Origin of the sequence: Maritalea sp. S77 (genome assembly GCF_049801075.1) — a bacterium.
In the GTDB taxonomy this organism is placed as follows: domain Bacteria; phylum Pseudomonadota; class Alphaproteobacteria; order Rhizobiales; family Devosiaceae; genus Maritalea.
In genome coordinates this window covers 228,123-343,465 of the sequence record NZ_JBNAGG010000001.1, presented here as the reverse complement: position 1 = coordinate 343,465, position 115,343 = coordinate 228,123, and the positions used below count along the sequence as shown (strand labels likewise).

Genomic DNA, 115,343 nt, shown 5'->3' with positions numbered 1-115,343 from the left:
TTCACTCTCTGTCCAAGTCGCCAGATTAACTAGTCCCCTATGGGTGACATATGTCCCCTTTGGGGTACCGGTCGATCCAGAGGTGAAAATCAAAATCGCATTATCAGATGGTTCAATTTCAACATCAGGGGACGTTGCCGCAAATGCATCTAAGTTGGTGTGCAACTTCCCCAAATCGACAATCTCTGGCGCGTCAAAAGCAGTTTCACCCGAAGCAAACACCAGCTTCGCTTGTGCATCCGCCAAAATTTGCTGCTTTCGTTCGCTTGGCAAACTCGGATCAAGCGGCAGCACAATCGCGCCAGCTTTCAGGATGCCAAGTAGCGCGGCAACATAATTACAGTCAGGCTCTGCACTGAGCGCAACAACGTTGCCATTTTGGATCGATTTCGACAAAAGCAACTGCGCGACTTGGTTCGCTTTCCCATCTAATTCAGCAAACTCAAGGTACTGATTTGCATCCGTAACGGCACGCGATTGCGGAAATTGGGTCACAACTTCGGAAAAACGGGCAGGGATGTTGGAAAGTTTATCGTCAGACGCAGATCTGTCATGCAGGTGCGCGCGATAAGCATCAAGATCAATCCACGCAATATCGCCAACTGAAATGGTGGGCTTCGAACTCACAGCCTTTAAAGCATGGGTGAACGCCTGCGCCATGCTTTCAATCGTGCTCTGGTCAAACAGGTCGCAGTTATATTCAAAGCCAAGCTGGAAATTATCCTGATTTTCAAACAGCTCGATGGTGATGTCATATTTTGCTGTGGCGCTGTCGGTCTCCATTGGCGCAATGTCCAACGCACCATTGGTTTGCTCACCCACAGGCATATTTTGAAAAATCAGCATGGTTTGAAACAGCGGTGAATAGCTGGCCGAGCGTTTGGGATTGACAGCCTCAACCACCTTTTCAAAAGCAATATCCTGATGGTCCATCGCGCCCAAAACCTTGTCGTTCATTTGGGCAACCAGCTCAGCAAATTGCATCTGATCGTCAAATTGCGCGCGAATAACGACAGTATTGATAAAATGGCCAATCAGGCCTTCCAGTTCTTGCTGGTCACGTCCAGCCAGTGGGGTGCCGGTGCAAATATCATTTTGCCCGCTAAAACGCCCCATCACCAGGGCATGCACCGCCAAGAAAATCGCAAACGGCGTTACACGCAGCTTTTGGCAAAGGTTGTCGATTTCGTGGAATAATGGACCGTCGATCAGATAGCGGAAATGAGCACCATTCATTGATTGTTCGGCTGGGCGAGGTCGATCCGTCGGCAAGTCCAACAAATCAGGCGCTTCGCTGAGTTCTGCTCGCCAATAATCAACCTGCCGCTGCATTTCGTCGGATGACAATTTATTGCGCTGCCTTTCCGCAAACTCTGCATATTGCAGCGGAAGCGGCGCAAACGAGGGCATGTCTCCGACAGCAAATCCCTCATATGCTTTGAAAATTTCATCCACCAAAATGCCAATAGACCAGCCATCGGCACAAATATGATGCACATTTAACAGCAAAACATGCTCGTCACTGCCCAGTGTTATAAGCTGCGCGCGAATGGCCGTTTCCTGTTCCAGATCAAAACCAGTTTGCGCCTCTATGCGTACGATTTCGTCCAGCTTTGTTGGTTCCAATTGCAGGTCAATAACGGCGAGTGCGCGATCACTTTCCGGCAAAACCCGCTGCCGCGGTTCGCCCTGATGATCAAAAAACACTGTACGCAAAATGCTGTGCCGTTGAACGACAAGATCAAAAGCCTTGCCCATGGCCTCATGATCCAAAGCACCCTTAATCCGAAAGGCGAGTGGGTTGTTGTAACGCGGGTTTTTCGGTTCCAACCGATCCAAAAACCACAATTGTGCCTGGTTGAACGATTGTGGATAATCTCGGCCTTGCCGCAACCGCAATAGAGACAGTAAAGCGGGTTTATGCTGCTTCATTTGCTGCAAAAGCTCAGGTGAAATAGCCCCCTTTGCCGCTTTCACTTTCAAATTTCCATCTTGCACATGAAGGGTCACGCCCAAGCTTTCGAGTTCATTGAGAAGGCGAATAGCACTCATATTTCAAACTCCTCCATCTCTTCGGATGGACCATCTTGCGCAGGCGCGGTGGCGGGGATGCCGCCGATCATGGAATAAATAAGATGATGGTGTGGCCCAAGATCGAACAGATCACACAAGGCTTCATTGATCATTTCGCCAATGCCACATAAGCCAAGGCCAATTTCACCCGCACGGTGCGTCAAATGTTGGGCAACCAAACCAGCTTCAATCAACGACATATCGCGGCCCTGATCGCCATAAAGCGGACGAATAGCGGCATCATCCGCCACAAAGAACAGGGCAAATGCCCCGCCTTCAAAAGTAGGTCGATTGACAAAATAGTCATAGGCGTCTGCTGAAAGCGCTTTGCCTGTCCCCGTGGCCATCAAAGTGCGATCTTTTGGATCAACATAATAACAGCCGCCAGGCACACCAATCACGCGATCAGGTTTCACATAAATATAGGTCTGGACCGGATAGAGCCCGCCCGCAGAGGCATATTGAAAGCGCGGACGCCCTTCAGCAGGGTTTTGCATAATGGCGGCCAGCAGTTTCGAGAATGTACGCTTGTCCACCGGCGCATCTGAAAAGTCGCGCACTGAGCGGTTAGCCTCAAACACATCTCGTTCTTCTGGCTCAATATCCAACGGTACCCGCTTGGCCTCTGGCGCAAATTTGCGACGGCCTTTTTCCGCAGCTTTAAAGGCTTCACGCTCCGCTTTATCTTCGATGACGCGTGACACAACCTCTGTTTGCTCAGGCACAGGCTCTTCTACAGGGCGTGTTTCCTGCCAAATATCAAAAAGTGTGCTCACCGTCGGCGCGCGCATAAATCGAGCAAGCTTGGGTCGGAAACCCATCTCCGCCGCCAGCGCATTGCTGATCCGCACAATGTCGAGCGATGTTGCCCCCAGAGCCAACAAATTTGCATCTACGGCGATTGTATTTTGCTTCAACGCCTTTTCGACAATAGCCACAATTTTCTGCTCGTCCGGCCCTAATTCTTTGGCAATGATGGACTGCGCCTTCAGTTCAGGTTTGGGCAATTTCTTCCGGTCAACTTTGCCGTTGGCTGAAAGCGGCATCTGATCAATAAAGCTGATGCTTGATGGAATTTCATAGGCAGGCAGCAATTGCGCCAGATGCTCCCGCAAGGCCTCCTCAGTCAATCCGCGGTTTGACGTCACCACATAGGCGGCGAGGCGCTTCTCCTCCATGGTGTCGCCCCAAATCCGCACGGCTGCAGCATCTACAGCAACGTGCTTATCGAGCGCAGCTTCGATTTCACCAAGTTCAATGCGATAGCCTTGCACTTTCACCTGTGTATCGGCACGGCCCATAAATTCGATATTGCCGTCTGGCAACATGCGCCCCAAATCACCCGTGCGATAGAGACGTTCACCCGTTTTAGGGTGTTTGATAAAGGCTGCGTCGGTCCGTTCCTGATCGCCATAATATCCAAGGGCGAGCCCACGGCCGCCAATATAAAGCTCGCCAACCACCAAAGTGGGCCGAGCATTCAACTGATCATCAAGCACGTGGAAGCTTTGGCCCTTTAGTGCCTTACCATAGGGGATGCTTTTCCAGCTTGGATCAACGGACTCGATCGGATAGCAAATCGACCAGATCGACGCCTCCGTGGCGCCACCCAAACTCCAAATTTGCGTTTCATGGCTTTGCGCGCGCACCTTGCCCGGCAGATCAAGCGGTATCCAATCGCCAGACATCATGGCAACACGCAAAGAATAGGGCGCAGACATTGCTTTCGCGTGATCCGCCAAAAGGCCGAGCAAGGCAGGCACCGAGTTCCACACGCTCACATCATGTTCATTGATTAACTCAAGCCAATGTTGCGGATCGCGGCTCTTGTCAGCCTCCGGCACCACAAGCGCAGCACCTGTGCTCAAAGCGCCGAAAATATCATACACAGAAAGATCGAAATTAAGCGCAGAAACGCCCAAAATACGATCTTCTTGTTGCAAGCCGATCCGCTCATTGATGTCGTATATAGTGTTACACGCACCGCCATGATCAATCATCACGCCTTTTGGTTCGCCTGTCGAACCAGAGGTGAAGATGATATAGGCCAAATCATCAATGCTGCGTTCAACTGGTGCAGGCTTACGTCCGTCCGCACCTTTGTCCACAATGACAGCCTCAACATGACGCGGCAAAAGATCTGTTTCTGCAAAACCATTTTCCACCAACACAAGCCGACTGTTGGTTTTGATCAAAATCTTCTCTAACCGCGCCGCAGGTAGATTTCGGTCCAGCGGTAGATAAACACCACCCGCCATCAAAGTGCCCAATGCCGCAACAGTTTGCTGCCAGCTCGGCTCGAGGAAAATGCCAACAATATCACCAGGCGCGCAGCCCTGATCCTGCAACCGCGCCGCAAGCGCCTGCGCTTCCCGAAGCACCTCGGCATAAGTCAGCGTCCGGTCATGGGCAATCACGGCCACATTATCCGGCGTTAGGGCGGCTTGCCGCTCAAACAACCCATTCAAGGTGGTGAGGTCGGCGAGGGGGGCTGCTTGATCAAGCAGCTTCTGGTCAAACAATTCATCTGTTCTTGCCTGCCATTGAGCGCCATCGCTAAGTACGCTCAAAAGCTGGCAATAGTCAGCAAACATGGCATCCATCAACCCATCCGGAAACAGCGCGTCAATGCTGTCCCAGTTGAAGATCAGCTCGCCCTGTTCTTCCATAATGGTATGGTCCAGCCAAACCTGCGGCGTCTGCGTGATGGTATGCACATTCTCCGCATTCCAAGCCTTCACTTCGGCCTCAGCGCTCGCGCCATCAACCATCTCGGTCAGCGTGGAGTTGAACACAATTGGCAAGCCGCTCGGTTGCACGCCAAACTTGCGGCCCAACTCACGCATAATTTCAATGCCAGAAATTTTGGCATGGTCCATATCGTGCCATAAATTCTGCTGAATATTTTGCGCGAACGCCACAAACTGCTGATTCTTTTCTGCGCGCTGGCGATAAAGCAACACAGACGTGAAGTCGCCGATCACACGGTCAATCTCTGGATGCACGGGCAGCCGATTAAACAGCGGCAGTGACAGGCTGAACTCACCACTTTGGGCATAGCGATTTAGGGTCAAGCAGAAGGCCGCGAGCAGTAAGCCCGATGGTGTCACCTGCTGTTCATTGGCCACCTGCTTGAGCGCCGACCATTCGTCTTGCGACATCACTTTTTCACGACGCACAAATTCCGGCGCTTTCAAGCTTTCCGGCGTACGCACCAACGGCAATTGCGGCCCCGCTGGCATATCGTCATAGTGCGACAGCCAATAGTCTAAATCCGCGCGATAGCTCTCGCTTTTGCGGAATTCCTGTTCCGCCAGCACATAATCGCGGAAGCTAACGCCAATTTCAGGCAAATCCAAAGCTGGATCAGCATAAAAACGGTTCAGTTCATAAAGGAAAATAGACGTACTGGCCGCATCAAGAATAAGCGCATCAAGGCTCATATGGAGATGACAAAGCGTGTCGCTAAGCTGCGTCACTTCAAACCCGAATAATGGCCATTGCCCCGCATCGAAAACCTGATGCGACAAACGATTGCGGTTCGCGTCCAGTGTGCGCTCTTGCGCCGCGGCTTCCTGAACGGAAATATCGTGAACCGCAATCTTATAGGCGGGAACCTCAGCCAAAACTTGCTGCTGCCCATCATCGGTGAAAATGGCCCGCAACATATCATGGCGAGCAATCACCTTGTTTAACGCAGCCTCAAACCGTTCGACATCAAAGTCCCGAATGCGTAATTCATTGTAGGAGTGAGCGCCAACGCCACCCAAATCGAATTCATCATTACGGCCAACAAGATAGGCCTGCTGAATATCGCCCAGCGGGAAGGGCGCGTAGCGATTTTCTGGATCGGACATTAGCGTAATCTGCGTCGAAACGGTACCTTTGTTCGCTTGCCGATCAATATGCCCAGCCAACTCCTCAAGCACAGAATGACCCATCAAATCAGATAGCTTCAGATCGATCTCGAAATGCTGATTGATGCGGAAGACAAGTTTGGCCGCCAACAATGAATGGCCACCCAGCGCGAAGAAATCACCATTCGCGCCAATTTCATTCACGCCCAGTACAGCCGACCAAATCTTGCCCAGCGCGTTTTCGGTTTCTGTCCGCAACGGCGTTTTGTCAGCGGTCGCGTCTTGCCAATTCGGCGCGGGAAGCCCCTTGCGGTCAATTTTGCCGCTCGAATTCAGTGGCATTTTATCGAGGTGTTGCCACGCAGTTGGCACCATATATTCAGGCAGTTTTTCTTTCGCCAGCGCCCGCAATTCCTCTACGGAAATGGCACCCGTGAAATAGGCCGCCAGCGCCAAAGGGCCATTGGGCCGTGGACGCGCCAGCACCACACAATCCCGCACATTGGGGTGCGCACGTAGCGCAGTTTCAATTTCGCCCGGTTCCACCCGGAAACCGCGTATTTTCACCTGATCGTCTGCGCGTCCCAAATAGTGAATCACGCCACCTTCATCGCGCCGCACCAAGTCGCCGCTCTTGAACATTTTCGCGCCTTCGCGCGGCGAAAATGGGTCATCTAGAAAACGTTCAGCGGTGAGGTCGAGCCGGTTGAGATAACCCAGCGCCACATTATTGCCGCCCAAATAGAGTTCGCCCACAACCCCGTCTGGCAAAGGATTTTTGACCTCATCTAGAATATAAAGATTGGTGTTGGCAATCGGTTTGCCAATGGGCGAAACATGCGGCCAATCTTTGATACCGTCCAATGGCAAACAATGTTGGGTCACCACATGGGTTTCCGTTGGTCCGTAATGATTGTTCAACGCATATTTACCGAGCTTTGGCAGGTTCATACGCACCGCATCGGTGATCTTCAGCGCTTCACCGGCGGTGATAAATTCACACCCGCCAAACTTATCTAAATCGCCACATGTCTCCGCAATAATATGCAGCACCGCAACAGGCAAAAACGCCCGGTCAATTTTCTGCGCGGCAATAAAGCCAGACAAATTCGCAACGTCTTTTGCTGTATCTTGCGAAATTAGCACTAGGGACGACCCGGCACAAAGCGATGTGAAAATCTCCTGCATCGACACGTCAAATGTCAGCGATGCAAACTGCAGCACGCGTCTCGGCGTGATCCCATCGGTAAACTGCCAGTTGATCACATTGTCCAGCGTGCGGTGCGATTGAACCACGCCTTTCGGTGTCCCCGTGGTACCTGATGTGTAGAGTACATAGGCAGGGTCCAGCGGAGAGGGCACCGCATCTTCAAAATCCACAGGCGCTTCAGAATCCAGCAAACCTTGCAGATCCACCTGATGGACCTGAACATTAGCATCAATCGAAGCATTGGTCGCTTTTGCGTCAGATGACAAGATCAACTGCGCTTGCGCGTCGCGCAAAATAAAATCAAGTCGGTCGCGCGGATGCGACGGGTCGAGCGGCATAATCGCGCCGCCAGCTTTCAATATAGCGAAGATCGAGATGACGGTTTCAATCGCCCGGTCTGCCCAAATCCCCGCTGGCTGATCAAAGCTGTAATCTGCCTCAATCAGATCGTGGGCCAAACGATTGGCGCAATGCTCCAATTCAGCAAAGCTAAGCTGACGGCCATCCTTCTCAATCGCCAATTCGTTGGCGTGCACCGCACAAACGGCTTTGAAGCGCGGCAATGTGCGCAATGCCTCGTCATAATCGGCAACAGGTTGGAGCCATCTTTCAAGATCAGCCTGCGCGCGTTCCTTGGGCGCCAGTCCAATCTGGGCCAGCTCAGCATTCGGTTGCTGCACAAATTCCGTCAAAATATGTTCGAAATATTGCGCATATTTCTGAATTGTTTGGCGTGAAAACAAACTGGTGGCAAACTGCAGACTGCCCGCAATGTAGTCATCAAATTCCGTCGCTTCCAACAGCAAATCGAACTTTGCATTGTCGAGCTGCAGTGACATGGGCTCAAAGTCTGAAGGGCGGGTTTCACCGGATGCACCGCGCGCATTTTCCCAAGCCAGCATGTTTTGGAAAATTGGGCTATAGCTCCGCGAACGCGCAGGGTTCAACCGTTCCACAACATGATTAAACGGAATATCCGCATGCCGCTGGCCTTCTTGCAAGTTCCCAGAAGCCAGCTTAATCAACGCCGCCGGCGTGGCAATTTCAGTTTGGTCCAAACGCAATGCGAGCGTGTTGACGAAAAAGCCAATAATGTGCTCGACTTCTTTCGGCTTACGATTGGCGGTCGGCACGCCGGTCACCACATCTTTTTCGCCAGAAAGTTTGGTCAACATGTAGCTCCACGCGGAAAGGGCAACGCTAAACACTGTGGTGGCATTCTGCTGGGCGAAGGCACGCAATTGCGTCAGCAATTCTCCTTCAATCTTCACCGGAACGCTATCGCCCCTAAAATCTTGCACAGCTGGCCGCTGATAATCCGTCGGCAGGGGCAAAAGCGATGGCGCGTTGGCCAATTGTTTCGCCCAATAATCAGACTGCTCGGCGCGCTTTTCCTCGGTCAAATTCTCCCGCTGCCACGCAACAAAGTCGCTATATTGCAAATCCAACGGCGCAAGTAAGTTGGCGCCACCGCGCTTGAATGTTGCGTAAAGTTCCGAAAATTCACGCGCAAAAATATCCATCGACCAGCCATCAGAAATGATATGGTGCATCGTCACCAAAAGCAGGTCATGACCATCTTGGTTCCTGATCAAGCAGGCGCGAAGCAGGGGCGCATCCTGCAAATCAAATGGACGCGCAATTTCCGCTGCTATTTCTGCATCAACTTGGTCTGCCGCAGGTGAAATCTCGCGCCAATTAAGCGGCGGGGTAGACATATGGATTTCGAGTTGCGGCGCCCCATCCACCGAATCAAATGAAGTGCGCAACGCTTCATGGCGCTCGACTAATGCCGTCAAAGCTTGCCTAATTGCAGCCACATCCGCATCCGACGACAGCCGCCACCCCATTGGCATATTATAGGCCGCATTCTGCTCCACATCTTGCGCCAGCAGCCACAAGGATTCCTGCCCGAAGGATGGCGGCATATGTGTCACATGCTTGCGTTTGGTCAGCTTAGGAGCCTGCGCCTCTGACTGCTGCACCGTGGTCGCAAATTCTGCCAAAGTCGGATGCGCAAAAACTTGCGTCCCATCGACTTGTCGGCCAAACATTTCACTTGACTTAAGCGCCATGCGCACCGCGAGCATAGAGTGGCCGCCACGTTCAAAGAAATTGTCATTTCGACCAATAGGCGCACCACCCAAAAACGCGTGCCAGATGACGGCCAGTTTTTCTTCAATCTCGCCAATAGGCGCTGCGTATTCCTGACTTATCTCAGGTTGCGGAAGGCGGTCGCTATCAATCTTGCCGTTGGTGGTCAGCGGAAAACTGTCCATCGGCACCAGATGTGCAGGCACCATAAAATCGGGCAATGCAGCTCGCAGATGCGACGCCAGCGCGTCCATATCCACTTGGCCAACCACATAGGTAACCAACTGGCCATTTCGTTCGCAAACAAAAACCTGCTTGGCCCCGAAACCTAAAATGGCATGTTCCAACTCGCTAGGTTCAATGCGATAGCCGCGGACTTTGATCTGCTGATCTATTCGCCCAAGAAACTCAATTTGCCCATCTGCATTTAAACGGCCTAAATCGCCCGTGCGAAACAAAATTTCGCCGTTCGTCTGCCGAACAAATTTAGCCTCGGTCAAATCATCCTGCTGCCAATAACCGCCAGCCAAACATTCTCCACGTATGCAGATTTCACCCTCCGCACCTTGTGGCAACACGCTCAAATCCGGCCCGCAGACTAAGGCGGCGTTTACCCCAATTGGCGCACCTATTGGCAAGCTGTTTGTACTGTCCTCAATTTGACGCACGTCAAAATAAAGCGCATCCACCACCGTTTCGGTCAGCCCATAGGCGTGCACAATGTGGCAGCTTGCGGGGCATATCGCGCGCAGACGAAGTGCATGATCCAGCGGCCAATGGTCAGAGCCACAAAGGATTAGCCGAAACTGACTAAAGCAGTCACTGGCCAATTCTGTATCTTCGGTCAAACTGTCCAAAACAGCAGGCACAAAGTCTGCGGCGTTAATGCCTTCTCGCTTAATCAGCCCCGCCAACCCGCTAGGGTCAGACAAGGTCTTCTTAGGGCACAAAACCAATTTGCCGCCAAAGCACAAAGTACGGAAGAAATCAGCAATCGCAACATCGAAGCCAAAGCTGGCCATCTGCAGCACATTCATGCGCGCATCAAAGCCAAATTCATGCCGCCAATTCTGTGCCATTTGCGCGAATGCACCATGGCGCACGAAAACGCCTTTGGGCGTGCCGGTAGAGCCAGACGTATAGATGATATAAGCCAATTGATCCCGCAACGCCTCAGTAGCGGGCAACTCAAGGCCATCTGTATCAATGCACTCAGCAAATCGCACCATCGGCACATCATCAAAAGCAGAGGTATCTGCATCGCTCACAATGACAGCTTTCGCATTACAATCCCGCACAATGAAAGCCTTGCGTGCGGCAGGGTAGGTATAATCAATCGGCACAAAGCAGGCGCCAATTTTCAAAATGGCCTGTGCCGCAATAAACATTTCCGCTGATCGCGGCAGACAAATCGCAACCCGATCGCCAACGGCAATGCCTTTGGCCAGCAACAAATTCGCCATCTGATCAGCACGATGCTGAAATTCCGCATATTTAATGGACCGTTCACCGTCTCGTACAGAAATTTGATCCGGTCGAGCTTCGGCTTGCTGAGCAATCAAATCATGCACCAATGGCGCGTCATCTTCAGTTTGGCTTAGCCCAATAAGGCGAGAAGGTTTGGCAAACAAACTTGCCGATAAATGGACAAACTCATCACCATCGCGCTCAACCAGCTGCTCCAAGATGTGGTGAAAGCGATTAGAAAGCGCATCCACTTCCTCAGGTGAAAACAGCGTTGTCGCAAATTCAAATTCGCCTTTTATCTGATTGCCCCGCAGCACCAGATCCAAAGTAAGATCCAATTGCGCCGTCTGGCCGCCAAGTGAGCTTGGCGTAGCAACACAATCACCAAACTTTAACTCGCCATCATCAGATTGCGCCCAAGAAAACATGGTTTGAAAAAGAGGGCTATGTGATGGATGTCGCGGCGGATTTACAGCCTCAATAATCTGGTCGAATTGAATATTTTGATGGTTCTGCGCCGCCAAAAACACTGACTGTACCTGCCGTACCAATTGGTCGGCTGACTGGTCAAACAGAGTGCCAAAGCGCAGCGGCAATGAATTGACCAGCGGTCCAAAACTATTGCGCAATTCCGGCAAATTCCGCCGCGAAACTGGCGTGCCGGTCACCACATCATATTGATGCGCCTGCGTTTGCAGCAAAATCACCCAGGCAGCGAGAGCAGTCGTAAAATCAGTGACACCAGCTTGGCGTGAAAAGGATTGAACCTTCGCAGTGACATCCGCGTTGAGCGTAAACGCCAGCGTTTGCCCCTCAAATTCAGCCACCTTTGGTCGCTTCTTATTTGAGGCTGGCGTAGACAGCGCTGGGCAGTCCGCCAAATTTTGTTGCCAGAACTGCTTTTCAGTCGCCAATTGCGTTTTCGCAGCTTTGTCCTGCTCCCATGCCGCAAAGTCGGCATAAGGCAAGGCGTCAGCTTTTGCAGGCGCTTGAGCTCCAGCAACAAGCGCGCTGTACTCTGCAGCAACGTCTCGCAGCATAAGGCCCAAACTATCGCGATCAGCCACCGTATGGTGCGCCAACACAAGCAAAACATGGTCATCATCGCCAACGCTAAACAAATGCGCTTTCACCAGCGGACCGCGGCGCAAATCCATTGGGGTGGTGACAGCTTTGCTGATCTGCGCGTGGCGCTGCGCAATGCTTTCCGCATGTTCAAAACCCAAAGGGAAGGGCGTTCCAACGGCAGCTATATGCTGTACCAGTCCGTCACTCGACATCTCGAATGACGTGCGCACCGCTTCATGGCGATCAGAAAAACCTTGAAAGGCCTGAGCGAGCATATCCTGATCAATATGGCCGTCCAAATGCAACATGGCCTGCAAAACATAGGCGGCGCTTGCATCTTCTCCCTGAGAGAGCAACCAGAACATCTTTTGCGCAGCGGAGGCAGGCAATGGCCGTCCATCACGCGGCAAACGGGGAATGCCCGCTTTAGCCTTCACCTGCTTCAAACGATCGCGCGAAAACCGTGACTTCTTTGATGGTGCTGAAATTGTTTGCCCACTCATTGTGTCGTCCCGTCTAATTGATCTTGCAGGTAAAATTCTTCTAAATATGCAGCCAGACTGGCGATGGTTGGCCGTTCAAAAATCACCTTTACATCCACATGCTCTTCCAGCATTTCGCGCAAAATGGTGATCACCCGAATGGCCAACATGGAATGCCCGCCAATGGTGAAAAAGTTCGCATGGCGGCCAATATTTTCCAGCCCTAAAATATCGGTCCAAATCTCCTCCAAGGTGGCTTCAACTTCACCTTGCGGCGGCTCATCCGAAGGCGCGGGCAGCATTCCAATTTCAAGATCTGCTAGCGTGCGCCGATCAATTTTGCCATTGGGGGTAAGCGGAAATTGTTCAAGCTGAATAATCAAGGAGGGCACCATATAGTCCGGCAACACGTGCGCCAGCTCAGCGCTCAAAGCGCTTGGATCTCCATTGGAGACAAAAGCGATCAGCCGATTGTCACGCATTTGGCACACAGCATTCTGCACTCCAAGTCCGTTCAACCGCGCCTCAATCTCTCCGAGTTCAACACGATAACCGCGAACCTTTACCTGGCTGTCTGTGCGTCCCAAAAAGGCCAGTGTGCAGTCCAGCTGCAGCTGAACCAAATCGCCTGTCTTATATAGGCGCTGCGTGGAACCCGAAATTTGAACAAACGCCTTCTGCGTCAACTCATCCGCATGCAGATAGCCCAAAGCGAGCGCATCGCCACCAATATAGAGTTCGCCTTTGTTTCCAGCAGCCACAGCACGCTGATTTTGATCCAGCACATACAACGAGATATTTTGCAACGGCGTGCCAATAGATACGGTACCATTAGTTTCTTCGCCGCTATATTCATAAGCGCTCGCCCAAACAGTGGCCTCTGTCGGACCATACACATTGGTCAATTTGGCGTTAGGAAAAGTCGATTTTGCCGCGTGAAATAGTGCCGTTGAGCTTGCCTCTCCACCGCAAAGGACATGCCGGACATGCGCAAATTTTCTGTTATGGTCCACCAGTAGCGACAACATGGATGGCACCATCTGCACAAAGCTGACGCCTTCAGTCTCAACCAACTCAGCAATAGATACCGCATCCAGCTCTTGACCCGGTGCCGTTAGCACGACACCCGCGCCAACACTCAGCGGCGCAAGAATTTCAGTCACCGCGATATCGAAACTAAGTGAGGTTACCTGCAACACACGATCATCACGCGTCATCTCAAATTGCGTGGCAATTGCATCAAGATAATTGCAAAGGCTGTGATGACCGATCTCCACACCTTTTGGCACACCTGTAGAGCCAGACGTATAAATGACATATGCCGCATCGGTGGCAATTAGCATAGGCGATTGCGCATTTGATGCCGAATAAAACTGCTGATCCCGAAGTGAAAATTGATCAGCGAATAAGCCACTATTGATCTCTTCAGTAAAAATCAAATGCGGACACGCACTCGCCACAATCTGCTTCAATCGAGCAGCCGGATAACTCGGATCAAGTGGCAAATAGGCGGCTCCCAGCTTATGAACAGCAAGGATCGCTTCAATCATGCGCGGTCCACGCGCGACATGAATTCCCACCAAACTACCGGAGCCAACCTCATGAGAGGCCAGTTTTTCCGCCAATTGGTCCGCGGCCACATCTAACTCGGCATAGCTGATGCTTTGGCCTTCAAAACGAATGGCCGTTGCGTCGCCATCCATTAGTACCCAATGGGCAAACCGCTCGATAAATGTGGTCGCATTGATGTCGGCATTGGGCCCGACGAGGGCGGGTTCCAACTGCGCTAGCGGCAATAATTGATCAAGCGATGCCTCCGGTTCTGCCATCGCTTTTTCAAGAAATTCAATAAACCCGTCGGCCAAATTTTGAATTCGCTCTGCGTTAAAAATATCAGTCGCAAAATTGATATTGAAGTTGATCACATCGCCGCGCCGAACGCCCACTGACAAATCAAATTTGGCCTCAGTTTCCACCGGATCAATCATCCGCATTTGAGCGCCGCCCAAATCGATTTCACCGCTCTCGCTATTGTCCTGCACCATCATGATTTGCAAAATCGGACTATGGGCAAAGCTGCGTTCAGGTTGAAGGCGGTCAACCAGCTTTTCAAACGGAAGCGATTGGTGCGCCATATCTTCTTGAAATCGAGAATGGGCGGAACACAGGAAATCACTGAACGAAGTGGAAAAATCAGGTTGCACCCGCAAAGCAACAGAATTGACGAAATTGCCGATGATGCTCTCAAACGCGTCACGCTCACGGTTGGCTACAGCCGTACCGATCACAATGTCAGCTTGCCCTTGCACATGGCAGAGATAGGCCGCGAATGCGTTAAACAGGGCGGCAAATTCGGTCACACCAAGTTGCGCAGCGAGAGCATCAAGCTTGCTCGAGACCTCCTCATTCAGTGTGGCGGAAATCGTTTGCCCCTTATGCGAAGGCTGCGCAGGGCGTGGCGCATCCAATGGCAGTTGATGCAATTGCGGCGCGTCTTCCAACCGATCTAACCAATAAGCAAGATCCTGATCGCCATCATAATGTTCATGTTGCCAAACCGCGACGTCAGCAAAATTCAAACCAGCGACGGCTTCTGGTTGGCGACCATTGAAAAACGCCTGAAGCTGGTCAATCAAAATACCAACAGACGTGCCATCAAACGCAATATGGTGCACCGCAATAAACAAACGCGATTTATAATGATTCAAAATAGCCAGCGCCGCCCGGAAAATCTGCCCCGAAGATAAGTCAAATGGCGCGTTTAACGTCTGTTCCTCAAGCGTGCTTAATTGCGCCACGGCATCTTGGCTTTGGCGCAAATCTGAAACGCTTAGAACGCCAGCTTTAAAGGGCATTACTTGCTGGTAGGCTTGATCAACTTTTTGCAGATATGCAGTCCGCAAAATCGGATTTTGTTCGACAAACCGATCAAAAAATATCGCTAATTTTTCAACATCAATTTCGCCATCAATCTCAAACACCAAGGGTATGGTGTAGAACCGACCATGGGCATCAATCTGGTCAATCGCCCACATGCGTTCCTGAGAAAAGGATAGCGGCAGCGGTTGCGACAAATCCTGCCGTTCAATTGCATTCGGCACCGCGTCAACATTCGTTTGTTTGGCATCCAATGCTGAAGCGATTGCCTCAATCGTTAGATTCTTGATCACATCGCGCAGTGCGAGCTGGCTGCCAAAATGCTGATTGACCTGATTGAGCATCTTGATGGCCAGAAGCGAATAACCACCGAGGGCAAAAAAGCTGGCGCGTACGTCAACCACATCACGCTCAAGCAGTTTGCACCATAACGCGCATAAGTCTTGCTCAGCCTGATTGCGCGGCGCGGTGCCTTGTTGCACTTGTTGCGTAATATCCCGTGCGGGCAGGCCTTTCCGGTTAATTTTGCCACTACTGGTCAGAGGCATGTCATCAAGCACAATATAGTGAGCAGGCATAAAACTTGGCGGCAGATGCTCTGCAAGAAAACTGGCCAGCACGCCACTTACTTGCCCCGGCTCTAGCGACGTTTGAACATAAGCCAGCAATTGCTTGCTGCCATCAGGCAGGGCATTTGCAACAACCGCCGCTTGGCTCACGGCTTCATGCTGCATCAGCGCCGTTTCAACTTCTTCCAGTTCAATGCGCACACCGTTGATTTTAACCTGGAAGTCACGGCGACCAACAATTTTAATGGTCCCATCAGCGCATCGTTTCGCCACATCGCCCGTGGCATAGGTCCGCACAGTCTGTCCACTAACATTAAGCTGACCGAACCGTTCTGCTGTCAGCTTCTCATTGTCGAGATAATGCAGGCCCACTTGCGCACCCGACAGCACCAATTCGCCTTCACAATGGGCCGGGCAAGGGTTGCCATATGCATCAAGCACATGGGTACCAGTATTCGGCAGCGGCTTGCCAACATGCACGTCTTCGCAGTCGCCAAGCGCGGCCGCCAAAACATAACCGGTGCATTCACACGGGCCGTAAATATTGATCAGATTTAGGTCAGGATTAGCGGCAAATAGATTGGATTTCAGCTGCGCAGTAAGGGCTTCGCCGCCAGAAATAATGGTCTGTTGCGCCGTCGGGTGCCAACCATCATCAAGCAGATATTGCCAAGTCGTTGGTGTGGCGAACAAATAATCAACGGCAAGCCGTTCTTGATCTTGGTTCAGCAGTTTTCCGTCACGAAACCGCGTTGGTTCAAACAGCGCAATGGACCCTCCAAACGCCAACGCTACATAAATCTCAAAAAGATGGGCATCAAAAATGAGGGTGGACGCCACGCCGAAACATTGTTTGGAGGTAAAACCAAACCGCTCCTTGCTAGCAAAAATCAAATTGGTCAGTGCACTGGCGGGCAACGCTGCGCCCTTCGGTTTGCCCGTCGATCCGGACGTAAACACAAATACAGCTGGCATTTCACTGTGCCAACCATCAACTGCTCGGTTCGGGTTTTTCGCTACAATGCGTCCATCAGGCTCAACGCAAATAAGTTGCGCGAACTCCGCACATTGCTGCGCGGTGCCAATCAATTGCGTGCATTCCGTATCCTGAATAATCTGCTCATTGCGTGCCGCCGGATTATTGCTATCCAGCACCACATAGGCACCGCCGATTTTTTGCACGGCGATCAAAGCAATCAGATTGTCAGCCTCGTCGCCCACAAAAATCCCCACACGACTGCCGACATGCGCACCATTCGCGATCAATTGAGCTACCAGCCCATTGGCATGCGCGTTCAGGTCAGCATAACTCAGCTGTTGAACAGCACCATCTTTGCTGAGCCAAGCGCAGGCCTTTGCGTCTGGTGTTTCCTCAACCTGTTTTTCAAACAGGTCTGCAAAACCTAGCTCAAGCGGATAGGGGGCCGATACGCTGTTGAGTGCATCCCAGTTTTCCCGAACTTTAGGTGCTAGCAAGGCTACCTCGGCGAGCTTTTGATCAGGTTCGCTTGTCAAACAATCCAAGGCATAAGCATATGTTTGGGCAATAGCTTCAATGGTTTCCTGCTCAAAAAGCTTGTCAGCATATAGCCAATTTGCAACCAGGCCACCATCAGACGTGCCAGTCAAATGCAATTCAATTTCAAATCCAAGATGATGCGCGTCGAGGTCAATTTTCTCGCCTATTTTCCCATCCAACGTAGGGCAAGCCTCGGCTTCCTCAGCGAGAGAAAAGATCAATTGGGTGAGGGGTGTAAAACTCGCTTCACCTGCAAAGCCAAGCTGTTCAATAATCTGCTCAAAATGCAAATCTTGATGGGCCTGCGCGGCCAAATTGCTTTTGTGCACACAGCTAACGAACTCGCGAAAACTTAACTGATGATCCGCCTGCACCCGCAGCGGCACCATATTGGCGAAAAAGCCGATCAGATTGTCAAGCTTTGCACCTTGTCTGCCTGCCACAGGCGTGCCAATCACGCAATCTTCAGTCTGGCTATATCGGGCCACCACCACATAAAACGCAGCCAACATCACCGAATAAAGGCTGCATTCGCACGCACGTGCCAAATCACGCAATCCCTCCAAAGTAGTGCGATCAACCGGCATAGATAGTAGCCGCCCAGAAAAACTCGCTTGAGATGGACGTGCATGGTCGGGCTTGATGGTGTTGAGAATTGACGCGCCGTCCAGTTGCTCGCGCCAAAACATGCGGCTTTTTTCCGACCAGTCTTTGTCGCTCTGCCACCGCGCAAAATCCATATATTGAAAAGGAATGTCCGGCAGGATCTGGCCTTCGTTAGCGTTGTAAAGAGCCGCCAGTTCTTTGTAAAAACAATCGAACGACCATCCATCAAACACCAAATGGTGAAAGGCAAAAAACAGATAGTTCGTATCTTGCTGCTTTAGCAGCCCAGCGTAGCCAACCATGCCCTTGCCAATATCCAACGGCACGGCCATTTGCTTGGCAATCCAACTGTCAAAGTCTCCTGCTTCTTGAACATCAAAAGCGAACTCAATATCAGCAACGGGAGTTTGCGTCGCTTCACCTGAATCATCAATCGAAAACGTTGAACGCAAGATTGTGTGTCGATCCAAGATAGCATTTAGCGCCCGTTCAAGCCGCTCAACGTCTAACTGCCCATCAAAGCGATAGGCGGCGCGCATCACATATGTATCTTGCAGATCAAACGCTGTTTCTTGATAAAAAACACGTCTCTGCGTATGGGATAAAGGCGCGGCGGAAGTTGGATCACCAGCTTGCGGGCCGTCATTTTTCTGTGCAGGCGCCCGTTCTTCAAAAAAAGCGATCAAGTCCGATTTGCGGCCCATAATGGCTTGGCGCAAATCATCGCTTGGCGGTCGAATGCGCGCGCGAAATTTGAGCTTCCCAGCTTCCACATAAAGCTGAATGCCTTCTGCCTTGGCTTGCCGCAAAAGCTCAAGAACCATCAGAACTCACCGTCAAATTGATAATCAGCTTCTGGTTCGGCGAGGCTGCCCTTTATCAGATCAATATATTCCGCCAAATCCTGCACAGTCGCATGGTCGAAAAAGTCATTCACTTTAAGTTCGACATTAAACTGATCGCGAATGCGTCCAATCAACCGAATGGCCAAAAGCGAATGTCCGCCCACTGTGAAGAAATTATCGGCAATGCTGAGTTTTTCAACATTTAGCGCTGCACACCAAAGCGCATGCAAATCTGTTTCAGTTTGCGTTTCTGGCGCAACATATTGCGCGGTCTGGCCAATTGTTTCTGGCAGCGCTTTAACGTCCACCTTGCCTTGAGGCGTCAGCGGCAGGCGATCCAACACCATGATCGTATTGGGCACCATATATTTCGGCAACACCTTGGCAAGTTGCGCTTTCAAATGACGTGTTAGCTTGTCTTCATCGACATTGCTCGTCACCGTCACATAAGCGCAAAGTGCGCTGTTTTTCACCGCAACCGCCGCCTGCGCCACATCAGGATGGATTTGCAAACGGCTTACAATTTCTGCAGGCGCAATCCGATAGCCACGCAGTTGAATTTCGTCATCAATACGACCCAAAAATTCCAACTGCCCATTATGGCGCCAACGTACTTTGTCGCCAGTCCGATAAAATCTTTCATTCGGCCATTCGGCAAATTGCACGAAAGACTTAGCGGTCTCAGCCGGCAAATTGAGATAACCCTTGGCAATGCCTGAACCACCGATCACCAATTCTCCCGGCGCGCCAACCGGGCATAACCGTTTGCCATCCATCACCAAAGCACTTGTATAAGCAGCAGGTCGACCGATAGGTGGCGCCCCAGGCTCTTTGTGCGGCACTTCATAAAACGTGGCGTCAATGGTGGTTTCAGTCGGGCCATAAAGATTGAGCAGTTTCGCATCAAATCCGTCAGGCAAACGAACAGCAGAAAGTCGATCACCACCCGCGGCCAAAACCTTCAAACTATCCGGCCAAGTTACATCGCTGTTGAATGCTTCTTCCAGCAGTCCGGTCGGCAAACAGGCCACGCTGGCATGTTGCTCCCGCATCAACTGCATCAAACCGCCCAAATCATCGCGTTCCTGATCCGCAATCAGCGAAACACTGCCACCTGCAAGCAGCAGGGGCCAAATTTCGCCGTGATATGCATCAAACCCCGTGTGAGAAAGGCTAACACCGCGCGATTGCGCATCAAGCGCCATAATCGACATCAGATGAGCGCATTCGTCCAACAAGCTATTCGCGTAAATTTCCACGCCCTTTGGCTGCCCGGTAGAGCCTGACGTGTAATTCACATAAGCCAAATGCCCATCTTGCAACGGTCGGTCTCCAAAGCTTGCCTCTGAAGCACGTGCCTCATTGATCTCCATGCATTCGAAAGACTGTGCTTGCGGCGGCAACGCCTCGTCCCAAAGCACAATGCTTGGTGCACTATCGCGCAACATATGCTCAATGCGGGCATCGGGCAGGGACGGATCAAGGCAAACAATGGTGCCCTGAAGTTTCTGCACCGCAACCATCGCTACAATTTGCGCCATGCCCCGCGCCGCATAAATCGCCACACGACCATTGGGCTGCACCTTATGTTCAAGAGCTGCCGCAAGAGAATCAGAACGCGCATCCAATTGGCGATAGCTCATCACCTCATGGCCAGCCCGTAATGCAATATGGTCGCCCTGGGTTTTAAGCTGCTCATTGAGCGCCTCGACAAAACTCTTGCCATCAAGTTGGGCCCGAACATGCGAAGGCACATCATAGCCACGTCCCCAATCAAACAGCAGAACATCCTTTTGTTCTGTCGTCAGGCTCGGCACGTCGGCAAGGGCCATTTCCCGAGTTTCACACAGGGCCAAAAACACCTGTTTAAAGCTCTCAACAAAATTGCGAATTTCATCAGCATGATAAATATCGCTGCGATATTCCCAGAGAAACGAGACCATATCATTGTCTGTGAAATGCTTGTCACGGTTCACCACCAAGCAGTCCAAATCAAACTTGGTGGTTTTGGAAATCACCGTTTCATCTTTGCGCCAGCGCAGCCCGTCAATGTCATCCACATCAATGGGCGCATCATGGAAGCCAAGCAAAACATTGAATAAGGGATTCTGCCCGCCAAACCTTTCTGGGTTAAGCGCCTCAACCACGGCACCAAAAGGCATTTCCTGATTGGCATAGGCGGCATCAATTGTCTTTTGCGTGTGCTGAATAAATGAAAGTGCGTCTTGATCAGGATCGATTTTGGCGCGAAGCACCAACGTGTTCACCAACATGCCAAGGACTGATTGGCTGTTGAGCCAATTTCGGTTAGCAAATGGTGCCCCGAAAACAATGTCTTGCTCGCCCGAATATTGCCACAGCATCAAGTTGAGCACCGATGAGATGAAGCCAAAAGGCGTTACACCAATTTCCCGGCACATATCCTCACATCTTGCCCACTCAGCGCGGGTGAAATCGATGCGCTCATAACCGCCTTCAAAGCCAAGTCGCGTAGACTTCTTACCAAATATCGACACCGCACGTGGCGCATCTGCAAGTTGTTCAACCCAATAGGCCTTTTGCCGCTCCGCATCAGGTGAGGTGAGCCATTTCGTTTGTGTGAGCAAAAAGTCCGAATATTGCGGCGGTTCTGCTGGAGAGTATTCGTAATCAGGCGAAGCAAAATGATGATACCAGCCCATCAATTCTGCCGTGAACTCAGAGCCGCCCCATCCATCATGCACGATGTGATGTTCTTGATGTAGCAGTGCGTGGTGCTGGTCAGAAAATTTGATCAAAGCAAACCGTGCCAGTGGCAGTTTGCTCAAATCAAAAATACCCGGCAGCACTTCGGCAAATGTCTGCTTGATAAAATTATCGCGCGCATCTGCTGAAACATGCGTGGCATCGATGCTCGGATATTCAACCTTGTGATGCTGCAAAATTTGCTGAACGGGTTCACCCTGATCTTCGAAAAAGATTGTGCGATAGATCTCGTGCCGATCAAAAATCTTCTGCGCCGCTTTCAGCATCGCATCAGGATCAAACGCGCCTTCAAAATGATGCACGGCTTCGGCAAGATAGGCTTTGCTGGTCGGGTCTTGGTTGAACATATACCAAGCCGCATTTTGCTGCTGCGACAGCGGCAAAACATCTGTGTCACGTTGGTTCAGTTCAATCTGCACAATATCGGCCGCATCGCGTTCCAGCAGATCAATCAACGCGGCAAGTGTCGGTGCCTTCCGAAAGTCGCCAACTGCAACTCTGCGGCCAGTTAGCTTCGATAGTTTGGCCAAAAGCCGCATCGCGCCAACTGAATCGCCACCAAGCTGGAAGAAGTCTTGATCCAACTCGACATGCTCTCGTCCAACTTCATGCAAGAAAGCCGCACGCGCCGCACTTTCCAAATCATCGTCTGAATAGTCGATTTCAGCATCAGCAGTCGCGAGGGCTGCCAGAGCTTTGCGATCAACTTTGTGATTCAATGTGTAAGGCAAGCGATCCAAAAATTTGAAATATTTAGGGAAATGAGACTCAGGAAGCCGCTTAGACAGTACGTCATTCAACCGCGGCAACAACTCATTCTCGTCAGCATTTGCCACCACGAACGCCACAAGATGTCGGTCACTGCTATTGTCACCAACGGCAAGCACAGCCGCCTCACGCACCTCGTTTTGCTCCAACAACACAGTTTCAATGGCATTGGTTTCAACGCGCGCACCGCGAATTTTCGCTTGAAAGTCTGTCCGGCCGACAAACTTAAAGGTGCCGTCTGGGACTGCCTGAACTTCATCGCCCGTAAAATATCGAACGAGGCCATCGTCGCCTTTTACAAAGTGTTCAGCGGTTTGTTCAGGCGCGCCCATATAGCCATTCGCAAGGCCAAAGCCACTAATCACCAATTCAAGGCTTTCCGGGTCTTGAGACAATTGGACATGCTTCAAAGACGAGCCCAAACTGATCGGCATGTTCGGTTCAATTTTGCAAAGGCTGGTGCAAACCGAAGCTTCTGTTGGTCCATAACCATTGAAAGTTGGACAAATCGCGGCCCAATCCCACAGCAATTGATCATCAAGCTTGTCGCCAACGCAAATTAACGCGTCCAACGCATAATCTTGCCGTTGCGGCAAGTAAGGTGCGAGGGCAGCGGGCAACGTCAAATGCGTAACATTTTCAGCCACGAGAAATGATGCCAATTCCTCTGGCGCCAACCGGGCAGCCTCCGGCACTATCGCCAATTCGGCCCCATGCAAATAGGCCTCTAAAAATTCCAGCACCGAAGAATCGAAAGAGAGGCCCGTGAATTGCGCAATAATCGATTTGGAATTAATCTCCGTGCGCGCACCGAATTCCGCTGCGGCCATCAACATGGCATCCAGTGCCAACATCACGCCCTTGGGCTTTCCCGTCGTGCCAGACGTAAACAGCACGAATCCCACATCGCCAGCTTCCAGCGGTGTAGGCGGCGTTACTTGTGCGACTTTAATTGCCTCAAGGCTTTCAAACGTCTGAAAACTTGTGTCCGCCCAGCTTTCAGGCTGATCGGCAATCACCAATCCGCACTGCGCGGTTTCAACCAAATCTCGTTTATACTCTTCACCATGTGCCGGATCGATCGGCACCACAACGCAGCCCGCTTTAAGGCACGCCAACATGACAATAAAAACATTCGGCCCGCGGTGTAGCGAAATGCCGATGGTGGCACGTCCAAGTTCGTGCGCGATAGTAAGGTTTAGGCTACTGATTGTCGCTGCCAGCGCGGCAGCACTTCGCTCTAAGCTGCCATAATCCATTTTCTGCCCTTCATATGAAAGGGCGGTCCGGTTCAAATCCAAATGGTTGGCCGGTGTGGAGCGAAATGGATTTATAAAATCTGGCATCTTTAAAGATCTCAAATACTATGGATGGGTTGCCAACTTCTTGACCTTTTGGGCATCCAAATTAGCGAGATTACCGCTATTTTGTTGGTCATAATGCCCATGGATAAAATGATCGAACCTCGCGCCATGCGCCTAGATCTTTAGTAGCGAAAGCTAAAGCGAGGGAGATGAAGTGCGAGGTCCGATCAAATTGGGTGCAATGCGAAAAGGCTATAAACGCACTAACTTGGTTGCGCCGAAGTGCATGGACACACAAATGATCATCGGCGTTTTTAAGTTTGTTCTTAAAATATTTTTTTCGCCCATAATGCTAGTCCCTCCCAGAGCATAATTGGCAACCAAGACATATGTTTTCTTCAACATATGGCACCTGATATTATCGTTATTGGTCACCGCCATTTTATGGTTCGGCAACTCGAACAGGCTAATTCCGATTTGTGCATCAATCCAATGCTGAATCTGCATACCCTATGCATCTCTTGCAATGGATATCCGATCCATATGACGCTACGCTGTCAAACTTGTGATGTGTTCAAACATAAAAATGCTTGCCTGAAAAAAGCAGACATCACATCGCAAGATAAGAACGATCCAACAATGGACGTTTGGGGGGAGAACAGCGTGGCCAATGAAAAGAATGCAGGGGGCTTTGTTGCAACTTTGCGCAGCCTGCCGCCCCACGCCCAATTCTTTATTGTCGCGATCACTTTGACCCGATTGACCAGTTTTATGGTCTTCCCGTTTTTAGCTGTCATTTTGAGTGAGCGCTTGGGCGCAACCGTTTTTCAAATCGGCTTTCTGTTTACTTTGGGCGCATTTGTCGGTTTGGCGGCATCACCCATTGCTGGATTCATTGCCGACGGGATGCGGAAAAAGAATTTGATGCATGGCGCCAACTTGCTGACCATCATTTGCTTTCTAGTTTTAGCATTCCTGCCCAACTTGCAGGCTTACTTTATCGCGATCACCTTGTTCTCGGTCGCTGGAGGGGTGTTAGAGCCACTTTTGCGCTCATCTTTGGGCGAATTGGCCGAAAATGAAGAACAGCGCCCAGCGCTCTTCCATGTGCGATATTACATTGTGAACATTGCAGGCGCAGTCGGGCCATTCATTGGCCTCTGGTTTATTCAAAATGGAAACAACTCAATTTTCCTCATCGCTGCCGCAAGCTATGTTTTCTTGGGTTATGCCATTCAGTTCAAATTGCCAGAAATTGAGGACACGCCGACCGCTAAGGAACGTGGCTCAAGCCTTTCCGTCTTAAAAGAAGCTTTCAAACATCGTCTATTTGTCGCCTTGTTCATCTCTAACTTGCTGTTGGTCTTTATCTATGCGCAAACCGACGAGCCGTTGACCTTGCATATGATCAATTTGGGCGTGCCCGATCTGGCGGCGATCATCGCCATGCTCACCGTCACCAACACAGTTGTTGTGTTGGTCATTCATGGCCTGTTTATGAAGCAGATTATGGAAATGGGGGAGCGGACGGCCTTTCTCGTCGCCATTGCATGTTTGGGCTTGTCGCTATTGATGATTGCCATCAACCAACAGCAATTTGTCTGGCTTTGGGTTTTGGCCATCGGGGTTTCAACACTCGGCGAAATCATTGCTTTGCCCATGTTTCTCACCATTGTGGATCGAGTCGCGCCAAAAGATCAGCGAAACTCGTTTTTCGGCATCTACATGCTGTCCAATCTCGGAGGCGCCGTTGCGCCTTTGTTGGCCGCACAATTGATCATCACATTGGGCGGGCCAGTACTATTTTATGCTGCAGCCGCCTTGTGCCTGCCATTGGCATGGATCGGCTATATCGCTTTGAAAGAAAAACAACCAATTGCGGAGGAGCGGGAGATTGAATCCGTATGAAAAATTGGATGATCGCGCATTTTGGAAACTCGGCGTCGCCGAGCCCAAACAGGGCGAACTAACCCAAGTCTGGCTTCCCAAGTTTAAAATAGAAAAGCAACATGCCGTTGCCACCGCCGGCTCATGCTTCGCGCAAAATATTGGTCGCGCCCTGCGCAGCCGCGGCATGAATTGGTTGGTCACCGAGAAGCCCCCGCAATCTTTGCCACGCTCACTACACACAGCGCATAATTATGGGCTCTTCACCTTTCGCACTGGCAACATCTATACGCCTGCTTTATTGGCGCAATGGGTGCGCTGGGCATTAGATAGATCCAGCATGGACCAAGAAGTGTGGGAAACAGACGGTCGATTTTTCGACCCGTTCCGCCCATCAGTTCGGCCTAATGGTTTTGACAGCGTCGAAGATGTACTGGCCTCGCGCCACGTCACGGCCGAAGCAGTCAAAACAGCAATCGAACAAGCCGATATCTTTCTGTTTACACCGGGCCTTACCGAAGCTTGGGTCAACACGAAGTCAAAATCCATTTATCCGGCTTGCCCAGGCACAGTGCAGGGCACTTTCAACCCTGATGAGCATCAGTGCATCAATTTCGGTTTTGAGTCGGGCAAAAAAGCGTTGGCGAGCGCGTTCGACGCCATGCAGAGTCACAATCCAAACATCAAAATGCTGCTCACCGTTTCGCCTGTGCCGATCACGGCGACGGTAACTGGCCATCATGCGCTCACCGCCAGCACCTATACCAAATCGGTGCTGCGTGCCCTTGCTGGCGAATTTGCCAATGCCAATGAGCATGTGGACTATTTCCCATCCTATGATTTGGTCTCACCAGCCATGTTGGACCAGTCCTATTTCAACGAAAACAAGCGAACAGTTTCCCCGAGCGGCGTCGATTATGTGATGAAACATTTCTTTGAAGGCCTGGGGCAAGAGAAACAATCCAGCCCGGTTCCAATGGGCGATATTGTCTGTGAAGATGAGATTTTAGAATATTATGGCAAAGCATAAATTTGCACTGATTGGTGACTCGCACGCAGGCACCATTGGTCGCGCCGCAAGGGAGCGAGGCATCGAATTTGGCGGCGGCCCCATCGCGTCCGGCAAAGAGTTTTATTCAGAATTTTTCGAGGTAGAGCAGGGCAAACTCAGCTTTGTTGTAGAGGATACAATCCGCGTCTATGGCGAGCTGTGCCAGCTTTGGAGTGAAGATTGCATTGAAGATTTAGAGATCCCAATTGTCTCCACCATTGGTTCAGGCTTTCATTTCCCGGCGGCACGCGCCGTTTGGGCAAACTTCCGCGACGAAAATCTAGGCTTTACGCAAGACTTTATCGCTGGTCCCATGTGTCAATCTATCTTTCAACGCATGCAAGCGCCAATGTTGGCCTTTCATCAGCACCTAGTCGAGCAGGGCAAAACCGTGTTTTTCGCCCTACCACCACAACGCGTTCCAGACAGTGCTTGGGCTGAACTGTTCCGCGCGCTGCAAAATCGTGCAGTTAGCGAACTCACAAAAATTGGCTGTTCAGTCATCGATGTGCGCAATGACACGTCGGATAAAGAAGGCAATCTTCTGGCTAAATATTGCCAGGACAATGATCCAATTCATGGAAATACCGCCCTGGGCAAAAAGATGTTAGAGGCCGCTGGCCTCTAAATTTTCTCGTAAGGCTTCTCGCCCACAAGCGTTACCCGCTCACCAAAGCGGGAATAGGGGTAATAATCCCAAATTGCCCGGTGCTGCGTGCAACGATTATCCCAGAACACCACGGTGCCAGCTTCCCACTGAACACGGCAGCTCAACAGCACTTCATGCTCAATCTGCCGGAACAGCATTTCCAAAATGGCACGGCTCTCAAACTCAGTGAGCTGCAAAATGCGCGTTGTAAAACCGGGATTGATATAGAGCATTTTTGCACCCGTTTCCGGATGCTTCACCACAATTGGGTGCTCAATTTTTGGCAAGTTGGGTGGCGCTTCATACCCAGCCCATGGCAGCGCCGCATCATGGATTGCTGTCATGCCTTCCAGCATTTCTTTCATGCCCGGCGAAAGCATTTCATAGGCCAAATGCATATTAGCAAAAACCGTGTCGCCACCGCATCCAATTTCGGGGATTTGGTGGATGTGCAGCATCTGTGCCCAAGCGGGCTGTTCCGATGCAGTGCCGTCTGTGTGCCAAACTTCACCCGCCACAAATTGCGAAGCGTCCGAGGCTTGGATCAACACAATCTCGGGATCATCGCCATCAATATCTTCAAGCGCCATTTTCCGTAGCGTGCCAAAATTGCGGGCAAACTCTTTTTGCTGTTCCGTATCAATTTTTTGATCTCGGAAAACCAACACATGATATTCATTCAGCGCTTGCCGCAACTCAGCAACCTGATCTTTGCTAATCGGTTGTGACATATCGATGCCGCTCACTTCGCCACCGATAACCGGGTTGAAGCGCTTCACATTGATGGTCTTAAAGTCAGTCTTTTTGGCCGTGGCAATCTTTTTGATCGCTTCTAAATTGGTGTGGTCCATTTCTCTCTCCCAGATAACAATTCTTTTTGTCCGTTTGTTTTAATTGATGGCCTGCTGCAGTTTTTCCTGCAATTCTGTTGCCAATTCTGCTTGGCTTTTGGGGCCCAAGGCATTCTGATAGCTGCGCATCAAGCCACGTAAAAATGCGTCAGGGCAGCTATTCAAAAATTCGTCGACGCTTCTGGTCTCGAAGCTTTTGGCAATGCCATCGCCCATCGCCGCACTTACTGTACGGTTGAAAAAGGCAAGCATCGCATTGGTGTCTGTCTCGGCATAATATTCCGCATAATTCTCTGCACTGCCGAAATGCTCATTGATCATGTCTTGATTTTTGCCAGCAAATTCCATGGCACTTTCATGGGCCGCATCATAAGTCGCGTCATAGGCAAAGGATTGACCTGTCTGCTGCTCAAACATGTCCCGCAATGCTGCTGCCCAAAGCGTGCCAACATAGGTGCCGTCTGTTATCCATTGCTGCGCCAAAGTTTCAACGCGCTGAAGGGGCGACAAATCCTCAGCCCGCAATTGCGAAACAGTTTTCGCCACGGGCAACAGCCCATCACAAACCCATTTAATCACCGCATCAAAATCATCTTTTTCGACATCATTGGAGGCGAGCGGCGGAATATCTTTCGCTGCCGCATTGGCACTTAAAATGTGTGAAAGGGTGAGGGCCCAATGGGGACTATTATTCATTATTTGGGGCCTCATTTGATGCAGTATGGCTTTTCAAAAATCAGGTGATCAAGCGCATCAAATTTCGACCCGCAAAATCTATGATAAACCTAGCAATTCTGCACAATTGAGGCAAGTCAGAACACAGCAATTTACCGCTGAATTTACCGCTAAACAGCCAATTATTTCGGCCTGTGGATCATCAAATTCCAACAAGCGAAAAGAACCCGAAAAATCAACAACCGGATTATGCGTATTTAGCCGCACATCGATAGTGTTGAGCTCATCAATCAACCCTGTCGCCGTCACCTTTAACAGCGCTTCTTTGCGCACCCACATGCGCAAAAACGTGCTGCCTTGTTCGGCAGCATCTTTTTGAGTAATCCAAGCTTTCTCATTGGCGTGACACACCATATCGATCAAACTGTCAGCTTCTTTTTTGCGCGACATTGTTTCGATATCCACGCCCACAGCGTGATGCCGATGAAAGGCAACCGCAACAGCTTGTTGCGTATGAGAAATATTGAATTGCACGCCCTGACAATGTGGCTTGCCATTTTCCGTCAGCTCAAAGTCAAGTGTGGGTAGATCCAGAAAATACCGGACCAAAGTACGGCCTAAAATGTGCGCCTCGCGTTGCGCAACGACCAAAACCCGATCAAATTTCGCCGTTTCGTTTAGCGTAATTTGGGGCTTCATATCCTTGAGTTCATCAATAGATGCATGAAATACGGCTGCTTTATCCGCATCTAGCGCCTTATGTATGCGCGACCGACATGCCTCAAGTTGCTCAGGCAGTGACATGAGTTTTTCGCGCCACAAAATCATTGACGATATATTGCAATTCCCGGCTGGGCGCCTCATGCATATTGTGCTCACCGTCAATTTGCTGAAGGTCAAATTGCCCGCTTGTAAACTGAGCCCAAGGTTGCATAGTCTCAGGGCGGGTCACGCTGTCCTGATTCCCAGCGATCGCTAGAATGTCTGTAGAAATGCCTCTTCCGCTCACTGGCTTATAGGCCGCACACATCCGAAAATCGCTGATAATTGTTGGCAACAATAATTCCAATAATTCAGGATATTGCATAAGTTCTTTAAAGTGAGGGTTGAACGTCAACAAATCATCGGTGATCCGCGCTTCATCCTCTAGTGTTGGCAATTCCCGCGGCTGGTCGGGTGAGGGTGACGTCAGTGCAATGATGAACTCAGGTGCTTGCTCGATCTGCTCAAACCGCCACGCCAACTCATACGCAATCCATCCGCCCATGCTGGAGCCCAGAAACGCAAAGCGATTCATTGGGCCGGCCCGCAGTTCATCGAACACATCATCACAAAGGCGCTGAAAATCGCTTGGTGGCACATCATCAAGCCGCACACCGCGTCCCGGCAAGGTGACAGGGGTCACCTGCACATCATTGCTCAGAAAACGCTCCCAGCTCTTAAATATGGCCGCGTCAGCGCCAGCCTGTGGAAAACAGAAAAGCTGCAATGCAGAAGTAGCGGCAGGCATAAAAACAAGCTCCAAATCAATGCGCAAATCACCATTGGCATGCATATAAGCAGACCTGTTTCAAATTCACAAATGATTGGGAGAAAAGACGAAATATCGGGTGCAAGCGCAAAAGCTCGCGCAAAAACACACCCAATTACCCAAAGCAATCTGCGTGAAGAAACCTAGATAAGTCTTTGAAGGGAATGGTGTGCCCGGAAGGATTCGAACCTTCGACCGTCCGATTAAAAGTCGGATGCTCTACCAGCTGAGCTACGGGCACAAGAGCGTTGTTCATCAGCGAACAGCGCGGACAATAGTTTTATTCGCGTCTGTGTCAACCAGAATATTTCAACTTTCGAAATTTTTTCTAAATCAGCTCAAATCTTCCAGCGGAATCCCATCAAAACTGCCTGCTTCACACACGTAGCCCTGACGAATAATTTCTTTGCACAACCGTGTCGCGTCGCTCTCAATATCCAAGGGGCCGACCACAATTTGAATTTTATCTGATTCATTCACCACAGGAATCATTCTCGGTTCAAGGCCGAGAAGCAATGTGCCAACATTTGATTTGATGTTCAGCCAATTCAATTGCGCTTTGTCTTTCTCGATTTTGGGGCCCAAGATAACACCATAGGTCAATTCAGCTTTCGGCAGTGATTCCATAGCGTTGATGCCTGCAGTGGTTTGCGGATCAATTTGTCCTGCCTCAGAATTCACGTCACCACGATCAGCCATTTGAACATCACTTGCCGCGCGGTTATCGAGTGTCATTTCAATCGGCACCATTTCGCCGTCGATATCGGCCACAATTTCCGGCAAATCCTGTTTCAATTCAGGCGGTGTGCTCTCAGCCAGTGGCAAATTCTCAAACAAATAAGAGCGTGCGACCTTCAAATCTTCATCTAGGCGTATAATTTCTTCGCCATTGGCTTCATTGATAGAGGCCGTGATCAAACTCTTATCCAATTGCGCGCCAGGGGGCAGGGCTTCGAGCAATATCGGGATGCTGGATTCAAGTGCGCGCACACGCCGAGAAACAAACGTGTTGCTCTCCTCGCCAAGATTTAAGCGATTATCGGTCACATTGGTTTGTCGCTTCATGGCAGCAAATTCCATGCGAATGCCGCGCAGTTCGGCCTGCATCTGCGCCACTGTGCCTAAGTTGTCGGGCGTCTCTTTAAACATGTTATTCCAGCCTTTTGGGATCAAAAGACTGGCGGAAGAAAACACAAGCATAACGGTAAGTGAAGCAATAGCAACAAGACCCCACAATCGCATATCCGATTGTTTAAATTGATTGAGTTCTTGTTCTGTCATCACTATTTTCCCCAAAAGAGCTGCGAATCAAACCGTTAACCACAACTACTAATGCTGACATAAATTACCATTTTGCCAACACATTCGTGGCATATGCCCAATTGAAGTGTTCATAAGGGGTGGGGACCTTTCTTTTATGACTGATATTCTGACGATTATTTTGGGGGCCGGAGAAGGCACCCGCATGAAGTCTGATCAACCCAAAGTGCTACACAAGGTTGGCGGTCGCCCGATGCTTGGCCACGTGCTTGCCGCTTGCGCTGATGCTGGCGCCGCGTCGCGCCATGTTGTGGTGGGGCCAAATCACCGACGATTAAGTGAATACGCAAAATCGGTGGATAGCGAAATCACGTCCAGCATTCAATCAGAACGCCTTGGCACAGGGCATGCAGTGCGCGAAGCGCGGACAGCATGGGCAGATTTTCAAGGACACGTCCTCGTCCTCTTTGCCGACAACCCGTTGATTTCGCCTGAAGTGATCAAAGACACTGTGCAATGCCTAAACGAAGGCGCAGACTTGGCTGTCGTTGGGTTCCAAACGGATAATCCATTTGGCTATGGGCGAGTGATGATCGAACATGGTCAGGTGAAAGCCATCCGTGAAGAAAAGGATGCGACCCCGTCAGAGCGGAAGATCAAATTCTGCAATTCAGGCATTATGGGCTTCAAAGCTGACTGCCTGCGCGCTGTTATTGATGAGATCACCAATGATAATGCGAAGGGTGAGTATTATTTGACCGATGCGGTCGAAATTGCGAACGCCCAACAATTGCAGGTGCGCGGCGTTGAATGTCCATTTGTAAATGTGCTCGGCGTCAATGATCGTGAACAACTGGCAACCGCCGAACGCATTTTCCAAGAAGATCGTCGCTCTTATTTTATGCAAGAAGGCGTAACGCTTACAGCACCCGACACTGTGTTTTTCAGCTATGATACGCAAATCGAAAATGATGTGGTGATCGAACCGAATGTTGTGTTTGGCCCGGGCGTGACGGTCGAGAAGGGCACTCATATTCACGCGTTCTCCCACATTGAAGGGGCACATATCGGCCCAAACAGCCAAATCGGCCCTTATGCAAGGCTACGTCCCGGTTCCAACCTTGCTGAAGGCGTCAAAGTCGGCAACTTTGTCGAAACGAAAAAAGCCAATATTGGCAAAGGTTCAAAGGTCAATCACCTCAGCTATATCGGTGATGCGAAGATCGGCGAGGGCGTCAATATAGGAGCAGGTACAATCACCTGCAATTATGATGGCAAAAACAAATTTGTCACCGAAATCGGCGACAATGTCTTTATCGGATCAAATAGCGCCCTTGTGGCACCAGTTAACATTGCAGACGGAGCATATGTTGCCTCCGGGTCTGCAGTAACCGAAAATATCGAAGAAGATGCCTTGGCGATCGGTCGTGCGCGCCAAGTAAACAAACCAAATTATGCAACCCGCATCCGTGCGCGTTGGGAAGAGAAAAAATAGGAACATCTTATGTGTGGGATCGTTGGGATTGTCAGCACGACACCAGTCGCTGATCGAATTGTGGATGCACTTAAGCGCCTAGAATATCGCGGTTATGACAGTGCTGGGCTGGCAACTTCTGTGGGCGGACAAATTGATCGTCGACGTGCGCCGGGCAAGTTGACCAATTTGCGCGAACGCTTGGAAGCCGAACCGTTGGGCGGCACCATCGGTATCGGCCATACACGTTGGGCGACACACGGTGCACCAACTGAGGCAAATGCACACCCCCACACCACCAACCGGGTCGCCATCGTACATAATGGCATCATTGAAAATTTCCGCGAGTTGAAAGCGGAATTGGATCAAGATGGCTATCAGCCCGTTTCTGAAACAGATACTGAAATTGTCGCCCTCATGGTCACCCGCGCGCTTGATCGCGGAATGCCGCCGTTCGACGCAGCCGCCAGCGTCATCAAACAGCTTGAAGGGGCATTTGCCCTCGCCATGATGTTTAAGGGAGAAGACAATCTGATTGTCGGCGCGCGACAAGGCGCACCATTAGCCATCGGCCATGGTGAAAATGAGATGATCCTCGGATCAGACGCAATTGCCATTGGGCCATTCACCAACAAGGTGACTTATTTGGAAGAAGGCGATTGGGTCGCCATCACCAAAGATGATGCGCGCATTTTCGATCGTGAAGGGCAGCCCGTGCAGCGCGCAATGGCGCAAACACAGCTAGGGGTGAATGTTGTCGATAAGGGCAATCATCGCCACTTTATGCTCAAAGAAATCTATGAGCAGCCAGACGCTATTTCTCACACGGCCTCGCATTATCTCGATTTAGCTAACGGCAAAGTGAAGCTGCCGAGCGAACTGCCATTCGACTTTAAGTCATTAAACCGTTTGACCATTTCTGCCTGCGGCACCGCGTTTTATGCTGGCCTTGTCGCCAAATATTGGTTTGAGAAATATGCGCGTTTACCTGTCGAAGTTGATGTGGCGTCCGAGTTTCGCTATCGCGAGCCACCCATGGACGCTGGCGGTTTGGCGCTGTTTATCTCCCAATCTGGTGAAACAGCAGATACGCTCGCAGCCTTGCGCTATTGCAAGGAGAATGGCCAGCACATCGCCTCCATCGTTAATGCGCAGGAAAGCACCATCGCCCGCGAAAGCGATATCGTATTCCCAATTTTGTGCGGTCCTGAAATCTCGGTTGCCTCAACAAAGGCGACAACCGCTCAATTGTCCGTGCTGGCCTCTCTCGCCATCGCAGCAGGCAGGCAGCGTGGCACCATTTCAGAATCCGAAGAGTTTGAGTTGGTCGACATGTTGGCCAAATTGCCCGGTGCCATCACTAAAGCTTTGGGTGCCGAAGAAAAAATCGATCAGATCAGCCACGCACTCTCTAAGGCCAAGGACGTGCTGTATCTGGGGCGGGGGCCGTTGTTCCCAATCGCTCTGGAAGGCGCGCTGAAACTTAAAGAAATCACCTATATCCACGCTGAAGGCTATGCCTCAGGCGAGCTAAAGCATGGTCCCATCGCTTTGATCGACGAGACCTTGCCCGTCGTGGTGGTCGCACCGTCTGACGAACTGTTTGATAAGACCATTTCAAACATGCACGAAGTTGCGGCCCGTGGCGGCAAAATCATTTTGATTACAGATGAGGCAGGCGCAAAATCTGTTGGCGACGATGTGCACGAAATTATTATCGTGCCAGATGCGCACTCATTTGTGATGCCCATTATCTGCGCAATTCCGGTACAATTGCTTGCATATTACACAGCCGTATTTATGGGAACCGATGTGGACCAGCCAAGGAATTTGGCCAAATCTGTTACGGTTGAGTGATCGGCAGACTACGTAATCTCGATAAAATACGCTAAAGCCGTTGTATTGCGGATTCGGTGGTCTATATAGGTTTCTATGATGAACGATAAATACGATAAGAAGCATAGTGACGATCAAGCAGACCATGGCCATCATGTGGGCCCGGGCCGTCGCCTGACAAACTATTTTTTGACGGGTTTGGTGATCGCCGCACCGATTGGTCTGACGATCTATATCACTTGGTCCATCATTCGCATCGTTGATGATTTCGTCAAACCGCTGATTCCAGCGCAATATAATCCGGATACATATCTGCCCATCACCGTTCCCGGTTTTGGGTTGGTCATCGCATTTATCGCCATTGTTTTGCTCGGCTTCCTCACCGCCAATTTGGTCGGCCGCACGCTGGTGCAATTTGGCGAAAGCATTTTGCACCGAATGCCGTTCGTGTCTGTGCTTTACCGCGGCCTTAAGCAGATTTTCGAAACTGTGGTCAGCCAAAGCCATTCGAACTTCAAGCAAGTTGGCCTGATCCAATATCCGCGCGAGGGCCTATGGGCTTTGGTGTTTATCTCCACCAGCGCTAAAGGCGAAGTGGCAGATAAAGTACGCGGAGACGACATTATCAGTGTGTTTTTGCCCACCACGCCAAACCCAACGTCTGGCTTTTTGCTGTTTGTGCCCCGCAAAGACATCACAATTCTCGACATGTCAGTGGAAGATGGCGCCAAGCTTGTAATTTCTGCTGGTCTCGTGTCACCAGAATATCAGGCCAAAATGGCTGAATTGGCGGAAGAAGCCGAAGAAGCAGTGCAAGAAGACAATAAGGCCAGCTAGCCAGCCTTAATCAATGGAATCGCTAAATCTTTCCGGAACAAATAGAGCAGGGTGCGCAAAGCCTCGCCTTGCGGACCGGTAAGGCCAGGATTGTTTTCAATCAGGTTAGCCGCGTCTTCGTGCGCCATATCCAACAAATCCCGATGAAAATCTGGAATGGCAATGCGATAGCCCGGCATGCCAGACTGTCGCGTGCCCAACAAATCACCTTCACCCCGCAATTCTAAGTCGCGCTCTGCGATCTTAAACCCATCTTCGGTTTCCTTGATGGTTTCCAAGCGTTTTTGAGCGATTTCACTCAAATTTTCCCCATGCAGCAGCAGACAGGCAGACTTTTTGCTGCCCCGGCCCACACGACCACGCAATTGGTGCAATTGCGACAAGCCAAACCTTTCCGCATGTTCAATGATCATGATCGTCGCGTTTGGCACGTCAACGCCCACCTCAATCACAGTGGTGGCCACCAAAATTTGCAACTCGCCAGCCGCAAATTGCTCCATCACCGCTTGCTTGTCCGCGGCAGCCATCCGCCCATGCACAAGGCCAACCCGCCCCGGGAAGGTCTGGTTTAACGCTTTAAAGCGATCTTCAGCAGAGGTGGCATTCAAATGCTCAGATTCTTCCACCAGCGGGCACACCCAAAAGGCCTGCACACCGTCTGCCATGCGCTGACCCAATCGCGATACAACACGGTCATAGTCTTTTTCCGACAAGATTGCTGTATCAATCGGCTGACGACCTTTTGGCTTATCGGTAAGCAAGCTCACATCCATGTCACCAAAATGGGTCAGCACCAAAGTGCGCGGGATCGGCGTTGCTGTCATCACCAACAATTCGGTCTTGCGGCCCTTGTCCGATAAAGCCAACCGCTGATGCACGCCAAAACGGTGTTGTTCATCCACCACCGTCAGACCCAATTGCTTAAACTCAACACTCGATTGAAACAGGGCATGGGTGCCAATCACAATATCGATTTCACCCGATGCGATGCGTTCTTGAATGGCGCGCCGTTCGCCTTGCGGCATTTTCCCGGTCAAAAGCGCCACCTTCAGTCCAACCTGGTCGCAAATCTTCGAAATTGAGTGAAAATGCTGTGTGGCCAAAATTTCCGTTGGCGCCATAAGAGAACTCTGCGCGCCACTCTCTGCCATCGCCGCCATGGCCATCAATGCCACAACAGTCTTGCCAGCGCCCACATCGCCCTGAATCAACCGTGCCATTTTCCGCTTCTGCCGCAAATCTGCATAAATATCGTCTAATGCAGCCTCTTGCCCCGGCGTCAGGCTAAAGGGCAGGGCTTCACGCACCTTATCCGCCAAAGCGCCGCTAAACGCGCGCGCAATGCCTGTTTCTCTGGTGAGTGTCGACCGCACAATCTGCAAGGTCAGTTGCCCGGCCAAATATTCATCATAGGCAAGCCGCGCCCGCGCAGCACCATCCAGCGCCGCGTCGCCAGGCGTTTCGGGTGTATGTGTTTGCTGCATGGCATCTGCAAAGCTTGGCCATCCATTCATATTGCGTCGCGCATCTGGTGCCCATTCGGCCAAATCTGGCAATTGGGTCAACGCATCGCGCACGGCAGTCTGCAATTTCTTCGCACTCAATCCCTGCGTTAGCGGATATACGGGCTCCACCAGAGGCATTTGATCAAATTGATCGGGCTTCACCACAAAATCTGGATGGTTGATCTGCTTCTGCCCTTGAAACGCTGTCACCATGCCCGACACATAACGTTGCTCGCCTTCAGGCAGCAATTTCTCCAACCAGGCGGCACGTCCGGCAAAATAGGTCAGCATCATTTCGCCCGTATCATCATGGGCAATAATTCGATAGGGCAGTCGTTTGTTGCCCCGTGGTGGCGCTTGGTGCTGATCTATGGTCAGCAAAAATGTGGAAATTGCCCCTGGTTGCGCAAATGCGGCACCCGGTTGATGTCGACGATCCACCAATCCAGCAGGCATGTGCATCAGCAAATCAAGCAAAATGGCATCTTGGCCTTCCGGCGCACCGAAAAAGCGGGCCATGGTTTGTGCCAATTGCGGGCCGATTCCTTTTAGCTTTTTGACAGAGGCAAATAGTGGGTTAAGTTGTTGCGGCCGCGCCACGCCATGTCCTTCCTAATCGGGTTTCGACCATACATCAGCCTAAGCGAGCAAAAAAATCAATCTGGCTGCTGACAAATCCAATGATAGATCGTATTGAAGGCGTCTCTTCTTATTCGCTTTCATGAAGGTGATGCCATGATCAGCACAACCGACCAAGCCCATCTCGAACGTTTGAAACGGATCAAATACCGTGCGCACCATCGCGGTACACAGGAAATGGATATCATTTTGGGCGGATTTGTGGACCATCAAATCCAAAAATTTGATGCAGATATGTTGGATCGGTTGGAAACTTTGATGAATGAGACGGATGCAGACCTTTATCAGTGGATCATTGGGCAGCCGGGCACAACACAATGTCAGGATGTTGAACTGCTTGAAATGATCATTGCCTATCAACGTGAGAAGGTTGGTTCGGGATCCTAACTTATGGCCGATGGTAGCGACAATTTCAGCCTAACCCCCAGCACTTATTTGTGCGGCGTGCCAGATGGTATGCAGCCAATTGTGGTCAGCCAGCAGCTGGCGCAATTGCAACAGGATGCACCAGACGCTCCAGCCGCCGTGTTTGTGGCGCGCGATGGTCGCCGTATGCAGAAAATGGCTGAGCATTTGCGTCACCTATGCCCGAACCACGATGTGTTGCTATTCCCCGCTTGGGATTGTTTGCCCTATGATAGGGTGTCGCCAAATGTCGGCGTCTTGGCCGAGCGGATGACCACGCTTGCCCAGCTGGCAACTGGCAAAAATGCAGGCAAAATCATCGTCACGGCGGTCAATGCCATCGTTCAAAAAACGCTACCACCAGAGCTGGTTCAACAATTCGCACTGTTTTTCAAAGTTGGCGAAAATATCGGCACAGAAAAACTGATCGAATGGGCCAGCATTAATGGCTATCTCCGCGTGCCAACAGTGCGGGAAGAGGGCGAATTTGCCGTGCGGGGTGGTCTGGTCGATCTATACCCAGCTGGTGCCGAAGCGCCTTTGCGGTTCGACTTTTTTGGCGCGTCGCTCGAAACGATCCGAACCTTTGATCCCGAAACCCAGCGCACCTTAGCACAACAGAAATCTGCCGCCCTTGTGCCGATGAGCGAAGTGGTGCTGACGCCGGATGCCATTTCCACATTCCGCCGCTCTTATACCCGCCAGTTTGGGGGCGACACGGCAAATGATCCGCTTTATGCTGCCATCAGTGCAGGGCAGCGCTTTGCGGGAATGGAGCATTGGCTTCCATTCTTCTATGAAGATATGGGCAACTTCCATGATTACACAGGCGAAGCAACTTGGATCTTGGATGATCAGGTCAGCCAAGCCATTTCAGAGCGCATGGCGCAAGTCGCCGACTATTATGAAGCGCGCTTTGAAGCGCTGAATGAGCCGCAAACTAGCGGCGCGCCCTATAAGCCACTTCCACCAGATTTGCTCTATGATTTGCAGGATGACACCACCGAGTGGTTAGGCAACAAACTGCTGCAAATCACACCGTTCCAATCGCTTGAGCGGCCGGATGCAGAGATCAAGTCACTCGATGGGCAGTTGGTTGCCAACTTCTCACAGGAACGCCAAGCCAAAGACACCAATGTCTTTGAGGCTGTGCTCACCCGCATTAAGGCAAAGCAGGGCGAGGGCAAACGTGCCGTCATCGCTTGTTGGAGTGAAGGCACGCGAGACCGCATGGCTCAGGTACTCAAAGATCATGAGCATGAAAACCTCAAGCTAATTGAATTTTGGCAGCAAGCCGAAGAGCTGGGTAAAAATACCATCGGCTTGATCGTGTTGGGTCTTGAAGCAGGCTTTGAGACCGCGCACCACTTTGTCCTGTCAGAGCAAGACATTCTGGGTGAACGGATCATCCGTTCTCGCAAACGCAAAAAAGGTGCCGATGCGATCACAGAAGCGAGCGGTTTAGCCGCTGGCGATCTGGTTGTGCATGTGGACCACGGCATTGGTCGCTTTGTGGGCTTGAAAGCCATCGAAGTAACGGGCGCTCCGCATGATTGCGTTGAAATCGAATATGCCAAGGGCGATCGCCTTTATTTGCCGGTTGAAAACATCGAGCTTTTGTCCCGCTACGGCTCCGAAGGCGGTGCTGGCGTGTTAGACAAGCTTGGCGGCGTCGCATGGCAAGCCAAAAAGTCTAAGCTGAAACAGCGTATTCGCGAGATGGCCGATCAATTGATCAAGATTGCAGCCTCCCGCGAGCTCACCAAAGGTGAGGTCATCGAACCCACCACTGGGCTATATGAAGAGTTTTGTGCGCGTTTTCCGTTTGAAGAAACGGACGATCAGCTCAACGCCATCGATTCTGTTTTTGAAGATTTGACTAGTGGTCGCGCAATGGACCGGCTGGTTTGCGGCGATGTTGGCTTTGGCAAAACTGAAGTGGCCTTGCGGGCAGCGTTCGCCGTGGCGCTCACAGGCAAACAAGTTGCAGTCGTTGTGCCCACTACACTGTTGGCGCGGCAGCATTTTAAAACCTTTAAAGAGCGCTTTGCTGATCTGCCTGTCCGGGTGCGCCAAGCATCCCGTTTGGTTTCAGCAAAGGAGCTGAAATTGACCAAAGAGGGCGTTGCCAATGGTGACGTCGATATCGTCATCGGCACTCATGCCTTGCTCGGCAAAAGCGTTAAGTTTCATGACCTTGGCTTGCTGGTGATCGATGAAGAGCAACATTTTGGCGTTGGCCACAAAGAACGTTTGAAAGAGCTAAAATCAAACGTTCATGTGCTCACCTTGTCCGCCACGCCGATCCCACGCACCTTGCAAATGGCGCTAACCGGGGTGCGCGATCTATCGATTCTTGCCACGCCGCCGATTGATCGATTGTCGGTACGATCCTTCGTTATGCCCTTTGACAGCCTAGTGATCCGCGAAGCCCTTTTGCGCGAAAAATACCGTGGCGGCCAAAGCTTTTACGTGGTGCCACGCATCAAAGACCAAGGCGATATAGCTGCATTCTTGGATGAACATGTGCCAGAAGTGAGTTATGTGGTCGCCAATGGCCAAATGTCGCCGGGCGAGCTCGATGACATCATGAACGCATTCTATGATGGCAAATTCGACGTGCTTGTGGCCACAACCATCGTTGAGTCAGGTTTGGACATCCCAACCGCGAACACTTTGGTGGTGCACTGCGCAGATAATTTCGGCCTGTCGCAACTGCACCAGATCCGGGGACGTATTGGCCGCTCTAAAGTGCGCGCTTATGCCTTGTTCACCACACCGGCGCATCAAAAACTCACAGACACAGCAAACCGTCGACTTTCGGTTCTGCAATCGCTCGACAGTTTGGGCGCCGGGTTCCAGTTGGCTAGCCACGACCTCGATATTCGCGGCGCGGGCAATATTTTGGGTGAAGAACAATCTGGCCACATCAAAGAAGTTGGCTTCGAATTATATCAAGCCATGTTGGAAGAGGCCGTCGCCCAGCTCAAAACGGGCAATGATGACGAGGAAGTAGAAGACCAGTGGTCACCGCAGATCTCATTGGGCATGCCCGTGATGATTCCAGAAGACTATGTGCCGGATTTGCAAGTCCGGATGCAGCTTTACCGTCGTTTGGGTGATTTGAGCGAAGCACAAGAAATTGATGCCTTCGGTGCAGAACTGATTGACCGCTTCGGTCCGCTGCCGGAAGAGGTCAAACATTTGCTCAAAATCGTGCTGGTCAAATCATTGTGTAGGCGGGCAAATGTCGAAAAAGTTGATGCTGGTCCCAAGGGCGCAGTCATCACTTTACGCAACGGTGAGTTTCCAAATCCATCCGCACTTGTGCAACTTATTGCAAATCCAGCAGAAAAAGCTAAAGTGCGCCCAGATCAAAAGCTTGTCTTTGCGCGCAACTGGCCCGACAACAACAAAAAGCTGACGGGCGCGGCTCGAATTTTGGCCCAACTGGCCAAACTTGCTGAGCAAGGATAGGCAGAGGATTTATAAAGGAAGCGTGTCACGCGGGTGGAAACCATAATTGACAAAAGCAGTATGAATACTGTTTTTGTCATGTTATTGCCCGATTTAGCACGTCAATAGGGTGGAACTGAAAACGCGAACCGATAAAGCGTTCGCGAAACAATTAGGGTGCGTTATGTTCGATATTTTTAAGTCAGGTGCAAAACTTGCAGCAGCCGGCATGTTGGTCATGTCACTTGCTGGTGGCGCGTTGGCACAAGACTCAGGACAGCAACAAGAGCGGAAGCCAGAAGATAACTGGCTGAAAGTGTGCGACAAGCTAAGCTCAGGCGATCTCGCTTGTATCGTCCGCCAGGTTGTTTTCAAAGGTGGCAATAAAGTTGGCGCTTTCACATTGCGGGACGATCCATCAGGTGAAAACCGCTATTTGGCCATCGCGGAAATGCCTTTGGCTGTTCTACTGCCATTCGGTTTGACATGGCAGGTCGACAACACCAAGCCAATCCGCATGCCGTTCGTCACATGTGACCCGACCAAATGCACAGGCCAATTGGTGGTCAATGAAGCATTCATCGGCGCATTGAAGCGTGGCGCAAAGCTCAAATTGTCAGCCAAAAACCGTGCCAACAAAGATTTGGTGGTCGACGTGAACCTTTCAGGCTTCACCGCGGTTTATGAAGGCGACACATATTTCACACCAGCTGAGTTCCAAGCTCAATCTACTGGCCAAAATGCACTTGAGCAGCAATTGCAAGGTGTGGCGGAAGAATTGCGCAAAGAGAAGTCAGGCGAGGGCAGTGACCAGCCTGCTGAAAACACGGGCAATTAGAGTTTGCTGTAATTTTCTAAAATTTTAGCTGAAGTTTTTAGATGTTTGGGGCGCTTTTTAGCGCCCCATTCCTATTTTAAATGCCAGCTTTCTCAGTGGCGAAACAGACTTCAACGCCCACAATCCAGACAGCCGCAGAAGCTGTGCAGGCAAAAAGTCCGACAAGAGCGACTTGAACAGCCCATCCACAAAACCACCCGTTTTGATCAAATCCGGCGTCCGCTTTGCCGCATAAATCGCGCTCACACGGTCTGCATCAGCCCGGGTAAGCGGTTGATTCTGTGGCGAAACCTCATCAATCGCTTCAATCAATGATTCCACATCACGCAGGCCCAAATTCAACCCCTGCGCGCCAATAGGCGGAAAAGCATGTGCCGCTTCACCGACCAGCACCACACCATCCTTGCCCGCAAAACGCATATGCAAATTTGATAAGGGGAACACAAATCGTTTCGTCAGCAACTTAGCGTGGCCAAACAGGTGATTTGCCTTATCTTCCAACAGCTTCTCAAATTTTTCATCAGAAAGCGCCAGCGCCTCGTTCAGCACTTTATGTTGATCCAGCCAGACCAAATTGATCTTATTATTATGTGCAGGCACCAGCGTGAACGGGCCATTCTCATAATGGAATTCGATAGAGCAATCGCCAATTGACCGCTCAAATTCAAAGTCGCACACCAGCGCTGACTGTGCGAACTGTTCTTCGTCAAACTCAAAGCTAAACTGCTGGCGCACCATGGATTTTTTGCCATCGGCACCAACCAGCAAACGCGCCCGATGCTCGTTCTGGTGCGCATCGGTGATCACGAACACACCATCTTCCTGGCGGTCAATCAATCCAACCCGTGCTTCAACCTTGGTGATCTCACCCGACTGATCATCCGCAAAGGCCTGAAATCGAGGCAGCAAGTCCGCATTGGGGAAGTTGTAGCCAAATTGCTCATGCCCGGCCTCACGGCTGTCAAACAGCGCCTCAGGGCCACGCAGCAGGCGATTGGTGGCATCGATGATTCTGATCTGCCGCAGCGGATAGCCCAAGGCATCAGGATCAGGGCAGAGGCCCGAATCTTGCAAAAACTCAACGGTAGGCATCATCAAGGCAGAGGTGCGGAAGTCTTTTTCCATCACCGGTGCAAAATGCACCACCGATTTGCCGCGCGCTTTCAAAAGCCCCGCCAACGCGGCTCCCGTCAAGCCGCCACCCACAATTGCAATATCGTATTCAGCCATAGTTTTGTCCCACAATTTCAAGCGAGTATGTATGATCACACGCCAAATGGCCAATGTGAAATTGTCGCATTTCGCCCATGGACATTCTTTGTAGCTGATCTATTCTCGGTGTCCTACAGATGCTGCAAAAATCAGCCAAGCGGAATTGAATCAGGGAGATGCCTCATGCAAAAAATTGTTGTGAACGAAACAGGTGGCGCCGATCAGCTTCACCTTGTCGACTTTGAATTGGGCGCACCCGGCGCAGGCGAAGCGCAAATCAAACATACCGCCATCGGCCTGAACTTCATCGACGTCTATTTCCGCACCGGCCTTTATCCGGCAGAAACACCGTTTACGCCCGGCATGGAAGCCGCAGGCATTGTGGAGAAAGTGGGCGAGGGCGTTACCAACGTGAAACCCGGCGACCGCGTTGTTTATTGTGGCGCTATGGGGTCATACTCCACTCATCGCAATATCCCGGCCGATAAGCTTGTGCCGTTGCCTGATGGGGTTTCAGATGACGTCGCCGCAGCGTCGCTTTTAAAAGGTCTAACAGCGCATTATTTGCTTTTCCTCACCTATCAGTTGAAAAAGGGTGATGCGATGTTTGTGCAGGCAGCTGCAGGCGGTGTTGGATCGATTCTGTGCCAATGGGGCAAACATTTGGGCGGCCACGTGATCGGCGCCGTAGGTTCTGAAGAGAAGATGGCCCTTGCCGAAGCCAACAATTGCGATGTGGTGATAAACTCATCAAAAGATGATTTTGTTGAAAAAGTACGCGAGGCCACAAACGGGAAGGGAGTCCGCGTCGTTTATGATTCCCTGGGCAAAGACACTTTTGAACGCGGCCTAGACTGCTTGCAGCCACACGGCCTTATGGTGTCCTATGGCAACGCAACAGGCCCCGTATCCATTCCAGATCTCGGCATTTTAGCCCGAAAAGGCTCACTGCATGTGGTGCGCCCCATGCTCGGCGCCTACACCAGCACCTATGAGGAACTCACCAACAATGCCAAAGCCTTGTTTGAGGTGATTCAGAATGGCGTGGTGAAGGTGAATATCGGCCAAAAATTCGCGCTGAAAGATATTGCCAAAGCACATAACGCCTTGGAAAATCGAGAAACTACGGGCTCGACAATTATTTTGCCGTAAAATTTTGAAAGAATGGTCTTTAAGCCCTTGCAACTGATCGCAAGGTGCGATAGATCACCTCTCACATTGCGGGTGGGTGGCAGAGCTGGTTGAATGCACCGGTCTTGAAAACCGGCGAGCGTGCAAGCGTTCCGGGGGTTCGAATCCCTCCCCACCCGCCATGTTACTTTTCCTAATATCTTGCGGCTTTAAGACAAAGTTTTCCGTTGGCAAGCAACGGTAGAATTTTTGGTTTATTTTATAGTTTTTATGCCAGTTACTTGTAACGATATAGACACCATCAAAGCGCGATTTAGCTATGAAGCTGCGATGATGTATTTCAATCACATCGATAGAAGCTTAGTTGTTAGCTGCCTTGATGATTTAATGCAGCAGGGTGTTTGGGCAGATTCTTTTAATGAGCTGCTATTTCCTGAAACTGATCATTTTCACGAATTTAAAGATGCGGTTACTTCAGCGCTCAAAGACATCGGTGTATCATTTCCTCAGGATAAGGAAAGCGCACTTTGGTTCATCCTTAAGTTGCGACTAACTGATATTGCAAACGAGGAAATTGTGCCTTTGGACGGATTGGTAGATTTATTCGACAGAATTTATTTCGAATATGATTTTCACGCTAAATCTGAACATTGCCTAGGTGATTCACATGGAATTGAGCACTTGATTGGTATCTACCTGAGCTATGATGATTTTATGGAAGGCCCTATCGAACTAGTACGAAAGAGAACCGGATTTGATCAAACAATCATAGATCTCAATGCAGAAATTTTGCAACACGCCCGCGATTGGGTCACTAAGCAATCCGGTTAAACTTGACGTCAAAAACAACTAATACTTTCTATTGCCACTCACTCCACTACCAACCCGTCCCCAATCGCCCGAAACAAAGCAATCGCTTCAACCTCATGATCATGGAAATCAGGGTCTGCCCCGGTTTTAACAATCACAAGCTGTTGCTCTGGATGGATATAGATCATCTGGCCCCAGATGCCGATGGCAGCGAAGTCTTGGGTGTTGCCATCTGGTAGCCACCATTGATGGTGATAGCCCCACGCATCGTAAATTTGGCCACGCCGTAAATAGGGTTCTGGCGCGGAGCGGATTTGATCGATCCAGTTAGCATCAATGATTTGCGTGCTGCCCACACGGCCCATTTGGCTGATCATCAGGCCAAAGCGGGCAAAGTCGCGTGGGGTGGCGTTGAGGGCCATGAAACCGAGCTCAGTGCCGTAAATATCAGTGTTCCAAACCGCATCGCTACTCATGCCGAGTGGTTGCCATAATTTGGTTTCAACAAGATCACTCAAACTGGTGCCATATACCGCCATCAGCACCTGTGCCAAGAGTTGCGTATTGATGCTGGCATATTCAAATTGCGCACCCGGCACATTTTGGCTGCCATAGCTTGCGGTCACCGTTTTCAGCGGCTGAAACTGCAGGAACAGGCGCTCAAAAATCTTGTAACTGTCCGCACTTTCATCTTCATAGATTTCTGAAAAGGCAATGCCGGATGACATATTAAGCACGTGCTCAAGGCTGGCATGCCCAAATCCGCCTTCAGCCATTTCTGGCAAATATTTCACCACAGGATCATCAAAACTGTCGATTTTGCCCTCCTGTCGCGCAATTTGCATCAGCGTGGCGACCACAGATTTAGCAACAGAGAAGGAGGTTGCACGGCTATTTTGATCATATCCGTGCCGATATTCCTCATGCATGATCATGCCGTCTTTAATCACGAGCAGGGACGTTGTGTTGGTGCGGGTGAGAAACTCATCGCGGTCGCGTTGAGCGCCCTCAAATTGATAAGTTGCAGCAACATCCTGCAACGCAACTGCCCATTCTTGATGATTACTGCCTGCCTTGATGGTGCGGCTGGGAAACACATTTTCCATATGTGCGAAATGGTGCAGGCGTTTTTCTGGAGAAAATAGAGTGAGCTTTGGTTCTAAATAAAGCGCCCAAATGCCAAAAACAATGGCGGTGATAACCACCAAAGTGCCAACCAACAATCTGCCCATTCTGATCTCCTTCGTAATTTCGGGAAAATACGAAGTAATAGATATTTGAACGAATTGCAACCCTAGCTCAGCAACAGCTGAGCCAGGTTTCGATGTGACGAAGAAACTGCGAAATGCCTTCTTTATTGACCTTGTAGAACACAACATTGTCCGCGCGGCGAGAACTGAGAATGCCAGCTTTCTTCATCTGCGTCAGATGTTCAGACACTGTGGAAATGGCCAAACCAGACTTCTCCGCAATTTCACCCACCTTATGTTCGCTCTTATCTGTGAAGATTTCGAACAGAATCCGCTGGCGGTTTTTGTTGGCGAGTGCTTGGCAAAATTCCAAAAAGGCGGGGTCAATCCCGCTCGAATTTTTAAGTTTATCCATCATAACTGGCGTCCCGATCTCTGCGTTTGGTGCCGCGGTGCGCTTGCCACTTTCATAAGGCGCTGAAATGTTGGACATTGAAAATGGTCTTCATGAGGGCACTCCGCTGCGTGACGCAATCCGTCTCGCATGGCCTTCAGCTTTTCAATTTTCCGATCCAGTTGGTCCGCCTTATTGTGCAGCTTTTCGCGATCTATCCGTACATTTTCTCCTGCACCAAACATGCCCTTAATCTCATCCAGCGAAAATCCGGCATTCTGACCCAGCGCAATGAGCGACAGCCGCATTTCTGCGTCTGCATCAAATAAGCGCTTCAAACCTTTTCGCCCGACAGACTGGATGAGTCCCATCTCGTCATAATAGCGCAATTTAGAGGCGGAAAGGCCAGTTTTTTTTGATAATTGGGCAATATCAATCATTTAACACCTAAAGTTCACTTGAAGTTAGATTGATATGATTTGCCCCGTTTGGCAAGCCTAAGCCTGTTTGGGCAATCGGTTTTCAATGAAGATAAACAGCGCATAGAGCAGGGCGACGCCGAGAAACAAGCCAACAATATTTCGCGCCAAAAGGGCCGCACCCAACACATCATAATTCAAAAACGGGTAGGGGTATTCCCCGACAATCAGCCCACGTGCCAACGCCCACACCAAATATAAGACGGGCGGCAAAAGCATAATTGGAATGTCGCTGAACTTTGCGGTTTCACCACGTGGGGTGGTCATCCACCATGCGAGATAAAGCAGCGGCGTAACATAATGCAGGCCAATATCGGCAACGGCGAACAGGCCTTGTGGCTGCCAAAGCGGCGCTAAAACAAAATGATAAACCAGCATCACCACAAAAATCAGTACAGCAAACATGGTGCGCACATGTGCCTGACGGAACCAGCCTAGTCTTTCAACTGCGGTCTGAGCGGATAGGTGCACCAACACGACACCAATATTGGTGAGGATGGTGAAAAAGGTCAGCAAAAACCACAAGGCACCGAAAAGATTATCGCCATTGGCAAAGCGAAGCGGGGTGGAAAGATAAAACTGCAAAACGACAAACGCACAGCCGAGCGCCAGCCCAGCCCAAGACACAAATTTTGAAATATCCATAACCCGACCAATAAATCTAAAACTATTGAGATTATTGTCGGTTTTGGCTTCTATTCGTCAAGGTTTTCCAAAAATCGTTTTGTGTCTGCGCGGATCGCGTCGATCTTTTCATCTTTCATGCGATTGAGGGTGCCATAGGCATTATTCAGCCGCGGGTTGCCCTTCAACTTATCATTGTTGCGCAAAAAGAAATCCCAATAAAGATAGTTGAACGGACAAGCCTTTGGCCCGTTCTTTTGCGTCACCTTATAGGTGCAACTCTCGCAATAATTCGACATGCGGTTGATATATGCGCCGCTGGCCGCATAAGGCTTGCTGGCCAACTCGCCACCATCGGCAAACAAAATCATGCCCGTTACATTCGGCATCTCCACCCATTCGAAAGCGTCCGCGTAAACGATCAAATACCATTCATTGACCTGTTTCGGGTCCAGCCCCGCCAACAAGGCAAAATTGCCAAGCACCATCAAGCGCTGAATATGGTGAGCATATGCGTTTTCTTTGGTTTCCAAAATACATTGGCGGAGGCAGTTCATTTGCGTTTCGCCCGTCCAGAAAAACCAAGGCAAATCGCGCTGGGCATCCAACGCATTCTCTTCTGCATAATCCGGCATTTTTAGCCAATAAATGCCGCGCACATATTCGCGCCAGCCCAATATCTGCCGGATAAAACCTTCCACCGCATTAAGCGGCGCTTGTCCATCATAATAGGCAAATTCGGCGCGTTTCACCACTTCACGCGGGTTGAGCAACCCGCAATTGAGATAGAAGCTGATGTGGCTGTGAAACATCCAGGGTTCACCCTGAATCATCGCATCCTGATAATCACCAAACTGGCTAAACCGTTCGTCAAAGAACTTATCCAATGCATAAAGCGCCTGATCACGCGTTACTGCAAAATAGAACGGCTCCAAGTCACCAAAATGATCACCGAACCGTTCGGCAACCAACGCAATACAGTCTTGCGTAATCTCATCGGTTTGCCCGCGATAGGGGGCAGGCACATTCATGCCGTCGCGCGGCGGCTTACGGTTTTCTTGGTCATAGTTCCACTTGCCACCTTCGGGCTTATCACCATCCATCAATATCCGATGGTCCTGCCGCAACTGCCGATAGAAATATTCCATCCGCAGGTTTTTGCGTCCGCTAGCCCATTTTTCGAACCAATCTGGCGACACAAAAAACCGATCATCCTCGCGAATATCGACATCGATATCAAAGCGTTCCGACCATGATTTGATCTCTTCCAAAACCCGATATTCGCCGGGGAATGTGACAACTAGCTTTTCGGGTGCGAATTGATCTAGAGCGCGTTTTACTTCGCCAGAGAAGGAGCCTGCATTTTCTGCATCATCTAGTTTTGTGTAGCTGATGGGCAGCCCCTCAGCCTCCAATTCATTGGCAAAGTGGCGCATGGCCGAGAATAAAAAGGCGATTTTCTTTTTGTGGTGCTTCACATAAGTGGCTTCATCCCACACCTCGCACATCAAAATGTGATCTTGTTTCGGGTCGAATCCCTCTAAACTGCTGATATCGCGAGAGAGTTGATCGCCCAGAATCAAAATGAGGTTGCGCATACAAAGTCCTTGCGGCGGGATTGGCGGAATGAAAATTGTCATATGCGCTACGCAGTGACGACATATACAGATCAGCCAAGGATTATCCGCAGGAAGGCCGCCGCGCAGATTGGTGGGCTAGACAATTACAAAATGAACGCGTTTAATCGCGGCAAAAAATCTGTGGGGACAGAAATGACTTTTAAATCTGATATTGAAATCGCGCGTGAAGCGCGCAAGCAGCCAATTGCGCAAATTGGCGAAAAACTTGGCATTCCATCTGAACATCTTTTGCCGTTCGGCCACGACAAAGCCAAGATTTCTCAAGACTTTATCAAAGCACAAGCGAACCGGGAAAACGGCAAGCTGATTTTGGTGACTGCAATCAACCCAACACCTGCGGGTGAGGGGAAAACCACCACAACAGTTGGATTGGGCGATGGCCTGAACGCCATTGGCAAAAATGCCGCCATTTGTATCCGCGAACCTTCGCTCGGCCCATGCTTTGGCATGAAGGGCGGCGCAGCCGGGGGCGGCTACGCCCAAGTGGTGCCGATGGAAGACATCAATTTGCACTTCACCGGCGATTTCCACGCCATCACCTCAGCCCACAATCTGTTGTCTGCCATGATCGACAATCACGTCTATTGGGGCAACGCGGAAGATATCGATATCCGTCGCATCACATGGCGGCGCGTGCTGGACATGAATGATCGCGCTTTGCGTTCGGTTGTCACATCACTCGGCGGCGCCACCAACGGCTTCCCGCGCGAAGCCGGGTTCGACATTACGGTGGCTTCCGAAATCATGGCGATCCTTTGCTTGGCTGAAGATCTTGAAGATCTGCAACGCCGTTTGGGCAACATCATAGTGGCTTATCGCCGCGACAAAACACCTGTTTATTGCCGCGACATCAAAGCAGACGGCGCAATGACTGTACTGTTGCAGCAAGCAATGCAGCCCAATTTGGTGCAAACGCTGGAAAACAACCCGGCCTTTATCCATGGCGGCCCATTTGCAAACATCGCCCATGGCTGCAACTCCGTGATCGCCACCAAAACCGCGCTTAAACTGGCCGATTATGTGGTCACAGAAGCAGGCTTTGGCGCCGATTTGGGCGCTGAGAAATTCTTCGACATTAAATGTCGCAAGGCAGGACTTTCACCAAATGCCGTTGTGATCGTGGCGACCATCCGTGCATTGAAGATGAATGGCGGTGTGGCTAAAGACGATTTGGGTGCTGAAAATGTTGATGCGCTGAAAAAAGGTTGCGCCAACCTCTCGCGGCACTTGGAAAACATCAAGAAATTCGGTGTGCCCGCCGTTGTGGCAATCAACCATTTCGTGACCGACAGTGACGCTGAAGTTGAAGCTCTGAAGACTTTTGTTGAAGGCGAGGGCGCGAAAGCCATCCTCTGTCAGCATTGGGAACATGGCTCCGAAGGCACCAAAGCCTTGGCTGAACATGTTGTTGATATGATCGACAATTTCGATGGCAAGTTTTCGCCACTTTATGAAGACAATCTGGGCTTGGCGGATAAGATAGAAAAGATTGCCAAAGAAGTTTACCGTGCTGACGAAGTGGTGATGGACAAAAAGGTACTGAACCAATTGAAAAATTGGGAAAAGGCCGGATATGGCGACTTGCCCATTTGTATGGCAAAGACCCAATATTCCTTCACCACTGATCCAAACATGCGCGGCGCGCCGACTGGTCATTCTATCCCCGTGCGGGAAGTGCGGCTTTCAGCAGGTGCGGGCTTTGTTGTGGCAATCTGCGGTGAAATCATGACCATGCCGGGTTTGCCAAAAGTGCCTTCGGCGGAGGCCATCAAGCTTGATGATGCAGGTCAAATCGAAGGATTGTTCTAAAACACTTATGGTTGAACTGGCATCGCAAAACCGAAAACGCGGGCACGTTAAGCTGCAACCACTTGGCGACCGCGCCATTTTGGTGGTGTTCGGCACTGAATTGCAGCTTAATGCCAATCGGCAAGCGATTCAGTTCACCAAAATTGTTGAAGAGAAATTGGCCCCGCTGATCATTGGGGCCAATTCCAATTTACTTTCCTGCCTCGTGCGATATGATCCAAAACGCGTGGCCTACGGGACATTACAACAAGAGCTGCAAATGCTCTTGGCCAGCTTTGATTTGGAAAAGCTGCGCGCCCATGAAAATAACGAAATCCACCAAATTGACATCTCTTATGGCGGAGCTGGCGGTCCAGATTTTGAGCATGTCTACACCGACTTAAAGTTGTCCGCCGCTGAGTTTATTGAACAACACACAGCACTGCCCTTAGATGTACTGGCTTTAGGGTTTTCCCCTGGATTTGTTTATCTCGGCCTGCACGAGAATTGGCGTAATTTTCCGCGTCATAATGAATTGCGGGAAAACGTGCCACCCGGTTCAGTCCTGTTCGCTGCGGGGCAAACGGCCATCACCAGCGTGCCCATTCGCACGGGATGGAGCGTGATCGGCCATTGCGATCTGAACAATTTTGATGTGCATATTGACCCACCTGTAAAAGTGAAACCCGGCGACTTTGTTGAACTGAGCGCAAAGGAACAAGATCATGAATAAGATTGTGTTCCAGCGCGTCTCACCTCATTCAACCGTGCAGGATTCAGGTCGAAGTATCGGTCTGAAATTTGGGGTCTCCGCAAGTGGGCCAATGGATCGTCCATCCTTCTCTTATACATTGTCACTGCTAGGTGAGGGCGCCACCAGCGCACTTGAATTCACCATGCTCGGGATGAAGTTTACCTATCACGGTGCGCCCATGCACATGGCTGCCGCCGGAGGGCACTTTGCCTGTACCATCAATGGAGGCGTGCAGAACTGGCCATTCACGGCACAACTGCAAGATGGCGATGTGGTGGATATAACGACAGGCCCGCGTGGCATGTATGGCTATGTTCGTTTTGGCGATGAGTTAGAGGTGCCATCTTTACTTGGCAGTAAGGCGACCAATCTCGCGGCCCATATTGGCGGTTTGGATGGCCGCGCCTTAAAAGTTGGCGATGAGATTCAGCTCGTGCCCGGCCAACCAGCAATGCAAGCGCCTGCCGCGTCCAAACCAGATGAAACGGCTGCGGAAGCCGATGAGGTTGTGCTGCGCTTATTGCCGGGTCTACATGCAGACTTGCTCGGTCGAGAGGCGTGGCAAGACCTTTTCGAGCATCCCTTTACAATTTCTTCGTCGACAGACCGGATGGGCGTACGCCTAAACGATCCAGAACATCGTTTTGCCCAAATAGACGAGCTGGGCTTAGTATCTGACGCCGTGGTGCCCGGTGACATTCAGATTTTAGGCGAAGGCACACCGGTAATCTTGATGCGCGACCATCAGCCCACTGGCGGTTATCCACGAATTGCAACTTTAATTGATAAAGACCTTGACCGAGCAGCCCAATTGCGGCCAAACACCCGCATCAGATTTCAATCCATCACTCTAGAGAAAGCGCATCAACTATTATGACGCAACACGGCCCCACCAGCATTGACCTTAATGCGGATTTGGGCGAGGGCGCCGGAACCGACAAAGAGCTGATGCCGCTGATCTCCAGCGCGAATATTGCCTGCGGCGGTCATGCCGGGGATGAGAAAACCATCCGCGACAGCATTCAATTGGCTCTGGCCAACAATGTCAGCATCGGCGCACACCCCGGATTTGAAGACAAAGAAAACTTTGGCCGCACCCGGCTCAAACTCAGTTTTGACGAATTGCGCGATCAATTGCTCAGGCAGTTGGAACGTTTTCAAACAGTGGCTTCTGCCGAAGGCACCGCCGCGCGCTATGTAAAAGTGCATGGCGCATTGGCCAATATGGCGGCCGAAGAGAGCGAAACCGCAGATCATGTCATGCGCATTGTCAAAGAGTTCGATCCCGAAATGGCTGTATTGGCGCTTGCAAGTTCTGAGCAGACCATGGCGGCAATCCGTCATGGCCTTTCGGTATATGATGAAGCATATGCTGATCGCGCTTACACTGTAGAAGGTCAGCTCGCGTCGCGTCAGTTAAAAGGCGCAGTGCTGCACAACACCGATGACGCCATCAAGCATGTGATTAATATTGTGCAAAAGCAAGGCGTGCTCGCCATGGATGGCAGCTTTACGCCGCTGAAGGCGCAATCCATTTGTGTACATGGCGATAGCCCTGACGCTGTTGCAATGGTGCGTGCAATTGTGGCTGCGCTAAAAGATCAAAATATTGAGATTTCCCCGTTTTTAGACGCTCAAGGAGAGAACTGATGACTGCCCAAATCATCGATGGCAAAGCCTTTGCCAGCCAATTGCGCCAACGGATCGCTGAACATGTGCAACGCCTAAAGAGCGAACATAACCTGACGCCTGGCCTCGCCGTGGTGATTGTAGGGGAAGATCCAGCCAGCCAAGTCTATGTAAACTCCAAGTCAAAACAGACCAAAGAAGTTGGCATGAACTCATTTAAATATGAGCTGCCTGCAGACACCAGCGAAGCGGACTTGTTGGCACTGATCGACGAGCTGAATGAGCGCGATGATGTAAACGGCATTCTGGTGCAAATGCCTGTGCCAGATCATATTAGTGGCGACAAAATCATCGAACGCATTTCCCCCGCCAAAGATGTAGACTGCTTCACGCCAGAAAATGTGGGCAAACTCGCCATCGGCTTGCCCGGCCCCGTATCTTGCACACCATTGGGCAGCTTGATGTTGCTGCGCGACCAACTGGGCAAACTCGAGGGGCTGAACGCGGTAATCATTGGCCGTTCCAATCTCGTGGGCAAGCCAATGTCGCAACTTCTGCTGCGCGACAATTGCACAGTTACGGTGGCGCACTCGCGCACCAAAGATTTGGCAGGCATTTGCCGCCAAGCCGACATTATTGTCGCGGCCGTTGGACGGCCCGAAATGGTGAAAGGCGATTGGGTGAAACCCGGCGCAACTGTTATCGATGTGGGCATCAACCGCGTTGACGCCCCCGAAAAAGGTGAGGGCAAAACCAAACTTGTAGGCGATGTGGAGACCACGGAAGCTGCGAAAGTCGCCGGCGCGATTACACCAGTTCCGGGCGGCGTAGGCCCGATGACCATCGCTTGCCTTTTGGCAAATACGATCACCACAACCTGCCTCGCCAACGGCCTCACGCCTCCAAGCGATTTAACAGCATAATTTATTCGGGGCCGCTTATGCGGCCCTTTGTTTTTTTAATAGGTAATTTATGACTTTCGTTCAGCGCTTCATCGATTATGAAGACAAAGCAACTGCACAAATTCCATGACAACATGATGTTGGCTAGGTAGTTCGATCAGCAAACTAATGCGCTTTGCGGTGTAGCAGATAGAGGCCCGCAAGGCCGACCAAAAAGCTTAGTCCAGCAAAAAGCATGCGCACAACATTCCAAAATTGCCAATTGTGCGAATAGGTTGACCAGATTTCACTAGGGTTCTCCACAACATCTGGATTGATGAGGCCATGCGCTTCATTCATTGGCACATTGATTGTGGCGGTGAGTAAAAAGCAGCCAGCAACATAAATAATGGCCGCAACGAAAAACAAGATCGCACTAGGTTGGTTTCCGGTTGAGAACGCAAACGCAGCGCTGATCGCCAGATAGATTGGCGTGCCAAAAAAGAGCGGCGCAAAGCTCGCATTCCGGACAATTGAATTCATACTATTCATAGCGCTGATGGCTGTTTCCGGCGGCAAAAGATCAAGCCCCCAAAGGGTGGAACAATACCAGGCAAAGAAAAAGCCAAGCATAGTGCCACTAGCCATAACGGCAACGAACGCGACAGAAGTTGTCAAATGTTTCATGGATTGCTCCCTAACGTGTACGCGTTTGGATATTGGCAAAAACGATATAGCCTGCGCAAAGCTGTCCAAACACAACCGCAGGCCAAACCAGCGGAAATTGCGGGTCGATATATTTTTGCGGTCCAAATGAAACCATGGCAAGTACAGCGGCCAGTAGGCCCAATATACGTCCCCAACGCCCATTCAGAGGGCCAATAATCAATGCTCCAGCCGCAGCAGAAAGGCTGACCGAAAGGAATGGGCCAATGCCAGATATCGGGATGATGGCAGGCGGGTGCGGCGCAATTTGCGCATAGAGTGATCCCAACATCACCAGCTGTAAAATAATCAAACCGGCAATCGCGGCACCCACTTGCTTTTCAGTTTCATTTTCTGAGATAGACATTCCGGCTCCTTTGGCGTAATTATGTGTACGGATACCAATAAACGTAATTGTATGTACGGAAAAATCAAGAGGCTATTTTGAAAAAGCAAAATAAAGACGCGCGCATGGCCGAAATCGAAGCAACTGCCTATAACCTTTTGGCGCAGCAGGGATATGAAAACATATCAATGCTCAAGATCGCCAAAGCCGCCAAGGCGTCTAACGAAACACTTTACAATTGGTATGGCGATAAAAAGGGCCTGTTTGCCGCAATGATCCGCAAAAATGCCAGCCAGACTGCAGATGAAATTGAAGCCGCATTGGCCCGGAGTGACGATGCCGAGCCCGCATTGCGCGTTGCAGCACAAACCTTGCTCACAATGTTGACCAGCGACAATGCCATCGCGTTAAACAGAGCAGCGGCAGGTGATCCCACTGGTGAATTGGGGGATGTGTTGAACAAAGAAGGTCGCCAAAGTGTAGCGCCGAAATTTTTGCCGCTTTTGACGCAGCTATCCACAATTTCCACGGCTGAACGTGACTTATATGTCTTTTTGTCGGTACTAATTGGCGATTGGCAAATCCGCCGCGTGATCGGCGTAATGAGCCAACCCACCGCCGCAGAAATCACTGCGAGGGTAGAGATGGCGATGTCTACATTGAAACAATTGACCTAGCGGCGCTCGCGTCTACGTCCACGACGTTTAGGCCGTTCACCCGCCTCAGCAGTCTTTTTCACAAAGGCAGCCATGTCAAAATGCCCACGGGTGAGGGGAAAGGCATCAGCGCTATTGGGAATGCCCATCGCATCAACAAAGTGCTGTTGGAATGCAGGTTCCAAGGCGGTCTCAATTTTTGTGACCGTCAATGCTGTCTCTTCGATAGAGCGCCGCTCGCCGCGGCCGAGCAACGCGCGCAACGCCCCTTGGCCCGCAGCGTTGCCCACAGCCCGCACATTCTCAACCGTGCAGTCTGGCACCAACCCCAACAACATCGCGTAAGCCGGATCGATATAAGAACCAAACGCACCTGCCAGTTTGATCTGACCCAACGTTTCCAAACCGGCCTTATCCATCAACAGCTTAACACCAGCATAAAGCGCAGCTTTGGCCAACTGAATGGCCCGCACATCATTTTGCGTAACGACAAGACGCGGTGTGCCTTCGCGCACAACAAACGACCATGTCCGGCCATTCTCAATCAAAACAGACTGTTCAGCTTCAGTCTCAGGCGCACGAATAATCCCGTCATCAGTCAAAATGCCCGCCAAACGCATCTCGCCGATAATCTCGATGATGCCAGAACCGCAAATGCCCGTTACGCCTGTGGTTTGCACTCCTTCAACAAAGCCATCTTCATCAGACCATTGCTCGGTGCCGATCACCTTGTACCGACAAGTCAGATCATCGCGATTAATGCGGATACGTTCGATAGCACCCGGCGCAGCCCGTTGACCACAAGAGGTTTCTGCACCTTCAAAGGCTGGGCCGGTGGGTGAGGAGGCAGCAAAAAGCTGCGTGCCATTCCACAAGGCAATCTCCGCATTGGTGCCCACATCAACGATCAGCGTCGGCTCAGTGTTTTCCTGCGGCCGTTCCGCCAACAACACCGCCGCCGCGTCTGCACCCACATGGCCAGCAATTAGCGGCAACAAATAGGTTTGCGTACCCTTCGGCAAATCCAAGCCAATTTCATGCGTGGCCACATGCACGGGGGCTGATTGAACCAACGCAAAAGGTGCTTGCCCAATTTCGGTTGGATCCCAACCCAAAAACAGGTGATGCATCACAGGGTTGGCCACAAAAACACAATCCAGCAAATGACTGCGTTTGCGTCCAGACATATCAAGCAATTGACCAATCAGCGAATTGACCGCATCTATGACCGCTTTGTTGAGGTCGTCTAACCCACGATCATTCATCATCACATAAGACACGCGCGACATCAGATCTTCGCCAAAACGAATTTGCGGGTTGGCGACACCTGCTGAAGCAAGAATTTCCCCTGTCGACAAATCTGTCAGGTGTGCCGCAATGGTGGTGGAGCCGATATCTACGGCAATGCCATTCATCTCGTCGCTCAAACCTTCGTAAAGCGCCACAATTTGTGGCCGAGCGCCTTCCAATTGTACGGCAGCAGTAACTTCCCATTTGCCGCGGCGCAAAATCTTTTGCAGGTCAGCTTTCAAATGGTGTTGAATTTCGAGATGCTCAAGATCAAATTGATCTTCAATCGCGCGACACAGCCGATCCCCATCACCCATGGGGTTATGCATGTCAGGCTCGTCCAGCTCAACATAGCAAAGCCGAATGGCGGGATCGCGCAACATGCCGACGGTGTTCGCATCTTTGCGAATTGTTTGACCCGCCACCCGAAACGCATCGGGAATGTCGATAACAATATCACCCTGCAAGGTGGCAGAACAGGAAAGGCGCATGCCGGGTTCTAGGCCGCGTTTGTCGTCATAGCGTTCTTCCTTGAACCCTTTTGGCGACAGTCCTTCTTCGCTGCTTTCAATGCCGAATTTGGCAAATTTTCCACTCGCGACACTGACTTGACATTTGCCACAAATGCCGCGCCCACCGCATACACTTTCCACATAAACGCCAAGCTCACGCGCGGCGTCGAGAATAGGCGTACCAATGGGAAAGCGTCCCTTGCGTCCAGAAGGCTGGAAAACAAGCAATGCGTCTTGTGGCGCGGTCATGAGACTCTCCTATCCGCGAGCGCGGCGACGGCCTGAACGGCGACGACGGCCACCAGCTTCAGCATCTTCGCCTTCAGGGGCAGCTGGGCGGTTGGCACGCAGCCATTCGCCACAATCCGGGTCGAAGCCATTAAGCACATTGGCTGCGCGGATTGCATCCATTTGCTCTTTATGTGTGGCGCCCATGATTGCAGATGTCATGCCATGGCCCGCCGCCATGGCCAAGAAATGTCCAGTCATCAATTGACGGTTGGGAATACCAAAGCCGACATTTGATGCGCCACAAGTTGTGTTCACCTGCAATTCCTCACGCAGGCGACGCAGCAATGTGAACACCTGACGGCCCGCATCATTCATCGCGCCAATGGGCATCACCAGCGGATCAACCACAACATCTTCTTTTGGAATACCGTGGTCCTGCGCCCGCTCAACGATCTTCTTCGCCACTTCAAAGCGCACATTCGGATCAGTCGAAATACCAGTTTCGTCATTTGAGATTGCAACAACAGCCGCGCCATATTTTTTGATCAATGGCAACACGCGTTCCAAACTCTCATCTTCCCCGGTTACTGAGTTGACCAAAGGCTTACCTTGATAAACAGCAAGCCCAGCCTCAAGCGCATCAATGATTGAGCTATCAATGGACAAAGGCACATCTGTCAGCGATTGCACAAGCTGAATGCACTCGGCCAAAATCTTCGGCTCGTCTGCCAAAGGCACGCCCGCATTAATGTCCAACACATGTGCGCCTGCAGCCACTTGTGCCAACGCATCTTTTTCGACTGTGCTGTAATTATGCTCTTTCATTTCCGCCGCCAGTTTTTTGCGGCCTGTCGGGTTGATCTTCTCACCAATCACACAAAATGGCTGGTCAAACCCGATGATCACTTCTTTGGTTGGTGAACTTAAAACAGTGCGTACAGTCATTTATGCCTCTAAAGTGTTGCGGCCGCCATTTTGGGCCAATTGTGCAAGTGTTTTTGTGGGATATTGCTCTTCAAGTTCGGAGGCGATGCGTTCCATCGCCGCTTCTGGCGCTTCATCACCAATATCAATTTCTTCGCGACGCCATTCTTCCAAATAGCTGTCATCATCCGCCGCACCAGACACCATAGCCGCCTTATCAACAGCCACCATAAACCGATCGGCGAGGGGACGTTTTTTGGCTTTACGTCCTTTGCCAAAACTCAATTGTGTGGGGATGTCGCGCCAATAAATAACGGTCAAACTCATCTCAACTCACCTTGTTCAAAAATGGCTCAAGCTCGCCATAACCTGTATCGCGAATTTCCAACCGCAGGCCCAATCTCATGGCCGCATGAAGCGCTCTTTCATTAAGCTTTGGGTCGTTCGACTGCCGCAAATACATTAGCCGCGTGTAATTGCCGAAATAGGCGTCGCGCAGTTCAGGATGTCGATCCAAACCCAAGGATTTATAGACCAATGTATCGAACTGACGCACCAAATAGTCGGTCAAATAAAACGTCCCTGGCTCATTGTCATGCACCACATCAAACTCATCCTGCCCCAAGAAAAAGGCATAACAATGCGCGCCTTCAAGCCGCGTTGCACCATGCTTTTCCAGCACTGGATCTAGTTTGCCCGCCGTGCCACAATCTGCATAGCCCACCAGAAGTTGGTCGCAATCCGCCACCATCTCGGTGAGTGCTGCATCAACTGCCGCCGGAATTTCTGTCGGCCGATTGTGCAAATCAGCCGGCAAAAACTTCAACTTCCAATGGTCGCCCCCAAGCTGTTTTTGAAGATGCAAGATCTCACGCGCCAACGCACCGCAGGAAACAATTCCTACAGCATGTTTTGCACCTATCACTTTAACATCTTTATTTAACATATTGTATTTATTTACTGTGCTTGCTGGGTCAAAAGCCGCTTGGCCGTATCCACGGCAACAGCAGCATCTCGGCAATAGGCATCGGCGCCAATGGCTTCACCAAACTCTTCATTGAGCGGCGCACCACCAACAATCACGATCAATTCGTCGCGAATGCCTTTTTCTTTCAACGTCTCAATCACGACTTTCATGTAAGTCATGGTTGTCGTCAAAAGTGCGGACATGCCTAAAATATCTGGCTTATGCTCTTCAATCGCCGCAAGGAATTGATCTACATCTGTGTTGATGCCCAAATCAATCACCTCAAAGCCAGCACCTTCCATCATCATGCCCACTAGGTTTTTGCCGATATCGTGAATATCGCCCTTCACGGTGCCCACAACCATCTTGCCCATTTTGGGCGCACCGGTTTCGGTGAGCAGGGGACGCAGAATAAACATGCCCGCTTTCATGGCATTTGCCGCCAACAGCACTTCTGGCACAAACAGGATACCGTCGCGGAAATCGTCGCCCACGGTTTTCATGCCCTTGACCAACACTTTGGTCAAAATATCGTATGGCGCCCAACCGCGCTCCAAAAAGATTTTGACGCCTTCTTCAATCTCTTCTTTCAGGCCGTCATAAAGATCGTCCTGCATTTGCTCAGACAGTTCTTCATCGTCCAGTTCCGAAAGAATGATATCGTCTTCTTCATCCGCCATAATATTGTCCTCAATAGGTGACGAAAATTAACCGCGGCGACGCCGACGGCTGCTGCGCTCAGATTTCTTGGTTGATTTGGGCGAAACCAAAGGACCAAGTGTTTCAATAATTTCTTCTTCAGTCGGTGCATCACCGCCATTATGGGTGCGCAACGCATCGGCCATTGCCTTCACATGCGCAGGGCTGTTGCCGCAACAACCACCGATAATGGAAACTCCCAAATTCATCGCCAATTTGGCATAGTCGCCCATAAGCTCTGGCGAGCCAGAATAGACAACTTTGTCGCCCGCAATCTTCGGAATGCCCGCATTTGCTTTGGCCACAACTGGAATGCCGTCCGCATTGGCCACCAGATCAATGGCGGCGACCAAAAGGTCGGAAGCGCCCACGCCACAGTTTGAACCGAAAGCTTGCGGCCGTGGATATTTCCCTGCCATTTGCTGCGCAAACGCGGCAGGCGTAAGCCCCATCATCGTGTTGCCTGCCGTGTCAAAGCTAGCCGTCACGACATAATCAAGCTCAACCTTATTGGCAGCCTCAATCGCGGCGTCAATCTCTTCGGGTGAAGACATTGTCTCAATCCAAGCGACATCCGCACCACCTTGTTTCAAGCCAATCATCTGCTCTTCAAATGCCTCGACAGCGGCCTCATAGGTCAACTCGCCTAGAGGTACGAGCAAATCTCCTGTAGGACCAACCGAACCAGCAATCACGATCTCACGGCCAGATTTGGCCACGAGGTCGCCCGCGATCTCAGCCGCCGCACGATTAATTTCAACCACGCGATCATGAAGATCATGCAAATGCAAACGTCGCGCGGTGCCACCAAAGGAATTGGTCACCACAATGTCTGAGCCTGCATCGATAAAGGATTGGTGCAACTTTTGAATGCGGTCCACATGATCAAAGTTCCACGCCTCTGGGGCCTGGCCCGAATCGAGTCCCATTGGAATAAGGTTTGTGCCAGTGGCGCCATCCGCCAGCAAAATGCCTTTTTCCTTCAAAAGTTTCTGTAGCTTATTCATGCTGATCCTTTTTGGTCCGCTTGTGTTGCGCTGTCATATCATATTTAGGATATAAAGAAACCTTTATATCCCTTAAAAGTGAATTTTTCCGTTATTTGGCCACATCTATGCCGCATTCTGCCTAGAATAGGGCTAAATTAAATAATTCGAAACCATGCACCAAATGCACGGTGGGCAAATCACCTAAAAATGCGTTATAATATTGCGTAGAAATTGAAGTGTCATAATCTGAATGCGCATAATGAATAAATCGAACAAGAATTTGCGCGCACTTGCTGCGCTTGCGATCAGTCTACCTTTGTTGGCCGCCTGTGGCGACACAGGCAGCTGGATCAGCAAAAATATCAATACAAAAACCAAATTCTCGTCATCGGAATATGGCGTATCAGCGTCACCGCGTTTGACCTCCAGCAAAAACGTTCGCAAAGGTGGCGGTCGTTTCCAAGTGGGTAAGCCTTACAAGGTGGCAGGGCGGTGGTATCACCCAAAAGATGACCCGACTTATGACAAAATCGGCCTTGCATCTTGGTATGGTCCAAATTTTCACGGTCGCTTGACGGCCAATGGTGAAATTTTCGACCAAAACCATTTGAGCGCTGCGCACCCAACATTGCCTTTGCCGTCCTACGTTCGCGTAACAAACTTGGCCAATGGCCGCTCTGTTGTTGTACGCGTGAATGATCGCGGGCCTTTTGCACATGGTCGCGAAATCGATCTTTCAAGCCGCACCGCTGATGTTTTGGATTTCAAACAGCAGGGTACAGCCAAAGTTCGTGTGCAATATGTTGGACGCGCGCCAATTAATGGTGACGATACGCGCTTTCTGACAGCAAGCATCAACACACCAACTGAAATTGAGCGTAACAACAACACACGGTTGGCATTCGCTAATTCTGACCAATTACAGCCCATTCAAACAGCGGCTCTTGCGCCACAGGCGGTGCCAAATCCACCATCACGCACAAGCTTGAGCGCGTTGCAAGGCGGGGCGAACGGCCTAGCCAACGATAATGCATACGACTCATTGTTCTCCTCATACGCCGACACATCAGGCGTTGTGAACGGTGCACATGCCGCAGCCAACGCAATGGCAGGTCAGAATAATGGCTTGAAGCAATGGCAGCAGAGCATGGATTTGGATGCACGCACCATCAACAAAACACTTGGGTTTGAAACAGACCCGAATGCAGCCCATGAACTCGCGGTACAATTCGCTCAAATCGCAGCGGTGCGTACCGTTCCAGGTAAGTTGAATGGCCGCGAAGGATATGGGGTTTTGGTGGAAACATTGCGCCCAGGCGTCACGAAACAAGATTTACTACAATTGACGCGAAGCCTTGGCCTCGACGAAATCCTCCTATATGAATAAGGCAATGGCGCCAATCATTTGGCGCCAATTCATTGCCAATTAGGGGAGGTGACCAGCCATGTTTTTCAAGAATGCCCTCACACGTTTTTGCGCACTTGGGGCGATCTTGGCATGTCTTGTTAGCTCTGCACTTGCTCAAGTTGAGTTTGAAAGCCGCGCCAAATTTGCCATCCTGATGGACTACACGTCCGGCACTGTTCTTTATCAAAAGAATGCTGATGAACCCATGGAACCCGCTTCCATGGCCAAACTCATGACCATCGCTGTGGTGTTTAAGCGTTTAAAATCAGGCCAGTTAGATCTGTCTGATGAATTCTTCATTTCGGAAAAAGCATGGCGCGAAGGCGGCGCAAGCTCAGGCGGCTCCACCATGTTCGCCGAACTGAACTCCAAAGTCAGCGTTGAAAATCTCATCAAGTCTGTAATCATCCAATCGGGTAATGATGCGAGCATCGCACTGGCCGAAGGCATTGGCGGCACCGAACCAAGCTTTGTGCGGGTGATGAACGAAATGGCCGCAGATCTAGGCATGGACAATTCAAAATTTGCGAATTCCACAGGCCTGCCAGACGAGAACATGTTGGTCACAGCACGTGATTTGGCCAATTTGGCGCGCTACATCATTCAAAACTATCCTGAATATTACGACATATTTGCTCAAGATGCATTTGAGTGGAACGGCATCAACCAACAAAACCGCAATACATTGCTCGATGACGGTATCGGCGTTGACGGTTTGAAAACCGGGCACACCGAAGCCGCCGGCTATGGCATCGTTGCTTCAACAACTGAAGGCGGTCGCCGTTTGGTTGCAGTGCTGCATGGCATGGAAAGCAAAACAGAGCGCCGCGAAGAGGCGCGCAAGCTGATCACTTGGGGCACGCGCACTTTCGAGAAGTTGGAAGCGTTTAAAGACAGCCAAATTATCAGTGAAATTGGTGTCTATGGCGGCGAGCAGGGCAGTGTTGGCCTCATTGGCGATGGCGACATCGACCTCTATGTTCCCAAAGGTTCGCGCCGCTGTTTGAATGCTAAGATCGTTTATCAAGGCCCGATCAAGCCGCCTGTGGATCGTGGGCAATATTTGGCCGACCTGCATGTATATTGTGATGAGAATCTGATTCAAAAAACACCACTCTATGCCGCCGACACAGTGGAACAAGGCGATCTTGTTCGGCGCGCAACTGACGCATTAAAAGAATTGGCTTTTGGCTGGCTGAACTAGCGGCAAACATAGAAAGACATCATGCAGGCGCGATTTATCACATTTGAGGGCGGCGAAGGAGTTGGCAAGTCTACGCAAATTCAACGCCTTGTCGCAAATCTCAATAAACGCGGTGTCGAAGCAGTACGCACCCGCGAGCCAGGCGGCACACCACGCGCCGAAGCCATTCGTTCATTCCTGTTGCAAGGCAAATCTGAAGAATGGGGCCCAAGTGCGGAAGCAATTCTATTCGCCGCCGCACGCCTCGATCATGTAAACTCCATGATCCGCCCCAATCTTGAAAGCGACAAATGGGTATTGTCAGACCGGTTTCATGATTCAACCCGCGCTTATCAGGGCTTAAATGGCGGTGTGCCAACCAAACTCATTGGAGCACTCGAAGAGCTTGCCCTTGATGGCACGCGCCCGGACATGACCATTCTGATCGATATGGATCCCACGCTTGCATTCAAACGCGTGCGCAAACGCGCAGCGGAAGACGGACTGGATCTGCCACCTGATCGCTACGAAAAAGAAAATCTCGACTGGCATCGCCAATTGCGCCAAAATTTTCTCGACATTGCTGCTCGTGAAACAGAGCGCTTTGTTGTGATTGATGGTGACAAAACCGCCAATCAACTGGAAAGCGCCATTTGGGAAGCGGTGGAAAACCGCTTTGCAGGCGAGTTTGAACAATAAATGGCTGACCAAGACCTCGACTTGCAAGCAGACCAACTGTCAAACGCTCCACTGCCAGAGCAAACAACTGAACTGTTTGGTCACAGCGCCCAGCTGGACCAACTCCTACGCGCCTATGATGCGCACAAGCTCCATCATGCGTTTCTGATCGCCGGCCCAAAAGGCATCGGAAAATCCACATTCGCCTATCAAGTGGCGCAGCAGCTGTTTGCCAAATCAGGCGACGAGCCGTTAGACCGCATCCAAGAGCAAATGCGGCAAGGCTCTTTCCCCAATCTAAAAGTTATCCGTCGCCAGAAAAATCAAAAGACCGGTAAATTTGCCGCCCAAATTTCGGTTAATGACGTGCGCGAAGCAGTCAAGTTTTTCCAAACCAGCGCCGCGCGCTCCGGGGTGCGGATTTGTATCGTCGATTGCGTTGACGATATGAATGCAAACGCTGCAAACGCGCTGCTTAAAACTTTGGAAGAACCGCCACAAAATGCGATCTTTCTGCTTGTGACGCATCGAGTGGGCGGCGTGTTGCCCACCATCCGATCACGCTGCAACCTCTTGCCGCTAAAGCCAATTGAAGATCAGGACGTACAGTCGGTTTTAACGCAAGCAGGCGTGACCATGGCAGGCGAAGAACTTGCACAAATTCTTGCGATTGCCAAGGGCAGGCCACGCAAGGCATTTGAAGCATTGGAAGTCGCCGACAATCCGGCACTGCGCGCCTTGTTTGCTTGGCTGGAAGCACCGGATCAGCATAGCGAAACGGCCATGCTTGAACTGGCCGCCGCATTGGCCGACCCGAAAGCCGAACAAGTGTGGCAACTGGCCATGGAAATGATCGATAGCCACGTGGCGGCGATTGCCAAATATTTGAGTGCACAAAAAGCGCCACGATCCGTTCTTGCCAAAGCTCTTGCTGTATGGGAAAAGACCCAGACATTGGTGGCTGAACAGGCCATTTTCAACCTCGATAAAAAACAAACCATCACCATGGTGCTCGAACATATTCGTATGTTAAATCAGGCCGCCATGTTGAATGAGCATCAAACTGTTTAGACCAAAAAGACCAAGGGCTTATGAGCGATAAATCCTATTATGTGACCACCGCAATTCATTATCCAAACGGCGTGCCGCACATCGGCCATGCCTATGAAATGGCGGGCGCAGATGCCATGGCTCGGTTTAAGCGGCTTGATGGCTATGATGTGAAATTTTTGACCGGCACCGATGAGCACGGCATTAAAATGGCGCAAACCGCAGCAGCCAAGGGCATCACGCCCAAGCAGCTTGCTGACGAAAACTCTGCCCAGTTTTTGCGCCTCGCCGAAGCGTTGAACCTGTCCAATGACGATTTTATCCGCACCACCGAAGAGCGCCACAAAAAAGCCTCCCAAGCCATTTGGAAGCGTATGGTGGAAAAGGGCGACATCTATGAAGATGTTTATGCGGGTTGGTATTCAGTGCGCGATGAAGCCTATTATGATGAGAGCGAGCTGGTTGAGGGCGAGGGCGGCGAAAAGCTGTCCCCCCAAGGCACACCCGTTGAATGGGTAGAAGAAAAAAGCTTCTTCTTCCGCCTATCAGCCTATGGCGACAAATTGCTTGCTTATTATGATCAGCACCCAGAATTTATTGGCCCCAAGGCACGCCGCAACGAAATTACGGCATTTGTAAAATCTGGATTGCGTGATCTGTCGATTTCTCGCACCACATTTGATTGGGGCATTCCGGTGCCAGATGCACCTGAACATGTGATGTATGTGTGGGTCGATGCGCTCACCAACTACATCACCGCACTTGGCTATCCCAATATTGACGGTGAAGATTTCAAGAAATTTTGGCCAGCAGATGTGCATGTGATCGGTAAAGACATTACCCGTTTTCATGCCATTTATTGGCCCGCATTCTTGATGAGCGCAGATATTGACCTGCCGAAAAAAGTCTACGCGCATGGCTTCTTGACTGTTGATGGTCAAAAAATGTCGAAGAGCTTGGGCAATGTGATCGATCCGTTTGAACTGATTGAAGAATTCGGTTCAGATGCCACACGGTTCTATTTCTTGCGTGAAGTGAATTTCGGCAATGATGGCGACTATAGTCACGAAAAATGCGTAAACCGCTGCAACGCAGATTTGGCCAATGATTTCGGCAACTTGGCCCAGCGCTCACTATCCATGATTGCGAAAAACTGTGAGGGCAAAGTGCCAACACCAAGCGACCTGACCGCTGAAGATCAAGCACTGCTGGATAGCATCACGCCCGCCTTGGAAAAGGCACGCGCGGCAATCGATGAATGCTTGTTGCATGATGCTGTCGATGCGATCTGGTCAAAAGTCGGTGAAGCAAACCGATATTTCGCCAATCAAGAACCTTGGGCGCTGAAAAAGACCGATCCCAAACGTATGGAAACCGTACTTTACGTCACGGCGGAGGCGATCCGGCAATTGGCTATCGCGGCGCAACCCTTCACTCCGATCGGGGCAACGAAGTTTTTGGACGTGCTGGATATCCCAGCGGATAAGCGCCAATTTGCCAACATCTCAGATGCAGACAAACTGCAACCAGGTGCGGCACTGCCAGCTCCGAGCCCTGTTTTCAAACGTTTCGAACATCAAGCGAAAGTGGACTAATGCTTGTCGATAGCCATTGCCATTTGGACTTTGACGCGCTGCAGGCCGACATTGATGGCGTGATGGCGCGCGCAAAAGAAGCGGGCGTGGAACGGATAGTGACCATTTCCACCCGTGTCAAAAAATTTGATCAAATCAAAGCCATAGCGGAAAAATATCCGCATGTGTTTTGCTCCGTCGGCACCCATCCGCACAATGCCGATGAAGAGTTGGACATCACTGTTGAGCAATTGGTGGACTTGTCGTCTTACGAAAAATGCGTAGCAATTGGCGAAGCCGGTCTCGACTATTTCTATGACAATGCGCCGCGAGAAGCACAGGAAATTGGCTTTCGCCGCCATATCGAAGCCGCACGCATCACCCAACTGCCTTTGGTGATCCACACGCGTGATGCAGAAGAAGATACAGTCCGCATCTTATCCGAAGAAACGGAGAAGGGGGCCTTCCCCTTTGTTTTGCATTGTTTCTCCTCCGGCGAAGAACTTGCACTACATGGGATTAAGCTGGGCGGCTATGTCTCTTTCTCAGGCATTGCCACTTTCAAATCCGCAGCTTCTATCGTTGAAACCGCGAAAAAGCTGCCACTTGATCGCATTTTGGTTGAAACGGACGCTCCATATCTGGCGCCAGTTCCACATCGTGGCAAATCTAATGAGCCAACTTTTGTGCGCCACACAGCTGAATTTCTCGCAAATTCACTTTCGCAAGATTTCGCAACGTTCGCCAAACAAACCACTGAAAACTTTGATCGATTATTCAATAAGGCGGTAAAGTGACCCAGGAAAAGAAGCCAAAAATTGTCGCAACAATTCTCGGCTGTGGGTCATCCGGTGGCGTGCCGCGCGTGGGCGGAAACTGGGGCGATTGCGATCCGCATAACCCCAAAAACCGCCGACGGCGCTGTTCGTTGCTGTTGCAAGGTTTTTACGAAGAAAATGGCCCGTCCACCAATGTCTTGATCGACACAGGTTGCGACATGCGTGAGCAGTTGCTGGAATCTGGAATCTCCAGCCTCGACGCGGTGTTTTACACCCACGAACATGCGGATCATTGCCACGGTATCGACGATTTGCGTGTGCTCGCACTAAACGACCGAAAACGCGTTGAAGTCTACGCCTCGAAATCTGCATTTGCCCGTATCAAGTCAGCATTCGGCTATTGCTTCACAGCACCACCAGGCAGCCCATATCCGCCCATCTTGAACGCCAACGAGTTCGAAGCTGGCAGCAGCGTCACCATCACAGGCGAGGGCGCTCCCATCCGCCTCTCCGCCTTTGATCAGGTTCACGGCAACATCCATTCATTAGGCTTCCGCATCGGCAAACTGGCCTACTCCTGCGACGTATCAGACATTCCAAAATCTTCATATGAAAGCTTGGCCGATCTCGATTGCTGGATTGTCGACGCATTGCGCTATTCAACGCACCCAAGTCATTTCAATCTCGAAGAAGCTTTGCAATGGGTTGACCACATGAAACCCAAACGCGCCGTGCTGACAAATATGCATATTGATTTGGACTATCAAACCGTTCGCGACGAAACACCATCACATATTGAGCCAGCATATGATGGCATGAAGATTGAAATCGTCACGTAGATATAACTCTCGGTTCTAAGACAAACGCATACAATCGCACTGAGAGATAATCGCAGAACTTAGTACAGTGTTTAATCGCGCCATTACGCAATGACATAACGACCATTCATAAACTCAGCTTTACCCGCGATAACACAATACAAAAAATTCCATAATATATATTATCTGAATATCACATATTACAAATGCTGTGTGATATTTGGGCCGTTCCGCAGCGAATAACAAAGCCAACGCTTGTCCTCAACACGACGATATGATCAACATAGCGAAAAACGCGGTGATCAAATATGCCCTTCCTGAATGACACGTCGCATCTGTTCGTGATTGATTTGTCCTACAAAGTGAAACTGGAACAAATCGAACCGCATCTCGAAAGCCATCAATCATTTTTGGATCAACATTATGCGGCTGGTCATTTTCTTGCATCAGGCGCCAAAGTGCCGCGCGACGGCGGCGTTATTCTCGCTACGGCGTCTTCTAAAGCCGCTGTTCAAAATTTTATTGAACAAGATCCATTCCACATTCACCAACTGGCGGATTATACGATCACCGAATTTGTACCGTCCAAAGCTGCGGATTGTCTCAAATGAAACCTTCACGTGATATTCAAACGCTAATCGACATCATGGCGCACTTGCGCAATCCAGATGGCGGCTGTCCGTGGGATTTGGAACAGGACTTCGACACCATCAAGCCGCATACCATTGAAGAAGCGTACGAAGTCGCAGAAGCCATCGAAAATAAAGATTTTGATGAGTTGCGCGACGAATTGGGCGATCTACTGTTTCAGCCAATCTATTACGCACAGATGGCAAAAGAACAAAACAAGTTCGATTTTGGCGACATTGTTTATGGTATTTCAGCCAAACTTATCCGGCGCCACCCGCATGTATTTGGCGATCTGGACACATCTGATCCCGTGGAAGTCAAAAAGGTTTGGGATGGCATCAAGGCCGAAGAACGCGCCGAAAAAGCCGCTCGGCAAGGTCAAAATGATAAGCCTAAGGGCTATTTAGACGACATTCCCCGTGGCCAACCTGCACTAATGCGCGCTGACAAATTGGCCAAACGCGCTGCACGCATCGGTTTTGATTTTTCGGGCCCAGATCAAGCAGCAGAAAAGCTGCATGAAGAGCTGCGCGAAGTACAAGAAGAAATGGCAAGCGACGCGCCCACAGAGCGCCTGCATGAGGAAATTGGCGACCTATTGTTCGCTGTCGCGTCCCTCGCCCGTAAACTCAACATTGATCCTGAAACCGCACTGCAAGATGCAAACGCCAAATTTATCAGACGTTTTCAGCATATTGAGCGAGGTCTCTCCAATCAAAATGTGAAGCTTGATGAAGCCAATTTCGATCAGCTTCAGTCGCTTTGGGACGAAGCAAGGCTGGCGGACAAAGAAGAGCATTAGTGCATCAACACATAAGGCCCAAATTCTTCTAGAAAGCCGGACATTTTGTTTTTGGGTATACGCACTTCATAAACAATCGACAGTTCGTCTTCACTGTTTGATTGACTGATCACTTCGCCATTCTCAAACAACCAATGCGCTTTGCCTGCCGCTTCATGAGGCAGAATGACTCGTTGAACTCGGCTATTCTCACCCAGCTTATCTTCGATCATCGCAACAAGACGGTCGATATTTTGCCCTGTTACGGCTGAAACCTCGATCACTGGCACATCACTGCGATGCTGCGCCCGCGCCTGCTCCAACAGCGTTTCGTCAGCCAAATCAATCTTGTTCCAAACTTCGATGAAGGGCACATCTCCTGGCGTGACACCTAGATCCTTCAGCACATCCTCAACATCTTGCGCTTGCGCCAAATGGTCGGGATTAGAAATATCCCGCACATGCAGCACCAAATGCGCGTCAGTTACTTCTTCAAGCGTTGAACGGAATGCGGCCACAAGATCTGTCGGCAAATCGGCGATAAAACCAACAGTATCGGAAAACACAACTTCTCGCTTATGTGGCAAGATTCGGCGCCGAACAGTCGTGTCCAGCGTTGCGAACAACATGTCTGCTTCTTCCGCTGTGGCACCTGTGAGCGCATTAAACAAAGTTGATTTGCCCGCATTGGTGTAACCCACCAAAGAAATGATTGGATGCGGCACAACTTTACGCGCCTTGCGCTGTTCAGTCCGTGTTCTTTTCACCTTATCCAAACGTTGAGTCAAAAGCGTAATTCGCTCTTGCAACTGTCTGCGGTCAGCCTCGATCTGGGTCTCACCGGGACCGCCCACAAAACCTAATCCACCGCGCTGACGCTCCAAGTGCGTCCAAGACCGCACCAACCGGCCTTTCTGATAGTTAAGGTGTGCAAGCTCAACTTGAAGCACCCCTTCCCGTGTCGCTGCACGTTCACCAAAAATCTCTAGAATAAGCGCTGTCCGGTCCAAAACCTTCGCGCCCGTTTGCTTTTCAAGATTGCGTTGCTGAATGGGTGATAGCTGGCAATCAAGCAACACCAGCTTGATCTTCTCAGCTTTCACAGCTTCCGCAATCGCTTCAACATGGCCGCCACCAATAAAGGTCGCAGGTTTAATCTCGCGCACAGATACGACATTCGATTGCACAACAATCAAATTGATCGCAGCGGCAAGCCCTTCAAATTCAGATTGTCGCGCCTCTATCGTGCGGCGATTGGGTTGTCTGGTGACATCTGGCGTAACCAGCATGGCGCGCGTCGGCGCTGCACGTCGATCAATAAATTCTTTCGGTCCACGTGCAAAGTCTACCCCCTCCTGATGATCAGTCGGGTGGTCGTTTTTCGATTTGTTCAACTGTGTTTACCTGTCGGTCTGTTTGACTACAGTCCTAGCTCTTGTCTGAATTCTCAGGGTCAAAAAGCTGAACCGGTGCACCTGGCATTATAGTTGAAATTGCATGTTTATAAACCAGCTGCGATTGTGCTTCCCGACGCAGCAATAAACAAAAATTGTCAAACCAGGTAATCACACCTTGCAGCTTCACCCCATTGACCAAGAATACGGTGACTGGGATCTTGTTTTTACGCACATTATTGAGAAAAGAATCCTGCAGATTTTGGCTTTTATCGTTGGGCATTTGGGCCTCTTTTTTTAAACGGTGCTGACGCGCAACTTAAATCCAGAACCGTGATTAACGCCATTTTTTAAGGTAAATACGCACCTTTAAAATGGTCTATTTGTTCTAATGCCACGCACAACTACTCAATGCGGCATGCGCTTTTTTTCCGGGCTACTGCCGCAGCAAATTAGCAATTGCTGCAAAGATGATCAAGATTTCAACTCGCCCTGCAAATGCAAATATAGTCATAAGTATAAGGGCTTGTCTACTATGTTCACTATCTCCGGCAAGTCCAAGCTCCACCAAAGACGCAATTGAATTCAAACTGCCAACAGCCAAAGAGAACGCATCAGCAAAACTATAGCCGAGTGCTGAAAACGCCAGTAGCGCGACACTGAGTGACAAAATGAACAGGAAGAAATAACTCCAAACCGCCTTTACATTTCGCGCATCAAGGCTCTGCCCGCCAATTTTCACATTGGCCAAAACTGCATGTGGAAAAACCAATTGCCGCGCCTGATTGATCGATTGTTCAAGCATTGTGCCCAAACGATGCAGGGTGATGCCTCCTGCCGTTGAGTACGTCGTTGCCCCGCCAATTGCGAGCATCCAAGCCAATGTGAGCGGCACACCACTACCAACATTATCATTGTGCAGAATGCCCGTGGTGGTCATTAGCGCCGTGACATCAAATATATTTGCCAAAAAGGTTGGATGGTTGCCCGCGCCAAAAATTGCGGCTTGGAAGGAAAACAATAAAATGGCCGTCAGCACCACCAGACCAATCAGCGCCATGCTTTCCCGGTGCTCACTCAAAAGATCATAGCGGCGGCTAACCACCATTTTATGCCAAATTACCGAGGTAGCGCCGATCAACATAAAGATGATTAGTGTAATTTCAGCCGTATAATTGTTGAAAATCGTACCACCAGACAATGTCGGCAAATAGCCGTTGGTCGACATGCTGGCAAAAGAGCCAAGCATCGCCGTAAGCGGCCGCACCCCCTGCACCAACAGCAATAAAAAGCACGTGAAGGTCAATGTGGCATAGGGGATGGCAATCTCACCCAAAGTGCGCAGCAATTTCGGACTGCCACTCGTGGTGCCATGCAGCACAAAGCGCAAATCGCGGTTGGGCAGTCCACCAACCTGAAATGGCGCGAGGATATAAATGATGATGGAAAGCGTGAGCAATCCGCCATACCAGCCCAATATGCCACGATAGGCAGCCATAGCACTGGTGATTTCGGCTGCAGGCCGATGTGTCACGCCAAGCGTTGTTGCAGCAGAAACAGAATCGATAAGTGCAAAATCAAGCCCCTGCCCCTCTAGAACAACGAAGGGAAGCGCGCCGACAAGGCACAAGGCCAACCAAACACAAACGGACAGCAAAAACATATCGCCCCGCTGCAAGCGACGCACTTTCCGGTAAAGCGCAACGATCAAACCGCCCGACAATAGCGACAATGCCACCGCCATCAGCGTAAATCCTTCAACCGCAGCCCAATCCGATCCGATCGCCGCTACAATTAAAGGTACAACGAGGCACATAGAGAGCCCTAGAACGATAATAGCGGAAAAGACGAGGATAGTTGGCATATAGACTGCTGGCGCGCGTTCGGCCCCTCTCTATGTTAGAAGAAGTCGATGCTAACGCGGAACATTTGTTCCACTTTACGAACAGACTTCGCCAATGCGAACACAATCACCAGATCTCCGGCTTCAATTCTTGTGTCGCCATTGGGCATATGCACTTCGCCACCACGAATGATCGCACCAATGCGTACGCCCTCGCCAAACTTAAACTCTTTCAAAGGCTTGCCAACCAACGGTGAAGTTTCAAGCGCTTCTGCTTCGAGCAGCTCAGCCGCACCATTGTAAAGCGAATACACACCGCGAATCCGTCCGCGCCGCACATGCCGCAAAATCTTGGACACAGTAGCAGCCCGCGGGTTTAGAAACGCATCCACATTCAGCCGCCGCGCAAAGCGTGGATATTGCGCCTGGTTCACCAATGCGATTGTGGTCGCGCCGCCCATTTCACTGGCCAATACGCAAGAAAGAATGTTGGTTTCATCATCATTGGTCAGCCCCAAAAACATTTGGCACTGTTCAATTCCAACTTCGCGCATGATTTCATCATTCAGCGTGGAGCCATATACAACGATTGATTTCTCAAGCTTTTCGGCCGCCTGCTGCGCCTTTACGCGATTGGTTTCGATCAACCGAACCGAGATATCATTGCGGCTTTCTTCCAGCCGCCGCGCCACATATTGGCCGACATTGCCAGCACCTGCGATCACCACCTTATCCGGCAGTTCTTCCTTGCGGCCAAACATAGCCAAAACGCGGTTCACCTGATCTTTGGCCACGCTCACAATTGCTTCGTCGCCAGCCATCATGAAGTCTTCCGACTTCAAGGCAATCATCTCACCATCTCGAATCACGCCCATCACCATGGCTTGCAGATTAGGAAACAGTTCTGTGAGTTGATGCAAAGGCGTGTCGATAATGGCGCAATCTTCCGCAACCGGAACACTCAGCACCAAAACCTGATCATCATCGAAGGACACGATGTCACTTGCGCCGGGATAGGCCATCCGTTGCAAAATCAACTCGCCCACTTCCACTTCAGGTGAAATGATCACATCGATTGGCAAATGATCGCGGGCAAATAGGTTCGAAAACTCAGAGCGCAGATAATTCTGCGCCCGAATACGGGCAATACGGATCGGCACATCAAAAATGGAGTGTGCCACTTGGCAGGCCGTCATATTGACTTCATCAACCTGCGTCACCGCGATCAGCATATCAGCCTCGCGCGCGCCTGCCTGCGCCAAAATTTCCGGATGCGAGCCGTGCCCATGAATGCCACGGGCATCTAATGTATCGCGTACCCGCTGCACCAATTCGGCATTGCTGTCGATAACTGTGACTTCAATGCCTTCTTGCGACAAACGTTCGGCGATGCCGTAGCCCACTTGTCCTGCACCGGAAATAATCACGCGCATAAAAAAGCCCTTTTGCTAAATCAGCTCATTTATGTGTGCCGCGCTACGCCAAAAATTACAAGCCCCGCATTGCAACACGGGCAAGATCAATTTTTACAATCCAAGTGATTTTAGCTTGCGGTGCAGGGCACTGCGTTCCATCCCAACAAATTCTGCAGTTTTGGAAATATTGCCGCCAAACCGCTCAATTTGTGCAGTCAAATATTGCCGTTCAAACACCTCACGCGCTTCTCGCAATGGCAAAGACATCAAATGCGCGCTCGATTCGTCATCACCAACAGTTGGCAGAACTTCGCCAATATCACTCGGCAGCATCGTGGCAGTGATTTCACCATTCTCTGGCAAGCTATCTCGATGCAAAATAATCAAGCGTTCCAATGAATTGCGCAATTGCCGCGCGTTACCAGGCCACTCCTGCGCCTGCAACACGGCCATCGCATCATCGGCAACTTTTAGGTTCTTGATGTTGTGATTGTTCGCGATCAAATGCAGCAATTGGGTAACAAGCGGCGGGATGTCTTCGCGCCGCTCTTTCAGGGCCGGCACATTAAGTGGAATAACGGCCAAACGGTGAAATAGATCGCTGCGGAACCGCTGCGCTTCCACCATTTGCTTAATGTTGGACGAACAGGAAGAAAGAACCCGAACATCAACAGCCACATTGTGTTCGCCATTGACCCGTTGAAACTTATTTTCCACCAAAGCGCGCAGCAAATTCGTTTGAATTTCTGGCGGTAGAAACTCAATTTCAGACAAGAACAAAGTGCCCCCATGGGCACGTTCAAATGCGCCACTGACGATCGTCTTTCCACCTTCGCTCAACACTTCCTTGCCGAACAGCGTTTCTGACATTTCATCAACGTTCAGCATCGCCAGCTTCACTTCAATGAAGGGCGCATCTGCGCGGTGAGATTGATCATGCAATTGTCGCGCACAAAGTCCTTTGCCTGTACCTGCTGGCCCGGCGAAAAACACACGACTATTGGTCGGCGCACACCGTTCAATTTGGGTGCGAATATTCGCAAGTGCGGCTGATTGGCCAACCAGTTGTGCATGCGCCACGCCCGAACGCTGTCGCAAATCTTCAACTTCTGATTTCAACCGATCAGTCTCCATGGCTCGCTTGGCCACGAGCAACAGACGATCCATCTTGAAAGGCTTTTCAATGTAGTCATAGGCGCCACGGCGAATGGCCGACACTGCAGTTTCAACATTGCCGTGGCCAGAAATCATCACCACAGGCAAATCACTGTGACGTTCCATCAACGCGTCCAGCAACTGCAAACCATCTAGGCGGGAGCCTTGCATCCAGATATCGAGAAACACCAGATTAGGGCGACGGCTCTCAATTGCCTGCAACGCCGAATCCGCATCATGAGCGATGCGTGTTTCATATCCTTCATCCTCCAAAATACCCGCAATAAGATCGCGAATATCCTCCTCATCGTCCACGATGAGCACATCCAGTGCCATTAGGCTGTTCCCTTCACTTTTTGATCAGTTGGTTCGGTTTGACCAATGATGTGCGGTTTGTTCTTTTTTTCTGGCGAGTTTGTGGCGACAATCGCGACATGATCACCTTTTTGCACTTTTGGTAGGGTAAATGCGAAAACAGCCCCTACTCGACCTTGCGCATCAGCATCTGCATCCAGCAGTTCGACGCGTCCGTCATGCTGTTCAACAATCTTTGAAACAATGGCCAACCCAAGACCAGTCCCCTTGTCACGTGTCGTGTTATAGGGCTCCAACAGACGCAATCGATTTTCGTTGGGCCAGCCCTTACCATTGTCGATCACTTTGATTTGGAATTCATCTCCCAAATCATCAATGGCGACCTTAATCATCGGTGTTTTGATATCCGCGATTTCAGTTTCAATAGCCTCGGCAGCGTTCTTGATGAGATTCGTTAAAACCTGCGACATCAGCCGATCATCAAACTGCGCGATCAAATTACCTTCGGGAATCTTGGTGTGCATTGCAATTTCTGGATGACGCACGCCTTCGGAGAACACCGCCTGTCGCACAGTCTCGCCCAAATCACTTTGTTCAAAACTGGCCGAAGGCATCCGCGCAAAAGTGGAAAACTCGTCCACCATGCGACCAATATCACCAACTTGACGCACAATTGTGTTCGTACATTTGTCGAACACCTCATAATCATCCGCCAATTTATCCTTATAGCGACGACGCAACCGCTCCGCAGAAAGCTGAATAGGCGTCAGAGGATTTTTGATTTCATGGGCGATGCGGCGCGCCACATCAGCCCACACGCTGGTCCGCTGCGCCGCAATCAAATCCGAAATATCGTCAAGCGTGATCACATAACCTTTCGAGCTTTCGACATTGCCCTCTCGCGTAATCCGCACTTGGTAAGTTCGCTCTTCACCTGGACGGTTTGTCAAAACAATCTGCTCTTGAATCTGCCCAGATCTATTCTTTTGCGCTTGATCGAAGATGGCCCCCAATTCAAGAGCAACATCATGCAATGAAGCGCCAATAAGAGCCTTTTCGTCAGCTTCAAATATCGCCGACGCACGTCCATTCACGATGGTAACAAGCCCCTCAGGATCAAGGCCAATGATACCTGCTGACACGCCTTCCAAAACCGCCTCAGTAAATTGCCGCCGCTGGTCGATGGTTTCATTGGCAGAGATCAACGCACCATGCTGGTCCGAAAGCTGCGACGTCATCCGATTAAAACGTGCCGACAAATCGCGCATGTCGCCCGTGGTGCCGCGCGTCGGCACCCTCACATTCAGATCACCAGCAGAGACACGGTTTGACGCTATCATCAAGTTTCGAATAGGCGCCACCAATCGGTTTGCCAAATAAATGCCGACCCAAACAGCAGCCAGCAACACAACGATCGCCAAACCGATATACATAATTGCAAAGGTGATTTGAAACACTAAACGGTTGGATTCATATTCGCGATATTCATTCACATTTTGCTCAGTCAGGCGCATATATTCCAGCACCTCTGCCTCAACGCCCCGTGCCACGAACAAATAGTGATTTGGATAGTTTTCAAGCTTGATCACACCACCAACAAATGAAAAGCGCTGACCGGGTCGGATCAACGAAATATTGTTCTCATCGACGCCTACCAACAAATCTTCCGGCAACTCTGGCGGCGTGCCTGCAGTATTGATCCTAGCACGCTCAACAATTTCGCTATTACCGTTCAATATATAAACATGGGGCAAAGAGCGAACTTGGGCCAATGTGGTCAGAATCCGTACATAATTGTTGCGGTTTTCGTTGAACACATTTGAGACACGTTCAAGTTCGCTCGAAATACCAATAATATCGTTCCGCAACACATTGGCATGTTCTTGCAAATAGGATTGCGCGACTTGGTTAGAGCTTTCCACCATGGCGCGTGACCGTTCGGAGAACCAGTGGTCGAGGCCCTGATTAAGCGCAAAGGTGGCGATCAGGGCCACAATAAAGGCAGGCACAGCAGCAGCGATGGCAAACATGCCCACGAGACGCACATGCAAACCAGACCCGGCCTGCTTTGAAACCCGCGCCCTGACCAGCAGGAAACCTTCAGTGATCAACAGAGCAATAACGAGAAGCACCAAAACCGCATTGATCAACCAGATTAATGTCCATACACTTGGCTCTGGTTCGATGGCGGTTGCGCCCGTTAATATCAAAAACGAAATCACCGCACTCACCACTGAGGCAAGAACAAGCAAAACGCCAAAGATGCGTAACGCCCGGTTTTGCCGCAACGATAATTGTTTGATTTTAGGCTGAGCGGTTTCGTTCACAAAAAGCGACCTAAGCGTTACAAAAGGATCAATTGCTCGAGCGCAATAGCGCACTATTGCGGTCAAACTGTGACATATTTATCAATAGGTAGACCCAAAACAGCCCGCGAAGCAAGACTCTTGTGGCAAAAATGTTACAGCGACTTATCGCCCACTGCCATGTTTGGTTATCTGAATGTCATGCAGTTGCAGTTTCTTGCGCAGTGTATTGCGGTTCAATCCGAGCAGTTCCGAGGCTCTGATTTGGTTTCCATTACAATTATTTAGAGCAATTTCTAAAAGCGGGACTTCAATTTCATCAATCATGCGTTGATAAAGCCCATTTGGAGGCAATTCAGGCTGCGCTTGGGTAAATTGCGACATCAGAAAACGCTCGACCATACCAGCGAGATCGTTCGCTTGGCCCGCCGATACGTTCACCTGAGGCACTGCTTCGCCAACACTCAGTTCTTGCCGCACCGTTTCTGCAGAAATAACCTCATCAGGGTAAAGCGCCACAAAGCGCTGCACCAAATTCTCTAATTCGCGCACATTGCCCGGCCAATTGTGCTGACGCAGCAGATCAAGCGCTTCCTTCTCAAAGGCCTTTACAGGCTCCCCCTCTTGCGCAAACTTCTGTGCAAAATGCTGTGCCAAATCTGCCACATCATCCCGACGCTCCCGCAAGGCAGGCATGTGCAGCTGCACCACATTCAAGCGATAAAACAAATCTTCCCGGAATAGTCCTTGGCGGATCATTTGTTGTAGATCACGGTGAGTTGCGGCAACAATCCGCACGTCAGTCTCAATTGTGTCACGGCCACCCACCCGGGTGAATTCCCCCTCTTGCAACACGCGCAAAAGCCGCGTTTGTGCCGCCATGGGCATATCACCAATCTCATCCAGAAATAGCGTGCCACCCGCAGCACGTTCAAAATGGCCAATCGATCGACCATGTGCACCAGTGAACGCTCCTTTCTCGTGACCGAATAGTTCAGATTCGATCAAATCTTGTGGAATTGCGGCCATGTTGATCGCGTTAAATGGTCCACCTTTGCGCTTGCCGAAATCATGCAACGCACGTGCCACAACTTCCTTACCAGTGCCACTTTCACCCGAAATCATCACCGTCAAATCGGTCTGGATAAGCCTCGCCATGGTCCGATACACCTCTTGCATCGGCCCAGAACGCCCCACCAGCGGCATTTCTTCGTCTTTAGGCGCAGTGGCCGCCAAGTCTTTTTTCTTCTGGCTGTCGCGCTCCGCCAGCGCTTTAGCGACCGTCGCGGTCAATTCAGCCAAATCAAATGGCTTTGGCAGATATTCAAACGCCCCTGCCTCGCTAGCCCGCACCGCAGTCATAAAGGTATTCTGCGCACTCATCACGATTATTGGTAGGTCAGGGCGTGCTTTCTTAATGCGGGGCAGAATATCGAACGCACTGCCATCAGGCATCATCACATCAGTGATCAACAAGTCACCATCCCCTCGCGCCACATAGTTCCACATGGTCGAAAGATTGCTCATGGGAAACACTTCATAATCCGCACGTGTCAATGCCTGGCTCAAGACCATTCGAATGGAAGCATCATCATCTGCAACCAGAATTGTGCGCTCACTCATCGGCCTTCACCTTCTTTTTGTTGCGTTTCGGCTTCGCCACAGGCAGCAAAGTGCGCATGATGGTGCGCCCACCGTGGCTATCCGCATCGACAATGCCACCATGAACTCCCACAAGTTTGGCCACCAAAGCGAGACCAAGTCCGCCGCCGGTCTGTTTCGACGTCACGAAAGGGTCGAAAATATGCGGCAACATATCTTCTGATATCCCACCGCCATTATCCTCAACGCAAATCTCCAGCGGCAGCGACAAGCGATTGCCAGAACCGGGAATACCGATAGAAATGCCGGGACGATATGCTGTGCGCACGACAATCTCGCCTTTATCCTGGTTTGAAATAGCTTCAGCGGCGTTCTTGAACAGGTTGAGGTAGATTTGAACCAACTGATCCCAATTGCCCAGCACAGGCGGCAATGACGGGTCAAAATGCTTGGAAATGATCGTGCCCTTGGCAAATCCATTTTGCGCAATCAACTCAACATGATTCAAAACTTCGTGGATGTTTACGGAGGTGAACTCAGGCTGACGCTCATCGCCAAACTCCTCCATGCGATCCACCAGTTTTACAATCCGAGCAACTTCCTCCTGCACCAAGCGCGCCAAAGGTTGATCTTTCTCTTCTGCGGATTGCTCCAGCAATTGAGCGGCGCCCTTAATTCCAGAAAGCGGGTTTTTGATCTCATGCGCCAACATAGCAGCCAGGCCGATCACAGACCGCGCAGCGCCGCGCGCAGTCAGCTGCTTATCGATTTTGTCGGCCATCGTCCGCTCAATCAATGTCATGACAGTTAGGCTGGAATCATTGGTCATCGGCGTGGCATGAGCGTCGACTAACCGTTCTTCCGGCATATTTATGTTCGAGATGGGAATGCGATGTTCACGAGAGCCCGCGTCCCGTCCTCGAACTCGGTCGAGCAAATTGAGCAGCGGAGAGGATGGCGCGACCAAATCGTCAACGCGCTGGCGCTTTAAGCGACTTTCTGACGTGGAGAAAAAGTCTTGTGCCGCATAATTGGCCATAATGATCTTATTGTCCGCATCGCAAATCAAAATCGGATGGGCGATGGCCTGAAATGCGGCGTGGGCCAATTCAATCGATGTGGGGCTCATGCAGCTTGCGCCTCCATCTGATCAAAAATCGAGCGCAAAATACCCGGCACGTCGCCACTATTGTCAGCAGTAAGCAATTGCTTGCGCAACACCTTATCAATTTGCGCGCCTTCAACCTCTAAAACATCGAGATACCAGCCCAAATGTTTGCGGGCGCAACGTATGCCGAGATGCTCGCCATATTCCTCAATCATCATTTCATAATGTTCAAGAATTAAAGCCAAACGGTCTCTGCCTTCTGGCGCAGCAATCTGAGGACGTCCTGCCAGTGCATCACCCACCTGCCCCACAAGCCATGGTTGCCCCTGTGCGCCACGTCCAATCATCACCGCTTGCGCGCCTGACTCTCCAAGCGCACGACGCGCCGCAGCCAAGTCAACAATATCGCCATTCACAACCACGGGCACAGAAACGGCATCTACCACCTTGCGCACTGGCGACCAGCGGGCATTGCCTTTGTAAAATTGCTGACGCGTGCGGCCATGCACTGTCACCATTTGAACGCCGCAATCCTCGGCCGCCTTGGCCAATTGTGGCGCATTCAGATTTTCATCATTCCAGCCCAAACGCATCTTAAGCGTGACTGGTTTGCTCGTGGCCTGCACTACAGCCTCAATGATTTCAACGGCTTTGTCTGGCACCCGCATCAAAGCTGAGCCAGCATATCCATTGGTGACGCGCTTTGACGGGCAGCCCATATTGATATCGATAATGTCGGCACCTGCATCTTCAGCAATGCGCGCGCCTTCCGCCAACCATTGCGGTTCACATCCGGCAAGTTGAACGATGTGCGGCAACTTTTCAGGCCGCCCCAATCGCCGTGCCATATCTTTATGCCCATTGGTCAAGGCCGCGCTCGCGATCATCTCAGACACAACCATGCCTGCACCAAAGCGCCCGGCAATCGTGCGAAAGCTCTTATCTGTAATGCCAGAAAGAGGCGCAAGAAACGCATTGTTTGGAAATATGTGGTTGCCAATTTTAATGGAATTTAGCATTTCGCTCATTTTTTAAGCAGCTTACCTATTTGCCTAATTTATAGACAGCGAAACGTGTTTTTGCAACCATTTTGCTGTTTTTTCAATCAAATGCAGTTCAATGGGACGTCACATGGTCTCGCACCACGCGCCCCCTTGCCTAACATTCACATCACGGCTAAACCCAATTGCACACATTTCGGGATGGAATATGACACGCCAAAATCAGCATGTTGCCGTAATCATTGTTGCTGCGGGCTCCGGCCAACGTATGGGCCAGCATACTGCGCGACCAAAGCAATATCAGCCTATTGCTAGCGTGCCGGTATTGTCGCGCACGATAAGCGCATTTCTCACTTCAAATTCAGTAGATATTGTCTTGCCTGTCATCAGTAGCGACCATCAAAGTCTGTTCGATGAACTGGCAATCGAGCATCCCAAATTGGCCTCTCCCATTTTGGGCGGTTCTGAGCGCCAAGCATCCGTATTCAACGGCCTGAAAGCTTTAAGCACTGCGGAACAGAAACCGGACATTGTGCTCATCCATGATGCAGCACGGCCTTTCGTCGCCAACAAAACGATCGATGAGTGCATAGATGCGGCCATACAATTTGGCGGGGCACTACCGGCCTTACCCGTAACAGATACGCTTAAGCAAGTAGGCTCTAGCGGTTTGGTGCACCGTACACTGGATCGGTCCCTACACTTTTTGGCACAAACACCCCAAACCTTTCAGTTTGACGCCATTTTTGACGCCCACCAAGCAGCGACAACTGCAGCTACAGTTTTCACCGACGATGCATCTATTGCTGAATGGGCCGGCATGAATGTGAAAGTCATTGAAGGCGATCCAGATAATTTCAAAATTACCATTCCAGCAGATTTTCAAAGAGCGGAGATGGCCTTGTCGCAACAAATGGAAACACGCGTGGGCAGCGGATTTGACGTACACGCTTTTGAGCAAGGTGACCATGTCACACTCGGTGGCATCCAAATTCCACATATCGCCAAGCTAAAAGGCCACTCAGACGCTGATGTGGGACTACACACGCTAACCGATGCGCTTTATGGCGCGATGGCGGATGGCGATATCGGCCAACATTTCCCACCAAGTGAAATGGAATGGCACCAAGCCGATTCCGCTATTTTTCTTGAACATGCCGTGTCACGTTTAAAAGACCGCGGCGGCCGCCTTGTACATTTAGATTTGACACTGATCTGCGAAGCCCCCAAAATCGGGCCGCATTGCGAAAAGATGCGCCAGCGCATCGCTCAAATTGCTGAAGTTTCAATGTCTCGAGTCTCTGTGAAGGCCACAACAACAGAGCAACTCGGGTTTACAGGCCGCAAGGAAGGCATTGCGGCGCAAGCGGCGGTCACCATTGAGGTGCCAGTAAAGGAATAGAATATGCTTGAAGATGATGTGCTGCACCTTGCGCAAATCACAATTGAGCAATTAATCGCCAAACAAGCCACACTTGCCACGGCAGAAAGTTGCACAGGTGGCCTAATCTCCGGCGCCCTCACCTCCGTGCCTGGCTCCTCCGAAGCTGTATTCGGCGGCTATGTCACGTATTCAAACGAGGCCAAAACTCAAATGTTGGGCGTGCCCGCGCACCTTATTGAGGAAGTAGGCGCTGTGTCGAAAGAGGTGGCCTGCGCCATGGCAGAGGGCGCGCAACGCATATCCGGCGCCACAATTTCTGTTTCGGTCACCGGCATCGCAGGGCCTGGCGGCGGATCGCCGGAAAAACCAGTAGGTCTGGTTCATTTCGCCTGTGCTGATGAAGATGGCTCGTGCCACATCGTTCGCAATTTCAAAGAAATGGAACGGGACGAAGTGCGCGAAGAAACTGTGCGCGTGGCCCTCACCCTTGTCTTGGCACGGCTCGACCAGCGTCAATTGCCGTAAAGTTCACCTGCACGCTGAACAAACGCATCCATAATCTCTTCTTGCTTCGTCGCAAATAGTGGTTCGGCAACGGCTGCGATCAAGCGGTTTGAGAGCTTGAAGTCCACATTGAACTGAACATGTGTGCCTGCACCTTCAGGCAGAAAGCTCCACACTGAATTAAGGTGCGAAAACGGTCCATCCACCGCCGTTGCCGTGATCCGCATATTGGCGCGATCAAACTCAACCAGGCTTTCATAATCCTGCGAAATCGGACCAAAGCTGATGCCCATACGCGCGTAACAATTGTCATCCGCATTGGCGGGGCGCACCTGCATGTTCGAGCAATTTGGCACAAAGGCAGGATAGCGCCGCAAATCAGCCACCAAGTCAAACATTTGCTCTGGCGAATAAGGCACATGCCGATCAAAGGCGATCTTAGTCATAAATCAGCTTACTTTTTAGCTTCACGTGCTTTGCGCAACTTCTCAAAATCATCACCCGCATGGTGTGATGAACGAGTAAGAGGTGAAGATGACACCATCAAGAACCCTTTTGTGTAAGCGATGCGCTCAAAGGCTTTGAACTCGTCAGGCGTAACGAAGCGATGCACCTTGTGGTGCTTGCGTGTCGGCTGCAAATACTGGCCAATGGTCAAGAAATCCACGTCAGCAACGCGCAGATCATCCATCAATTGCAGCACTTCGTTCCGCTCTTCACCCAATCCAACCATTATGCCGGACTTGGTGAACATTTGCGGATCGATCTCTTTCACCTTTTGCAGCAGGCGAATGGAGTGGAAATAGCGTGCACCTGGACGAACTGTCAGATAGTTTGAAGGCACTGTTTCCAGATTGTGGTTGAACACATCCGGCTTCGCCGCCACCACATTTTCCAAAGCGCCTTCTTTGCGCAAAAAGTCTGGCGTCAATATTTCGATGGTGGTTTTAGGCGACGCTTCACGCACCGCTTGGATCACATCCACAAAATGTTGTGCGCCACCATCAATCAAATCATCGCGGTCAACTGAAGTGATCACCACATGATTCAACCCTAGGGTTTTCACCGTATTGGCCACATTTTCAGGCTCGCGCGGATCGAGTTGCGTGGGCAGACCCGTGCGCACATTGCAAAATGCACACGCACGGGTACAAATTTCACCCATAATCATCATGGTGGCGTGCTTTTTATCCCAGCACTCGCCAATGTTTGGGCAACCTGCTTCCTCACAAACCGTGACAATCGAATTGTCTTTCACGATCTTGCGGGTTTCATTGTACCCTTTAGAACCAGGTGCTTTTACGCGAATCCATTCCGGCTTGCGCAACACCTCATTGTCTGGTCTGTGCGCTTTTTCCGGGTGCCGCACTTCAGCTTTTGCCCGTTTCGTCGTGTCCAGCAATGTAACCATGATAAATCCTTAAACCCGTTTGGCCTTCTATGGGCCGTTTGTTATGCCCTATATATTGAGGGCGCGATCATAGGCGTCAAGTACGCTCTCTTTCATCATTTCGGACAATGTGGGGTGTGGGAAGATGGTGTGCATCAACTCTTCCTCAGTGGTTTCGAGGTTCATCGCCACCACAAAGCCCTGAATAAGCTCGGTCACTTCTGCGCCAACCATATGCGCGCCAAGCAATTCGCCCGTTTTCGCATCAAAAATGGTTTTCACTAATCCATCTGGCTCACCCAATGCAATCGCCTTACCATTGCCCACAAATGGGAACCGACCCACGCGAATCTCACGTCCAGTTTTCTTCGCTGCATCTTCCGTCAGCCCCACTGAAGCCACTTGTGGTTCACAATAGGTACAACCAGGAATCTGGTTTTTCTCCATTGGGTGGATGTTCATGCCAGCAATTTTCTCAACGCAAAGCACACCTTCATGCTCTGCCTTGTGCGCCAACATTGGTGGACCTGCCACATCGCCAATCGCGTAAACACCATCAATATTGGTTTTGCAATATCCATCGGTGACGATAAAGCCACGATCGGTTTTCACGCCAACGTCTTCAAGCCCGATATTTTCAACATTGGCTTGCACGCCAACGGCAGAAATCAGTTTTTCAGCCTCAATGGTCTCTTTCCGGCCGTCTTTCAACTCAATGTGCGCTGTCACGCCATCACTACCATTTTCAACTTTGGCAACCTTCGCTTCAGTCAAAATCTTGATGCCACGCTTCTCAAAGCGCTTACGGGCATGGGCAGAAATCTCTTTATCTTCCACCGGCATGATTTGCGGCAGCAATTCAACAACCGTCACTTCTGCGCCCATTGAGGCATAGAAGCTCGCAAACTCGATGCCAATCGCGCCAGAACCCATCACCAGAACGGATTTAGGCATATCTTGCGGCACAAGCGCCTCGAAATAAGTCCAGATGTTTTTACCATCCGGCTCAATACCCGGCAAAATCCGCGGACGTGCACCGGTGGCGACGATAATGTGTTTGGCTTTGTAGTTACCATGCGGCAACACACCTTTTGGCGCAGGAACGCTCGGCTCCATAACCTTCTTGGTGGAAGGCCCTACTTCGACTTCTCCACCCTTTTTCAGTTTCGCTTCGCCCCAAATAATGTCGATCTTGTTTTTCTTCATCAAGAACGACACACCATTGTTCATACGTGCAGCAATCTGACGCGAACGTTTCACAACGTCCGAAATTTCAAAATCAAATTCTGTAGCTTTAAGGCCATAATCTTTGGCGTGGCCCATGTGCGAATAGATTTCCGCACTGCGCAAAAGCGCTTTGGTTGGGATACATCCCCAGTTAGAGCAGATGCCCGCCATATGCTCGCGTTCGACAACGCCCACCTTCATGCCCAATTGTGACGCACGAATGGCCGCGACATAGCCGCCTGGTCCACCACCAATTACGATCAGATCATATTGATTTGCCGATTTATCTGACATGGGAATTGCCTTTCATCAAAGCTTTATTCGGCCAAAAGTTCACTCACCATAGGGATAAGCGCTTTGCCCAGTTTTATTGTATTTTCCTGGTCTAAATGGAACCCATCCATCGGATCGGGATCCACAAATTTCGCCGCATCCAAAAATGCAACGTCATGTTCATCTGCCACCAATTTGTAGGCATCGGCATATTGCCGCGAAAGGCTAGAGGCCCCCTGCATCACGTGATTGGCAAACTTGTCGCCGCCGCGCTCCGCAAGCGGCGGTGAGACAACTAAAATGCGCGGCACTGCATGGTAGGACTTGTAGGGAAACGTTTTGACAATCGATATTAGCCGACCAATGCCCGCTGCCGACCCAGCAGCATTGCCGCAAATATGCGGGCGCATATCGTTTGTGCCCAGCATCATGATCACAAGGTCAAGCGGCTCATGCGTTGCCAAAACACTCGGCAGCATCTTCGCACCATTTCGCTCGGATGCCGCTGAGTAATCGTCAAAAACCGTAGTTCGGCCATTCAAGCCTTCAGCAATCATCTGCACAGGCATATTCAGCCCGCCAGCCAACACACTCGGCCAACGCACCTCCAACGGATGCCGCGCTTCACTCGCCGCATCATATCCCCAAGTCAGTGAATCACCGTAGGCAAGAATGTTCTTCATAACGTCCAATCATGGCCCTAGGCCAACATCATCACCGGATTTTCAATCAACGATTTGAACACGCCAAGCACTTCCGCGCCCAGTGCTCCGTCAACAGACCGGTGGTCACAAGACAAGGTCACGGTCATAAAGTTAGCGACTGTAATCTCGCCATCTTCTACAACCACTCGTTCTTCACCCGCGCCGATGGCCAAAATTGTGCCGTGTGGTGGGTTGATGACTGCAGAAAAGTTTGTAATGCCAAACATGCCCAAATTTGAAACCGCTGTTGAACCGCCTTGATATTCATGCGGTGCCAACTTCTTCGATTTGGCGCGTTTGGCGAAATCTTTCACCTCTTCAGAAATCTGGCGCAAGCTCTTCTCTTCAGCCTTTTTCACAACGGGTGTGAACAAGCCGCCAGGCACCGCAACCGCAACGGCCACGTCTGAATGGTGATGCAACAAGGTGCTTTCGCCCGCCCAAGTGGCATTTGCCGTTGGGATCTGTTGCAACGCAATCGCCCATGCTTTCACGATGAAATCATTCACAGACAGTTTGTACTGTGGCTTGCCGTTTTCATCTTTTTTGGCCTGCGCATTAATGTTCGCACGCGCCTCCAAAAGATTATCCAGCTTGCAATCCATTGAGAGATAGAAGTGCGGTACAGTTTGCTTAGCTTCCGTTAGACGGGCAGCAATCGTTTTGCGCATGCCGTCATTCGGCACGGCATCATAAGTACCCTCTTCATAAAGCGCCGTCACCTGTGCGTCAGACATACCTGTCGCCAATTGCGCACCTTGTTGAGCTGCTGGGGCAGCTTGCGGAATGCCTTCGCGCAACACTTTTTCGATGTCACGCTTGACCACACGGCCTTTCGGACCAGAGCCCACGACAACACCCAAATCAATGCTGTTTTCCTTGGCCAAACGCCGCGCCAAAGGTGACGCGAACTGACGCTCTCCGTCTTTCTTCGGTGCAGCTTGAGGCGCGGGTGCAGACTCAGCCTTAGGTTCGGCCTTAGCTTCTTCTTTGGCCGCAGGCTTCTCTTCGGCCTTCGCCTCTGCTTTTTCCTCTTTAGGTGCAGCAGATGAAGATTCAGCGTCTGAAGGAATATCGTCGGCGCTTTCGCCTTCTTCCAACAACACTGCAATCACGCTGTTGACCTTGACGTTCTGCGCGCCCTCTTCAACGAAGATTTTACCAACAGTGCCTTCGTCAATGCTTTCCACTTCCATGGTGGCTTTGTCGGTTTCAATTTCCGCGATCACATCGCCCGCAGAAACCGTGTCACCTTCTTTCACCAGCCATTTTGCCAAATTGCCTTCTTCCATGGTGGGCGAAAGCGCGGGCATCGTAATATTGATTGTCATCCCAATTACTCCCTAAACTTGGCGATAAGTGACGGCGTTCACAGCTTCAACAACTTCTTTAGAAGTCGGCAAAGCCAATTTTTCAAGGTTCGCTGCATATGGCATTGGCACATCTTTGCCGGTCACGCGCATCACTGGCGCATCCAAATAGTCAAATGCCTCATCCATCAGGCGTGCTGCGATTTCAGAACCAATTGAACCTTGCGGCCAACCTTCTTCAACAGTAACGCAGCGACCCGTTTTCTTGACTGATTCAACAATCGTAGGCATGTCGAGCGGGCGCAAGGTGCGCAAATCGATCAGTTCTACATCAATGCCAGATTCAACCAGCTTCTCAGTTGCTTCAGTGGCATAGCGCATCCCCATTGAATGCGACACGATTGTGACATCTGCCCCCTCGCGCACCACCTTGGCCTTGCCCAATGGCACAGTCCAATCATCCAGCTTCGGCACGTCAAATGATTGACCATACAAAAGCTCGTTCTCAAGAAACACAACAGGGTTCGGATTGCGGATTGCAGACTTTAGCAAGCCTTTCGCATCCGCCGCTGAATATGGCGATACAACGATAAGACCCGGAATGTGCGCATACCAAGCCGAGAAATCTTGGCTGTGCTGCGCGCCAACCCGTGCCGCAGGACCATTAGGGCCGCGGAACACAATCGGTGAGCTCATCTGTCCGCCAGACATGTAGCGTGTTTTGGCAGCAGAGTTGATGATTTGGTCAATGGCCTGCATCGCGAAGTTGAAAGTCATAAACTCAACAATCGGCTTCAATCCCGCAAATGCTGCACCAACGCCCAAACCGGCAAAACCATGCTCAGTGATTGGCGTATCAATCACACGTTTATTGCCAAATTCCTGCAGCAACCCTTGTGTAACCTTGTAGGCGCCCTGATATTCAGCCACTTCTTCGCCCATCACGAACACATCGCCGTCGGCGCGCATTTCTTCTGCCATTGCGTCGCGAAGAGCCTCACGAACGCTGGTCGACACCATTTCGGTGCCTTCTGGGATTTCTGAATCAGCTTTTGCTTCAAACACTGGCGCAGCGGGAACTGAAGGTTTTTCCTGTTCGCTCGGGCCTGATTCTTCTGGATTCTCTTGCTTGGGCTCTTCGCTTGCTGCCGGGGCTGATGTATCGACTTTAATGTCGTCAGCGCTTTCGCCTTCCTCAATCAACACAGCGATAACCGTGTTCACTTTGACGTTTTGTGCGCCCTCTTCCACGACAATCTTGCCCACAACGCCTTCATCCACGGCTTCAACTTCCATGGTCGCCTTATCGGTTTCGATCTCGGCAATCACATCACCGGCAGAAACGGTGTCGCCTTCTTTCACAAGCCATTTGGCCAAATTGCCTTCTTCCATCGTCGGCGACAATGCAGGCATCAAAATTTCTACTGACATCTTTGTTCTCCTGATTTCGCTGACTTAAACGGTGATCTCTGTGTAGAGCTCTTCGGGATCGGGCTCTGGATCATTTGTGGCAAAATCAGCGGCTTCAGAAACAACGGCCCGCACATCTTTGTCGATGTCCTTCAACTCGTCTTCTGTCGCCCAATCATTTTCCAACAAGCGCGCTTTCACCTGTTCAATCGGATCACGCTCAGACCGCATGGACTGAACTTCATCTTTAGAGCGATATTTCGCCGGGTCAGACATGGAATGGCCACGATAGCGATAGGTGAGCATTTCCAAAATGTAAGGCCCTTTGCCCTCACGTGCATGTTGAATGGCGCGTTCTGCTGCGTCCCGCACCATCCGCACATCCATGCCGTCAACTTGTTCACCTGGAATGCCAAACGACTCGCCTCGCTTCGACAAATCTGTCGTCGATGCTGCGCGCTCTAGGCTCGTACCCATGGCGTATTTGTTGTTCTCGATGATGTAGACAACTGGCAAATTCCAAAGCTTCGCCATATTGAAGCTCTCATAAACTTGCCCTTGGTTCGCCGCACCGTCGCCGAAATATGTAAGGCTTACAGTATCTTCACCGCGATATTGTGCCGCAAAAGCAAGGCCTGTGCCCAAGCTAACCTGCGCACCAACAATGCCGTTACCGCCATAAAACCGCTCTTCACTGGAGAACATGTGCATGGAGCCGCCCTTGCCTTTAGACAAGCCGCCCTTGCGCCCAGTCAATTCGGCCATCACTGCTTTTGGGTCCAAGCCCACGATCAGCATGTGACCGTGATCGCGGTAACCGGTGATTGAAGCATCGCCTTTTTTCGAAGCCATATGCACGCCAGTTACAACAGCTTCTTGACCAATATAGAGGTGGCAGAACCCGCCAATCAGCCCCATACCGTACATTTGACCCGCTTTTTCTTCAAAGCGTCGGATCAAAAGCATTTCTTTATAAGCGTGTAGCTCTTCTTCCTTGGTGAACGCGGGCATATTGGCCTGTGTGCTCGCCTTGGCCGCCGCATCGGTCTTTTTAGGCATAAAAATCTCCATCTCGACCCGATTGTTCCGTCTTTGGGAAACATTCTAATTGGGGTGATACGCAAAACAAAGCATTCAAAACTGCACAAAAAACATGTTTACGCATTGTTTTTTATGCATAAATTCAATTTAACTTAAAATCGGTTAAATCGAATAATAAACTTGATTTTGGTTATTCTTATTCAACAGCAATCAAAACATCATCCGGGTTGCTCCATCCAAGCAGCCCCCGGGCGCGTTCACTCAGCATATCAGGATCTAAGCGATCAGCAACCAACAATGAGTTACGATTTTTGGCTGTTTCTATACGCACATCGAGCATTGCGCTCTGCGTAACAAGTTGAGCCTTGCGCTCGACCAGCTCTTTTTGCGAGTTCACACCATATTGCCCATTCAACGCATGGTGCGCCAAATAGCCCTGAAAGGCGAGCAAAAGTGCTGTGATCAGCAGTTTGTTTGTCAAAGAAGGCTTTTTAAGGCGGGTGGGCATAACAACCTATGAATACGCAAAACTACACTGCGTCGGACTATACCAAACAAGCCGTTAACACCTTCTTTCAAAAACGGCAAAGTTCGCTCCTTCACAACATATAGGTTGCTGATAAGTATGGCGCTGCCCCAGTGTGATCCAAGGGAAAATCGAATTTAAGAGCATCATTTGCTGTGATATTGAGATGTGCTTGCATAGGCAGATACTCATATTTCGTTATTGTCTCGGATTTTGACCAGTTGCTCCATCCACTCTTGGTCATTTGTATGTTTTGCTTGGCACATAGCCATTTCAAGTGGAGCAGAAATTTGCTGCCGGCTCATAGAGTTAAGTTTCTTAAATATCACAGAAGCTCCGGGCCAGTTAATATCCTGAAGCCACTCAAACATGCCCAAGATTTCCTGTTGACCAAATTTCCTATTGTATCTGGCAATAACCTCGGCCGCATTTTGCCAAGTATCTTTTACCTCGCCTGGCCGCATCAACTTGTAAAGCTCCCTGTGCGGGATCTGCGCGACTAGCGCGTCAATTGCTTGTCGTTGCTGTTCTTCCGTTCCGTTCCATGACAGCTGCTCAATTAAATTATCTATCTCTCTGGACATAAATTCTTGTGCCGAAATTTTGATATCATGCTCCCACCAGAATAATAAAAAGTGGTCACATTTTAAACGACCACTCTTGAAGCATTTATACACTCCCCTTAGTAAGCTAAAATGGGAAAGAAAAAGGGATGCCAAACAAATGACATCCCTTCAATAAGTTCAGAACCTGAAAGCCAGACTAGCCTTTCAAAATGCCCTTCCCGGCATAAGCCGCTGAATAGCCAAGTTGCTCTTCAATGCGGATAAGTTGGTTATATTTCGCCAACCGATCCGAACGCGCCAAAGAACCCGTTTTGATCTGGCCACACCCAAGCGCAACAGCCAAATCAGCAATCGTGGCATCTTCAGTTTCACCTGAACGGTGCGACATAACTGAGGTGTAGTTGGCTTTGTGTGCCATTTCCACGGCATTGATGGTTTCTGTCAACGTACCAATTTGGTTCACCTTCACCAAAATCGAGTTTGCGACACCCATTTTAATGCCAGAAGCCAAGCGCTCGGAATTGGTGACGAACAAATCGTCGCCCACCAATTGGCACTTATCGCCGATCTTGTCGGTCAATGCTTTCCAGCCGTCCCAATCATCTTCAGCCATGCCATCTTCGATAGAGATAATGGGATAATTGCCAACCAAATTCGCCAAATAATCAACCATTTCGCCAGCGTCGAGCACTTTGCCCTCGCCTTTCAGCTGATATTTGTCGTCTTTGAAATATTCGGTCGATGCACAATCAAGCGCCAAGTACACGTCTTCACCTGGCTTGTAACCTGCCTTTTCAATCGACTGCATGATGAAATCAAGCGCAGCGGTGGTTGAAGAAAGGTTCGGCGCAAAGCCACCCTCGTCGCCCACATTGGTATTGTGACCTTCGTCGCTCAAGCCTTTTTTAAGCGTGTGGAACACTTCAGTACCAATGCGCACGGCATCTGCAATGCTCTCCGCGCCAACCGGCATGATCATAAATTCTTGCACATCGATTGGGTTATCCGCGTGCTCGCCGCCATTGATGATGTTCATCATCGGCACAGGTAGCAAATGCGCGTTTGCACCGCCAACATAGCGATATAGCGGCAATGCAGAAGATTCCGCTGCAGCTTTGGCCACGGCCAAAGACACACCCAAAATCGCATTCGCACCCAATTTCGCTTTGTTGCTTGTCCCATCCAACTCAATCATCACTTGGTCGATTGAACGTTGATCCAACGCGTCCATGCCTTGAATTTCATTGAAGATATGTGTGTTGACCGCGTCAACAGCCTTCATCACACCTTTGCCTTTATATGCATCGCCGCCATCGCGAAGCTCAACGGCTTCATGTGCGCCTGTAGAAGCACCAGACGGTACGGCGGCACGGCCAAAGCTGCCATCATCCAAAACTACATCAACTTCAACAGTTGGGTTGCCGCGGCTATCAAAAATCTGACGGCCGTTTACATCAATAATGGCAGACATCAAAAAACTCCTTCAAAGGTTGGTGAGTTGTCCGTGTCATAGCTGCAAATTTTGAAGTTGCAAAGGCCACTTCAACATTCTGCGCGCAGGAAAAGCTCACATTTCAGCAAATATTCCCTCTGGCCTTGATTTTCGCCATTTCATCGTTATTTTGCGATGAAAGGATGGAGAGCTAAATCATGCCCGTTGAAAATGAATGCACACCCGAACAAACGGCCGCATGGCTCAATCAAAACTGTGCGTGCCAATCGATGAAGCACGACCCGGAAAATGATCCGCAATCTCCGTTCTTCGCCCCCACGCCGGTATTCCTAAAAACGAAGCACTTCAAAGAAATTGAAGCGCACATTGCGCACCTCCACGCCTTGATTGAATATCCGATTTATCAAGCCACCGCGTTGGCGGATGCGCCCGACATTGCGAACCACCCTACGCCTGCAAATCCGGGCATGTTTATGAGTTTTGATTTTCACGTAAATCAAAACCAATTGCATCTAATCGAAATCAACACGAATGCAGGCGGTGCAATGTTGGTCAATCAGCTCCACCAGCGGCAAGATATTTGTTGCTGGGAGGAAAGCCCGCTCAAATGGCCGGATTTCGACGATTTTGTCGCACACATGTTTGAGAAGGAATGGACAGCGGTCAAAGGTCATGCCCCGTTGCAAAACATTGCAATTATCGACGAGGATCCGACGCATCAATTTCTCTATGAAGAGTTTCAGCTCACCAGTACGCTTTTGAAAAGTCGTGGCTACCACGTGGTCATCGCAGACCCAGCGGACCTTAAATGGGACGGACAACAGCTTTCATTTAACGGGCAAAACATCGACTTGGTCTATAACCGCTCAACGGATTTCTATTTATCCAGCCCCACACATGCGGCGCTACGGGTCGCCTATTTATCTGACGCCATCGTCCTAAGTCCAAATCCCAAACATCATGCGCTCTACGCCAGCAAGGCAAATCTCACCCGGCTATCCGACCCTCGTTTTCTAAAAAGCCTAAACTGTTCGCCACTCGAACAAAAACAGCTACAGGAGTTGATCCAAGCGCAGTCGGTGAAAGCAGACAATGCAAATGAGCTTTGGCAACAACGCAAAAAGCTGTTCTTCAAACCGCTGGACGGCCATGCGGGGAAAGCAGTTTACCGAGGCGATAAACTCACGAAGAAAAGCTGGGCCCACATTTTGAGCAGCGATTATATCGCGCAACGCAATTTTAAGCCGGAACTGCGCCTCACGCGAAATGGGGACGAGTTCGCAAAATTGAAATCAGATCTGCGTTTTTACACTTACCAAGGCCAAATCTTTGCCGCCGCAGCGCGTCTATATGCCGGGCAAACCACCAACTTCCGAACGCAAGGTGGTGGATTTGCACCGATCTATCTAACAAAAAACTAGGACAGCCTAGGCTTTGTCTTCCACAGGGCCGCCCGCTTCTTTCCAATCCGAAAAACCACCAATATTGGTGACAGACTTATACCCCATATCTTTTAGGGTTTTCCCTGCAAGCGCCGCTTGGCCGCCAGCCCCACACAGTAGGTAAATATCGGCGTCTTTGGTCAGTCGTTCATCATGAAATGGCGTTGCCGGATCCGCAGCAAACTCAATGAAACCACGTGGAATGCACAAAGCACCCTTAACTGTGCCGCTTTTTTGAATTTCAGCACTGTCGCGCACATCTACAAACACGGCATCGGGGTGCGCATGGCAAATTTTAGCCTGCGCCGCGTCAATGCGTTCAACTTCACCATTGGCTTCATCCAAATAATCTTTAGCGGTTTTCATAAGCATCTCTTTCTTTTTGTTTCTCGCAAGGAAAACGGTTGAAATCCGACTTTGTTTCAAACCAAATAAAAAAGGCCGCACAAGGCGGCCTATTTGTCTTTATCGATTTTTTGCTGGTCCAGCTTTTTCTGCGTCAGCGCATCTCGCGCTTCATGCAGCTTTTTAACCGACTTTGTTTGACCATGCTTATGGCGATTGGCGGCGGCCAGCTCTTCTTTTTCTGCCCGCTTTTTGTTTTTGCGCGCTTGCCGAAGATTGACCACCTCAGCCATTAGACCAACCGGCTTTGTTCAACCGCAGCATTCACAAATGAGCGGAACAAAGGATGCGGTTCAAACGGACGTGATTTCAATTCCGGGTGGAATTGTACGCCAATAAACCAAGGATGGTCGGTGCGTTCAACAATCTCAGGCAATTCACCGTCTGGTGATAGACCAGAGAACAAAAGACCATTCGCTTCCAAAACCTTGCGATAGTCCATGTTCACTTCCCAACGGTGGCGATGACGCTCGGAAATGCGGGTCGTGCCATAAATGTCCGCTACGCGTGACCCACGCACCAATTGGGCTTCATAAGCGCCAAGGCGCATTGTGCCCCCCAAATCGCCTTCTTGGTTGCGTTTTTCAAGCGCATTGCCCTTCATCCATTCGGTCATCAACCCAACTACAGGTTCTTTTGCAGGACCAAATTCAGTTGAAGATGCATTTTTGATGCCAGCTTTATTCCGCGCCGCCTCAACACACGCCATTTGCATGCCGAAACAAATCCCGAAGTAAGGAACATCACGCTGCCGCGCAAACTTTGCTGCTGCAATCTTGCCTTCTGCGCCACGTTCGCCAAATGCACCCGGCACCAAAATGCCGTGAACACCTTCAAGGTATGGCGATGGATCATCCTGCTCAAACAGCTCAGCATTCACCCATTGCACATTGACCTTAACCTGGTTGGCAATGCCACCATGCACAAGCGCTTCATTGAGCGACTTATACGCGTCCAGCAATTCGGTATATTTCCCAACCACGGCAATATTCACTTCGCCGTCAGGATTATGAATGCGATTTGAAATCTCACGCCATTTGCTCATGTCCGGCGCTGGTGCGTCACCAATGCCAAAGGCAGACAGAATTTCTGTGTCCAAACCTTCATCATGATACGCAATCGGCACATCATAGATGCTCTTCACATCAAGCGCCTGAATAACGGCAGTTTCTCGCACATTACAGAACAAAGAAAGCTTGCGACGTTCGCTTGCCGGAATCTCGCGGTCGCACCGCACCAACAAGATATCTGGCTGAATGCCGATAGAGCGCAATTCTTTCACGGAGTGCTGTGTTGGCTTGGTTTTCAACTCACCAGCGCTCGGAATATACGGCATCAAGGTCAGATGCGTATAAACGGCCTGCCCGCGTGGCAATTCGTTGCCCAACTGGCGAATGCTTTCGAAAAATGGCAGCGCCTCAATGTCACCCACTGTGCCGCCAATTTCGCACAACACGAAATCGAAATCATCATTATCTGCCAAAACGAAATTTTTAATCTCGTCTGTCACATGCGGGATCACCTGAACCGTAGCGCCCAAATAGTCGCCACGCCGTTCCCGTGCGATAATGTTTTGATAAATCCGACCTGTGGTGATGTTATCCTGCTGGTTCGCCGACCGTCCGGTAAACCGCTCATAATGCCCAAGATCGAGGTCCGTTTCTGCCCCATCATCGGTGACGAAAACTTCACCATGCTGATAAGGGGACATGGTGCCCGGGTCCACGTTGAGATAGGGGTCCAGCTTTTTCAAACGCACTTTATAGCCGCGCGCCTGAAGCGCCGCGCCAAGTGCAGCCGAAGCCAACCCTTTACCCAAAGAGGAAACCACGCCACCAGTGATGAATATATACCGTGCCATGGGCTTTTACCTTACATCTGAACGGCCATGATTCGAAGCCGTAAAATTGCACATATCCAAAAAAAGACGGGGGATAAAACCCCCCGTCTAAACATTCCTAATTTTTCAACAGCTTACTGAGAAGGTGTTTCAGTCGGCTCGTCTGGCGCCGCGTCATTATTGGTTGGCACCGGCAGGTCCAGGTCGTTTTCTTGAGCTGGTGTGTCGCCTTGCAAATTGTTCAATGCATCAAGCACAGTCACATCGCCTTCTGTTTGGTCGGTTGCCCGGTCCAAAATGCTGTCCGCACGATTGTCCAACTGTCCCAAAACAGTCAGGCCAATAGAAGTGGCGAAAAACAATGCCGCCAAAATACCTGTGGTCCGCGTCAAAAGGTTTGCTGAAGAGCGTGCCGACATAAAGCCGCCACCGCCGCCTCCGCCGCCACCCATTCCAAGGGCGCCGCCTTCAGAGCGTTGCATCAAAATTACCGCGATCAGCGCCACCACGATGAAAAGGTGGGCTACAATCAATACTGTTTCCATGTTGAAAACACTTATCTGTTGAAATCAAAATCAGCGTGCGTTCTACACATTCTCACACCAATTGGCTAGACAAAATTGGCCTTTTTTTGACCCAGCCTTGATTAAAGCGCAGCAACAATACCCAAAAAGCTCTCTGCTTTAAGGCTTGCGCCGCCCACAAGCGCACCATCTACATCTTGAGTGTGCAGCAATGCGTTGGCATTTTCCGGCTTCACAGACCCACCGTAAAGAATTTCAACAGTGTGGCCGCGCGCGCCAAATTTGTCGACCAACGTCTTGCGCAACGCCACATGCATTTCCGCCACGTCATCGACGGACGCAGTTTTGCCCGTGCCAATCGCCCAGATTGGCTCATAGGCGAGGGCAATTTCGCCATCTTTACTCAAGCTGTCTGGCGTCGATTCGGCAATCTGCTGTGTGACAAAGCCAATCGCTTCACCAGCTTCGCGCTGTTGCAAGGTCTCTCCGCAACACACGATGGGTTTAATCCCCTGCTCTAGCGCAGTCTCCGCTTTAGCTTTCACCATTGCATTGCTTTCATGATGGCCTTCGCGCCGTTCTGAGTGACCAACAATCACAAAGCGACCACCAAGGTCTGCAACCATCTCTGCACTGATGTCGCCTGTAAAAGCGCCATTCTTCTCACTGTGACAGTCCTGAGCGCCAATATGCAGCGCATCACCAGCCAGCGCTTTGGCTCCCGCAATCAATGTCGCTGGCGGACAAATCAGAAATGTGCCTTTGTCGGCATAATCTGTAAGCTTTTTTGCAATCGCTTCAATTTCATTCAACGCGCCTTGCAAGCCGTTCATTTTCCAGTTGCCGGCGATCAATTTTTTGTTTTTTTGTGTCATGTCGACCTTTCCAAGAAGCAAAATTAAGTTTAACCCCAAATTCAACCCATTCAACGTCTTGCGATTTTTGGTACACCCTGTCTATTATGCGCCGCTCGAGACCGGGGTTTTGAAAACAGCAAACAAATAAACGGATAGACTATGCTTGATACCTTTAAACGCTACTCCAACACATGGGTGGCTAAGATTCTGATGGCCCTTCTTATTTTAAGCTTTGGCTTGTTCGGTATCGCAAATGTCTTCACAAATCTAGGTTCCAGCTCTGTGGCGCGTGTAGGCAATCAGTCTATATCAGCTGTGGAGTTTGATCGGGCATACCGCACCCAGTTGAACAATATTGCCCGCCAAACCGGCCGTCAGCCTTCTTCACAAGAAGCAATGGCCTTCGGCATTCCGGGGTCTGTGCTCAATCAATTGGCATCAAATGCTGCGCTGGACCAAATGGTTGCTGATTTTGGTGTTGGCGCGTCAGACGAAATGGTTTCGGAGATGATCGCCCGCGATCCAAACTTCGCCACCACTTTGGGCGTGTTTGATCGCCAACAATTTACGCAGATGTTGCGCCAGAACGGTTTCACCGAAAGCGAATATATCGATAGCCAAGCCGAATCTGTGCAGCGCTCGCAAGTCATTCGCGGTTTATTTGGCGGTGCAATGGCACCAAAGACCATTCTGCAAATCACCAATCGCGTGCAAAACGACACCCGCACAATCGATTATTTCACGCTATCAAATAACGTGCTTGATCCAATCGACGCGCCAACTGAAGAGCAATTGGCAACTTACTTGGAAGAGAACCAAGCCCAATATCGTGCAGAGGCGCAAAAACAAATCCAAGTTTTGGTTTTGACACCAGAGAGCTTGGCCCGTTCACTCGACGCAACTGACGAAGAGTTGCGCGCGGAATATGAAGCTTCTGGCGATCAGCTAACCACTGCTGAAACACGCAATGTGACATTGTGGCGGTTGAAAGATGATGCGCAAGCGCAAACCTTGGTTCAAGGCATTGCTCAGGGCCAGTCACTTGATCAAATTCTTGCAGTCAACAATTTTGGCATCACTGCAACACCATTGGGCCAAATCGCCCGTGACGAGTTCACCGATGAAACCATCGCAAGTGCTGCTTTCGATGGCGACAAAGGTCTGACCATTGCTGACACGGCTGAAGGCCAAGTGGCCATTATGGTGCGCAATATTGTGCCAGAAACTCAGTTGTCTTTCGAAGAAGCGCGCGATCAACTCGTAGCCCGTGTCAATGCGAAAAAAGCAAATGATGTCATCATCGACAAAATCGATGAAATTGAAGAACAGCGTGCAACGCTTCGCTCCATTGGCGAGATTGCTGCAGATGTTGGCTTGGAAACGCAAACTGTTGAAGTCACCCGCTCTGGCGTTGGCCTCGATATGATCGAAGATTTGCCAGCAGAGGGCGAGCAACGTTTGCTGACAGCCATCAACAATGCTGAGCAAGATGCCTTGTTGCCTGCTGTGACCATCGGTGCGAACGCAATGGCATGGTTCGATCTGAATGAAGTGACACCAGCTCGCGATCTCGCCCTTGAAGAAGTGCGCGACAAACTGGAAATAGCGTGGATGCAGGATCAAACTGCGCAAGCATTGACCGAGAAAGCTAATGAACTCGTCGCAAAAGTAGATCAGGGCACACCAATCTTTGACGTGGCGTCAGAAGTTGGCCAAATCGCCCAACCATCCTTGCCCCTCACTCGTCGCGGTGACGGCTCCTTCATCACAGCAAATGTGGCCTCGGCTGCATTCTCCGGCGGTGAAGGCTATACGGATGCGGTACGTTTGTCAGATGGCACATACATTGTGTTCCAGGTAACAGGCATCACCGCCGCCGAGCAAAGCGACATTGAGCAAGATAATCTTATCGCACTGTCTGACAGTGTTGCCGATGATCTTTACCAGCAATTCATCACCGCACGTCGGGATGATTTGGGCGTAAGCATCAACCAAGGCACACTCAATCAGATCCTGTCTCTCGACCAATAAAGTAGGGCAAAAAAATGCAAAATACTGACTATGCCGCCTTCGCTTCAATCTATGAAAAAGGCGGCAGTCAGATTATGTGGCGTCGCATCGTTGCGGATTTGGAAACCCCAATCGGCACCTACCTAAAGCTGGCGGCGGGACGTAAAAACACATTTTTGCTTGAATCTGTGCATGGTGGCGCCACCCGTGGGCGCTATTCCATGATCGGCATGGAACCTGATTTGCTGTTCCGCATTGATCGCGGCCAAGCCACAATCAACCGCAATCCCAAATTCGCACCTGACGACTTTGAGCCCATGTCTGGCAAACCATTGGATGCCTTGCGTGAGATTCTCGCTGAATCTGCGCTCGAAATCCCCATGGATTTGCCGCCAATGTCAGCCGGTATCTTCGGCTATCTCGGCTACGATATGGTGCGGGAGATGGAAGATATTCCCGACACCAAAGACGACACAATTGGTGCACCCGACGCGCTCCTGATGCGTCCATCCATTCTCGCGGTGTTCGACACCATTAAAGACGAGCTTTATTTCGCCACACCCGTGCGACCGCAAAAGGATGTAAGCGCAAAAATGGCGTTTGAATCCGCCAATACTCGGCTCGACGATGCAACACAGCGTCTAAACGAGCCAGTGCAACGTGGCAGCACTGAAGATCAAAGTGCTGAGCTGCATTTCCAATCCAACACGTCACCCGAACAATTCAAAGAAATGGTTGCGCAGGCAAAAGAATATATCGTTGCAGGCGATATTTTTCAGGTTGTGCTGTCCCAGCGGTTCACCGCAGACTTCACATTGCCACCTGTCGCCTTCTATCGCGCCTTGCGCCGCACCAACCCGTCGCCTTACATGTATTTCCTCGACTTTGAAGGCTTCGCCATTGCTGGCTCCAGCCCGGAAATTCTTGTGCGTGTACAAGACGAAAAAGTCTCCATTCGCCCCATCGCAGGCACCCGCAAACGCGGCGCAACACCCGAGCGAGACCGCGAAATGGCAGATGAACTGCTGAACGACCCAAAAGAGCTGGCAGAACATCTGATGCTGCTCGATTTGGGCCGTAATGATGTGGGCCGCGTGGCTGAAATCGGAACTGTAGAAGTCACTGACAGTTTCTTCCTCGAATATTACTCCCACGTCATGCACATTGTCTCGAACGTTGAAGGCAAGCTGAAAAAAGGTTTAGACAATATCGATGCCCTATGCGGCGGCTTCCCAGCAGGCACCGTTTCCGGCGCGCCAAAGGTCCGCGCTATGGAAATTATCGACGAGCTGGAAAAACATCGCCGTGGTATCTATGCGGGCTGTGTTGGCTATTTCAGCGCCGATGGTTGGATGGACACCTGTATCGTCTTGCGCACCGCTGTTATCAAAGATGGCAAAATCCACGTGCAAGCTGGCGCAGGCATCGTAGCAGATAGCGACCCTAAGCTTGAACAGCTTGAATGTGAAAACAAAGCGCGTGCGCTAGTGAGTGCAGCCCATGAAGCCCTGCGCTATGCAGATGAAGCGGAGATCGGCCAATGAGCAAGATTCTTGTGATCGATAATTACGACAGCTTCACCTACAATCTGGTGCATCTGATCGGCTCGGTTGACCCTGATATTGAAGTTTTCCGCAACGACAAAATCACCCCCGACGAGATCGCGCAGAAAGCGCCAAAAGCCATCATTCTCTCACCGGGCCCGAAAACCCCAAATGAGGCAGGCATCTGCCTTGAAGTGGTGGAACGGTTTGGCGGCGAAATTCCGATATTTGGCGTTTGCCTCGGCCACCAGTCCATCGGCCAGGTTTTCGGCGCAGATGTGGTGCGCGCGCAAAAATTGATGCACGGCAAAACCAGCAAGGTCCGCCACAATGGCGAAGGTCTGTTTAAGGGGCTAAATCAAGATGGCGTGGTGGCGACCAGATATCACTCCCTCACCCTTGACCCGGAAACCATTGGCAATAATCTTGAAGTCACCGCAAAATCGGACGATGGCATGATCATGGCTGTGGCCCACAAGAGCCTGCCCATACATTCGGTGCAATTCCACCCGGAAAGCATCGCATCAGAAAGCGGTGCGCAAATGATCAGCAATTTCTTGGAGATTGCAGATGCGTTCAACAAGAGTGCCGAGCGAGGATAAAATGACGATCAAACCCATTTTGAACAAACTTGCTGACGCTCAAGATTTGACCATGGACGAAATGCGCCAGGCGATGAATGTCATCATGTCCGGCGATGCAACCCCGTCCCAAATCGGCGCCTTTTTAATGGGCCTGCGGGTCAAAGGCGAAACCGTGGAAGAAATCGCGGGTGCTGTGTCGATCTTGCGGGAAAAAATGACCCGTGTGGACGCGCCCGAAAACGCCATTGATATTGTCGGCACCGGCGGCGATGGCGTGGGCACCTACAATATTTCAACCGCCGCCTCAATCATCGTGGCCGCAAGCGGCACTCCAGTGGCCAAACATGGCAACAAGGCCCTCTCTTCGCGCTCTGGCAGCTCGGAAGCGCTGCAAATGCTCGGCGTGGAGCTTGATCTTAAAGCCAAACAGATTGGCGATTGCATCAAGCAAGCAGGCATCGGCTTCATGTTCGCCCCTAACCACCATGCCGCCATGCGCTTTGTTGGCCCTTCACGTCAGGAAATGGGCGTACGCACGCTGTTCAACATTTTGGGCCCGCAATCCAACCCTGCTGGCGTGAAGCAATATCTGCTCGGCGTATATGACAAGCAATGGGTGCGCCCGGTTGCCGATGCGCTGCTGAAAAACGGCGCCACTTCGGCTTGGGTCGTGCATGGCAGCGATGGCCTGGATGAACTCACCACAACGGGCCATTCCTACGTGGCCGAAATCAAAGATGGCGAAGTGCGTGAATTTGAAGTCAGCCCAGAAGATGGCGGCCTGCCTATCGCTGATCTCAACCAATTGTTGGGCGGCACACCGGAAGAAAACGCCGAGGCCATGCGCAAATTGTTCGATGGCGAAAAGTCCGCTTATCGCGATGTCGCCCTGTTCAACGCCGCCGCTGCCTTTATCGTGACTGGCCAAGTGACAGATCTGAAAGTTGGCGTTGCCCTCGCTGCAGAACTGGTCGATAGCGGTAAGGTCAAAGAAAAACTGGCCGAACTGGTCAAAGTGTCAAACGGAGTGGCGCAATCGTGAGCGTAGATATTCTTAAAAAAATCGAACTCTATAAGCGCGAAGAAATTGCCGCCGCTGAAGCGCAAACATCGCTTGCCGACATCGAGGCCATCGCGAAGATGCAATCCGCGCCTCGTGGTTTTCTCTCTGCGCTCAAAGCCAAAAAACAAGCCAATGAAATCGGCCTGATTGCAGAAATCAAAAAAGCCAGCCCCTCCAAGGGCCTGATCCGAGAAGATTTCAACCCGCCTGCGCACGCCGAAGCCTATAAAGCAGGCGGCGCAGCATGTTTGTCGATCTTGACCGACACGCCTTCATTTCAAGGCTCACCAGACTTCATGATTGAAGCCCGCGCAGCGGTTGACCTGCCTGTTTTGCGCAAAGACTTTATGTTTGAGCCCTATCAGATCGCCGAAGCCCGCGCATGGGGCGCCGACTGCATCCTGATCATCATGGCGGCGCTAAACGACGATGACGCGTTGCGCCTAACTGAAGAAGCTCTCGATTGGGGCATGGACGCGCTGATTGAAGTGCATGACGCTGAAGAGCTGGACCGCGCGCTCAAACTGCCTTCCAAATTTATCGGCATCAACAACCGCAATTTGCGCACTTTCGAGACCACTTTGGACACCACCATCGAACTGGCCAAAAATGTGCCGGACGATTGCTTGCTGGTCAGCGAAAGCGGAATCTTCACTCATGCAGATGTGCAAATGCTGGGCGAGAAAGCCAATGTCAGCACCTTCTTGGTGGGCGAAAGCCTGATGCGCCATGACGATGTGGAAGCAGCCACTCGCGCACTGCTGACCGGAGCACAATAATGGCCAAAGATCGCCTCACGCACTTAAATGAGCAAGGCGAGGCCAATATGGTCGATGTGAGCGGCAAAGCCCCCACAAAGCGGGTCGCAACCGCCCAATCGTCCATCACCATGGCTCAGGCTGCATTTGATGCAGTCAATCAAGGTGATCTAAAAAAGGGCGACGCCCTCGGCACCGCCCGTTTGGCAGGCATAATGGCCGCCAAGAAAACATCAGACCTGATCCCGCTCTGCCATCCGCTGATGCTCAACAAGGTCGAGGTAGAGATCACTCCAGCTGACAGTGCACCACGTTTCGACATCAAAGCCACCGTGTCAGTTGAAGGCAAAACCGGGGTGGAGATGGAAGCACTCACGGCCGCCAGCGTCGCCGCCCTCACCCTTTACGATATGGCCAAAGCACTCGACAAAGCCATGGTGATCGGCCCAACTGAACTGTTGACCAAAAGCGGCGGCAAATCCGGCGACTATCAACGGAGCTGATATGCAAAACCTCAAGCCTGTGGATGAGGCCCTAGCCGATATCCTGAAGCGCGTTACCCCAAAAGCATCTGAAAAGATCAGTCTGAGCAATGCATTAGATCGTACGCTTGCCGAACCAGTGATCGCCCTCACTAGCCAGCCGCCATTTAATGGCTCCGCCATGGATGGCTATGCACTTAACTCTACTGACGGACAAAGCGGAACAAAGCTGAAAAATATCGGCATCGCAGCCGCCGGCTCGCCATTCACACGCCCGCTGCAAAGTGGCGAGTGTGCCCGTATCTATACTGGTGGCGAATTGCCCGAAGGCACCGATAGCGTCATTATGCAGGAGAAAGTGACTGTCGATGGCGACATCGTCACCCTGAATGATGATGTGCAGGAAGGCCAAAATGTCCGTTGGAAAGGCAATGATTTCGCTAAAGACCAAACCATCGTTTCTCCCGGCAAGTGCCTCAATCCATTCGATCTGTCACTGATTGCGGCCGCGGGACATCCCGACGTAAACGTCTATCAAAAGCCGCGCGTCCACCTGCTCGCGACAGGCGACGAGTTGGTACAGCCCGGTCAGCCGCTTGAACCGGGCCAAATCTATGCTTCCAACGGCTTTGGCCTCACGCCGCTTTTCGAACAAGCTGGTGCAACAGTAAAAGACTTCGGCGTCGCCATTGATGAACAAGACAAGCTCGAAACCAAATTGCGCGAAGCCTTGGACGACGAACCCGAAATTCTAGTCACAACAGGCGGTGCAAGCGTTGGCGATAAAGACTATATGCTGCCCGCGCTCAAGGCCATCGGAGCCAAACTCGATTTCTGGCGCATCGCTGTACGTCCGGGCAAACCGCTTATGTTTGGCAAATTAGGGAAAACCCTAATTTTCGGGCTACCCGGCAATCCAGTATCTGCATTGGTCACCGCCACTGTTTTTGTGCAGCCTGCCCTTCGTGCATTTCTAGGCCAGAATCCAGAAGCATCGCTAATCACCTTGCCGCTAAGTGCCGAATTGCCAAAGAACGGTCCACGCCAGTTCTACCGCCGCGCACGCCTCGTCAAGGACAATGGGCTATTGTCAGTCGACCCAATAGCGCAAACAGATAGCGCCCATCTCTCCTCAATGAGCCAATGTGATGGATTTATTGTGCAAGTCCCGCTGGCGGACGCACAAGAAAGTGGAAGTCTGATTCAATTTCTGCCCTTGCCTTGGGCAATGCGGTAGAAAGATTACAAGTTCGCTACTGCGCCAAATTTGACGCCTGTTGTGTCCATATCATCCGCATGAACTGCACGACCGCGGCCGAGTTCCTTCGCCCGATAAAGCGCCTGGTCAGCCCGGCGGACCACCATATCTGCGCTCAACGCGTCATCTGGCCACCACGCCACGCCAACACTTGCTCCAACATGCAGGTCATAGTCTTCGAAGCTGATTTTCTGCCCCACCTGTTCAATCACATTGTCACAGAGCATCATCACTTGATCTTTGTTGATCGCCTCATGCAGCAAGGCGATGAATTCGTCGCCGCCCAACCGCGCAACAATCCCGCGATCACCAATCAGTTGCTTAATCCGCTGGGCAACGATGCGCAGCACTTCATCACCGGCAAAATGGCCGTAGGTGTCGTTAACGGGCTTAAATCGGTCCAGATCAATGCACAACACGGCGCACTTCTCCATGTTCAGATCATCCGTGCTTTTTTTCAGTGCCCGCTCAAATTGCGTGCGATTGAGCAAACCGGTCAGTCCATCATGCTCGGCCATATAGCGGTTTCGCGCCTCAGCCTGTCGCGTACGATAAATCAACCGCGCATAGGCAATCGTCACCCCCAACATCACAAAGGTGATCACCGCCAACATTGAAGCCAAGGCAGGAATGGAATCGGACCAAATGCCCCTCGAGGGCAAGTCAGACACCCAGCTGGCGTAAACAGTTCGCGCTCCAGCCCCTGACGCAACTTCGATTACATTGGTGTTGGTGGAAGGCGCCTGAAAAGCAAGGTTGAAATCCGTCAATTCAATCTCATTGGCATATTCAGCGATGCGTTCTTCTGTAAACGCACGATAGGTCACCAATATATGCGCTGGCCCTTCGGGCAAAACCATTTCGCCATCTGGTACGATTGCTTGCGCCACGACGATCCCCATTTCGCCATCAATAGTGCGAATATCATGTACATATAGTCCGGGCTCATCCCGCACTGGATCGCCTTCAAACCAGAACACACCGCTAGCACCAACACGGTATTGGAAATAGTTTGACTGCGCCTTACTAATCAAATCCGACGTTTGATTAAAAAATGAATCTGCGAGTTTGCCCGGCCAAAATTCTTCACCTTCCGCGTGTAGGATTATGTCCCGCTCAGGTGACACGAGCATGGACCGATCAATGCCATATTCCTTGGGAAACCAGCCCAACATTGAATCGGCAAAAAAATTGCGATCGATATCATCATTTAGCGCAATAATGCTGCTGTCCCACCAGGAAACTTCTGACTGTCGCTGTGACACATCTTCGATTTCACGCTTAATAAGTCCAGAAACGGCACGTTGATCAGCATCTAACTTTAACGCGTTGGCAGACTTACTGGATACATCCAGCACAAATAATGAGGAGAGAATAAAGCCGACGACCAGCACGACAAATGCAACGAAAATCGCCGCAATTGAAATGACAATCTTTCTGGTATCTGACTTCCGCATTTTGGTTCCGCTGACACGACACATAGAACCAACACATTCACATTGGTGAATTGCATTTAAATTAATATCAGAACCCAAGTGCGGACAGGGTTAATAATCTATTTTTTGAATATCTCCTCACCTCCGTATTATTCCTAACTGCGGCACCCAACGGACACCTGCTGAAAAGCCTGAAATAGCCACAATCCCTATCATTTGATTTGGTCCAAAGATTTCTTACATTTGCTAGTTGCGAACGCTTCTCAATTGCATTATAGATTGGAGGCGAGAGATGAATTTCAAAAGAGAGTCAAAACATGCCTTCCTTGCTTAAATTATTGCCTGCATTTGCCCTATTGTCTGGCCTCGCCGTGACAGGCACGCAAGCAGCTGAAAAATTTAAGGCTGTAACAACCTTTACTGTGATCGCAGATATGGCAAAAAATGTTGCTGGTGATCGCGCAGAAGTGGTGTCCATCACCAAGCCCGGTGCTGAAATTCACAATTATCAGCCCACACCAAAAGATATCATCAAAGCGCAAGATGCAGATTTGGTGATTTGGAATGGGTTGAATTTGGAACTCTGGTTCGAACAGTTCTTTGAAAATCTGCGTGATGTACCCAGCGTTGTCGTCACAGGTGGCATTGAGCCCATGGGCATTACATCCGGCCCCTATTCCGGCAAGCCCAATCCCCACGCATGGATGTCGCCATCGGACGCCAAAATCTATGTCGACAACATCGCCAAAGCGTTTGCCGAGCATGATCCAGACAATGCAGACGCCTATTTGCAAAACGCCGAAGCCTACAAAGCTGAGATTGAGAGCATCATTGCCCCCATACGCGAACGGCTAGAAGCAATTCCTCAGAATGAACGTTGGCTCGTAACATCTGAGGGGGCCTTTAGCTACCTCGCTCGGGATTTCGGCATGCAGGAACTTTATTTATGGCCCATCAACGCAGATCAGCAAGGTACGCCGCAACAAGTGCGCCAAGTGATCGATCAGGTCCGTGAACACAATATTCGTGCTGTTTTCTCAGAAAGCACTGTTTCAGACGCACCTGCCAAACAGGTGGAGCGCGAGACATATGCAAAATATGGCGGTATCCTTTATGTCGACTCGCTGACAGACCAAAATGGTGCGGTCCCGACCTATCTTGATTTGCTGCGCGTCACGTCAAATACAATCGCCGAAGGCCTTTCTCAATGAATGATATGAGCAAAATTGCAGATGGTGGCATCAAAGTGAGCGATGTCACCGTCACCTATCGCAATGGCCACACTGCCCTAAAGGAAGCCAGTTTTCACATCCCGCGGGGCACCATCACCGCCCTTGTGGGCGTCAATGGCTCTGGCAAATCCACTTTATTCAAAGCCATTATGGGCTTTGTGCCTGTGGCCGAAGGCAGCGTGAAACTGCTCGGCATTAGTGTTCAGGAAGCATTGCGCAAAAATCTCGTCGCCTATGTCCCGCAAAGCGAGGACGTCGACTGGGATTTTCCGGTTTTGGTCGAAGATGTCGTGATGATGGGCCGATATGGCAAAATGGGCTTTTTCCGCATCCCATCGAAACGCGATAAGCAGATGGTCGATCAGGCGTTGGATCGGGTCAATATGGCCAAATATCGAAAACGTCAAATCGGCGAACTATCTGGCGGGCAAAAGAAGCGGGTCTTTTTGGCCCGCGCTTTGGCGCAAGAAGGTGAAGTCATTCTGTTGGATGAGCCCTTTACTGGCGTAGACGTCAAAACCGAAGACACCATCATTCAATTGATGCGTGACCTGCGCGACGAAGGCAAAGTTATGCTCGTCTCGACCCACAATTTGGGTTCTGTTCCTGAGTTCTGTGATCGCACAGTTCTGATCAAAGGCACCGTGCTTGATTTCGGGTTAACCGAGGAAACCTTCACGCAGGCCAATCTCGAACAAACATTTGGTGGTGTGTTGCGTCACTTTGTCCTTGGCGGTTCGGATCTGCATGATGATGAAGACACGCGCCAATTTGCTGTCATCACAGATGATGAGCGTCCCTTGGTGCTTTATGGTGAGCAAGATAAAATGGAAACTCAAACCAAAACGAATAAGTCGAATGATTGATCTGTTGTTGGAGCCATTTTCATATGGCTATATGCGCAACGCCATTTGGGTTACGGGCCTTGTTGGCGGCGTTTGCGCTTTCCTCAGTGCATATTTGATGCTCAAAGGCTGGTCCCTGATTGGCGATGCGCTTTCCCACTCAATCGTGCCTGGTGTCGCAGGTGCCTATATGCTCGGCCTGCCGTTTTCCATTGGCGCATTCTTTTCAGGCGGTTTAGCGGCCGCAGCCATGCTATTTCTCAATCAACGCACCAAGTTGCGTGAAGATGCCATCATTGGCCTCATCTTCACCTCCTTCTTTGGACTTGGCCTATTCATGGTGTCGCTATCCCCCACCTCAGTAAACATTCAAACCATCGTACTGGGCAATGTGCTCGCCATCACGCCGACAGACACGATGCAATTGGCCATCATTTCCATCATCACGCTGGTTGTCTTGGGGGCCAAGTGGAAAGACTTCCTCGCCGTATTCTTCGATGAAGACCACGCGCGCTCAATCGGCCTGCGGCCTAACCTGCTAAAAATCATATTCTTTACGCTGCTCAGCGCCGCCACCGTCGCCGCACTGCAAACAGTGGGTGCGTTTCTGGTAATCGCTATGGTCGTTACCCCCGGCGCAACCGCCTATTTGCTCACGGACCGGTTCCCTGTACTGATCATGTTGAGCATCGCGATCGGGGCCCTCACCTCTATCATTGGCGCTTATTCCAGCTATTTTCTTGATGGCGCAACTGGCGGCATCATTGTTGTGCTGCAAACGCTTTGCTTCCTCACAGCGTTTGTGTTCGCCCCAAAACACGGTTTACGCGCCCAGCGCGCACGCCGCAATGCACAGGTGACATCATGATGGAATGGCTAGAAACAAGCCTATTGGCGTTTCAATTTCCCTTTATGCAACGCGCTTTTGTCATTGCCATTTTGGTTTCGATCCCAGCCGCACTTCTATCTTGCTTTTTGGTTCTTAAAGGCTGGTCCTTGATGGGTGACGCCATTTCCCATGGCGTGCTGCCAGGCATTGTGCTCGCCTATATTATGGCAATTCCCTTGGCCATTGGCGCATTTGTTGCAGGCATGGTTTGTGCGCTCGGCACCGGTTACCTGAAGGAAAATAGCCGAGTGAAGGAGGACACCATTATGGGGGTCGTCTTTTCTGGCATGTTTGCGCTTGGGCTCGTGCTCTATACAAAAATCGAAACTGATGTGCATCTAGACCATATTCTGTTCGGCAATATGTTGGGCACTAGCAATGCCGACCTAATGGAAACCGGTATTATCGCCATCATTCTCACAGTATTGGTTATTGCGCGCTGGCGCGACCTCAAACTCTATGTATTTGATCCTCAACACGCCGCAGCGATTGGCTTGCCCGTACGCTGGCTGCATTACGGTTTACTGGCCTCAATCTCATTGATCGTTGTCGCCGCACTCAAAGCCGTTGGCATCATTCTCGCCATTGCAATTCTTATTGCACCAGGCGCGATTGCCTATCTGCTTACCCGCAAATTAGGCCCGATGTTGATCATCGCAACAACCGTTGCCGTGTTTAGTGCCTTTACCGGCGTTTTCATCAGCTTCCATTTGGATAGCGCACCCGCGCCCACAATTGTGCTGGTGATGACCATATTGTTCATACTAGCATTCTTCTTTTCGCCCGCTGCCCAGCGCGCGCATGAGATCACAAATTGATAAGGGGGCGCGCAGCCCCCTTTTTTGATGTTTAGAGGCCAATATCCTTACGGATATGAGCGCTCAAATCTCCAACATATGCGCGGCGAACGCGTTTTGAACGTCCACCGAAATTGGCTTGACGCCGGCTGAAGATTTGGCGCCAAGCCAAACCTAATCGTTCGAAAATATTAAGTGTTAAAGCATGTTGTTTTTTCATGTTTCCTGACAAACGCGCAGCCGCGTTCGTTCTCCGAAATTGGAGTTGACAAAATGCACGCAGCCACACGGAAACCCGCGCGAAAACGCACGATTAACGATGAGTTCTCGGACGCAGAAACAGCGCCTAAGAAGGGTTAGTGTTGATGTTGTGACAGCGAGGACGCAGCCATGACGTCCTCAAAAAGAACGTCGGTTATTTAGAAACCGGCGTGGAACGCGCCGGGGACGTGTGAAATTTATGATTAAGGTTCATAATGTTCCCCTTTGCTGGTTGCGGTGTCGGGGCCCCAAAATATGGGAGGACACCCCAGTTGAAGTTACACCAATCGCTATACGTTGTTCGTTTTACGATGTCTATATAGGGTGTGACATTTTGTACATTATGGAAATGGCTGTTGCACATTGGCAACACGCACCCTTTTCACCAACCATTGCAAATCATTGAAAATATGTCACTTTTCGAGGGCGCAAATCCGGACTTGCAGAACATAGGAGGAACAGGTATGGTTGTTCAACATTTGTTCCGATTCTAAAAAGGAAGTCCAATGCTGACCCGCAAGCAACATGAATTGTTGATGTTTATCCATGAACGGATGAAGGAAAGCGGCGTGCCCCCTTCATTCGATGAAATGAAAGACGCGTTGGATCTAAAGTCGAAATCAGGCATTCATCGCCTAATTACCGCGTTGGAAGAGCGCGGCTTTATCCGCCGCCTCCCCAACCGCGCCCGGGCAATGGAAGTGGTTCGTTTGCCAGACAGCATGAACCCCTCTCTTGGTGGCAAGAAGGCTAAGTTTGAGCCTAGCGTCATTGAAGGAACACTAGGCAAAGCACCTGAGCCTGCGCGTCCAGAACCAATGTCTAACGATGCACATGCACCAGTGCATGTGCCAGTGATGGGCCGCATCGCTGCGGGTGTCCCCATTGAGGCGATTCAAACCCAATCCCATACTGTTGCGGTTCCCCCTGAAATGCTCTCAGGCGGTGAACATTATGCGTTGGAAGTGCGCGGCGACTCCATGATCGATGCTGGCATTTTTGATGGCGACACTGTGCTGATCAAAAAGCAGCAGACGGCCACCAATGGCGAAATTGTTGTGGCGCTTGTGGATGGCGAAGAAGCAACGCTGAAACGCTTGCGCAAAAAGGGCAACTCCGTTGCACTTGAAGCCGCCAACCCGGCCTATGAAACGCGAATTTTTGGTCCGGATCAAGTCGCTGTTCAAGGTCGATTGGTCGGCCTCTTCCGCAAATATTAGGCTTTAAGCGGATCATTTTTCGCCGTAATCAATTCGCCATGGCCGCGCTTGATCGTGCACGGCATGGCGAATGCTCCATTTAGCTTCGCCGTTTATCTCGCCTCTAAAGTAAGCTGCAGCTGTCCCAAATCGGCGTATATCCCAATGCCGCAGCATTTGGCTAACACCCGCACAGCTTTGGTAAAGTGAATCCTGCTCCACAATCAGGTCAACCAGTCCGCAGTCTTCCCGAACAGCAATTTTGTCGCGTGCCAGCAAGATTTTTTGCCCAGCGATATCGGCAATACAGCCGCGCGGATCACATTGCCCAGTCAACAATTGATCTTTCAAATCAACGCCCAACCACTCCGCCCAAACACGGGTAGTAAAATTATTGCCGATCCGATTGACCTGCGCCCACTGCCCATCATTTTGCTTCAGGAAAACAGAACGTGTTTGATCGGAAACCAGAAGATCAGGTGTTGACGCTGTGCCGAAAAGGCTGATCATTGCTATCACAAACAATGGCGGCACAAATCGCCATGCGGACTTCAGGATCAAAAACACCATGAGCGCGCCGCCACAAACGGGCAAAACCCAACCTTGCAGCGGCGCAACATAAGTCCAGTCTCCTCCAAGATGGGTGAAAAACTTAGCTATAGTAATAACCTGCTCAATGCCCCAACCAGCCATGTGCAGCACGGGTGTTTCCAATCCGAATGGCATCAACACGCTCGCAAAAATCAGTGCTGGAAGCACAAAGAACCCAACCAATGGCACGGCCACAAGGTTCGCAAACAATCCAAATGGTGCAAACTGGCTGAAATGCACCGCCGCAATGGGCGCAGTTGCAACGCCAG

General features: G+C 50.7%; 92 protein-coding genes and 2 tRNA genes (2 of these 94 cut by a window edge). 42 read left to right on the top strand and 52 right to left on the bottom strand.

Annotated features, from left to right (window positions below):
- The 5 genes from ACP15Y_RS01585 to ACP15Y_RS01565 form a co-directional block, all read right to left on the bottom strand.
- Positions 1 to 2,052 carry the 5' portion of an amino acid adenylation domain-containing protein gene (locus tag ACP15Y_RS01585; RefSeq protein ID WP_424981264.1) on the bottom strand. It extends 1,959 nt beyond the left edge of the window, so the window shows 2,052 of its 4,011 coding nt (coding positions 1-2,052); it begins with the start codon at positions 2,050 to 2,052; the stop codon falls past the left edge of the window.
- Entirely contained in the window at positions 2,049 to 12,272 is a 10,224-nt protein-coding gene (locus tag ACP15Y_RS01580; protein WP_424981263.1) for an amino acid adenylation domain-containing protein, read from the bottom strand. Before ACP15Y_RS01580 ends, ACP15Y_RS01585 begins: the two co-directional genes overlap by 4 nt.
- Complete coding sequence (locus ACP15Y_RS01575) at positions 12,269 to 18,646, bottom strand: amino acid adenylation domain-containing protein (protein WP_424981262.1); 6,378 nt, start codon at positions 18,644 to 18,646, stop codon at positions 12,269 to 12,271. The genes ACP15Y_RS01580 and ACP15Y_RS01575 overlap by 4 nt, the downstream gene beginning before the upstream one ends.
- Positions 18,646 to 23,526, bottom strand: coding sequence for an amino acid adenylation domain-containing protein (locus ACP15Y_RS01570; protein ID WP_424981261.1), 4,881 nt, complete (start codon positions 23,524 to 23,526; stop codon positions 18,646 to 18,648). The genes ACP15Y_RS01575 and ACP15Y_RS01570 overlap by 1 nt, the downstream gene beginning before the upstream one ends.
- A gap of 210 nt (positions 23,527 to 23,736) precedes the next feature.
- Complete coding sequence (locus ACP15Y_RS01565) at positions 23,737 to 23,991, bottom strand: hypothetical protein (protein WP_424981260.1); 255 nt, start codon at positions 23,989 to 23,991, stop codon at positions 23,737 to 23,739.
- A 36-nt stretch (positions 23,992 to 24,027) separates the two neighbouring features.
- On the opposite strand from ACP15Y_RS01565, the gene ACP15Y_RS01560 reads away from it, so the two are divergent.
- The 3 genes from ACP15Y_RS01560 to ACP15Y_RS01550 are packed head-to-tail and all read left to right on the top strand — an operon-like array spanning position 24,028 to position 27,050.
- Entirely contained in the window at positions 24,028 to 25,392 is a 1,365-nt protein-coding gene (locus ACP15Y_RS01560; RefSeq protein ID WP_424981259.1) for an MFS transporter, read from the top strand.
- On the top strand, positions 25,379 to 26,401 hold the full coding sequence (locus ACP15Y_RS01555) for a GSCFA domain-containing protein (RefSeq protein ID WP_424981258.1): 1,023 nt from the start codon (positions 25,379 to 25,381) through the stop codon (positions 26,399 to 26,401). The genes ACP15Y_RS01560 and ACP15Y_RS01555 overlap by 14 nt, the downstream gene beginning before the upstream one ends.
- Entirely contained in the window at positions 26,388 to 27,050 is a 663-nt protein-coding gene (locus ACP15Y_RS01550; protein ID WP_424981257.1) for a hypothetical protein, read from the top strand. The genes ACP15Y_RS01555 and ACP15Y_RS01550 overlap by 14 nt, the downstream gene beginning before the upstream one ends.
- Here the strand turns inward: ACP15Y_RS01550 and ACP15Y_RS01545 are convergent.
- The 6 genes from ACP15Y_RS01545 to ACP15Y_RS01520 form a co-directional block, all read right to left on the bottom strand.
- A complete protein-coding gene (locus ACP15Y_RS01545; protein ID WP_424981256.1) occupies positions 27,047 to 27,922 on the bottom strand; it encodes a TauD/TfdA dioxygenase family protein in 876 nt (291 codons plus the stop codon). The genes ACP15Y_RS01550 and ACP15Y_RS01545 overlap by 4 nt on opposite strands.
- Positions 27,923 to 27,961: 39 nt before the next feature.
- Positions 27,962 to 28,618 carry a hypothetical protein gene (locus tag ACP15Y_RS01540; RefSeq protein WP_424981255.1) on the bottom strand — a complete coding sequence of 219 codons (657 nt, stop codon included), beginning with the start codon at positions 28,616 to 28,618 and terminating at the stop codon, positions 27,962 to 27,964.
- 78 nt (positions 28,619 to 28,696) lie between these two features.
- A complete protein-coding gene (locus ACP15Y_RS01535) occupies positions 28,697 to 29,401 on the bottom strand; it encodes a 4'-phosphopantetheinyl transferase family protein (protein ID WP_424981254.1) in 705 nt (234 codons plus the stop codon).
- Positions 29,388 to 30,152 (bottom strand): thioesterase II family protein, encoded by a 765-nt coding sequence (locus ACP15Y_RS01530; protein WP_424981253.1) that lies wholly within the window; start codon positions 30,150 to 30,152, stop codon positions 29,388 to 29,390. Before ACP15Y_RS01530 ends, ACP15Y_RS01535 begins: the two co-directional genes overlap by 14 nt.
- A 141-nt stretch (positions 30,153 to 30,293) precedes the next feature.
- A tRNA-Lys gene (locus tag ACP15Y_RS01525) sits at positions 30,294 to 30,369 on the bottom strand.
- 92 nt (positions 30,370 to 30,461) lie between these two features.
- Positions 30,462 to 31,409, bottom strand: coding sequence for a hypothetical protein (locus tag ACP15Y_RS01520; RefSeq protein WP_424981252.1), 948 nt, complete (start codon positions 31,407 to 31,409; stop codon positions 30,462 to 30,464).
- A 136-nt stretch (positions 31,410 to 31,545) separates the two neighbouring features.
- On the opposite strand from ACP15Y_RS01520, the gene glmU reads away from it, so the two are divergent.
- The 3 genes from glmU (at position 31,546) to ACP15Y_RS01505 (ending at position 35,535) form a co-directional block, all read left to right on the top strand.
- Positions 31,546 to 32,883: a bifunctional UDP-N-acetylglucosamine diphosphorylase/glucosamine-1-phosphate N-acetyltransferase GlmU gene (gene glmU, locus ACP15Y_RS01515; protein WP_424981251.1), complete on the top strand. Its 1,338-nt coding sequence runs from the start codon at positions 31,546 to 31,548 to the stop codon at positions 32,881 to 32,883.
- 9 nt (positions 32,884 to 32,892) lie between these two features.
- Positions 32,893 to 34,719, top strand: a complete 1,827-nt coding sequence (glmS, locus tag ACP15Y_RS01510) for a glutamine--fructose-6-phosphate transaminase (isomerizing) (RefSeq protein ID WP_424981250.1) — start codon at positions 32,893 to 32,895, stop codon at positions 34,717 to 34,719.
- Between the two features lie 78 nt (positions 34,720 to 34,797).
- Complete coding sequence (locus tag ACP15Y_RS01505; RefSeq protein WP_424981249.1) at positions 34,798 to 35,535, top strand: DUF502 domain-containing protein; 738 nt, start codon at positions 34,798 to 34,800, stop codon at positions 35,533 to 35,535.
- Here ACP15Y_RS01505 and recG read toward each other — a convergent pair.
- Positions 35,532 to 37,640: an ATP-dependent DNA helicase RecG gene (gene recG, locus ACP15Y_RS01500; protein ID WP_424981248.1), complete on the bottom strand. Its 2,109-nt coding sequence runs from the start codon at positions 37,638 to 37,640 to the stop codon at positions 35,532 to 35,534. The two genes, ACP15Y_RS01505 and recG, sit on opposite strands and share 4 nt — an antisense overlap.
- Positions 37,641 to 37,775: 135 nt before the next feature.
- Here recG and ACP15Y_RS01495 point away from each other — a divergent pair, with 135 nt between their 5' ends.
- The 3 genes from ACP15Y_RS01495 to ACP15Y_RS01485 all read left to right on the top strand — a co-directional run bounded on the left by ACP15Y_RS01495 (position 37,776) and on the right by ACP15Y_RS01485 (position 42,378).
- The gene (locus ACP15Y_RS01495) at positions 37,776 to 38,066 is read left to right on the top strand and encodes a succinate dehydrogenase assembly factor 2 (protein ID WP_424981247.1); all 291 of its coding nucleotides are present in this window, start codon (positions 37,776 to 37,778) and stop codon (positions 38,064 to 38,066) included.
- Positions 38,067 to 38,069: 3 nt separating this feature from the next.
- A complete protein-coding gene (gene mfd / locus ACP15Y_RS01490; protein WP_424981246.1) occupies positions 38,070 to 41,561 on the top strand; it encodes a transcription-repair coupling factor in 3,492 nt (1,163 codons plus the stop codon).
- A 163-nt stretch (positions 41,562 to 41,724) separates the two neighbouring features.
- A complete protein-coding gene (locus ACP15Y_RS01485; protein WP_424981245.1) occupies positions 41,725 to 42,378 on the top strand; it encodes an invasion associated locus B family protein in 654 nt (217 codons plus the stop codon).
- 57 nt (positions 42,379 to 42,435) lie between these two features.
- Here the strand turns inward: ACP15Y_RS01485 and ACP15Y_RS01480 are convergent, their stop codons facing one another.
- Positions 42,436 to 43,608 (bottom strand): FAD-dependent monooxygenase, encoded by a 1,173-nt coding sequence (locus tag ACP15Y_RS01480; protein WP_424981244.1) that lies wholly within the window; start codon positions 43,606 to 43,608, stop codon positions 42,436 to 42,438.
- Positions 43,609 to 43,773: 165 nt separating this feature from the next.
- Here ACP15Y_RS01480 and ACP15Y_RS01475 point away from each other — a divergent pair, with 165 nt between their 5' ends.
- The 3 genes from ACP15Y_RS01475 (at position 43,774) to ACP15Y_RS01465 (ending at position 45,552) form a co-directional block, all read left to right on the top strand.
- Complete coding sequence (locus ACP15Y_RS01475; protein WP_424981243.1) at positions 43,774 to 44,742, top strand: quinone oxidoreductase family protein; 969 nt, start codon at positions 43,774 to 43,776, stop codon at positions 44,740 to 44,742.
- A 70-nt stretch (positions 44,743 to 44,812) separates the two neighbouring features.
- Positions 44,813 to 44,903 (top strand) — tRNA-Ser (locus ACP15Y_RS01470).
- Positions 44,904 to 44,970: 67 nt separating this feature from the next.
- Positions 44,971 to 45,552, top strand: a complete 582-nt coding sequence (locus tag ACP15Y_RS01465) for a hypothetical protein (RefSeq protein ID WP_424981242.1) — start codon at positions 44,971 to 44,973, stop codon at positions 45,550 to 45,552.
- Between the two features lie 38 nt (positions 45,553 to 45,590).
- Here the strand turns inward: ACP15Y_RS01465 and ACP15Y_RS01460 are convergent, their stop codons facing one another.
- The 5 genes from ACP15Y_RS01460 to ACP15Y_RS01440 form a co-directional block, all read right to left on the bottom strand.
- Positions 45,591 to 46,763 (bottom strand): serine hydrolase domain-containing protein, encoded by a 1,173-nt coding sequence (locus tag ACP15Y_RS01460; protein ID WP_424981241.1) that lies wholly within the window; start codon positions 46,761 to 46,763, stop codon positions 45,591 to 45,593.
- Between the two features lie 67 nt (positions 46,764 to 46,830).
- Positions 46,831 to 47,139, bottom strand: coding sequence for an ArsR/SmtB family transcription factor (locus tag ACP15Y_RS01455; RefSeq protein ID WP_166638857.1), 309 nt, complete (start codon positions 47,137 to 47,139; stop codon positions 46,831 to 46,833).
- A complete protein-coding gene (locus tag ACP15Y_RS01450; protein WP_424981240.1) occupies positions 47,136 to 47,555 on the bottom strand; it encodes a helix-turn-helix domain-containing protein in 420 nt (139 codons plus the stop codon). The genes ACP15Y_RS01455 and ACP15Y_RS01450 overlap by 4 nt, the downstream gene beginning before the upstream one ends.
- Positions 47,556 to 47,612: 57 nt before the next feature.
- The gene (locus ACP15Y_RS01445; RefSeq protein WP_424981239.1) at positions 47,613 to 48,239 is read right to left on the bottom strand and encodes a Pr6Pr family membrane protein; all 627 of its coding nucleotides are present in this window, start codon (positions 48,237 to 48,239) and stop codon (positions 47,613 to 47,615) included.
- A 50-nt stretch (positions 48,240 to 48,289) separates the two neighbouring features.
- Positions 48,290 to 49,816, bottom strand: coding sequence for a cryptochrome/photolyase family protein (locus ACP15Y_RS01440; RefSeq protein WP_424981238.1), 1,527 nt, complete (start codon positions 49,814 to 49,816; stop codon positions 48,290 to 48,292).
- Between the two features lie 174 nt (positions 49,817 to 49,990).
- On the opposite strand from ACP15Y_RS01440, the gene ACP15Y_RS01435 reads away from it, so the two are divergent.
- The 5 genes from ACP15Y_RS01435 to folD are packed head-to-tail and all read left to right on the top strand — an operon-like array spanning position 49,991 to position 54,952.
- Complete coding sequence (locus tag ACP15Y_RS01435) at positions 49,991 to 51,667, top strand: formate--tetrahydrofolate ligase (RefSeq protein WP_424981237.1); 1,677 nt, start codon at positions 49,991 to 49,993, stop codon at positions 51,665 to 51,667.
- A 7-nt stretch (positions 51,668 to 51,674) separates the two neighbouring features.
- Complete coding sequence (locus ACP15Y_RS01430; protein ID WP_424981236.1) at positions 51,675 to 52,379, top strand: 5-oxoprolinase subunit B family protein; 705 nt, start codon at positions 51,675 to 51,677, stop codon at positions 52,377 to 52,379.
- The gene (locus tag ACP15Y_RS01425; protein ID WP_424981235.1) at positions 52,372 to 53,277 is read left to right on the top strand and encodes a biotin-dependent carboxyltransferase family protein; all 906 of its coding nucleotides are present in this window, start codon (positions 52,372 to 52,374) and stop codon (positions 53,275 to 53,277) included. Before ACP15Y_RS01430 ends, ACP15Y_RS01425 begins: the two co-directional genes overlap by 8 nt.
- Positions 53,274 to 54,050 carry a 5-oxoprolinase subunit PxpA gene (locus ACP15Y_RS01420; protein ID WP_424981234.1) on the top strand — a complete coding sequence of 259 codons (777 nt, stop codon included), beginning with the start codon at positions 53,274 to 53,276 and terminating at the stop codon, positions 54,048 to 54,050. The genes ACP15Y_RS01425 and ACP15Y_RS01420 overlap by 4 nt, the downstream gene beginning before the upstream one ends.
- Positions 54,050 to 54,952, top strand: a complete 903-nt coding sequence (gene folD / locus ACP15Y_RS01415; RefSeq protein ID WP_424981233.1) for a bifunctional methylenetetrahydrofolate dehydrogenase/methenyltetrahydrofolate cyclohydrolase FolD — start codon at positions 54,050 to 54,052, stop codon at positions 54,950 to 54,952. The genes ACP15Y_RS01420 and folD overlap by 1 nt, the downstream gene beginning before the upstream one ends.
- 144 nt (positions 54,953 to 55,096) lie before the next feature.
- Here folD and ACP15Y_RS01410 read toward each other — a convergent pair whose 3' ends face one another.
- Both ACP15Y_RS01410 and ACP15Y_RS01405 read right to left on the bottom strand, forming a co-directional pair.
- Positions 55,097 to 55,597 carry a DUF1772 domain-containing protein gene (locus ACP15Y_RS01410; RefSeq protein ID WP_424981232.1) on the bottom strand — a complete coding sequence of 167 codons (501 nt, stop codon included), beginning with the start codon at positions 55,595 to 55,597 and terminating at the stop codon, positions 55,097 to 55,099.
- Positions 55,598 to 55,607: 10 nt separating this feature from the next.
- On the bottom strand, positions 55,608 to 55,982 hold the full coding sequence (locus ACP15Y_RS01405) for a hypothetical protein (protein ID WP_424981231.1): 375 nt from the start codon (positions 55,980 to 55,982) through the stop codon (positions 55,608 to 55,610).
- Between the two features lie 77 nt (positions 55,983 to 56,059).
- Between ACP15Y_RS01405 and ACP15Y_RS01400 the strand changes: the two genes are divergently transcribed.
- Complete coding sequence (locus ACP15Y_RS01400) at positions 56,060 to 56,638, top strand: TetR/AcrR family transcriptional regulator (protein ID WP_424981230.1); 579 nt, start codon at positions 56,060 to 56,062, stop codon at positions 56,636 to 56,638.
- Here the strand turns inward: ACP15Y_RS01400 and ACP15Y_RS01395 are convergent.
- From ACP15Y_RS01395 to bmt, 6 genes are read right to left on the bottom strand one after another with little or no spacing between them, the layout of a single operon-like run.
- Complete coding sequence (locus tag ACP15Y_RS01395; RefSeq protein ID WP_424981229.1) at positions 56,635 to 58,668, bottom strand: ASKHA domain-containing protein; 2,034 nt, start codon at positions 58,666 to 58,668, stop codon at positions 56,635 to 56,637. The genes ACP15Y_RS01400 and ACP15Y_RS01395 overlap by 4 nt on opposite strands.
- Positions 58,669 to 58,677: 9 nt before the next feature.
- The gene (locus ACP15Y_RS01390) at positions 58,678 to 59,595 is read right to left on the bottom strand and encodes a dihydropteroate synthase (protein ID WP_424981228.1); all 918 of its coding nucleotides are present in this window, start codon (positions 59,593 to 59,595) and stop codon (positions 58,678 to 58,680) included.
- On the bottom strand, positions 59,596 to 59,901 hold the full coding sequence (locus tag ACP15Y_RS01385) for a virulence factor (protein WP_424981227.1): 306 nt from the start codon (positions 59,899 to 59,901) through the stop codon (positions 59,596 to 59,598).
- A 1-nt stretch (position 59,902) separates the two neighbouring features.
- Positions 59,903 to 60,520 (bottom strand): DUF1638 domain-containing protein, encoded by a 618-nt coding sequence (locus ACP15Y_RS01380; RefSeq protein WP_424981226.1) that lies wholly within the window; start codon positions 60,518 to 60,520, stop codon positions 59,903 to 59,905.
- An 11-nt stretch (positions 60,521 to 60,531) separates the two neighbouring features.
- Positions 60,532 to 61,221, bottom strand: coding sequence for a corrinoid protein (locus ACP15Y_RS01375; protein WP_424981225.1), 690 nt, complete (start codon positions 61,219 to 61,221; stop codon positions 60,532 to 60,534).
- Between the two features lie 27 nt (positions 61,222 to 61,248).
- Positions 61,249 to 62,247 carry a betaine--homocysteine S-methyltransferase gene (bmt, locus tag ACP15Y_RS01370; protein ID WP_424981224.1) on the bottom strand — a complete coding sequence of 333 codons (999 nt, stop codon included), beginning with the start codon at positions 62,245 to 62,247 and terminating at the stop codon, positions 61,249 to 61,251.
- Positions 62,248 to 62,488: 241 nt separating this feature from the next.
- On the opposite strand from bmt, the gene ACP15Y_RS01365 reads away from it, so the two are divergent.
- The 9 genes from ACP15Y_RS01365 (at position 62,489) to mazG (ending at position 71,151) form a co-directional block, all read left to right on the top strand.
- Positions 62,489 to 63,616: a septal ring lytic transglycosylase RlpA family protein gene (locus ACP15Y_RS01365; RefSeq protein ID WP_424981223.1), complete on the top strand. Its 1,128-nt coding sequence runs from the start codon at positions 62,489 to 62,491 to the stop codon at positions 63,614 to 63,616.
- 58 nt (positions 63,617 to 63,674) lie between these two features.
- The gene (locus ACP15Y_RS01360; RefSeq protein ID WP_424981222.1) at positions 63,675 to 64,841 is read left to right on the top strand and encodes a D-alanyl-D-alanine carboxypeptidase family protein; all 1,167 of its coding nucleotides are present in this window, start codon (positions 63,675 to 63,677) and stop codon (positions 64,839 to 64,841) included.
- Between the two features lie 21 nt (positions 64,842 to 64,862).
- Positions 64,863 to 65,519, top strand: a complete 657-nt coding sequence (gene tmk / locus ACP15Y_RS01355; RefSeq protein ID WP_424981221.1) for a dTMP kinase — start codon at positions 64,863 to 64,865, stop codon at positions 65,517 to 65,519.
- Positions 65,520 to 66,569: a DNA polymerase III subunit delta' gene (locus ACP15Y_RS01350; protein WP_424981220.1), complete on the top strand. Its 1,050-nt coding sequence runs from the start codon at positions 65,520 to 65,522 to the stop codon at positions 66,567 to 66,569. It begins immediately after the preceding gene.
- Between the two features lie 20 nt (positions 66,570 to 66,589).
- A complete protein-coding gene (metG, locus tag ACP15Y_RS01345; RefSeq protein WP_424981219.1) occupies positions 66,590 to 68,143 on the top strand; it encodes a methionine--tRNA ligase in 1,554 nt (517 codons plus the stop codon).
- A complete protein-coding gene (locus tag ACP15Y_RS01340; protein ID WP_424981218.1) occupies positions 68,143 to 68,919 on the top strand; it encodes a TatD family hydrolase in 777 nt (258 codons plus the stop codon). Before metG ends, ACP15Y_RS01340 begins: the two co-directional genes overlap by 1 nt.
- Positions 68,916 to 69,740: an MBL fold metallo-hydrolase gene (locus ACP15Y_RS01335; protein WP_424981217.1), complete on the top strand. Its 825-nt coding sequence runs from the start codon at positions 68,916 to 68,918 to the stop codon at positions 69,738 to 69,740. The genes ACP15Y_RS01340 and ACP15Y_RS01335 overlap by 4 nt, the downstream gene beginning before the upstream one ends.
- A 287-nt stretch (positions 69,741 to 70,027) precedes the next feature.
- Entirely contained in the window at positions 70,028 to 70,330 is a 303-nt protein-coding gene (locus ACP15Y_RS01330; RefSeq protein WP_424981216.1) for a YciI family protein, read from the top strand.
- On the top strand, positions 70,327 to 71,151 hold the full coding sequence (mazG, locus tag ACP15Y_RS01325; RefSeq protein WP_424981215.1) for a nucleoside triphosphate pyrophosphohydrolase: 825 nt from the start codon (positions 70,327 to 70,329) through the stop codon (positions 71,149 to 71,151). The genes ACP15Y_RS01330 and mazG overlap by 4 nt, the downstream gene beginning before the upstream one ends.
- Here the strand turns inward: mazG and hflX are convergent.
- From hflX to dusB, 9 genes are all read right to left on the bottom strand, one after another.
- Positions 71,148 to 72,524, bottom strand: coding sequence for a GTPase HflX (gene hflX, locus ACP15Y_RS01320; RefSeq protein WP_424981214.1), 1,377 nt, complete (start codon positions 72,522 to 72,524; stop codon positions 71,148 to 71,150). The two genes, mazG and hflX, sit on opposite strands and share 4 nt — an antisense overlap.
- Before the next feature lie 34 nt (positions 72,525 to 72,558).
- Entirely contained in the window at positions 72,559 to 72,807 is a 249-nt protein-coding gene (hfq, locus tag ACP15Y_RS01315) for an RNA chaperone Hfq (protein WP_236114028.1), read from the bottom strand.
- A 153-nt stretch (positions 72,808 to 72,960) separates the two neighbouring features.
- Positions 72,961 to 74,340, bottom strand: coding sequence for a hypothetical protein (locus ACP15Y_RS01310; protein ID WP_424981213.1), 1,380 nt, complete (start codon positions 74,338 to 74,340; stop codon positions 72,961 to 72,963).
- An 83-nt stretch (positions 74,341 to 74,423) separates the two neighbouring features.
- Positions 74,424 to 75,800: a Trk system potassium transporter TrkA gene (gene trkA, locus ACP15Y_RS01305; protein ID WP_424981212.1), complete on the bottom strand. Its 1,377-nt coding sequence runs from the start codon at positions 75,798 to 75,800 to the stop codon at positions 74,424 to 74,426.
- Between the two features lie 93 nt (positions 75,801 to 75,893).
- Positions 75,894 to 77,273: a sigma-54-dependent transcriptional regulator gene (locus ACP15Y_RS01300; protein ID WP_424981211.1), complete on the bottom strand. Its 1,380-nt coding sequence runs from the start codon at positions 77,271 to 77,273 to the stop codon at positions 75,894 to 75,896.
- Positions 77,273 to 79,579: an ATP-binding protein gene (locus ACP15Y_RS01295; protein ID WP_424981210.1), complete on the bottom strand. Its 2,307-nt coding sequence runs from the start codon at positions 79,577 to 79,579 to the stop codon at positions 77,273 to 77,275. Before ACP15Y_RS01295 ends, ACP15Y_RS01300 begins: the two co-directional genes overlap by 1 nt.
- A 144-nt stretch (positions 79,580 to 79,723) precedes the next feature.
- Complete coding sequence (gene ntrC / locus ACP15Y_RS01290; RefSeq protein ID WP_424981209.1) at positions 79,724 to 81,181, bottom strand: nitrogen regulation protein NR(I); 1,458 nt, start codon at positions 81,179 to 81,181, stop codon at positions 79,724 to 79,726.
- A complete protein-coding gene (locus tag ACP15Y_RS01285; RefSeq protein WP_424981208.1) occupies positions 81,174 to 82,289 on the bottom strand; it encodes a two-component system sensor histidine kinase NtrB in 1,116 nt (371 codons plus the stop codon). Before ACP15Y_RS01285 ends, ntrC begins: the two co-directional genes overlap by 8 nt.
- On the bottom strand, positions 82,286 to 83,287 hold the full coding sequence (gene dusB / locus ACP15Y_RS01280; protein WP_424981207.1) for a tRNA dihydrouridine synthase DusB: 1,002 nt from the start codon (positions 83,285 to 83,287) through the stop codon (positions 82,286 to 82,288). The genes ACP15Y_RS01285 and dusB overlap by 4 nt, the downstream gene beginning before the upstream one ends.
- Before the next feature lie 190 nt (positions 83,288 to 83,477).
- Here dusB and ACP15Y_RS01275 point away from each other — a divergent pair, with 190 nt between their 5' ends.
- Positions 83,478 to 84,671, top strand: coding sequence for a bifunctional 2-C-methyl-D-erythritol 4-phosphate cytidylyltransferase/2-C-methyl-D-erythritol 2,4-cyclodiphosphate synthase (locus ACP15Y_RS01275; RefSeq protein ID WP_424981206.1), 1,194 nt, complete (start codon positions 83,478 to 83,480; stop codon positions 84,669 to 84,671).
- A 3-nt stretch (positions 84,672 to 84,674) separates the two neighbouring features.
- Complete coding sequence (locus ACP15Y_RS01270) at positions 84,675 to 85,178, top strand: CinA family protein (protein ID WP_424981205.1); 504 nt, start codon at positions 84,675 to 84,677, stop codon at positions 85,176 to 85,178.
- Here the strand turns inward: ACP15Y_RS01270 and ACP15Y_RS01265 are convergent.
- The 10 genes from ACP15Y_RS01265 to eno form a co-directional block, all read right to left on the bottom strand.
- Positions 85,166 to 85,603 carry a type II toxin-antitoxin system RatA family toxin gene (locus tag ACP15Y_RS01265; protein ID WP_424981204.1) on the bottom strand — a complete coding sequence of 146 codons (438 nt, stop codon included), beginning with the start codon at positions 85,601 to 85,603 and terminating at the stop codon, positions 85,166 to 85,168. The two genes, ACP15Y_RS01270 and ACP15Y_RS01265, sit on opposite strands and share 13 nt — an antisense overlap.
- Positions 85,604 to 85,611: 8 nt before the next feature.
- Positions 85,612 to 86,568 carry a lipoyl synthase gene (lipA, locus tag ACP15Y_RS01260; protein ID WP_424981203.1) on the bottom strand — a complete coding sequence of 319 codons (957 nt, stop codon included), beginning with the start codon at positions 86,566 to 86,568 and terminating at the stop codon, positions 85,612 to 85,614.
- Between the two features lie 48 nt (positions 86,569 to 86,616).
- Positions 86,617 to 88,068 carry a dihydrolipoyl dehydrogenase gene (lpdA, locus tag ACP15Y_RS01255; RefSeq protein WP_424981202.1) on the bottom strand — a complete coding sequence of 484 codons (1,452 nt, stop codon included), beginning with the start codon at positions 88,066 to 88,068 and terminating at the stop codon, positions 86,617 to 86,619.
- 23 nt (positions 88,069 to 88,091) lie between these two features.
- The gene (locus ACP15Y_RS01250; protein WP_424981201.1) at positions 88,092 to 88,730 is read right to left on the bottom strand and encodes an SGNH/GDSL hydrolase family protein; all 639 of its coding nucleotides are present in this window, start codon (positions 88,728 to 88,730) and stop codon (positions 88,092 to 88,094) included.
- A gap of 17 nt (positions 88,731 to 88,747) precedes the next feature.
- The gene (locus tag ACP15Y_RS01245; protein ID WP_424981200.1) at positions 88,748 to 90,082 is read right to left on the bottom strand and encodes a pyruvate dehydrogenase complex dihydrolipoamide acetyltransferase; all 1,335 of its coding nucleotides are present in this window, start codon (positions 90,080 to 90,082) and stop codon (positions 88,748 to 88,750) included.
- A 12-nt stretch (positions 90,083 to 90,094) separates the two neighbouring features.
- Complete coding sequence (locus ACP15Y_RS01240) at positions 90,095 to 91,492, bottom strand: pyruvate dehydrogenase complex E1 component subunit beta (RefSeq protein WP_424981199.1); 1,398 nt, start codon at positions 91,490 to 91,492, stop codon at positions 90,095 to 90,097.
- A 24-nt stretch (positions 91,493 to 91,516) separates the two neighbouring features.
- Positions 91,517 to 92,530, bottom strand: coding sequence for a pyruvate dehydrogenase (acetyl-transferring) E1 component subunit alpha (gene pdhA / locus ACP15Y_RS01235; RefSeq protein WP_424981198.1), 1,014 nt, complete (start codon positions 92,528 to 92,530; stop codon positions 91,517 to 91,519).
- 178 nt (positions 92,531 to 92,708) lie between these two features.
- Entirely contained in the window at positions 92,709 to 92,993 is a 285-nt protein-coding gene (locus tag ACP15Y_RS01230; protein ID WP_424981197.1) for an FtsB family cell division protein, read from the bottom strand.
- A 233-nt stretch (positions 92,994 to 93,226) separates the two neighbouring features.
- A complete protein-coding gene (locus ACP15Y_RS01225; RefSeq protein WP_424981196.1) occupies positions 93,227 to 93,757 on the bottom strand; it encodes a DUF5071 domain-containing protein in 531 nt (176 codons plus the stop codon).
- Positions 93,758 to 93,800: 43 nt separating this feature from the next.
- A complete protein-coding gene (gene eno / locus ACP15Y_RS01220; protein ID WP_424981195.1) occupies positions 93,801 to 95,075 on the bottom strand; it encodes a phosphopyruvate hydratase in 1,275 nt (424 codons plus the stop codon).
- 179 nt (positions 95,076 to 95,254) lie between these two features.
- On the opposite strand from eno, the gene ACP15Y_RS01215 reads away from it, so the two are divergent.
- Positions 95,255 to 96,478, top strand: coding sequence for a hypothetical protein (locus ACP15Y_RS01215; protein ID WP_424981194.1), 1,224 nt, complete (start codon positions 95,255 to 95,257; stop codon positions 96,476 to 96,478).
- A gap of 6 nt (positions 96,479 to 96,484) precedes the next feature.
- On the opposite strand, the gene ACP15Y_RS01210 is transcribed toward ACP15Y_RS01215, so the two are convergent.
- From ACP15Y_RS01210 to tpiA, 5 genes are all read right to left on the bottom strand, one after another.
- Positions 96,485 to 96,865 (bottom strand): rhodanese-like domain-containing protein, encoded by a 381-nt coding sequence (locus ACP15Y_RS01210; RefSeq protein WP_424981193.1) that lies wholly within the window; start codon positions 96,863 to 96,865, stop codon positions 96,485 to 96,487.
- 89 nt (positions 96,866 to 96,954) lie between these two features.
- Positions 96,955 to 97,137 carry a DUF4169 family protein gene (locus ACP15Y_RS01205; protein WP_424981192.1) on the bottom strand — a complete coding sequence of 61 codons (183 nt, stop codon included), beginning with the start codon at positions 97,135 to 97,137 and terminating at the stop codon, positions 96,955 to 96,957.
- Positions 97,137 to 98,765: a CTP synthase gene (locus tag ACP15Y_RS01200; protein ID WP_424981191.1), complete on the bottom strand. Its 1,629-nt coding sequence runs from the start codon at positions 98,763 to 98,765 to the stop codon at positions 97,137 to 97,139. The genes ACP15Y_RS01205 and ACP15Y_RS01200 overlap by 1 nt, the downstream gene beginning before the upstream one ends.
- A gap of 113 nt (positions 98,766 to 98,878) precedes the next feature.
- Positions 98,879 to 99,289, bottom strand: coding sequence for a preprotein translocase subunit SecG (secG, locus tag ACP15Y_RS01195; RefSeq protein ID WP_424981190.1), 411 nt, complete (start codon positions 99,287 to 99,289; stop codon positions 98,879 to 98,881).
- 101 nt (positions 99,290 to 99,390) lie between these two features.
- On the bottom strand, positions 99,391 to 100,143 hold the full coding sequence (gene tpiA, locus ACP15Y_RS01190; protein ID WP_424981189.1) for a triose-phosphate isomerase: 753 nt from the start codon (positions 100,141 to 100,143) through the stop codon (positions 99,391 to 99,393).
- Between the two features lie 141 nt (positions 100,144 to 100,284).
- On the opposite strand from tpiA, the gene ACP15Y_RS01185 reads away from it, so the two are divergent.
- From ACP15Y_RS01185 to glp, 7 genes are read left to right on the top strand one after another with little or no spacing between them, the layout of a single operon-like run.
- Entirely contained in the window at positions 100,285 to 102,156 is a 1,872-nt protein-coding gene (locus tag ACP15Y_RS01185; protein ID WP_424981188.1) for a SurA N-terminal domain-containing protein, read from the top strand.
- Positions 102,157 to 102,170: 14 nt separating this feature from the next.
- Positions 102,171 to 103,679: an anthranilate synthase component I gene (trpE, locus tag ACP15Y_RS01180; RefSeq protein ID WP_424981187.1), complete on the top strand. Its 1,509-nt coding sequence runs from the start codon at positions 102,171 to 102,173 to the stop codon at positions 103,677 to 103,679.
- Positions 103,676 to 104,281, top strand: coding sequence for an anthranilate synthase component II (locus tag ACP15Y_RS01175; RefSeq protein ID WP_424981186.1), 606 nt, complete (start codon positions 103,676 to 103,678; stop codon positions 104,279 to 104,281). The genes trpE and ACP15Y_RS01175 overlap by 4 nt, the downstream gene beginning before the upstream one ends.
- A complete protein-coding gene (gene trpD / locus ACP15Y_RS01170) occupies positions 104,250 to 105,305 on the top strand; it encodes an anthranilate phosphoribosyltransferase (protein ID WP_424981185.1) in 1,056 nt (351 codons plus the stop codon). Before ACP15Y_RS01175 ends, trpD begins: the two co-directional genes overlap by 32 nt.
- Positions 105,302 to 106,105: an indole-3-glycerol phosphate synthase TrpC gene (trpC, locus tag ACP15Y_RS01165; protein WP_133571046.1), complete on the top strand. Its 804-nt coding sequence runs from the start codon at positions 105,302 to 105,304 to the stop codon at positions 106,103 to 106,105. Before trpD ends, trpC begins: the two co-directional genes overlap by 4 nt.
- Positions 106,105 to 106,587: a cyclic pyranopterin monophosphate synthase MoaC gene (moaC, locus tag ACP15Y_RS01160; RefSeq protein ID WP_424981184.1), complete on the top strand. Its 483-nt coding sequence runs from the start codon at positions 106,105 to 106,107 to the stop codon at positions 106,585 to 106,587. Before trpC ends, moaC begins: the two co-directional genes overlap by 1 nt.
- 1 nt (position 106,588) lies before the next feature.
- Positions 106,589 to 107,803 (top strand): gephyrin-like molybdotransferase Glp, encoded by a 1,215-nt coding sequence (glp, locus tag ACP15Y_RS01155; RefSeq protein WP_424981183.1) that lies wholly within the window; start codon positions 106,589 to 106,591, stop codon positions 107,801 to 107,803.
- A gap of 5 nt (positions 107,804 to 107,808) precedes the next feature.
- On the opposite strand, the gene ACP15Y_RS01150 is transcribed toward glp, so the two are convergent.
- On the bottom strand, positions 107,809 to 109,281 hold the full coding sequence (locus ACP15Y_RS01150; RefSeq protein ID WP_424981182.1) for a diguanylate cyclase domain-containing protein: 1,473 nt from the start codon (positions 109,279 to 109,281) through the stop codon (positions 107,809 to 107,811).
- A gap of 296 nt (positions 109,282 to 109,577) precedes the next feature.
- On the opposite strand from ACP15Y_RS01150, the gene ACP15Y_RS01145 reads away from it, so the two are divergent.
- From ACP15Y_RS01145 to lexA, 5 genes are all read left to right on the top strand, one after another.
- Positions 109,578 to 110,471 carry a metal ABC transporter substrate-binding protein gene (locus tag ACP15Y_RS01145; RefSeq protein ID WP_424981181.1) on the top strand — a complete coding sequence of 298 codons (894 nt, stop codon included), beginning with the start codon at positions 109,578 to 109,580 and terminating at the stop codon, positions 110,469 to 110,471.
- Positions 110,468 to 111,358 (top strand): manganese/iron ABC transporter ATP-binding protein, encoded by an 891-nt coding sequence (locus ACP15Y_RS01140; protein ID WP_424981180.1) that lies wholly within the window; start codon positions 110,468 to 110,470, stop codon positions 111,356 to 111,358. The genes ACP15Y_RS01145 and ACP15Y_RS01140 overlap by 4 nt, the downstream gene beginning before the upstream one ends.
- Complete coding sequence (locus tag ACP15Y_RS01135; RefSeq protein ID WP_424981179.1) at positions 111,351 to 112,205, top strand: metal ABC transporter permease; 855 nt, start codon at positions 111,351 to 111,353, stop codon at positions 112,203 to 112,205. The genes ACP15Y_RS01140 and ACP15Y_RS01135 overlap by 8 nt, the downstream gene beginning before the upstream one ends.
- The gene (locus tag ACP15Y_RS01130; protein WP_424981178.1) at positions 112,202 to 113,044 is read left to right on the top strand and encodes a metal ABC transporter permease; all 843 of its coding nucleotides are present in this window, start codon (positions 112,202 to 112,204) and stop codon (positions 113,042 to 113,044) included. The genes ACP15Y_RS01135 and ACP15Y_RS01130 overlap by 4 nt, the downstream gene beginning before the upstream one ends.
- Before the next feature lie 746 nt (positions 113,045 to 113,790).
- Complete coding sequence (gene lexA, locus ACP15Y_RS01125) at positions 113,791 to 114,504, top strand: transcriptional repressor LexA (RefSeq protein WP_424981177.1); 714 nt, start codon at positions 113,791 to 113,793, stop codon at positions 114,502 to 114,504.
- A 12-nt stretch (positions 114,505 to 114,516) separates the two neighbouring features.
- On the opposite strand, the gene ACP15Y_RS01120 is transcribed toward lexA, so the two are convergent.
- A protein-coding gene (locus ACP15Y_RS01120) for a ComEC/Rec2 family competence protein (RefSeq protein ID WP_424981176.1) crosses the window boundary here: on the bottom strand, positions 114,517 to 115,343 show its end. It continues 1,339 nt past the right edge of the window; the window shows 827 of its 2,166 coding nt (coding positions 1,340-2,166); its start codon lies beyond the right edge, outside the window — the gene reads right to left on this strand; the stop codon is at positions 114,517 to 114,519.

What these genes read in the sequence shown, in the direction of transcription:
- ACP15Y_RS01580 (WP_424981263.1), bottom strand. Translation starts at nt 12,272, where the DNA reads ATGAGTGGGCAAACAATTTCAGCACCATCAAAGAAGTCACGGTTTTCG.
- ACP15Y_RS01575 (WP_424981262.1), bottom strand. Translation starts at nt 18,646, where the DNA reads ATGGTTCTTGAGCTTTTGCGGCAAGCCAAGGCAGAAGGCATTCAGCTT.
- ACP15Y_RS01570 (WP_424981261.1), bottom strand. Translation starts at nt 23,526, where the DNA reads ATGCCAGATTTTATAAATCCATTTCGCTCCACACCGGCCAACCATTTG.
- ACP15Y_RS01565 (WP_424981260.1), bottom strand. Translation starts at nt 23,991, where the DNA reads ATGCAGATTCAGCATTGGATTGATGCACAAATCGGAATTAGCCTGTTC.
- ACP15Y_RS01560 (WP_424981259.1), top strand. Translation starts at nt 24,028, where the DNA reads ATGACGCTACGCTGTCAAACTTGTGATGTGTTCAAACATAAAAATGCT.
- ACP15Y_RS01550 (WP_424981257.1), top strand. Translation starts at nt 26,388, where the DNA reads ATGGCAAAGCATAAATTTGCACTGATTGGTGACTCGCACGCAGGCACC.
- ACP15Y_RS01545 (WP_424981256.1), bottom strand. Translation starts at nt 27,922, where the DNA reads ATGGACCACACCAATTTAGAAGCGATCAAAAAGATTGCCACGGCCAAA.
- ACP15Y_RS01540 (WP_424981255.1), bottom strand. Translation starts at nt 28,618, where the DNA reads ATGAATAATAGTCCCCATTGGGCCCTCACCCTTTCACACATTTTAAGT.
- ACP15Y_RS01535 (WP_424981254.1), bottom strand. Translation starts at nt 29,401, where the DNA reads ATGTCACTGCCTGAGCAACTTGAGGCATGTCGGTCGCGCATACATAAG.
- ACP15Y_RS01530 (WP_424981253.1), bottom strand. Translation starts at nt 30,152, where the DNA reads ATGCATGCCAATGGTGATTTGCGCATTGATTTGGAGCTTGTTTTTATG.
- ACP15Y_RS01520 (WP_424981252.1), bottom strand. Translation starts at nt 31,409, where the DNA reads ATGACAGAACAAGAACTCAATCAATTTAAACAATCGGATATGCGATTG.
- glmU (WP_424981251.1), top strand. Translation starts at nt 31,546, where the DNA reads ATGACTGATATTCTGACGATTATTTTGGGGGCCGGAGAAGGCACCCGC.
- glmS (WP_424981250.1), top strand. Translation starts at nt 32,893, where the DNA reads ATGTGTGGGATCGTTGGGATTGTCAGCACGACACCAGTCGCTGATCGA.
- ACP15Y_RS01505 (WP_424981249.1), top strand. Translation starts at nt 34,798, where the DNA reads ATGAACGATAAATACGATAAGAAGCATAGTGACGATCAAGCAGACCAT.
- ACP15Y_RS01495 (WP_424981247.1), top strand. Translation starts at nt 37,776, where the DNA reads ATGATCAGCACAACCGACCAAGCCCATCTCGAACGTTTGAAACGGATC.
- mfd (WP_424981246.1), top strand. Translation starts at nt 38,070, where the DNA reads ATGGCCGATGGTAGCGACAATTTCAGCCTAACCCCCAGCACTTATTTG.
- ACP15Y_RS01485 (WP_424981245.1), top strand. Translation starts at nt 41,725, where the DNA reads ATGTTCGATATTTTTAAGTCAGGTGCAAAACTTGCAGCAGCCGGCATG.
- ACP15Y_RS01480 (WP_424981244.1), bottom strand. Translation starts at nt 43,608, where the DNA reads ATGGCTGAATACGATATTGCAATTGTGGGTGGCGGCTTGACGGGAGCC.
- ACP15Y_RS01475 (WP_424981243.1), top strand. Translation starts at nt 43,774, where the DNA reads ATGCAAAAAATTGTTGTGAACGAAACAGGTGGCGCCGATCAGCTTCAC.
- ACP15Y_RS01460 (WP_424981241.1), bottom strand. Translation starts at nt 46,763, where the DNA reads ATGGGCAGATTGTTGGTTGGCACTTTGGTGGTTATCACCGCCATTGTT.
- ACP15Y_RS01455 (WP_166638857.1), bottom strand. Translation starts at nt 47,139, where the DNA reads ATGATGGATAAACTTAAAAATTCGAGCGGGATTGACCCCGCCTTTTTG.
- ACP15Y_RS01450 (WP_424981240.1), bottom strand. Translation starts at nt 47,555, where the DNA reads ATGATTGATATTGCCCAATTATCAAAAAAAACTGGCCTTTCCGCCTCT.
- ACP15Y_RS01445 (WP_424981239.1), bottom strand. Translation starts at nt 48,239, where the DNA reads ATGGATATTTCAAAATTTGTGTCTTGGGCTGGGCTGGCGCTCGGCTGT.
- ACP15Y_RS01440 (WP_424981238.1), bottom strand. Translation starts at nt 49,816, where the DNA reads ATGCGCAACCTCATTTTGATTCTGGGCGATCAACTCTCTCGCGATATC.
- ACP15Y_RS01435 (WP_424981237.1), top strand. Translation starts at nt 49,991, where the DNA reads ATGACTTTTAAATCTGATATTGAAATCGCGCGTGAAGCGCGCAAGCAG.
- ACP15Y_RS01430 (WP_424981236.1), top strand. Translation starts at nt 51,675, where the DNA reads ATGGTTGAACTGGCATCGCAAAACCGAAAACGCGGGCACGTTAAGCTG.
- ACP15Y_RS01425 (WP_424981235.1), top strand. Translation starts at nt 52,372, where the DNA reads ATGAATAAGATTGTGTTCCAGCGCGTCTCACCTCATTCAACCGTGCAG.
- ACP15Y_RS01420 (WP_424981234.1), top strand. Translation starts at nt 53,274, where the DNA reads ATGACGCAACACGGCCCCACCAGCATTGACCTTAATGCGGATTTGGGC.
- folD (WP_424981233.1), top strand. Translation starts at nt 54,050, where the DNA reads ATGACTGCCCAAATCATCGATGGCAAAGCCTTTGCCAGCCAATTGCGC.
- ACP15Y_RS01410 (WP_424981232.1), bottom strand. Translation starts at nt 55,597, where the DNA reads ATGAAACATTTGACAACTTCTGTCGCGTTCGTTGCCGTTATGGCTAGT.
- ACP15Y_RS01405 (WP_424981231.1), bottom strand. Translation starts at nt 55,982, where the DNA reads ATGTCTATCTCAGAAAATGAAACTGAAAAGCAAGTGGGTGCCGCGATT.
- ACP15Y_RS01395 (WP_424981229.1), bottom strand. Translation starts at nt 58,668, where the DNA reads ATGACCGCGCCACAAGACGCATTGCTTGTTTTCCAGCCTTCTGGACGC.
- ACP15Y_RS01390 (WP_424981228.1), bottom strand. Translation starts at nt 59,595, where the DNA reads ATGACTGTACGCACTGTTTTAAGTTCACCAACCAAAGAAGTGATCATC.
- ACP15Y_RS01385 (WP_424981227.1), bottom strand. Translation starts at nt 59,901, where the DNA reads ATGAGTTTGACCGTTATTTATTGGCGCGACATCCCCACACAATTGAGT.
- ACP15Y_RS01380 (WP_424981226.1), bottom strand. Translation starts at nt 60,520, where the DNA reads ATGTTAAATAAAGATGTTAAAGTGATAGGTGCAAAACATGCTGTAGGA.
- ACP15Y_RS01375 (WP_424981225.1), bottom strand. Translation starts at nt 61,221, where the DNA reads ATGGCGGATGAAGAAGACGATATCATTCTTTCGGAACTGGACGATGAA.
- bmt (WP_424981224.1), bottom strand. Translation starts at nt 62,247, where the DNA reads ATGAATAAGCTACAGAAACTTTTGAAGGAAAAAGGCATTTTGCTGGCG.
- ACP15Y_RS01365 (WP_424981223.1), top strand. Translation starts at nt 62,489, where the DNA reads ATGAATAAATCGAACAAGAATTTGCGCGCACTTGCTGCGCTTGCGATC.
- ACP15Y_RS01360 (WP_424981222.1), top strand. Translation starts at nt 63,675, where the DNA reads ATGTTTTTCAAGAATGCCCTCACACGTTTTTGCGCACTTGGGGCGATC.
- tmk (WP_424981221.1), top strand. Translation starts at nt 64,863, where the DNA reads ATGCAGGCGCGATTTATCACATTTGAGGGCGGCGAAGGAGTTGGCAAG.
- ACP15Y_RS01350 (WP_424981220.1), top strand. Translation starts at nt 65,520, where the DNA reads ATGGCTGACCAAGACCTCGACTTGCAAGCAGACCAACTGTCAAACGCT.
- metG (WP_424981219.1), top strand. Translation starts at nt 66,590, where the DNA reads ATGAGCGATAAATCCTATTATGTGACCACCGCAATTCATTATCCAAAC.
- ACP15Y_RS01340 (WP_424981218.1), top strand. Translation starts at nt 68,143, where the DNA reads ATGCTTGTCGATAGCCATTGCCATTTGGACTTTGACGCGCTGCAGGCC.
- ACP15Y_RS01330 (WP_424981216.1), top strand. Translation starts at nt 70,028, where the DNA reads ATGCCCTTCCTGAATGACACGTCGCATCTGTTCGTGATTGATTTGTCC.
- mazG (WP_424981215.1), top strand. Translation starts at nt 70,327, where the DNA reads ATGAAACCTTCACGTGATATTCAAACGCTAATCGACATCATGGCGCAC.
- hfq (WP_236114028.1), bottom strand. Translation starts at nt 72,807, where the DNA reads ATGCCCAACGATAAAAGCCAAAATCTGCAGGATTCTTTTCTCAATAAT.
- ACP15Y_RS01310 (WP_424981213.1), bottom strand. Translation starts at nt 74,340, where the DNA reads ATGTGCCTCGTTGTACCTTTAATTGTAGCGGCGATCGGATCGGATTGG.
- trkA (WP_424981212.1), bottom strand. Translation starts at nt 75,800, where the DNA reads ATGCGCGTGATTATTTCCGGTGCAGGACAAGTGGGCTACGGCATCGCC.
- ACP15Y_RS01300 (WP_424981211.1), bottom strand. Translation starts at nt 77,273, where the DNA reads ATGGCACTGGATGTGCTCATCGTGGACGATGAGGAGGATATTCGCGAT.
- ntrC (WP_424981209.1), bottom strand. Translation starts at nt 81,181, where the DNA reads ATGAGTGAGCGCACAATTCTGGTTGCAGATGATGATGCTTCCATTCGA.
- ACP15Y_RS01285 (WP_424981208.1), bottom strand. Translation starts at nt 82,289, where the DNA reads ATGAGCCCCACATCGATTGAATTGGCCCACGCCGCATTTCAGGCCATC.
- dusB (WP_424981207.1), bottom strand. Translation starts at nt 83,287, where the DNA reads ATGCTAAATTCCATTAAAATTGGCAACCACATATTTCCAAACAATGCG.
- ACP15Y_RS01275 (WP_424981206.1), top strand. Translation starts at nt 83,478, where the DNA reads ATGACACGCCAAAATCAGCATGTTGCCGTAATCATTGTTGCTGCGGGC.
- ACP15Y_RS01270 (WP_424981205.1), top strand. Translation starts at nt 84,675, where the DNA reads ATGCTTGAAGATGATGTGCTGCACCTTGCGCAAATCACAATTGAGCAA.
- ACP15Y_RS01265 (WP_424981204.1), bottom strand. Translation starts at nt 85,603, where the DNA reads ATGACTAAGATCGCCTTTGATCGGCATGTGCCTTATTCGCCAGAGCAA.
- lipA (WP_424981203.1), bottom strand. Translation starts at nt 86,568, where the DNA reads ATGGTTACATTGCTGGACACGACGAAACGGGCAAAAGCTGAAGTGCGG.
- lpdA (WP_424981202.1), bottom strand. Translation starts at nt 88,068, where the DNA reads ATGTCAGATAAATCGGCAAATCAATATGATCTGATCGTAATTGGTGGT.
- ACP15Y_RS01250 (WP_424981201.1), bottom strand. Translation starts at nt 88,730, where the DNA reads ATGAAGAACATTCTTGCCTACGGTGATTCACTGACTTGGGGATATGAT.
- ACP15Y_RS01245 (WP_424981200.1), bottom strand. Translation starts at nt 90,082, where the DNA reads ATGACAATCAATATTACGATGCCCGCGCTTTCGCCCACCATGGAAGAA.
- ACP15Y_RS01240 (WP_424981199.1), bottom strand. Translation starts at nt 91,492, where the DNA reads ATGTCAGTAGAAATTTTGATGCCTGCATTGTCGCCGACGATGGAAGAA.
- pdhA (WP_424981198.1), bottom strand. Translation starts at nt 92,530, where the DNA reads ATGCCTAAAAAGACCGATGCGGCGGCCAAGGCGAGCACACAGGCCAAT.
- eno (WP_424981195.1), bottom strand. Translation starts at nt 95,075, where the DNA reads ATGTCTGCCATTATTGATGTAAACGGCCGTCAGATTTTTGATAGCCGC.
- ACP15Y_RS01215 (WP_424981194.1), top strand. Translation starts at nt 95,255, where the DNA reads ATGCCCGTTGAAAATGAATGCACACCCGAACAAACGGCCGCATGGCTC.
- ACP15Y_RS01210 (WP_424981193.1), bottom strand. Translation starts at nt 96,865, where the DNA reads ATGAAAACCGCTAAAGATTATTTGGATGAAGCCAATGGTGAAGTTGAA.
- ACP15Y_RS01205 (WP_424981192.1), bottom strand. Translation starts at nt 97,137, where the DNA reads ATGGCTGAGGTGGTCAATCTTCGGCAAGCGCGCAAAAACAAAAAGCGG.
- ACP15Y_RS01200 (WP_424981191.1), bottom strand. Translation starts at nt 98,765, where the DNA reads ATGGCACGGTATATATTCATCACTGGTGGCGTGGTTTCCTCTTTGGGT.
- secG (WP_424981190.1), bottom strand. Translation starts at nt 99,289, where the DNA reads ATGGAAACAGTATTGATTGTAGCCCACCTTTTCATCGTGGTGGCGCTG.
- tpiA (WP_424981189.1), bottom strand. Translation starts at nt 100,143, where the DNA reads ATGACACAAAAAAACAAAAAATTGATCGCCGGCAACTGGAAAATGAAC.
- ACP15Y_RS01185 (WP_424981188.1), top strand. Translation starts at nt 100,285, where the DNA reads ATGCTTGATACCTTTAAACGCTACTCCAACACATGGGTGGCTAAGATT.
- trpE (WP_424981187.1), top strand. Translation starts at nt 102,171, where the DNA reads ATGCAAAATACTGACTATGCCGCCTTCGCTTCAATCTATGAAAAAGGC.
- ACP15Y_RS01175 (WP_424981186.1), top strand. Translation starts at nt 103,676, where the DNA reads ATGAGCAAGATTCTTGTGATCGATAATTACGACAGCTTCACCTACAAT.
- trpD (WP_424981185.1), top strand. Translation starts at nt 104,250, where the DNA reads ATGCGTTCAACAAGAGTGCCGAGCGAGGATAAAATGACGATCAAACCC.
- moaC (WP_424981184.1), top strand. Translation starts at nt 106,105, where the DNA reads ATGGCCAAAGATCGCCTCACGCACTTAAATGAGCAAGGCGAGGCCAAT.
- glp (WP_424981183.1), top strand. Translation starts at nt 106,589, where the DNA reads ATGCAAAACCTCAAGCCTGTGGATGAGGCCCTAGCCGATATCCTGAAG.
- ACP15Y_RS01150 (WP_424981182.1), bottom strand. Translation starts at nt 109,281, where the DNA reads ATGCGGAAGTCAGATACCAGAAAGATTGTCATTTCAATTGCGGCGATT.
- ACP15Y_RS01145 (WP_424981181.1), top strand. Translation starts at nt 109,578, where the DNA reads ATGCCTTCCTTGCTTAAATTATTGCCTGCATTTGCCCTATTGTCTGGC.
- ACP15Y_RS01140 (WP_424981180.1), top strand. Translation starts at nt 110,468, where the DNA reads ATGAATGATATGAGCAAAATTGCAGATGGTGGCATCAAAGTGAGCGAT.
- ACP15Y_RS01135 (WP_424981179.1), top strand. Translation starts at nt 111,351, where the DNA reads ATGATTGATCTGTTGTTGGAGCCATTTTCATATGGCTATATGCGCAAC.
- ACP15Y_RS01130 (WP_424981178.1), top strand. Translation starts at nt 112,202, where the DNA reads ATGATGGAATGGCTAGAAACAAGCCTATTGGCGTTTCAATTTCCCTTT.
- lexA (WP_424981177.1), top strand. Translation starts at nt 113,791, where the DNA reads ATGCTGACCCGCAAGCAACATGAATTGTTGATGTTTATCCATGAACGG.